The sequence below is a fragment of the Streptomyces abikoensis genome, from assembly GCF_014648775.1.
GTDB classification, from domain to species: Bacteria; Actinomycetota; Actinomycetes; order Streptomycetales; family Streptomycetaceae; genus Streptomyces; species Streptomyces abikoensis.
Window position 1 is genome coordinate 114,973 of the sequence record NZ_BMRT01000009.1, and the last position, 114,618, is coordinate 229,590.

Annotated in this window: 102 protein-coding genes, 3 tRNA genes and 2 pseudogenes (2 of these 107 cut by a window edge); 66 read left to right on the plus strand and 41 right to left on the minus strand. The window is 71.8% G+C overall.

Annotated elements, in window-relative coordinates:
• From dnaA to IE096_RS25380, 10 genes are all read left to right on the plus strand, one after another.
• On the plus strand, positions 1-112 hold the 3' end of the coding sequence (dnaA, locus tag IE096_RS25335) for a chromosomal replication initiator protein DnaA (protein WP_189455541.1). It extends 1,736 nt beyond the left edge of the window; 112 of the gene's 1,848 nt are visible here — the last part of the coding sequence; the start codon falls outside the window, past its left edge; the stop codon is at positions 110-112.
• Between the two features lie 838 nt (positions 113-950).
• Complete coding sequence (dnaN, locus tag IE096_RS25340) at positions 951-2,081, plus strand: DNA polymerase III subunit beta (RefSeq protein WP_189455543.1); 1,131 nt, start codon at positions 951-953, stop codon at positions 2,079-2,081.
• Positions 2,082-2,270: 189 nt separating this feature from the next.
• Complete coding sequence (gene gnd / locus IE096_RS25345; protein ID WP_189455545.1) at positions 2,271-3,149, plus strand: phosphogluconate dehydrogenase (NAD(+)-dependent, decarboxylating); 879 nt, start codon at positions 2,271-2,273, stop codon at positions 3,147-3,149.
• A 46-nt stretch (positions 3,150-3,195) separates the two neighbouring features.
• Positions 3,196-4,320, plus strand: coding sequence for a DNA replication/repair protein RecF (gene recF, locus IE096_RS25350; protein ID WP_189455547.1), 1,125 nt, complete (start codon positions 3,196-3,198; stop codon positions 4,318-4,320).
• Positions 4,317-4,874, plus strand: coding sequence for a DciA family protein (locus IE096_RS25355; RefSeq protein WP_189455548.1), 558 nt, complete (start codon positions 4,317-4,319; stop codon positions 4,872-4,874). The genes recF and IE096_RS25355 overlap by 4 nt, the downstream gene beginning before the upstream one ends.
• A gap of 404 nt (positions 4,875-5,278) precedes the next feature.
• The gene (gyrB, locus tag IE096_RS25360) at positions 5,279-7,330 is read left to right on the plus strand and encodes a DNA topoisomerase (ATP-hydrolyzing) subunit B (protein WP_189455550.1); all 2,052 of its coding nucleotides are present in this window, start codon (positions 5,279-5,281) and stop codon (positions 7,328-7,330) included.
• A gap of 50 nt (positions 7,331-7,380) precedes the next feature.
• Complete coding sequence (gene gyrA / locus IE096_RS25365; RefSeq protein ID WP_189455552.1) at positions 7,381-10,002, plus strand: DNA gyrase subunit A; 2,622 nt, start codon at positions 7,381-7,383, stop codon at positions 10,000-10,002.
• 213 nt (positions 10,003-10,215) lie between these two features.
• A complete protein-coding gene (locus tag IE096_RS25370) occupies positions 10,216-10,938 on the plus strand; it encodes a DUF3566 domain-containing protein (RefSeq protein ID WP_189455820.1) in 723 nt (240 codons plus the stop codon).
• Between the two features lie 77 nt (positions 10,939-11,015).
• Positions 11,016-11,089 (plus strand) — tRNA-Ile (locus IE096_RS25375).
• A gap of 212 nt (positions 11,090-11,301) precedes the next feature.
• On the plus strand, positions 11,302-11,436 hold the full coding sequence (locus IE096_RS25380; protein ID WP_208809277.1) for a DLW-39 family protein: 135 nt from the start codon (positions 11,302-11,304) through the stop codon (positions 11,434-11,436).
• 156 nt (positions 11,437-11,592) lie between these two features.
• Here IE096_RS25380 and IE096_RS25385 read toward each other — a convergent pair whose 3' ends face one another.
• Positions 11,593-12,723, minus strand: coding sequence for a serine/threonine-protein kinase (locus IE096_RS25385; protein ID WP_189455554.1), 1,131 nt, complete (start codon positions 12,721-12,723; stop codon positions 11,593-11,595).
• Between the two features lie 51 nt (positions 12,724-12,774).
• Positions 12,775-13,320 carry a helix-turn-helix domain-containing protein gene (locus IE096_RS25390; protein WP_189455556.1) on the minus strand — a complete coding sequence of 182 codons (546 nt, stop codon included), beginning with the start codon at positions 13,318-13,320 and terminating at the stop codon, positions 12,775-12,777.
• Between the two features lie 118 nt (positions 13,321-13,438).
• On the opposite strand from IE096_RS25390, the gene IE096_RS25395 reads away from it, so the two are divergent.
• A tRNA-Ala gene (locus IE096_RS25395) sits at positions 13,439-13,511 on the plus strand.
• A 179-nt stretch (positions 13,512-13,690) separates the two neighbouring features.
• On the opposite strand, the gene IE096_RS25400 is transcribed toward IE096_RS25395, so the two are convergent.
• Complete coding sequence (locus IE096_RS25400; protein WP_189455558.1) at positions 13,691-14,341, minus strand: DUF5324 family protein; 651 nt, start codon at positions 14,339-14,341, stop codon at positions 13,691-13,693.
• A gap of 228 nt (positions 14,342-14,569) precedes the next feature.
• Here IE096_RS25400 and IE096_RS25405 point away from each other — a divergent pair, with 228 nt between their 5' ends.
• Complete coding sequence (locus IE096_RS25405; protein ID WP_189455560.1) at positions 14,570-15,103, plus strand: peptidylprolyl isomerase; 534 nt, start codon at positions 14,570-14,572, stop codon at positions 15,101-15,103.
• A 168-nt stretch (positions 15,104-15,271) separates the two neighbouring features.
• Positions 15,272-16,132, plus strand: a complete 861-nt coding sequence (locus IE096_RS25410; protein ID WP_189455562.1) for a rhomboid family intramembrane serine protease — start codon at positions 15,272-15,274, stop codon at positions 16,130-16,132.
• A gap of 294 nt (positions 16,133-16,426) precedes the next feature.
• Here IE096_RS25410 and crgA read toward each other — a convergent pair whose 3' ends face one another.
• Complete coding sequence (crgA, locus tag IE096_RS25415; RefSeq protein WP_189455563.1) at positions 16,427-16,681, minus strand: cell division protein CrgA; 255 nt, start codon at positions 16,679-16,681, stop codon at positions 16,427-16,429.
• 162 nt (positions 16,682-16,843) lie between these two features.
• On the opposite strand from crgA, the gene IE096_RS25420 reads away from it, so the two are divergent.
• The 6 genes and pseudogenes from IE096_RS25420 to IE096_RS25445 all read left to right on the plus strand — a co-directional run bounded on the left by IE096_RS25420 (position 16,844) and on the right by IE096_RS25445 (position 20,978).
• A complete protein-coding gene (locus IE096_RS25420) occupies positions 16,844-17,608 on the plus strand; it encodes a DUF881 domain-containing protein (RefSeq protein WP_189455564.1) in 765 nt (254 codons plus the stop codon).
• A gap of 21 nt (positions 17,609-17,629) precedes the next feature.
• On the plus strand, positions 17,630-18,436 hold the full coding sequence (locus IE096_RS25425) for a class E sortase (RefSeq protein ID WP_189455565.1): 807 nt from the start codon (positions 17,630-17,632) through the stop codon (positions 18,434-18,436).
• Between the two features lie 69 nt (positions 18,437-18,505).
• Positions 18,506-18,703 (plus strand): hypothetical protein, encoded by a 198-nt coding sequence (locus IE096_RS25430; protein WP_189455566.1) that lies wholly within the window; start codon positions 18,506-18,508, stop codon positions 18,701-18,703.
• Positions 18,700-19,338 (plus strand): aminodeoxychorismate/anthranilate synthase component II, encoded by a 639-nt coding sequence (locus tag IE096_RS25435; RefSeq protein ID WP_189455567.1) that lies wholly within the window; start codon positions 18,700-18,702, stop codon positions 19,336-19,338. The genes IE096_RS25430 and IE096_RS25435 overlap by 4 nt, the downstream gene beginning before the upstream one ends.
• Positions 19,339-19,388: 50 nt before the next feature.
• Positions 19,389-20,222 (plus strand): annotated as a pseudogene (locus tag IE096_RS25440) (class E sortase); the annotation flags it as partial.
• Positions 20,223-20,252: 30 nt separating this feature from the next.
• Positions 20,253-20,978: a class E sortase gene (locus tag IE096_RS25445; protein WP_189455568.1), complete on the plus strand. Its 726-nt coding sequence runs from the start codon at positions 20,253-20,255 to the stop codon at positions 20,976-20,978.
• A gap of 74 nt (positions 20,979-21,052) precedes the next feature.
• On the opposite strand, the gene pknB is transcribed toward IE096_RS25445, so the two are convergent.
• The 6 genes from pknB to IE096_RS25475 form a co-directional block, all read right to left on the minus strand.
• The gene (pknB, locus tag IE096_RS25450; protein WP_189455569.1) at positions 21,053-23,095 is read right to left on the minus strand and encodes a Stk1 family PASTA domain-containing Ser/Thr kinase; all 2,043 of its coding nucleotides are present in this window, start codon (positions 23,093-23,095) and stop codon (positions 21,053-21,055) included.
• Positions 23,096-23,257: 162 nt separating this feature from the next.
• Positions 23,258-24,709, minus strand: a complete 1,452-nt coding sequence (locus IE096_RS25455) for a peptidoglycan D,D-transpeptidase FtsI family protein (RefSeq protein WP_189455572.1) — start codon at positions 24,707-24,709, stop codon at positions 23,258-23,260.
• Positions 24,706-26,124 carry an FtsW/RodA/SpoVE family cell cycle protein gene (locus IE096_RS25460; protein WP_189455574.1) on the minus strand — a complete coding sequence of 473 codons (1,419 nt, stop codon included), beginning with the start codon at positions 26,122-26,124 and terminating at the stop codon, positions 24,706-24,708. Before IE096_RS25460 ends, IE096_RS25455 begins: the two co-directional genes overlap by 4 nt.
• A 23-nt stretch (positions 26,125-26,147) precedes the next feature.
• On the minus strand, positions 26,148-27,680 hold the full coding sequence (locus IE096_RS25465) for a PP2C family protein-serine/threonine phosphatase (RefSeq protein WP_189455824.1): 1,533 nt from the start codon (positions 27,678-27,680) through the stop codon (positions 26,148-26,150).
• 75 nt (positions 27,681-27,755) lie between these two features.
• The gene (locus IE096_RS25470) at positions 27,756-28,286 is read right to left on the minus strand and encodes an FHA domain-containing protein FhaB/FipA (protein WP_126915009.1); all 531 of its coding nucleotides are present in this window, start codon (positions 28,284-28,286) and stop codon (positions 27,756-27,758) included.
• A gap of 10 nt (positions 28,287-28,296) precedes the next feature.
• The gene (locus tag IE096_RS25475; protein WP_189455576.1) at positions 28,297-29,136 is read right to left on the minus strand and encodes an FHA domain-containing protein; all 840 of its coding nucleotides are present in this window, start codon (positions 29,134-29,136) and stop codon (positions 28,297-28,299) included.
• A gap of 331 nt (positions 29,137-29,467) precedes the next feature.
• Here IE096_RS25475 and IE096_RS25480 point away from each other — a divergent pair.
• Positions 29,468-29,551, plus strand: a tRNA-Leu gene (locus IE096_RS25480).
• Between the two features lie 131 nt (positions 29,552-29,682).
• Here the strand turns inward: IE096_RS25480 and IE096_RS25485 are convergent.
• Positions 29,683-31,386 (minus strand): proline--tRNA ligase, encoded by a 1,704-nt coding sequence (locus IE096_RS25485; protein WP_189455578.1) that lies wholly within the window; start codon positions 31,384-31,386, stop codon positions 29,683-29,685.
• 256 nt (positions 31,387-31,642) lie between these two features.
• Between IE096_RS25485 and IE096_RS25490 the strand changes: the two genes are divergently transcribed.
• The 3 genes from IE096_RS25490 to IE096_RS25500 all read left to right on the plus strand — a co-directional run bounded on the left by IE096_RS25490 (position 31,643) and on the right by IE096_RS25500 (position 34,455).
• Positions 31,643-33,148, plus strand: coding sequence for a DUF2252 domain-containing protein (locus tag IE096_RS25490; protein ID WP_189455580.1), 1,506 nt, complete (start codon positions 31,643-31,645; stop codon positions 33,146-33,148).
• A gap of 109 nt (positions 33,149-33,257) precedes the next feature.
• The gene (locus IE096_RS25495; protein WP_229820601.1) at positions 33,258-34,085 is read left to right on the plus strand and encodes a J domain-containing protein; all 828 of its coding nucleotides are present in this window, start codon (positions 33,258-33,260) and stop codon (positions 34,083-34,085) included.
• A 22-nt stretch (positions 34,086-34,107) separates the two neighbouring features.
• On the plus strand, positions 34,108-34,455 hold the full coding sequence (locus tag IE096_RS25500; protein WP_189455582.1) for a rhodanese-like domain-containing protein: 348 nt from the start codon (positions 34,108-34,110) through the stop codon (positions 34,453-34,455).
• Positions 34,456-34,498: 43 nt separating this feature from the next.
• Here the strand turns inward: IE096_RS25500 and IE096_RS25505 are convergent, their stop codons facing one another.
• From IE096_RS25505 to paaA, 6 genes are all read right to left on the minus strand, one after another.
• On the minus strand, positions 34,499-35,644 hold the full coding sequence (locus IE096_RS25505; RefSeq protein ID WP_189455583.1) for an acyl-CoA dehydrogenase family protein: 1,146 nt from the start codon (positions 35,642-35,644) through the stop codon (positions 34,499-34,501).
• 74 nt (positions 35,645-35,718) lie between these two features.
• On the minus strand, positions 35,719-36,813 hold the full coding sequence (locus tag IE096_RS25510) for a 2Fe-2S iron-sulfur cluster-binding protein (protein WP_189455585.1): 1,095 nt from the start codon (positions 36,811-36,813) through the stop codon (positions 35,719-35,721).
• Positions 36,813-37,325, minus strand: a complete 513-nt coding sequence (gene paaD, locus IE096_RS25515; protein WP_189455587.1) for a 1,2-phenylacetyl-CoA epoxidase subunit PaaD — start codon at positions 37,323-37,325, stop codon at positions 36,813-36,815. Before paaD ends, IE096_RS25510 begins: the two co-directional genes overlap by 1 nt.
• Positions 37,319-38,071 carry a 1,2-phenylacetyl-CoA epoxidase subunit PaaC gene (paaC, locus tag IE096_RS25520; protein ID WP_229820603.1) on the minus strand — a complete coding sequence of 251 codons (753 nt, stop codon included), beginning with the start codon at positions 38,069-38,071 and terminating at the stop codon, positions 37,319-37,321. The genes paaD and paaC overlap by 7 nt, the downstream gene beginning before the upstream one ends.
• On the minus strand, positions 38,068-38,355 hold the full coding sequence (gene paaB / locus IE096_RS25525) for a 1,2-phenylacetyl-CoA epoxidase subunit PaaB (RefSeq protein ID WP_126915001.1): 288 nt from the start codon (positions 38,353-38,355) through the stop codon (positions 38,068-38,070). The genes paaC and paaB overlap by 4 nt, the downstream gene beginning before the upstream one ends.
• A complete protein-coding gene (paaA, locus tag IE096_RS25530; RefSeq protein ID WP_126915000.1) occupies positions 38,352-39,314 on the minus strand; it encodes a 1,2-phenylacetyl-CoA epoxidase subunit PaaA in 963 nt (320 codons plus the stop codon). The genes paaB and paaA overlap by 4 nt, the downstream gene beginning before the upstream one ends.
• 215 nt (positions 39,315-39,529) lie before the next feature.
• Here paaA and IE096_RS25535 point away from each other — a divergent pair, with 215 nt between their 5' ends.
• The 3 genes from IE096_RS25535 to IE096_RS25545 are packed head-to-tail and all read left to right on the plus strand — an operon-like array spanning position 39,530 to position 42,278.
• Positions 39,530-40,207: a DUF5819 family protein gene (locus tag IE096_RS25535; protein ID WP_189455589.1), complete on the plus strand. Its 678-nt coding sequence runs from the start codon at positions 39,530-39,532 to the stop codon at positions 40,205-40,207.
• Positions 40,204-41,499, plus strand: a complete 1,296-nt coding sequence (locus IE096_RS25540; RefSeq protein ID WP_229820606.1) for an HTTM domain-containing protein — start codon at positions 40,204-40,206, stop codon at positions 41,497-41,499. The genes IE096_RS25535 and IE096_RS25540 overlap by 4 nt, the downstream gene beginning before the upstream one ends.
• A gap of 5 nt (positions 41,500-41,504) precedes the next feature.
• Positions 41,505-42,278, plus strand: coding sequence for a TrmH family RNA methyltransferase (locus IE096_RS25545; RefSeq protein ID WP_189455591.1), 774 nt, complete (start codon positions 41,505-41,507; stop codon positions 42,276-42,278).
• A gap of 1 nt (position 42,279) precedes the next feature.
• Here IE096_RS25545 and paaN read toward each other — a convergent pair whose 3' ends face one another.
• On the minus strand, positions 42,280-43,983 hold the full coding sequence (gene paaN / locus IE096_RS25550) for a phenylacetic acid degradation protein PaaN (protein ID WP_189455593.1): 1,704 nt from the start codon (positions 43,981-43,983) through the stop codon (positions 42,280-42,282).
• 137 nt (positions 43,984-44,120) lie between these two features.
• On the opposite strand from paaN, the gene IE096_RS25555 reads away from it, so the two are divergent.
• Together IE096_RS25555 and IE096_RS25560 are read left to right on the plus strand one after the other, a co-directional pair.
• Complete coding sequence (locus tag IE096_RS25555; protein ID WP_189455595.1) at positions 44,121-45,641, plus strand: 3-hydroxyacyl-CoA dehydrogenase; 1,521 nt, start codon at positions 44,121-44,123, stop codon at positions 45,639-45,641.
• A 2-nt stretch (positions 45,642-45,643) separates the two neighbouring features.
• Positions 45,644-46,237 carry a TetR/AcrR family transcriptional regulator gene (locus IE096_RS25560; protein ID WP_189455597.1) on the plus strand — a complete coding sequence of 198 codons (594 nt, stop codon included), beginning with the start codon at positions 45,644-45,646 and terminating at the stop codon, positions 46,235-46,237.
• Positions 46,238-46,291: 54 nt separating this feature from the next.
• Here IE096_RS25560 and IE096_RS25565 read toward each other — a convergent pair whose 3' ends face one another.
• Positions 46,292-46,798, minus strand: coding sequence for an Lrp/AsnC family transcriptional regulator (locus IE096_RS25565; RefSeq protein ID WP_126914994.1), 507 nt, complete (start codon positions 46,796-46,798; stop codon positions 46,292-46,294).
• 170 nt (positions 46,799-46,968) lie between these two features.
• Here IE096_RS25565 and pdhA (IE096_RS25570) point away from each other — a divergent pair, with 170 nt between their 5' ends.
• The 9 genes from pdhA (IE096_RS25570) (at position 46,969) to IE096_RS25610 (ending at position 56,931) form a co-directional block, all read left to right on the plus strand.
• Positions 46,969-48,138 (plus strand): pyruvate dehydrogenase (acetyl-transferring) E1 component subunit alpha, encoded by a 1,170-nt coding sequence (gene pdhA / locus IE096_RS25570; RefSeq protein WP_189455599.1) that lies wholly within the window; start codon positions 46,969-46,971, stop codon positions 48,136-48,138.
• Positions 48,135-49,181 (plus strand): alpha-ketoacid dehydrogenase subunit beta, encoded by a 1,047-nt coding sequence (locus tag IE096_RS25575; protein ID WP_189455601.1) that lies wholly within the window; start codon positions 48,135-48,137, stop codon positions 49,179-49,181. Before pdhA (IE096_RS25570) ends, IE096_RS25575 begins: the two co-directional genes overlap by 4 nt.
• Positions 49,181-50,623, plus strand: a complete 1,443-nt coding sequence (locus tag IE096_RS25580) for a dihydrolipoamide acetyltransferase family protein (RefSeq protein WP_189455602.1) — start codon at positions 49,181-49,183, stop codon at positions 50,621-50,623. Before IE096_RS25575 ends, IE096_RS25580 begins: the two co-directional genes overlap by 1 nt.
• 50 nt (positions 50,624-50,673) lie before the next feature.
• Positions 50,674-51,531: an NTP transferase domain-containing protein gene (locus IE096_RS25585; protein ID WP_189455603.1), complete on the plus strand. Its 858-nt coding sequence runs from the start codon at positions 50,674-50,676 to the stop codon at positions 51,529-51,531.
• A 671-nt stretch (positions 51,532-52,202) separates the two neighbouring features.
• On the plus strand, positions 52,203-53,561 hold the full coding sequence (locus tag IE096_RS25590) for a molybdopterin molybdotransferase MoeA (RefSeq protein ID WP_229820625.1): 1,359 nt from the start codon (positions 52,203-52,205) through the stop codon (positions 53,559-53,561).
• Positions 53,558-54,622, plus strand: a complete 1,065-nt coding sequence (locus tag IE096_RS25595; protein ID WP_189455604.1) for a potassium channel family protein — start codon at positions 53,558-53,560, stop codon at positions 54,620-54,622. Before IE096_RS25590 ends, IE096_RS25595 begins: the two co-directional genes overlap by 4 nt.
• Positions 54,623-54,700: 78 nt before the next feature.
• A complete protein-coding gene (locus IE096_RS25600; RefSeq protein WP_189455605.1) occupies positions 54,701-55,678 on the plus strand; it encodes an NAD(P)H-quinone oxidoreductase in 978 nt (325 codons plus the stop codon).
• Between the two features lie 106 nt (positions 55,679-55,784).
• Positions 55,785-56,273 carry a hypothetical protein gene (locus IE096_RS25605; protein ID WP_189455606.1) on the plus strand — a complete coding sequence of 163 codons (489 nt, stop codon included), beginning with the start codon at positions 55,785-55,787 and terminating at the stop codon, positions 56,271-56,273.
• A gap of 97 nt (positions 56,274-56,370) precedes the next feature.
• The gene (locus IE096_RS25610) at positions 56,371-56,931 is read left to right on the plus strand and encodes a bacterial proteasome activator family protein (protein ID WP_308430377.1); all 561 of its coding nucleotides are present in this window, start codon (positions 56,371-56,373) and stop codon (positions 56,929-56,931) included.
• Between the two features lie 107 nt (positions 56,932-57,038).
• Here the strand turns inward: IE096_RS25610 and IE096_RS25615 are convergent, their stop codons facing one another.
• Entirely contained in the window at positions 57,039-58,811 is a 1,773-nt protein-coding gene (locus IE096_RS25615; protein ID WP_189455607.1) for a protein kinase domain-containing protein, read from the minus strand.
• A 360-nt stretch (positions 58,812-59,171) separates the two neighbouring features.
• On the opposite strand from IE096_RS25615, the gene IE096_RS25620 reads away from it, so the two are divergent.
• Positions 59,172-60,815, plus strand: a complete 1,644-nt coding sequence (locus IE096_RS25620) for a protein kinase domain-containing protein (RefSeq protein ID WP_189455610.1) — start codon at positions 59,172-59,174, stop codon at positions 60,813-60,815.
• Between the two features lie 126 nt (positions 60,816-60,941).
• On the opposite strand, the gene IE096_RS25625 is transcribed toward IE096_RS25620, so the two are convergent.
• The 3 genes from IE096_RS25625 to IE096_RS25635 all read right to left on the minus strand — a co-directional run bounded on the left by IE096_RS25625 (position 60,942) and on the right by IE096_RS25635 (position 63,238).
• Positions 60,942-62,012 carry a phosphotransferase gene (locus IE096_RS25625; RefSeq protein WP_189455612.1) on the minus strand — a complete coding sequence of 357 codons (1,071 nt, stop codon included), beginning with the start codon at positions 62,010-62,012 and terminating at the stop codon, positions 60,942-60,944.
• Between the two features lie 15 nt (positions 62,013-62,027).
• A complete protein-coding gene (locus tag IE096_RS25630; protein ID WP_189455614.1) occupies positions 62,028-62,477 on the minus strand; it encodes a pyridoxamine 5'-phosphate oxidase family protein in 450 nt (149 codons plus the stop codon).
• 101 nt (positions 62,478-62,578) lie between these two features.
• Entirely contained in the window at positions 62,579-63,238 is a 660-nt protein-coding gene (locus tag IE096_RS25635) for a response regulator (RefSeq protein ID WP_189455616.1), read from the minus strand.
• 364 nt (positions 63,239-63,602) lie between these two features.
• On the opposite strand from IE096_RS25635, the gene pdhA (IE096_RS25640) reads away from it, so the two are divergent.
• The 6 genes from pdhA (IE096_RS25640) (at position 63,603) to IE096_RS25665 (ending at position 70,433) form a co-directional block, all read left to right on the plus strand.
• Positions 63,603-64,748 carry a pyruvate dehydrogenase (acetyl-transferring) E1 component subunit alpha gene (gene pdhA, locus IE096_RS25640; RefSeq protein ID WP_189455618.1) on the plus strand — a complete coding sequence of 382 codons (1,146 nt, stop codon included), beginning with the start codon at positions 63,603-63,605 and terminating at the stop codon, positions 64,746-64,748.
• 2 nt (positions 64,749-64,750) lie between these two features.
• Positions 64,751-65,731, plus strand: coding sequence for an alpha-ketoacid dehydrogenase subunit beta (locus IE096_RS25645; protein WP_189455620.1), 981 nt, complete (start codon positions 64,751-64,753; stop codon positions 65,729-65,731).
• 21 nt (positions 65,732-65,752) lie between these two features.
• Positions 65,753-67,213 (plus strand): dihydrolipoamide acetyltransferase family protein, encoded by a 1,461-nt coding sequence (locus tag IE096_RS25650; RefSeq protein WP_189455833.1) that lies wholly within the window; start codon positions 65,753-65,755, stop codon positions 67,211-67,213.
• 303 nt (positions 67,214-67,516) lie between these two features.
• The gene (locus tag IE096_RS25655) at positions 67,517-68,335 is read left to right on the plus strand and encodes a helix-turn-helix transcriptional regulator (RefSeq protein WP_229820626.1); all 819 of its coding nucleotides are present in this window, start codon (positions 67,517-67,519) and stop codon (positions 68,333-68,335) included.
• A gap of 98 nt (positions 68,336-68,433) precedes the next feature.
• Positions 68,434-69,096, plus strand: coding sequence for a GntR family transcriptional regulator (locus IE096_RS25660; RefSeq protein ID WP_189455624.1), 663 nt, complete (start codon positions 68,434-68,436; stop codon positions 69,094-69,096).
• Entirely contained in the window at positions 69,093-70,433 is a 1,341-nt protein-coding gene (locus IE096_RS25665) for an MFS transporter (protein WP_229820608.1), read from the plus strand. Before IE096_RS25660 ends, IE096_RS25665 begins: the two co-directional genes overlap by 4 nt.
• A 34-nt stretch (positions 70,434-70,467) precedes the next feature.
• On the opposite strand, the gene IE096_RS25670 is transcribed toward IE096_RS25665, so the two are convergent.
• The gene (locus IE096_RS25670) at positions 70,468-71,298 is read right to left on the minus strand and encodes a maleylpyruvate isomerase family mycothiol-dependent enzyme (protein ID WP_189455626.1); all 831 of its coding nucleotides are present in this window, start codon (positions 71,296-71,298) and stop codon (positions 70,468-70,470) included.
• A 191-nt stretch (positions 71,299-71,489) separates the two neighbouring features.
• Between IE096_RS25670 and IE096_RS25675 the strand changes: the two genes are divergently transcribed.
• A complete protein-coding gene (locus IE096_RS25675; protein WP_189455628.1) occupies positions 71,490-72,269 on the plus strand; it encodes a carbon-nitrogen family hydrolase in 780 nt (259 codons plus the stop codon).
• A gap of 86 nt (positions 72,270-72,355) precedes the next feature.
• Positions 72,356-74,170, plus strand: coding sequence for an NHL domain-containing thioredoxin family protein (locus tag IE096_RS25680; protein ID WP_189455629.1), 1,815 nt, complete (start codon positions 72,356-72,358; stop codon positions 74,168-74,170).
• A gap of 41 nt (positions 74,171-74,211) precedes the next feature.
• On the opposite strand, the gene IE096_RS25685 is transcribed toward IE096_RS25680, so the two are convergent.
• The 3 genes from IE096_RS25685 to IE096_RS25695 all read right to left on the minus strand — a co-directional run bounded on the left by IE096_RS25685 (position 74,212) and on the right by IE096_RS25695 (position 78,178).
• Positions 74,212-74,844 carry a DUF4232 domain-containing protein gene (locus tag IE096_RS25685; protein WP_189455631.1) on the minus strand — a complete coding sequence of 211 codons (633 nt, stop codon included), beginning with the start codon at positions 74,842-74,844 and terminating at the stop codon, positions 74,212-74,214.
• A 106-nt stretch (positions 74,845-74,950) separates the two neighbouring features.
• The gene (locus IE096_RS25690; RefSeq protein ID WP_189455633.1) at positions 74,951-76,243 is read right to left on the minus strand and encodes a M18 family aminopeptidase; all 1,293 of its coding nucleotides are present in this window, start codon (positions 76,241-76,243) and stop codon (positions 74,951-74,953) included.
• 105 nt (positions 76,244-76,348) lie between these two features.
• Positions 76,349-78,178, minus strand: coding sequence for an acyl-CoA dehydrogenase (locus IE096_RS25695; RefSeq protein ID WP_189455634.1), 1,830 nt, complete (start codon positions 78,176-78,178; stop codon positions 76,349-76,351).
• 140 nt (positions 78,179-78,318) lie between these two features.
• On the opposite strand from IE096_RS25695, the gene IE096_RS25700 reads away from it, so the two are divergent.
• Positions 78,319-78,771, plus strand: coding sequence for an SseB family protein (locus IE096_RS25700; protein ID WP_126914970.1), 453 nt, complete (start codon positions 78,319-78,321; stop codon positions 78,769-78,771).
• A 52-nt stretch (positions 78,772-78,823) separates the two neighbouring features.
• Here IE096_RS25700 and IE096_RS25705 read toward each other — a convergent pair whose 3' ends face one another.
• A complete protein-coding gene (locus IE096_RS25705; RefSeq protein ID WP_189455636.1) occupies positions 78,824-79,750 on the minus strand; it encodes a trypsin-like serine peptidase in 927 nt (308 codons plus the stop codon).
• A gap of 187 nt (positions 79,751-79,937) precedes the next feature.
• Between IE096_RS25705 and IE096_RS25710 the strand changes: the two are divergent.
• A pseudogene (locus tag IE096_RS25710) lies at positions 79,938-80,621 on the plus strand (pirin family protein); the annotation flags it as partial.
• A 109-nt stretch (positions 80,622-80,730) separates the two neighbouring features.
• A complete protein-coding gene (locus tag IE096_RS25715; RefSeq protein ID WP_189455637.1) occupies positions 80,731-81,753 on the plus strand; it encodes a DUF2278 family protein in 1,023 nt (340 codons plus the stop codon).
• A 6-nt stretch (positions 81,754-81,759) separates the two neighbouring features.
• Here IE096_RS25715 and IE096_RS25720 read toward each other — a convergent pair whose 3' ends face one another.
• Positions 81,760-83,892, minus strand: coding sequence for an ATP-binding SpoIIE family protein phosphatase (locus tag IE096_RS25720; RefSeq protein ID WP_189455639.1), 2,133 nt, complete (start codon positions 83,890-83,892; stop codon positions 81,760-81,762).
• 130 nt (positions 83,893-84,022) lie between these two features.
• Between IE096_RS25720 and aspS the strand changes: the two genes are divergently transcribed.
• The gene (gene aspS / locus IE096_RS25725; RefSeq protein ID WP_189455641.1) at positions 84,023-85,792 is read left to right on the plus strand and encodes an aspartate--tRNA ligase; all 1,770 of its coding nucleotides are present in this window, start codon (positions 84,023-84,025) and stop codon (positions 85,790-85,792) included.
• A 77-nt stretch (positions 85,793-85,869) separates the two neighbouring features.
• Here aspS and IE096_RS25730 read toward each other — a convergent pair whose 3' ends face one another.
• The 4 genes from IE096_RS25730 to IE096_RS25745 form a co-directional block, all read right to left on the minus strand.
• Complete coding sequence (locus tag IE096_RS25730; RefSeq protein ID WP_189455643.1) at positions 85,870-86,238, minus strand: DNA-binding response regulator; 369 nt, start codon at positions 86,236-86,238, stop codon at positions 85,870-85,872.
• Between the two features lie 85 nt (positions 86,239-86,323).
• A complete protein-coding gene (locus IE096_RS25735) occupies positions 86,324-88,204 on the minus strand; it encodes a lectin-like domain-containing protein (protein ID WP_189455644.1) in 1,881 nt (626 codons plus the stop codon).
• A 311-nt stretch (positions 88,205-88,515) separates the two neighbouring features.
• The gene (gene metG / locus IE096_RS25740; RefSeq protein WP_189455646.1) at positions 88,516-90,237 is read right to left on the minus strand and encodes a methionine--tRNA ligase; all 1,722 of its coding nucleotides are present in this window, start codon (positions 90,235-90,237) and stop codon (positions 88,516-88,518) included.
• Positions 90,238-90,375: 138 nt separating this feature from the next.
• Positions 90,376-90,612 (minus strand): DUF7848 domain-containing protein, encoded by a 237-nt coding sequence (locus tag IE096_RS25745; RefSeq protein WP_126914962.1) that lies wholly within the window; start codon positions 90,610-90,612, stop codon positions 90,376-90,378.
• A gap of 468 nt (positions 90,613-91,080) precedes the next feature.
• Here IE096_RS25745 and IE096_RS25750 point away from each other — a divergent pair, with 468 nt between their 5' ends.
• From IE096_RS25750 to IE096_RS25760, 3 genes are all read left to right on the plus strand, one after another.
• On the plus strand, positions 91,081-91,536 hold the full coding sequence (locus IE096_RS25750; protein WP_189455648.1) for a hypothetical protein: 456 nt from the start codon (positions 91,081-91,083) through the stop codon (positions 91,534-91,536).
• Between the two features lie 105 nt (positions 91,537-91,641).
• Positions 91,642-92,295: a response regulator transcription factor gene (locus tag IE096_RS25755; protein WP_126914959.1), complete on the plus strand. Its 654-nt coding sequence runs from the start codon at positions 91,642-91,644 to the stop codon at positions 92,293-92,295.
• The gene (locus IE096_RS25760; RefSeq protein WP_189455650.1) at positions 92,292-93,389 is read left to right on the plus strand and encodes a sensor histidine kinase; all 1,098 of its coding nucleotides are present in this window, start codon (positions 92,292-92,294) and stop codon (positions 93,387-93,389) included. The genes IE096_RS25755 and IE096_RS25760 overlap by 4 nt, the downstream gene beginning before the upstream one ends.
• Here the strand turns inward: IE096_RS25760 and IE096_RS25765 are convergent.
• On the minus strand, positions 93,331-94,494 hold the full coding sequence (locus IE096_RS25765) for a vWA domain-containing protein (protein WP_189455652.1): 1,164 nt from the start codon (positions 94,492-94,494) through the stop codon (positions 93,331-93,333). The genes IE096_RS25760 and IE096_RS25765 overlap by 59 nt on opposite strands.
• A gap of 170 nt (positions 94,495-94,664) precedes the next feature.
• A complete protein-coding gene (locus tag IE096_RS25770; RefSeq protein WP_189455654.1) occupies positions 94,665-96,017 on the minus strand; it encodes a carotenoid oxygenase family protein in 1,353 nt (450 codons plus the stop codon).
• Positions 96,018-96,340: 323 nt separating this feature from the next.
• Between IE096_RS25770 and IE096_RS25775 the strand changes: the two genes are divergently transcribed.
• On the plus strand, positions 96,341-97,621 hold the full coding sequence (locus tag IE096_RS25775; RefSeq protein WP_189455656.1) for an alpha/beta hydrolase: 1,281 nt from the start codon (positions 96,341-96,343) through the stop codon (positions 97,619-97,621).
• 78 nt (positions 97,622-97,699) lie between these two features.
• Here IE096_RS25775 and IE096_RS25780 read toward each other — a convergent pair whose 3' ends face one another.
• On the minus strand, positions 97,700-98,764 hold the full coding sequence (locus IE096_RS25780) for an alpha/beta hydrolase (RefSeq protein WP_189455659.1): 1,065 nt from the start codon (positions 98,762-98,764) through the stop codon (positions 97,700-97,702).
• Between the two features lie 89 nt (positions 98,765-98,853).
• Positions 98,854-99,843, minus strand: a complete 990-nt coding sequence (locus IE096_RS25785; RefSeq protein ID WP_229820610.1) for a ScbA/BarX family gamma-butyrolactone biosynthesis protein — start codon at positions 99,841-99,843, stop codon at positions 98,854-98,856.
• Between the two features lie 254 nt (positions 99,844-100,097).
• Here IE096_RS25785 and IE096_RS25790 point away from each other — a divergent pair, with 254 nt between their 5' ends.
• From IE096_RS25790 to IE096_RS25800, 3 genes are all read left to right on the plus strand, one after another.
• Positions 100,098-100,880 carry an HAD family phosphatase gene (locus IE096_RS25790; protein ID WP_229820611.1) on the plus strand — a complete coding sequence of 261 codons (783 nt, stop codon included), beginning with the start codon at positions 100,098-100,100 and terminating at the stop codon, positions 100,878-100,880.
• 17 nt (positions 100,881-100,897) lie between these two features.
• Positions 100,898-101,671, plus strand: coding sequence for an SDR family NAD(P)-dependent oxidoreductase (locus tag IE096_RS25795; RefSeq protein WP_189455663.1), 774 nt, complete (start codon positions 100,898-100,900; stop codon positions 101,669-101,671).
• A 198-nt stretch (positions 101,672-101,869) separates the two neighbouring features.
• Positions 101,870-102,574: a ScbR family autoregulator-binding transcription factor gene (locus tag IE096_RS25800; protein WP_126914951.1), complete on the plus strand. Its 705-nt coding sequence runs from the start codon at positions 101,870-101,872 to the stop codon at positions 102,572-102,574.
• Positions 102,575-102,788: 214 nt separating this feature from the next.
• Here IE096_RS25800 and IE096_RS25805 read toward each other — a convergent pair whose 3' ends face one another.
• Entirely contained in the window at positions 102,789-103,388 is a 600-nt protein-coding gene (locus tag IE096_RS25805; RefSeq protein ID WP_189455664.1) for a TetR/AcrR family transcriptional regulator, read from the minus strand.
• 262 nt (positions 103,389-103,650) lie between these two features.
• Between IE096_RS25805 and IE096_RS25810 the strand changes: the two genes are divergently transcribed.
• The 3 genes from IE096_RS25810 to IE096_RS25820 all read left to right on the plus strand — a co-directional run bounded on the left by IE096_RS25810 (position 103,651) and on the right by IE096_RS25820 (position 105,272).
• A complete protein-coding gene (locus IE096_RS25810; protein WP_189455666.1) occupies positions 103,651-103,980 on the plus strand; it encodes a hypothetical protein in 330 nt (109 codons plus the stop codon).
• Positions 103,981-104,138: 158 nt separating this feature from the next.
• On the plus strand, positions 104,139-104,582 hold the full coding sequence (locus IE096_RS25815) for a rodlin (RefSeq protein ID WP_189455668.1): 444 nt from the start codon (positions 104,139-104,141) through the stop codon (positions 104,580-104,582).
• 231 nt (positions 104,583-104,813) lie between these two features.
• Complete coding sequence (locus tag IE096_RS25820) at positions 104,814-105,272, plus strand: rodlin (protein ID WP_189455670.1); 459 nt, start codon at positions 104,814-104,816, stop codon at positions 105,270-105,272.
• Between the two features lie 69 nt (positions 105,273-105,341).
• On the opposite strand, the gene IE096_RS25825 is transcribed toward IE096_RS25820, so the two are convergent.
• Together IE096_RS25825 and IE096_RS25830 are read right to left on the minus strand one after the other, a co-directional pair.
• Positions 105,342-105,608, minus strand: a complete 267-nt coding sequence (locus tag IE096_RS25825; protein ID WP_189455672.1) for a hypothetical protein — start codon at positions 105,606-105,608, stop codon at positions 105,342-105,344.
• Between the two features lie 154 nt (positions 105,609-105,762).
• Positions 105,763-106,173 (minus strand): helix-turn-helix domain-containing protein, encoded by a 411-nt coding sequence (locus IE096_RS25830; protein ID WP_189455674.1) that lies wholly within the window; start codon positions 106,171-106,173, stop codon positions 105,763-105,765.
• A 240-nt stretch (positions 106,174-106,413) separates the two neighbouring features.
• Between IE096_RS25830 and IE096_RS25835 the strand changes: the two genes are divergently transcribed.
• From IE096_RS25835 to IE096_RS25855, 5 genes are all read left to right on the plus strand, one after another.
• Complete coding sequence (locus IE096_RS25835; RefSeq protein ID WP_189455676.1) at positions 106,414-106,629, plus strand: hypothetical protein; 216 nt, start codon at positions 106,414-106,416, stop codon at positions 106,627-106,629.
• A 67-nt stretch (positions 106,630-106,696) separates the two neighbouring features.
• On the plus strand, positions 106,697-106,915 hold the full coding sequence (locus tag IE096_RS25840) for a hypothetical protein (RefSeq protein WP_189455678.1): 219 nt from the start codon (positions 106,697-106,699) through the stop codon (positions 106,913-106,915).
• Positions 106,916-107,040: 125 nt separating this feature from the next.
• Positions 107,041-109,137 (plus strand): hypothetical protein, encoded by a 2,097-nt coding sequence (locus IE096_RS25845; RefSeq protein ID WP_229820613.1) that lies wholly within the window; start codon positions 107,041-107,043, stop codon positions 109,135-109,137.
• A gap of 30 nt (positions 109,138-109,167) precedes the next feature.
• Positions 109,168-109,803, plus strand: a complete 636-nt coding sequence (locus IE096_RS25850) for a hypothetical protein (RefSeq protein WP_189455680.1) — start codon at positions 109,168-109,170, stop codon at positions 109,801-109,803.
• 95 nt (positions 109,804-109,898) lie between these two features.
• Entirely contained in the window at positions 109,899-110,618 is a 720-nt protein-coding gene (locus tag IE096_RS25855) for a nucleotidyl transferase AbiEii/AbiGii toxin family protein (RefSeq protein WP_189455682.1), read from the plus strand.
• A 22-nt stretch (positions 110,619-110,640) separates the two neighbouring features.
• Here the strand turns inward: IE096_RS25855 and IE096_RS25860 are convergent, their stop codons facing one another.
• Complete coding sequence (locus IE096_RS25860) at positions 110,641-112,578, minus strand: serine/threonine protein kinase (protein WP_189455684.1); 1,938 nt, start codon at positions 112,576-112,578, stop codon at positions 110,641-110,643.
• 135 nt (positions 112,579-112,713) lie between these two features.
• On the opposite strand from IE096_RS25860, the gene IE096_RS25865 reads away from it, so the two are divergent.
• Positions 112,714-114,618, plus strand: partial view of an AfsR/SARP family transcriptional regulator gene (locus IE096_RS25865; protein ID WP_189455686.1) — the 5' portion only. The gene runs 1,017 nt beyond the window's last position; 1,905 of the gene's 2,922 nt are visible here — the first part of the coding sequence; the start codon lies at positions 112,714-112,716; its stop codon lies beyond the right edge, outside the window.

Sequence of the window (114,618 nt, forward strand, 5' to 3'; positions counted from 1 at the left end):
TGACCACACGACCGTGATGCACGCGGACCGGAAGATCCGCGCGCTGATGGCCGAGCGGCGCTCGATCTACAACCAGGTGACCGAGCTGACGAACCGCATCAAGAACGGCTGAGGCCGCCCGCGAGGGCGGTTCCAGGGCGCTTCGGGACGCTTCCCGGGGCGCCCTTCGGCGTTCCCGGGGCCGGCGAAGTTGGCGCCCACCGTCCCCAGCATGTTCGAATCCTGCCTCTGACCTGCCGGTTCTCCACAGATTCGGGCTCTGTCCACGATCCACACCCTGGGGACCGCGAAGTTATCCATACGGTGTCCACAGACCAGGCTGTTGATATGCCATCAGGCGAGGTCAGCCGGGTGTGGATTTGTGGCAAACCCCGTTCCACAGCCTGTGGACAGCCGGAGCGTCCACAGCCGCCCTCGAAGTTGTCCACCGGCAACCCACAGGCGGACCGGTGTTATACACAGCCTTTCCACACCGCTGTCCACTGTTCGGCAACGAAACGCCCGCTCTCACCGCACCGAGTGAAAGCCATCACACCCAGGTGCCGGGTTGGGCTGTGGGCAACCGGGGTAAAGCTGGGGACAGCCCTGGGGAGAAGTGCGCCCCGCCTGTGCACCGGGTGTGCAGAACTTTTCGCGTTCCACAGACCACCCCGGTTTTCCACCCCCGCCACCCACAGGCCCGGTGGACAAAAAATCGGTCCTGACCTGGGCAAAGGAAGTTTTCCACGGTTTCCACAGCCCCTACTACTACGACCACAGAGATCTAGCGGGGAACTCGTTTCGAAGTGGGTGCTGTGGATGACTCGGCCTCGCGCCGCGCCACGCCCCGGATCTCGATTTGACCGCCGGCAGCGCCGACTGTCAGCGGCGTACGTCAGACTGTTCTCCGGCGCCAGTCGCCGAGGAAGAAGCCAGCAGGGCGAGCCAGCAACAAGCAGGAGGCGGTTCCGGTGAAGATCCGGGTGGAGCGCGATGTACTCGCGGAGGCAGTGGCCTGGGCGGCCCGCAGCCTCCCGGCCCGTCCGCCGGTGCCGGTCCTCGCGGGCCTGCTGCTGAAGGCCGAGGACGGTTCGCTGAGCCTCTCCGGCTTCGACTACGAGGTCTCGGCCCGCGTCTCGGTCGAGGCGGATGTGGAGGAGGACGGCACCGTCCTCGTCTCCGGCCGGCTGCTCGCCGACATCTGCCGCGCACTTCCCAACAGGCCTGTGGAAATCTCCACCGACGGTGTGCGTGTGACCGTGGTCTGCGGCTCCTCGCGATTCACACTCCACACCCTGCCTGTGGAGGAATACCCGGCGCTGCCGCAGATGCCGACGGCCACGGGCACCGTCCCGGCGGAGGTCTTCGCCTCGGCCGCCGCCCAGGTCGCCATCGCCGCCGGTCGCGACGACACGCTGCCGGTGCTCACCGGTGTGCGCATCGAGATCGAGGGCGACACGGTCACCCTGGCCTCCACCGACCGCTACCGCTTCGCGGTCCGTGAGTTCATGTGGAAGCCGGAGACCCCGGACATCTCCGCGGTCGCCCTGGTGCCCGCCAAGACCCTGCTGGACACCGCGAAGTCCCTCAGCGGCGGCGACACGGTCTCGATCGCGCTCAGCGGCTCCGGCGCCGGTGAGGGCCTCATCGGCTTCGAGGGCGCCGGCCGCCGTACGACCACGCGGCTGCTCGAGGGCGACCTGCCGAAGTACCGCACGCTCTTCCCGACCGAGTTCAACTCGGTCGCCGTGATCGAGACGGCGCCGTTCGTCGAGGCCGTCAAGCGCGTGGCTCTCGTCGCCGAGCGGAACACCCCGGTGCGGCTGAGCTTCGAGCAGGGCGTGCTGATCCTGGAGGCCGGTTCCAGCGACGACGCACAGGCTGTGGAAAGGGTCGACGCCCAGCTGGACGGCGACGACATCTCGATCGCCTTCAACCCCGGCTTCCTGCTGGAGGGTCTCTCGGCGATCGACTCGCCGGTGGCGCAGCTGTCCTTCACCACGTCCACCAAGCCGGCGCTGCTCAGCGGCAAGCCGGCGATGGATGCCGAGGCGGACGAGGCCTACAAGTACCTGATCATGCCGGTTCGTCTTTCCGGCTGACGGTGAGCGACGGCTCGCGGCCGGTTTTTCGGCTGCGAGCCGTCTGTGGCTTGTCGCGCAGTTCCCCGCGCCCCTTACGGGGACCCGTTTGAGCGCCACGTCCCCACAGGTGTGCGTCCAATCCCAGGCGTAGGCTCGAAGCACGTACCCCTGGTACGACCCGCACGACTACGGCAAAGAGGATCACCCATGGAGCTCGGTCTCGTCGGTCTCGGCAAGATGGGCGGCAATATGCGCGAGCGTATCCGCCGCGCAGGCCACACCGTCATCGGATACGACCGCAACCCGGACCTGGCGGATGTCCACAGCCTGAAGGAGCTTGTGGATTCCCTCCAGGGCCCGCGCGTCGTATGGGTCATGGTCCCGGCCGGTGCCGCTACCCAGTCCACGATCGACGAGCTCGCCGAGCTGCTCTCCCCCGGCGACATCGTCGTCGACGGCGGCAACTCCCGTTGGACCGACGACGAGAAGCACGCCGAGGAGCTGGCGGCCAAGGGCATCGGCTTCGTCGACTGCGGTGTCTCCGGCGGCGTCTGGGGCCTGGAGAACGGCTACGCGCTGATGTACGGCGGCTCCGCCGAGGACGTCGCGAAGGTCCAGCCGGTCTTCGACGCGCTCAAGCCCGAGGGCGACTTCGGCTCCGTCCACGCGGGCAAGGTCGGCGCCGGCCACTTCGCCAAGATGGTCCACAACGGCATCGAGTACGCGATGATGCAGGCCTACGCCGAGGGCTGGGAGCTCCTGGAGAAGGTCGACTCCGTCACCGACGTGCGCGAGGTCTTCCGCAGCTGGCAGGAGGGCACGGTCATCCGCTCCTGGCTGCTGGACCTGGCCGTCAACGCCCTCGACCAGGACGAGCACCTCGAGAAGCTGCGCGGCTACGCGGCCGACTCCGGCGAGGGCCGCTGGACGGTCGAGGCCGCCATCGACAACGCCGTGCCGCTGCCCGCGATCACGGCCTCCCTCTTCGCGCGCTTCGCCTCGCGCCAGGAGGACTCCCCGCAGATGAAGATGATCGCCGCGCTGCGCAACCAGTTCGGTGGCCACGCGGTCGAGACCAAGAAGTAGAACCGAGAAGCAACACCCAGCAGCCGGGGGAGGTCGGCACGCAACCATGCACGTCTCGCATCTGTCGCTGGCCGACTTCCGCTCGTACGCCCGGGCCGAGGTCCCGCTCGAACCGGGCGTCACGGCCTTCGTGGGCCCCAACGGCCAGGGCAAGACCAATCTCGTCGAGGCCGTCGGCTATCTGGCCACCCTCGGCAGCCACCGGGTCTCCTCGGACGCGCCGCTGGTGCGGATGGGCGCCGACCGGGCGATCATCCGCGCCGCCGTCGTCCAGGGCGAGCGCCAGCAGCTCGTCGAGCTGGAGCTCAACCCGGGCAAGGCCAACCGGGCCCGGATCAATCGTTCCTCCCAGGTCAGACCGCGCGACGTGCTGGGCATCGTGCGCACCGTGCTGTTCGCCCCCGAGGACCTGGCGCTGGTCAAGGGCGACCCCGGCGAGCGCCGCCGCTTCCTCGACGAGCTGATCACCGCGCGCTCCCCCCGGATGGCGGGCGTGCGCTCCGACTACGAGCGCGTCCTCAAGCAGCGCAACACCCTCCTGAAGTCCGCCGCGATGGCCCGCCGCCACGGCGGCCGCCAGCTGGACCTCTCCACCCTCGACATCTGGGACCAGCACCTGGCCCGCGCCGGCGCGGAGCTGCTCGCCCGGCGGCTCGACCTGATAGCCACCCTGCGCCCGCTGGCCGACAAGGCCTACGAGCAGCTGGCGCCCGGCGGCGGCCCCGTCTCCTTCGACTACCGCGGCCCGGCCGGCATCGAGGGCGCCCACACCCGCGAGGAGCTCTACGAGGCGCTGCTCGCCGCCCTCGCCGAGGCCCGCAAGCAGGAGATCGAGCGCGGCGTGACGCTCGTCGGCCCCCACCGCGACGAGCTGCTGCTGCGCCTGGGCGAGCTGCCCGCCAAGGGGTACGCGAGCCACGGCGAGTCCTGGTCGTACGCGCTGGCGCTGCGCCTGGCCTCGTACGAGCTGCTGCGCGCGGAGGGCGACGAGCCGGTGCTCGTGCTCGACGACGTCTTCGCCGAACTGGACGCCAGACGGCGGGAACGGCTGGCGGAGCTGGTCGCTCCGGGCGAGCAGGTCCTGGTGACGGCGGCCGTGGACGACGATGTGCCCGGTGTCCTCACCGGTGCCCGTTTCGCGGTCGAGCGGGGCGGGGTCGAGCGCGTATGAGCACGCCGGCCGGCCACCGGGACCACGGCCCGGGGGACCGGGGGAAGACCCCGGAGCCCTCGGGTGTGGATCTGGCGCGCGTGGCGCTGCGGGCCGCCAAGGAGCAGGCCCGGGCGCGGGGCGCGGCGGCGCAGCAGAAGAAGCAGGCCCGCCGTGGTGGTGGGCTGCGCTCCGGGGCGCGCGCCGACGGGCGCGATCCGCTGCCGCTGGGCGCCGCGATCAACCGGCTGATCACCGAGCGGGGCTGGGAGACGCCCGCGGCGGTCGGCGGGGTGATGGGCCGCTGGCCGCAGATCGTGGGGGAGCAGCTGGCGCTGCACTGCGAGCCGCAGAAGTACGACGAGGACGCGCGGGTGCTCACGGTGCAGTGCGACTCGACGGCCTGGGCGACCCAGCTGCGGATGCTCGCGCCCACGCTGGTGGCCCGGCTCAACGACGACCTGGGCCAGGGCACGGTGAAGACGATCAAGGTGCTGGGGCCGGGCGGCCCCGGGCGCCGGTACGGGCCGTTGCGCGCCCCCGGGAGCACCGGCCCCGGCGACACCTACGGATGATCCCCGGGTCATGGTTGGTCAAAGGTTCTCCCAGGTCGCGAGCCCTGGTGACGGCCGCGTGGAAGCCGGGCCGGGACGGGTGACGGGCTCGCGTGACGCCCGGGACCGGTGGGCACTCGGCGCACGGTAACGGGCGGTTGACAGCGTGAAGCCGGGCCGAAGCGCTGAGTGCCCCTGTGAGCCTCTTGGAGGCCGGGGCCGCATATGGGGAGTCGGCTGATGCCGGTTCAGGGCGCCACAAGAGGACTCAGGCACCGGCAAACCCCCATTCATGTCAGCGCCACCGGTACACTGGTAGTAATCCCGCCGGATCGCGGGGATCGCCGACTCATACTGACCGACACTGAACGACGCAGCCGCTCCTGCCTTGCCCCGGGAACCCCCGCCGCGGCAGGGGATGGCTTGTGCTGTGCCAGAAAGGGCGCTTCGTGGCCGATTCCGGCAACCCCAACGAGAACACCACCCCCTCCGAGGCCGTGGGCGCCGGGTCCGGCGCCCCTGGCGGTGGCGGTGAGACGTCGTACGACGCCAGTGCGATCACCGTGCTGGAGGGCCTGGACGCGGTCCGCAAGCGGCCCGGCATGTACATCGGTTCCACCGGCGAGCGCGGTCTCCACCACCTCGTCTACGAGGTCGTCGACAACTCCGTCGACGAGGCCCTCGCCGGTCACGCGGACACCATCGACGTGACGATCCTGTCCGACGGCGGCGTCCGCGTCGTCGACAACGGCCGTGGCATCCCGGTCGGCATCGTCCCCTCCGAGGGCAAGCCCGCCGTCGAGGTCGTCCTGACCGTGCTCCACGCGGGCGGCAAGTTCGGCGGCGGCGGCTACGCCGTCTCCGGCGGTCTCCACGGCGTCGGCGTCTCCGTCGTCAACGCCCTGTCCACGCGCGTCGCGGTCGAGGTCAAGACCGACGGCTACCACTGGACGCAGGACTACAAGCTCGGCGTCCCGACCGCCCCGCTGCAGAAGAACGAGCCGACCGACGAGACCGGCACGTCCGTCACCTTCTGGGCCGACGGCGACATCTTCGAGACCACCGAGTACTCCTTCGAGACGCTCTCGCGGCGCTTCCAGGAGATGGCCTTCCTCAACAAGGGCCTGACCATCTCGCTGACCGACGAGCGCCCGGCCCACGTGGACGAGGAGGGCAAGCCCCTCTCCGTCCGCTACCACTACGAGGGCGGCATCTCCGACTTCGTCCGCTACCTCAACTCCCGCAAGGGCGAGGTCGTTCACCCCTCGGTGATCGCCTTCGAGGCCGAGGACAAGGAGCGGATGCTCTCCCTCGAGGTGTCGATGCAGTGGAACACCCAGTACAGCGAGGGTGTCTACAGCTTCGCCAACACCATCCACACCCATGAGGGCGGCACCCACGAGGAGGGCTTCCGCGCGGCGCTCACCGGTCTGATCAACCGCTACGCGCGCGACAAGAAGCTGCTCCGCGAGAAGGACGACAACCTCACGGGCGACGACATCCGCGAGGGCCTGACGGCGATCATCTCCGTCAAGCTCGGCGAGCCGCAGTTCGAGGGCCAGACGAAGACGAAGCTGGGCAACACCGAGGCCAAGACCTTCGTCCAGAAGGTCGTCCACGAGCAGCTCACGGACTGGCTGGACCGCAACCCCAACGAGGCCTCGGACATCATCCGCAAGTCCATCCAGGCGGCCACCGCCCGGGTGGCGGCCCGCAAGGCGCGCGACCTGACCCGCCGCAAGGGCCTGCTGGAGACCGCGTCGCTGCCGGGCAAGCTCTCCGACTGCCAGTCGAACGAGCCGGCCAAGTGCGAGATCTTCATCGTCGAGGGTGACTCCGCCGGCGGTTCGGCCAAGTCCGGCCGCAACCCGCAGTACCAGGCGATCCTCCCGATCCGAGGCAAGATCCTCAACGTCGAGAAGGCGCGGATCGACAAGATCCTGCAGAACACCGAGATCCAGGCGCTGATCTCCGCCTTCGGCACCGGTGTGCACGAGGACTTCGACATCTCGAAGCTCCGCTATCACAAGATCATCCTGATGGCGGACGCCGACGTCGACGGCCAGCACATCAACACCCTGCTGCTCACCTTCCTCTTCCGCTTTATGCGTCCGCTGGTCGAGGCCGGGCACGTCTACCTCTCCCGTCCCCCGCTGTACAAGATCAAGTGGAGCAGGGACGACTTCGAGTACGCGTACTCCGACCGTGAGCGCGACGCCCTGATCCAGCTGGGCCGGGAGAACGGCAAGCGGATCAAGGACGACTCGGTCCAGCGCTTCAAGGGTCTCGGCGAGATGAACGCCGAGGAGCTGCGCGTCACCACCATGGACGTCGACCACCGGGTGCTCGGCCAGGTCACGCTGGACGACGCCGCGCAGGCGGACGACCTGTTCTCGGTGCTCATGGGCGAGGACGTCGAGGCACGGCGCTCCTTCATCCAGCGCAACGCCAAGGACGTCCGCTTCCTCGACATCTGAGCCTGTCGGCCACTCGAAACAGCCGCAGCGCGAAAGGACTTTGAACAGCAATGGCCGACGAGACCCCTGAGACTCCCACCGCTCCCGTCCCCGAGGTCACGCCCGAGGGTGCCCCGGCGCCCCTGGAGGGCGTGGGCATGCGCGTCGAGCCCGTCGGGCTCGAGACGGAGATGCAGCGCTCCTACCTCGACTACGCGATGAGCGTCATCGTCTCGCGTGCGCTCCCCGACGTCCGCGACGGCCTCAAGCCGGTGCACCGCCGGGTGCTCTACGCGATGTACGACGGCGGCTACCGGCCCGAGAAGGGCTTCTACAAGTGCGCCCGTGTCGTCGGTGACGTCATGGGTACGTACCACCCGCACGGCGACGCCTCCATCTACGACGCGCTCGTCCGCCTCGCCCAGCCCTGGGCCATGCGGATGCCGCTCGTCGACTCCAACGGCAACTTCGGCTCCCCGGGCAACGACCCGGCCGCCGCCATGCGCTACACCGAGTGCAAGATGGCGCCGCTGTCGATGGAGATGGTCCGGGACATCGACGAGGAGACCGTCGACTTCCAGGACAACTACGACGGCCGCAACCAGGAGCCGACGGTCCTGCCGTCGCGCATCCCCAACCTGCTGGTGAACGGTTCCGCCGGTATCGCCGTCGGCATGGCCACCAACATCCCGCCGCACAACCTGCGCGAGGTGGCCGAGGGCGCCCAGTGGTTCCTGGCCAACCCCGAGGCCTCCGCCGAGGAGCTGCTCGACGCGCTCGTCGAGCGGATCAAGGGCCCCGACTTCCCGACCGGCGCCCTCGTGGTGGGCCGCAAGGGCATCGAGGAGGCCTACCGCACCGGCCGCGGCTCGATCACCATGCGCGCCGTCGTCGAGGTCGAGGAGATCCAGAACCGCCAGTGCCTGGTGGTCACCGAGCTGCCCTACCAGGTCAACCCGGACAACCTCGCCCAGAAGATCGCCGACCTGGTGAAGGACGGGAAGATCGGCGGCATCGCCGACGTCCGTGACGAGACCTCCTCGCGCACGGGCCAGCGCCTGGTGATCGTCCTCAAGCGGGACGCGGTCGCCAAGGTCGTCCTCAACAACCTCTACAAGCACACCGACCTCCAGACCAACTTCGGCGCGAACATGCTGGCGCTGGTCGACGGTGTGCCGCGCACCCTCTCGCTGGACGCGTTCATCCGCAACTGGGTGACGCACCAGATCGAGGTCATCGTCCGGCGCACCCGCTTCCGTCTGCGCAAGGCGGAGGAGCGCGCCCACATCCTGCGCGGCCTGCTCAAGGCCCTGGACGCCATCGACGAGGTCATCGCGCTCATCCGGCGCAGCGACACCGTCGACGTCGCCCGCACCGGCCTGATGGGCCTGCTGCGGATCGACGAGGTCCAGGCCAACGCCATCCTCGAGATGCAGCTGCGCCGACTGGCCGCCCTGGAGCGCCAGAAGATCACCGCCGAGCACGACGAACTCCAGGCGAAGATCAACGAGTACAACGCCATCCTGGCCTCGCCGGAGCGGCAGCGCGGCATCATCAGCGACGAACTGACGGCGATCGTCGAGAAGTTCGGCGAGGACCGGCGCAGCAAGCTGGTGCCCTTCGAAGGCGACATGTCCATCGAGGACCTGATCGCCGAGGAGGACATCGTCGTCACCATCACGCGTGGCGGCTACGTCAAGCGCACCAAGACCGACGACTACCGCTCGCAGAAGCGCGGCGGCAAGGGCGTGCGGGGTACGAAGCTGAAGGAAGACGACATCGTCGACCACTTCTTCGTCTCCACCACCCACCACTGGCTGCTCTTCTTCACCAACAAGGGCCGGGTCTACCGGGCCAAGGCGTACGAGCTGCCGGACGCCGGCCGGGACGCGCGCGGTCAGCACGTGGCCAATCTGCTGGCCTTCCAGCCGGACGAGAAGATCGCCCAGATCCTCGCCGTCCGCGACTACGAGGCCGCGCCCTACCTGGTGCTGGCCACCAAGTCGGGCCTGGTGAAGAAGACCTCGCTGAAGGACTACGACTCGCCGCGCTCCGGCGGTGTCATCGCCATCAACCTCCGCGAGACGGACGGTGGCGTCGAGGACGAGCTGATCGGCGCCGAGCTGGTCTCCGCCACGGACGACCTGCTGCTGATCAGCAAGAAGGCGCAGTCCATCCGCTTCACCGCTTCGGACGACACCCTCCGTCCGATGGGCCGTGCCACCTCCGGTGTCAAGGGCATGAGCTTCCGCGAGGGTGACGAGCTCCTCTCGATGAATGTGGTCCGTCCCGGTACGTTCGTCTTCACCGCCACCGACGGCGGGTACGCCAAGCGCACCAACGTCGACGAGTACCGCGTCCAGGGCCGTGGCGGCCTCGGCATCAAGGCCGCCAAGATCGTGGAGGACCGCGGTTCCCTGGTCGGCGCCCTGGTGGTCGAGGAGGGCGACGAGATTCTGGCCATCACGCTGGGCGGCGGTGTGATCCGCACCCGGGTCGCCGAAGTCCGGGAGACGGGCCGTGACACCATGGGCGTCCAACTGATCAACCTGGGCAAGCGCGATGCCGTCGTGGGCATCGCCCGGAACGCCGAGGCCGGTCGCGAGGCTGAGGGTGTCGACGAGGTGACCGACGCGGCCGAGGGCGGGTCCGAGGCGGCCGAGGGCACCACGCCTGAGCACACCGAGGAGTAATACGTGAGTCGAGCCACGGGCACCGCCAAGAGCGGTGCGGGCGCCGAGCGGCAGGAAGCCGCCCCACCCGTCCCCTCCGACACGGAGGCCCGTGGCTCGGCCGCGGACGGCACGGCCGGTGAAGACGGCGCTGCCGACAAGGCCGGCACGGCCGGCAAGGACGGCGCGGGCTCCCGGGCCGGTGGCACCAGGACCGCAGTCAAGGGGGAGACCATGACGGAGACCCGAGGTCCACAGCCGTACCACCCGCCGAAGGCGTACGAGCCTCCGGCCGAACGCTCCGATTCCGATTCCGCCTCCGAGCCCGCCGCCGAGGCCGCCAAGGCCTCCGGCGGGTCCGCCAAGGGGGCCAGGAACGGCAAGGGCGCCAAGGACGGGAAGCCCTCCCGGTCCGCCCAGGCCGGTCCGGCGGCCAAGTCCGGCCCGGCCGGTCAGGCCGCGAAGGCGGGCAAGGACGCGAAGGCCGCCAAGGTGCCCGGGCCCGCCCGGTCGCCCGAGGGTGCCGCCGGCCAGGACCCGGCCTCCGCGCAGCGCCCGGCGGCCCGTACGGCCCCCACGGGCCCGCGTACGCGCAAGGCCAGGCTGCGGGTGGCGAAGGCCGACCCGTGGTCGGTGATGAAGGTCAGCTTCCTGCTGTCGGTCGCCCTCGGCGTCTGCACGATCGTGGCCGCGGCCGTCCTGTGGTCGGTCATGGACGCGATGGGCGTCTTCCAGGCCGTCGGCGGCACGGTCAGCGACGCCACGGCCTCCGGCGAGGGCGGCGGCTTCGACCTGGAGTCGTTCCTTTCGCTGCCGCACGTGCTGCTCTTCACGACCGTCATCGCGGTGGTCGACGTTGTGCTGGCGACCGCCCTGGCCACGCTGGCCGCCTTTGTCTACAACCTCGCCGCCGGTTTCGTGGGCGGTGTTGAGCTGACGCTCGCCGAGGACGAATAGAGTCTCCCGGGGCACGGGGCCCGGGCGATTTTGGGACTGGGCCCCAAGTGCGCTAATCTTTCGGTGTCGCAAGGCGCGGGGCTATAGCTCAGACGGTTAGAGCGCTTCCCTGATAAGGAAGAGGCCACAGGTTCAAGTCCTGTTAGCCCCACAGTACGATCGGCCCGGACGGAATTCTCCGTCCGGGCCGATCGCTTTTGGGAGTTCACGCTGCCCCGTACGGCCGCCGGCGGCCCCGGGCGCCGGGCGCGCGCCGGAGCGGCCCCGGCGGGGGAGCGGGCACAGGTCACCGATCGGTATCGGCCGGTGTGTATCATCGGCCACCAGAGGCTCCCTTACGTCAAGGAAAGACGAGGTCGCGCGGTGAAGAAGCTGCTCCTGGTCGCACTGGCCGCCATCGGCGGGCTCCTCGTGTACCGGCAGATCCAGGCGGATCGCGCCGAGCAGGACCTGTGGACGGAGGCGACCGACTCCGTTCCCTCGGGTTCGGGTGTGTGAGTCGCCGGTTCCGCGACACGAACTGAACTGCAGCAGGGCCCCGGCCGCGGAAGCGGCCGGGGCCCTGTTCGTGCGTTCGGGCCCGGCCTGTTTGCGCGGCCGTTTGCACCGAGGATTTGGTTGCGTACGCAAATAAAATGATTGCGAACGTAAAGATCATCCGCCCTGTCCGGCGATCAGCGCCCACACCCCGATCGCGAGGCTGAGCAGGGCCACGAGCAGCACCGGCACGACCACCTTCGACGGTGGCCCGGAGGACCGTCGCGGGCCCCGCGAGGACGCCACGGAGGGCTCCTGTGCGGGCGGCGGGGGCAGGGGCGGCGGAACGGGCGGGGGAAGCGGCCGCGGGGCGGTGTAGGGGCGCGTGGGCGGGTAGGCGGGACGCGGCGGTTCCGGCGCCGGCCGGTGCTCCGGCCCGTCCGGGCCGAAGCCCGGCGGCAGCGGGCCCAGCTGGTCGAAGACCTCGATCCGCTCCTCGTCGGCGTCGGGCGGATCCAGCAGCTCCACGGCCGCCGCGAGGGCCTTGCGCGCCCCCGTGGCCGTGCGGAAGCGGGCGTACGGATCGGGGTGGAGCAGATTCGCGACGACCTCCCAGAGCGGCTCCGGCACCTCCTGGGGAGCGCTCGGCACCCCCTGCTCGGGGAACAGCTCGACCAGCGCCTCGGCGTCCGGCTTCCGGCCCGTGAGGAGATAGAGCGCCACCAGCCCGACGGCGAAGAGGTCGGCGGGAAAGTCCGGTTCCTCGCCCAGCATTTGCTCCGGCGCGAAGTAACCCGGCGTCCCCATGACGAAGTTGGTGTCCGTGAGCCTCGGCTCGCCCTTGCGCATGGCGATCCCGAAATCCGAGAGCCGTAAATGCGGGCGGCCCGTACCGGTCGCTTCCAAAAGGAGGTTGGCCGGTTTGATGTCCCGGTGCACGACGCCTTCCGCGTGCACCGCGCCGAGCCCGGACAGCAGCTGGTCCAGCAATACGCAGACGAAATGCGCCGGCAACGGCCCGTAGTCGCCGATGAGATGGGCGAGCGAGCCGCCGCCCACCATCTCCATGGTGAACAGCACCTTGTCGTCGTCGGCCGCCCAGCTCATCGGCGCCAGCACATGGGGATGATCGATGCGCAGCGCCTGCTCGCGGACGAACCTCAGCAGCGTGTGGGCGTCGCTCTGCTGAAGCACCTTCGCCGCCACATAGCGCTTCCGCCGCTGGTCCCAGGCCCGCCAGACGGCGCCCGCCCCGCCCCGCCCGATCGGGTCCACCAGCTCGTACCGCCCAGCGAAGAGCTCACCCATGTCGTGCGCGTCACCCCCGCCCCCGCCGTGCGCCGGCGCCCCCCGGCACGGTCAGCTCTGGTGCGCCTCGTAGTGGGCGACCGCCTCGGCGGTCCGCCCGGCGCCGTACACCCGGAGGAACTCGGCGAGTTCGGGATGGGTGGGGCCGAGGGTCTCGGCGGCGTCGATGATGTCCCCCGCGCCCGCCACCGACCGCAGCAGCGACTGGATCTCGCGCACCACCCGGCGTACGGTCGGCGCCCCGCTGCTGGCCGTGGTCTGGGTGGAGTTGAGGACGGAGCCGCCGGAGCTCTTCTTGACCTCCTCCATCCGCTCCGCGGCCTCCGCCGCGCTCACGGTGCCGTCCGCGACCTGGCTGGAGAGCTCCTGGAGCGCCTGCACCCGCTGGACCACGGCGGGGTTGCCGATCTTGGCGCGCTGACCGCTCATCAGCTGGGAGAGCATGGGGGCGGAGAGGCCCAGAACGGACGCGAGGCGGGCCTGGTTGAGGCCGAGGTCGTCGATGAGACGGCGGAAGAGCGCCCCCAACGGCTCCCCGTACCAGCTGCGCTGTAGCTCCCGTGCGCGGGCGGTGGCTTCCTGCTGTGCTGCGTCCATCACGCTCTCCCCTTCGCTTCGCTGCCGCGAATCTTGCGGTGCATCCTACGGAGAGTGGTGGGTCGCGGCGATACCCGGTCGGGAAAGAGCGCCGACACCGGGTAGTCTGGTCCCCGACGGGGCCTTAGCTCAGTTGGTAGAGCGCTGTCTTTGCATGGCAGATGTCAGGGGTTCGACTCCCCTAGGCTCCACATGGATAACCCCTCCGACCTGCGGAAACGTGGTCGGAGGGGTTTTGTCGTCCCCGGGGGCCGGGCGGTGCGGCCGGGGTGTGTGCCGAGTGTGTGCGGGCCGTGTGGAGGGCCTGTGCCGCCGCCCGTTTCGCCGCCCCTCGGGCGCGGTCGTCAGGGACGGTCGTCGGGTGCGGTCGTCAGGGACGGTCGGTGTCGTCCTCGGTGGACGACTCCGTGTCGGCCCGGTCCTGCTTGGCCTGGACCTCCGGGTCGAGGGCGGAACGGCCGCCGCTGCCGTCGACGGAGGACAGGGGCGCGCGGTCGGCGGGCTCGGTGGCCTCCGGGGGCTCGACGAGCCAGTCGGGGTTGGCCTGCCGGTCCCACCACTTCCAGGCGACGACGGCGCCGGCCGTGAGGAGGCCGAAGACGACGAGCCGCCTGGCCACGCGTCCGGTGCGGCAGCGGCGGTTCCGGCGGCGGGTCAGTTTCTCCACGTCGTCGGCGGACACCTGGCCGCGCAGCGCGGCGATGGCGGCCGTGCCCCGGGAGAGGGCCTCGTCCCGCACGGGCTCGGCGACGGCGCGGGCCTTCGTCGCGACCTGGTCGACCTTGGGCGGCAGGGCACCGCGCGCGTGCTCGATGCGCGGCTGGAGGTGGGCGTCGTACTGCGAACGGGCCTGGTGGGCGGCCTCGGCGACCTTGGGCGCGAGCCGGGTGCGGGCCTCGTGGGCGTAGTGCACGGCGGCGTCCTTGGCCGTGCCGGCGTAGGGCGCCACCACTTCCGCGGCGTGGCGCACGCTGTCCTTGGCGGTGCTGGTCGCGGCGCGCACGCTGTCCTTGCGGGTCACGGGATCCTCCTCCTCGGTGGCGTATGGTTTGTCGCCTTTCCACCCAGTGGAAAAATCATGCCTGCCGATGGGCGGTCCGGCATGTGCGATCGGGCATCCGGGTCATCAGGGGAGCTCCGGTCGACAATGCCACGGTTCGCCGTCGCGTGCCGGGCTTTGTCGGCTACTCGCCGCGAAGCCGCCGTGCGAGGATCGGTGGCTGTCAGTGAACACTATGGAAGGTAGATCGTGGCCGAGCAGCTTTACGCCACCCTGAAGACCAACCAGGGCGACATCGAGATCCGGCTTCTGCCGAACCACGCCCCCACCACGGTCAAGAACTTCGTCGAGCTGGCGAAGGGCGAGCGCGAGTGGGTGAACCCGGAGACGGGCGCCAAGACGACGGACAAGCTGTACGACGGCACGATCTTCCACCGTGTCATCAGTGGCTTCATGATCCAGGGTGGTGACCCGCTGGGCAACGGCACCGGCGGCCCGGGCTACCAGTTCAAGGACGAGTTCCACCCGGACCTCGCCTTCACCAAGCCGTACCTGCTGGCCATGGCCAACGCCGGTCCGGGCACCAACGGCTCGCAGTTCTTCATCACCGTGTCGCCCACCACCTGGCTGACCGGCAAGCACACCATCTTCGGCGAGGTCAGCAACGACGCGTCGAAGAAGGTCGTGGACGCCATCGCCGCCACCGCCACCAACCCGCGCACCGACCGTCCGGTCAACGACGTGGTCATCGAGTCGGTCGTCGTCGAGACCCGCGAGGGCTGACGACCGCTCCGCACACCCCACGAAGATCCGCCGTGGGCCCCCGGGCCCCGGCGTCTCATGGGAACCTGGCGCCCCGCCCGTCCGTATGACGGGCGGGGCCGTGCGTTGTGCGGTGGGCACACCGGCCCGGCACAGGGGCGAGGGCCCGACACAGGGGCGAGGGAGAGCATGAACGAGCAGGCCGTCCGCTGCTACCGGCATCCGGACCGGGAGACCGGCATCCGCTGCGCCCGCTGCGAGCGCCCCATCTGCCCGGAGTGCATGGTGAGCGCGTCCGTGGGATTCCAGTGCCCGGACTGCGTGAGCAGCGGTTCCGGTACGGGCCACGACCCCCGGGCGACGGCGGCGCGCACGGTCGCCGGCGCGGTGCACACGACCGATCCGCGGCTGGTCACCAAGGTCCTGCTGGGGATCAACATCGCGGTGTGGATCGCGGTGATGGCCACCGGGGACCGGCTGGTGGACGCCCTGGAGCTGTTCGGGCGGGCGACGCTGTCGGACTTCGGCCCGCTGGAGGGCGTCGCCGAGGGGCAGTGGTACCGGCTGCTGACCGCGATGTTCCTGCATCAGCAGGTCATGCACATCGCCTTCAACATGCTCTCGCTGTGGTGGCTGGGCCCGGCGCTGGAGGCGGCGCTGGGCCGTGCCCGCTATCTGGCCCTGTATCTGCTGGCCGGTCTCGGCGGCAGCGCGCTCACCTATCTCGTGGCCGCGCCCAACCAGCCGTCGCTCGGCGCCTCGGGCGCGATCTTCGGTCTGCTGGGTGCCACGGCGGTGCTGATGCGGCGTCTGAAGTACGACATGCGGCCGGTCGTCGCGCTGCTCGTGCTCAACCTGATCTTCACCTTCACCTGGAGCAACATCGCCTGGGAGGCGCACGTCGGCGGCCTGGTGGTGGGCACGGCGGTGGCCTACGGGATGGTGCACGCCCCGCGCGGCAAGCGGCTGCTGGTCCAGCGGCTGACCTGTGCGGCGGCCCTGCTGGTGATCGTCGCCGTGGTGGTCGTCCGGACGGCGCAGCTCACCTGATCCCGGCCTGCCGTTCCGCCCGGTCCGGCCGGGGGCCGTGCCGAGGGGCGCGGGTCACCCACATCGGTGGACGCACAGGTTGTCCACAACGGCGGGGGATCGTGGACCCATCCTGTGGGAACAGGTGTTCTAGGGGCCGCGTACCCCCGCCGAGCTGCGTTTTCGCTGGAAGGCACCGGTGTGACCAGGGATACACAGCGCTTGCGATCAGTCACACCGGCGTCAATGCCAGGGAAGTTATCCACAGATCTTCTGAGTTTTCCCCACTGTGGACGAGGGTGTGGATAACTCGCGCTACTTCCACTGGGTGGAGACGACGAACCCCGCCGCGATGAAGCCGAAGCCGACCACGATGTTCCAGTTCTTCAGGGACTCCACCGGCATGTCGCCGCTCGTCACGTAGAAGACGACGATCCAGGCCAGGCCGATGAGGAACAGCGCCAGCATCAGTGGCGCCACCCAGCGACGCCCCGTCGCCAGCTTGATGCTCTGCTGCTTCACCTGCGGCGGCGTGAAGTCGTCTTTCTTGCGGATCCGTGACTTCGGCACGAGGAAACTCTCCTGTCGATGCGCTGCGTGACCGCGCTGGGGTTCACATGGGGCTGGGTATCACATGGGCTGTCCGCCGGGGCGGGAGCGACGGGAGCGCTTCGTTCCCCCGGGCGTCCGTTAGCGTAGTGCTTCCGCGGCGTCGGAGAGGATAAGGGTACGGTGAGTAATTCTGCGGACTCCACCAGCGGGCCCATCCGGCGCTTCCGTCCGGTGCGGCTGCTGACCGGCGGCGTCTTCGCCCTCGCGGGCCTCATCTTCTGGATGAGCTTCAACACCGCCCAGGGCACCAACATCCGCACCGACGACTCCATGCTCCGCCTTTCGGACCTCATCCGGGAGCGCAGCCGCAAGAACGGCGACCTCGAGGACAGCGCCGCGGCGGCCCGCGCCCAGGTCGACGCCCTCGCCCGGCGCGACAACGGCGGCACGGCGGCCGAACAGCGCAAGCTCGCCGCCCTGGAGGACTCCGCCGGCACCCGCAAGCTCGCCGGCCAGGGCATGACCGTCACCCTCACCGACGCCCCGCCCAACGCCACCGCGAAGATCCCCGGGGTGCCCCAGCCCCAGCCCAACGACCTCGTCATCCACCAGCAGGACCTCCAGGCCGTCGTCAACGCCCTCTGGCAGGGCGGCGCCCGGGGCATCCAGGTGATGGACCAGCGGCTGATCTCCACCAGCGCGGTCCGCTGCGTGGGCAACACCCTCATCCTCCAGGGCCGCGTCTACTCGCCGCCGTACAAGATCACCGCGGTCGGTGACCGGGGCGCCCTCCGCAAGGCCCTGGACGCCTCCCCCGCGATCCAGAACTACCTCCAGTACGTCGCCGCCTACGGCCTCGGCTGGAAAGTCGACCAGCACGAGGCGGTGACTCTCCCCGGCTACTCGGGCACAGTGGATCTCCACTACGCCAAGCCCATGGGATGACCCCCGGGAGGTGTCCGGCCGGTGCGCTCACGCCTCGTCGTACGGACGCTCAGCGAACTGTGCCTGACCGTCGGCACGCTGATCGTGCTCTTCGTCGTCTACCTCCTCTACTGGACCGGCGTTCGCGCCGACAGCGCCATGGACGACGAGATCGGCCGCCTCCGGGAGCGCTGGGCCGCCGGCCCGCCCGCCGTCGCACCACCCTCCCCGCCGGCTCCTGACGGCCCTTCAGCGCCCGTCGACGGCCCCCGGACCGCCTCCCCGGCACCGTCGGTCCCCCCGGCGCCCCGTGCCGGTGACGCGCCCCCTGTCGCGGGCAGCGGCGCGCAGGCACCACCCGCGCGCCCCGCCGGGCAGCGCACCGGAGCGGCCTTCGCCGTGATGTACGTCCCCCGCCTGGGCGCCGGCTGGGCCAAGCCGGTCCTGGAGGGCACCGGCACCGAGCTGCTGAAACGGGGCCTCGGCCACTACGCGGGCACCGCGCCCCCCGGCGGCACCGGCAACTTCGCCGTCGCCGGCCACCGCCGCACCTACGGCGACCCCTTCAAGGACCTCGACGAGCTCCGGCCCGGCGACGCGGTGGTGATCAACGACGGGACGACCTGGTTCACCTACCGCGTCGACACCCCGCCCCACCGGACGCTGCCCACCGACGTCGCCGTGATCGACCCCGTGCCCGCCGGGTCCGGCTACCGGGAGCCCGGCCGCTATCTGACCCTGACCACCTGCGAACCGGAGTGGGGACACAGCCACCGGCTCATCGTCTGGGGCCATCTGGCCGAGACCCGTCCGGTCTCCGGCGGCAGGCCCGCGGCTTTGTCCGGCTGACCCCCGCGGGCGGGGTGCCGACCCTTAGTCTGGTGCCCAAACATCCAATCATCGGCGAGTGGGTAGAGCATGTACGTCTGGATCTGGCGTCATCTGCCGGGCAACGCGTGGGTGAAGGCGCTGATCTCCCTGCTGCTCGTGCTGGCGGCCGTCTACGTCCTCTTCCAGTACGTCTTCCCCTGGGCGGAACCGCTGCTGCCGTTCAACGACGTCACGGTCGACAACGGCATGCCGGTGAGCAACGGAACGGTGGCGGTGGTCCGGTGAGCGCACGCATCCTCGTCGTGGACAACTACGACAGCTTCGTCTTCAACCTCGTCCAGTACCTCTACCAGCTCGGCGCCGAATGCGAGGTGCGCCGCAACGACGAGGTCGAGCCCGCGCACGCCCAGGACGGCTTCGACGGCGTCCTCCTCTCGCCCGGGCCGGGCGCGCCCGAGGAGGCGGGGGTCTGCATCGACATGGTGCGCCACTGCGCCGACACGGGCGTGCCGGTCTTCGGCGTCTGCCTGGGCATGCAGTCGATGGCCGTCGCCTACGGCGGCGTCGTCGACCGGGCGCCCGAACTGCTGCACGGCAAGACCTCCCCCGTGACGCACGAGGGCAAGGGCGTCTTCCACGGCCTCCCGTCGCCCTTCACGGCCACCCGCTACCACTCGCTGGCCGCCGAGCGCGACAGCTGGCCGGACGAGCTGGAGATCACCGCCTGGACAGACACAGGGGTGATCATGGGCCTGCGCCACCGCGACCTGCCGGTCGAGGGCGTGCAGTTCCACCCGGAGTCCGTGCTCACCGAGTGGGGCCACCGCATGCTGGCCAACTGGCTGGTCGCCTGTGGCGACATGGGGGCGGTGGAACGGTCGGCAGGGCTCGCCCCGGTGGTGGGCAAGGCCGGGGCGTGACCGCGGCGTACGACTCCGGGGCCTACGCCCCCGGGGCCGTGGCCCAGCCGCTGCCGCCCGAGGACGAGGCGACGATGACGCTGCGGCGCGTCGAGCCGGAGGGGCCGGCGCGGTCCGAGCGGCCGGAGCGGCCGGTGGTGACCGGCGGGCGCGCGGAGCGCCGCCGCGCCGCCCAACGGGCCGCGCGCGCCCGCAGGGACAGCCCCGGGGTGATAGCCAGCCGGGTCGTGGGCGAGCTGTTCATCACCCTGGGCGTGGTCATGCTGCTGTTCGTCGCCTACCAGCTGTGGTGGACGAACGTCATCGCCCACCGCCAGGCGGGCGGTACGGCCGACAGCCTGCGGCACAGCTGGGACAAGGGCGGTGGCCAGGGCGCCGCCCGGGACGCGGGGGAGTTCTCCCCGGGCCAGGGCTTCGCGATCGTCTACATCCCCAAGCTGGACGTGAAGGCCCCCATCGCCGAGGGCGTCGGCAAGCACCAGGTGCTGGACCGCGGCATGGTCGGCCACTACGCCACCGGGAGCCTCAAGACCGCGATGCCCTGGGACAAGCAGGGGAACTTCGCGCTCGCGGGCCATCGCAACACCCATGGCGAACCGTTCCGCTACGTCAACAGGCTGCAGCCCGGCGACAAGGTCGTCGTCGAGACGCAGAGCACCTTCTACACCTATGAGATGACAAGCCGTCTGGATCAGACGTCCCCGGCGAACACCAAGGTCATCGACCCCGTTCCGGCCGGCTCCGGCTTCACCGGGCCCGGCCGCTACATCACGCTGACCACCTGCACCCCCGAGTTCACCAGTACGTACCGCATGGTGGTGTGGGGCAAGATGGTCGACGAGCGGCCCCGGAGCAAGGGAAAACCGGACGCGCTCGTGGAGTGACGGCACAGCGGAGAACGGGGTACGGGCGCGGTGGCACGGACCGACGGCGACGAGCCACGGCGACAGGACCTCGCACGGAGGCGGCTCGCCGCCGTCGTCGGCGTCATAGGCGAGCTGCTGATCACCGCCGGTGTGATCATGGCGCTCTTCGTGGCCTACTCGCTGTGGTGGACGAACGTCCTCGCCGACCGCGAGGCCAAGCGCCAGGGCAGCCACGTACGCGACAACTGGGCCAAGGCCCCGGCCGCGGCCACCGGCCCGGGCGCGCTGGACACCAAGGACGGCATCGGCTTCCTCCACGTACCGGCCATGCGGAACGGCGAGGTGCTGGTCAAGCCCGGCACCGGCAGCAAGGTCCTCAACGAGGGCGTCGCCGGCTTCTACCGCGAGCCCGTCAAGGCGGGCATGCCCTGGGACCGGCAGGGCAACTTCACCCTCGCCGCCCACCGCGACGGGCACGGCGCCAAGTTCCACAACATCGACAAGATCAAGACCGGTGACCCGGTCGTCTTCGAGACCCGCGACACCTGGTACGTCTACAAGGTCTACGCCGACCTCAAGGAGACCTCCCGCTTCAACGTCGACGTCCTCGACTCCGTGCCGAAGGAGTCCGGGAAGACCCGGCCGGGCCGCTACCTCACCCTGACGACCTGCACGCCGGTCTACACCTCCGACTACCGCTACATCGTCTGGGCCGAGCTGGAGCGCACGGAGAAGGTCGACGCCAAGCGCACCCCGCCCAAGGAACTCCGCTGAGGGCCTGACCGCCTGACAGCACGAAGCCCCGGCATCCGCGAAGGATGCCGGGGCTTCACGCTGTCCTACGGGCGTCAGTGGCGACGGCCGCCGATGATGCCGCCGAAGAAGCCGGTGTCCTGGTCGGTGCCGCCGGGCTGGCCGCCCTGCTGACCGCCGGGGTTGCCGCCCGGGTTCGGGGCGCCGGCGATGGTCGTCAGGTTCACCGGGGTGTCCTTGGGCACCTGGGCGCCCGCGGCCGGGTCGGACACCAGCACCAGGGCGTTGTCGTCCTGCGGGCCGGTGATGTTGCCGACCTTCAGGCCCGCGCCCGTCAGCGCGTTCCTGGCGTCCTTGAGCTTCTGGTTGACCACGGCGGGCACGCCGACCTTCTGCTGGGCCGCGCCCTTGGAGACGAACAGCGTGACCGTCGAGCCGGGCCGCGCGGAGGTGTTGCCGTCGGGGCTCTGCCGGGTGACCGTATTGGCGGGCTGAGTGGAGTCCTCGTCCTCGCGGTTCACGGTGAAGCCCAGGTCCTTGAGCTGCTTCTGGGCGTCGTCGAAGGGCCGGCCGACCACGGACGGCACCGTCTTGCTCGCCGCCTGGGTGGCCACCGTGAGGGTGATCTCCGCGCCCTTCTCGGCCTTCTCACCGGCGTCCGGGTCCTGCTTGGTGACCTGGCCGGCGGGCTGGGAGGACTCCTCCTGCTTCTGCGTCACCGTGAAGCCCAGGGACTCCAGCTGCGCCTTGGCCTTGTCGAAGGACTGCCCGATCACGGACGGGACCTCGATCTGGACCGGACCCTTGGACAGCGAGACCTTGACCTGGGTGTCGCGCTCGACCTTCGCACCCGCCTTGGGGTCCTGGTCGCAGACCTTGCCCTTGGGCTGGTCGCAGTTCTTCTGCTCGCCCTCGACGACCTTGAAGCCGCCGTTGTCGCCGGAGCGCTTCGCCTCCGCCAGGGTCTGGCCGGTGAGGCTGGGGATGGTCACATTGGAGTTGCTGCCGCCGCTGAAGAGCGACTTGCCGATGAAGATCGCACCGACGAGCACCAGCACGCCCGCGACGACCAGCAGGATCGTCGAGAGGTTGCTCTTGCGGCCGTTCCCGCCGCCGCGCCGGCCGCCGTGCGAGCCGTTGTCGTAGCCGCCGTAGCCCCCGCCGTCCGCCACCGGCGGCATCATCGACGTCTGGGCCATGTGCCCCTGCTCCTGGGACCGGAGCATGGTGGTCGGCTGGTCCGCCATGCCGTAGCCGCCCCCGCCCATGGCGCCGAGCGCGGCCGCCGCGGCCACCGGACGGCCCTCCAGGGCCGCCTCGATGTCGGCGCGCATCTCGTCGGCCGACTGGTAGCGGTAGTCCGGGTCCTTGGTCAGCGCCTTGAGGACGATGGCGTCGATCTCGGGCGCCACGTCGGGGTCGTACGTGCTCGGCGGGTTCGGCTCCTCCCGCACGTGCTGATAGGCGACGGCCACCGGCGAGTCGCCGATGAACGGGGGCCGGACCGCCAGCAGCTCGTAGAGCAGACAGCCGGTGGAGTAGAGGTCGGAGCGCGCGTCGACCTGCTCGCCCTTGGCCTGCTCGGGCGAGAGGTACTGGGCGGTGCCGATGACGGCCGCCGTCTGCGTCATGGTCATGCCGGCGTCGCCCATGGCCCGGGCGATGCCGAAGTCCATGACCTTGACCTGGCCCGTGCGGGTGAGCATGACGTTGGCGGGCTTGATGTCCCGGTGGACGATGCCGGCCCGGTGGGAGTACTCCAGCGCCTGGAGCACCCCGATGGTCATCTCCAGGGTGCGCTCGGGCAGCAGCTTCCGGCCGGAGTGCAGCAGCTCGCGCAGCGTCGACCCGTCGACGTACTCCATGACGATGTACGGGATCGAGACCCCGTCCACGTAGTCCTCGCCGGTGTCGTACACGGCGACGATCGACGGGTGGTTGAGCGAGGCGGCCGACTGGGCCTCACGACGGAACCGGGCCTGGAAGGACGGATCGCGGGCGAGGTCCACCCGCAGCGTCTTCACGGCGACGGTGCGGCCGAGCCGGGTGTCGTGCGCGAGGTAGACCTCCGCCATGCCACCGCGGCCGAGCACCGAGCCCAGCTCGTACCGGCCGCCGAGGCGACGCGGCTCTTCCATAGCTCCAGCCCTTCCGTGTTCCTGACCTCACCGGCGTGGGTCCGGCGGTGTGCTGTCCGGCATACCGTACCCGGCGCGCCGGGTGCCTTCGGGGCGCCACCGGCACCCGATATACGACCGGTACAGACGGAGGAGTGGTTCGGCCGTGGCGAGTGAGCCGGATCACTTCTCCGAGTTGATGACCGCCTCCATGACGTTCTTCGCGATGGGGGCGGCGAGCTCGCCACCGGCGATGTCGTCGCGGACGGTGTCCGAGCCCTCGATGACGACGGCGACGGCGACCGGCGAGCCCTTGTCGGTCTTCGCGTAGGAGATGAACCACGCGTACGGGTTGCCGCTGTTGTCGACGCCGTGCTGGGCGGTACCCGTCTTGCCACCGACCTTGACGCCGCTGATCTGGCCCTTCTTACCGGTGCCCTGCTCGACGACCGTCTCCATGATGCTCTGCAGCTTCTGGGCGGTCTCGGCCGACATCGGCTGGCTCATCTGCTTGGGCTGGTGGTGCTCGATGACGTTCAGGTTCGGCGCGCGCAGCTTGTCAACCATGTACGGCTCCATGAGCTTGCCGTTGTTGGCGACGGCCGCGGCCACCATGGCCATCTGCAGCGGGGTCACCCGGTTGGACGCCTGGCCGATGCCGGCCATCGCGTTCTGCGGGCGGTTGTCCTTGGGGAAGATGCTGGGCACGGCGCGGACGGGCGTGTCGACCGGCTTGTTGAAGCCGAACTTGTTCGCCTCGTCGATCATCTTCTTGTTGCCGAGGTCGGCGCTGATCTTGCCGAAGACGGTGTTGCAGGACCACTGCAGGGCGACCCGCAGCGAGGCGTCCTTGCAGGGGATGTTGCCCTCGTTCTGCAGCTCCACACGCGTGTCCGGCAGGATCCACGGCAGCGGCGAGTCCGTCTTGGTGTCGACGTCCTTGTAGAGCCCGTTCTCCAGCGCCGCGGCGGCGGTGACGACCTTGAAGGTCGAGCCCGGCGGGTAGGTCTGCTTCAGCGCCCGGTTGAGCATGGGCTGGTTCTTGTCGGCCGTGAGCGCGTTCCACGCCTTGCTGTCCTGCGCCCCCGCGATCGTCGACGGGTCGTACGACGGGGTGGAGGCCAGCGCGAGGATCTTGCCCGTGCGCGGGTCGATGGCGGCGACCGCGCCCTTCTTGTCGCCGAGGCCCTTGAAGGCGGCTTCCTGGGCCTTGGTGTTCAGGGTGGTGATCACGTCACCGCCCTTCTTGCCCTTGCCGGTGATCATGTCGACCGTGCGGTTGAAGAACAGCCGGTCGTCGTCGCCGGTGAGGACCTTGTCCTCAAGCTTCTCGATCTGGTTGGCGTCGAACACCTGTGAGCTGTAGCCCGTGACCGGAGCCCACATCTCACCGTTCTTGTAGGTGCGCTTGTACTTGAAGTCGATGCCGCCGGTCTCCTGGGAGCCGGTGATCGCCTGGCCGTCGACGATGATGTTGCCGCGCGGCTGGCTGTAGCGGGCGATCGTGACGCGACGGTTGTGCTTGTTCGTCTTGAGCTCGTCGGCCTGGACGAACTGGATCCAGTTGTCCCTGATCATCAGGGCGAGGACGAGGAGACCGCAGAAGATGGCGATCCGGCGCACGGGCTTGTTCACGGGCGGACCACCTGGGTCATCTCGGCGTCGGGGTTCGGGGCGGGCGCCGGCGCGGGGCGCCGCGCGGTGTCGCTGATCTTGATCAGCACGGCGATCAGCGCCCAGTTGGCGATGACGGAGGAACCGCCCTGAGCCATGAACGGCATCGTCATACCGGTCAGCGGGATGAGGCCCATGACACCGCCGGCGACCACGAAGACCTGGATGGCGAAGGCGCCGGACAGGCCCGTGGCGAGCAGCTTGCCGAAGGGGTCGCGGGCCGCGAGGGCGGTGCGTACGCCGCGCTCCACGATCAGGCCGTAGATCAGGAGTATCGCCATCACGCCGGCCAGGCCGAGCTCCTCGCCGACCGTGGCCAGGATGAAGTCGGAGTTGGCGGCGAAGCCGATGAGGTCGGAGTGGCCCTGGCCCCAGCCCGTGCCGAAGACCCCGCCGGAGCCGAAGGCCATCAGGGCCTGGGCGATCTGGTCGGAGCTGCCGTCCTTGAAGGCGTCGAAGGGGTGCTGCCAGGCGTCGACACGCTGCTGGACGTGGTGCTCGAAGCTGGCCACGGCGACCGCGCCGACGGCGGACATCAGCAGACCGAAGACGATCCAGCTGGTGCGCTCGGTCGCGACGTAGAGCATCACGACGAACATGCCGAAGAACAGCAGCGACGTACCGAGGTCGGTCTCGAAGACGAGGATCAGGATCGAGAACGCCCAGACCGCCAGGATCGGGCCGAGGTCACGGCCGCGCGGCAGGTACAGGCCCATGAAGCGGCGGCTGGCCAGGGCCAGCGCGTCGCGTTTCACCATCAGATAGCCCGCGAAGAAGATCGATAGGACGATCTTGGCGAACTCACCCGGCTGGATCGAGCCCAGACCGGGGATCGTGATCCAGATGCGGGCGCCGTAGACGGCGGGGAAGAACATCGGGGCGACCAGCAGGGCGAGCGCGACCGCCATCGAGATGTAGGTGTAGCGCTGGAGGATCCGGTGGTCCTTCAGGAAGATCAGGACGGCCACGAACAGGGCGATGCCCAGGGCCGAGAACAGCAGCTGGTTGGTCGCGGCGGGGGCGAACGCCTTGCGGGCCATCAGCCGCGGCGACTGGTCCAGCCGCCAGATGATGACCAGGCCGATGCCGTTGAGCAGCGTCGCCAGGGGCAGCAGCAGCGGGTCGGCGTACTTGGCGAACTTGCGGACGACCAGGTGGCCGACGCCCGCCATCAGGCCGAGGCCGATGCCGTAGCCGAGCATGCCGGAGGGCATCTCGCCGTCGAGGGCCAGACCCACGTTGGCGTAGGCGAAGCACGGCAGGAGGACGGCGAAGGCCAGCAGCGCGAGCTCGGTGTTGCGCCGGCTCGGCGCGCCCACGGTGCTGATGGTCGTCGTGTTGCTGCCCGAGTTGGGAATGGGTGAAATCGCTGACATGGCGGTGGTGGCCCCCTACGGCTTCACTGCTGAGCGCTGCTGCACTGCGGGACCAACTTCTGCTCTTCCTCGCTGAGGGTGGGGCCCGGGGTGGGGGCCGGGGTGGCCTGGGCGGCGCGGGAGCGGGCCTCGCCGGATTCCTTCGCCGTGTCCTTCGGGGCGCCGCTCGCGGTGCCGCCGGTGCGGTCGGTGTTCTGCTTCTCGCTCTCGCGCTGCTGCTGCTCGGCCTTGTGCCGCTCGGCTTCCTTCTTGCAGGCGCCGGCGAGCGTGCCGAGCTCCTTGGCCTTCTGCACGGCCTGGTCCCGGCTGCCGACGGTGATCGTGTCGACGACACGGCTGCGCTGGTCGACCGGGAGGTACTTGAGTTCGATCTCGGGGTGGTCCTTGTACAGCCTGCTCAGGCTGACCCACGCCAGGTCCTGGTTGATGCCCTGGTAGACCGCCACGTGGTCGTTGTCCTTCGCGCCCACGTAGTACTGCGTCTGCGTCCACTGGTAGCCGCCGTACAGACCGCCGCCGACCACGCCCAGCGCCAGGGCGAGGATCAGGGAGCGCTTGAGCCAGCGGCCCTTGCGCCGGGGCTTGACGAAGTCCTCGTCCGTGAACGGGCCGAAGGCGCCGTCCGGCATGCCGCCCATCCCGGCGTCGCCGCTGCCGGGCGGGCCGAAGCCGCCGGGCGCGCCCTCCTGCGGGGGCACGGGCCGGCCCAGCTCGGCGGCGCGGCCGGCCGGGGTCTGCATGGCCCGCTTGTCGATGATGTGCAGCTGGTTCTCGGCGACCGCGCCGACGATCACCGGCGTGTCGTTGAACTCGGTGGTGAGGGTGTCCCCGCCGTCGACGTCGAGGACGTCGGCCACGATGCAGGTGATGTTGTCCGGGCCGCCGCCGCGCAGGGCGAGCTGGATCAGCTCCTGGATCGTCTCGTGCGGACCCTGGTAGCTGGCGAGCGTCTCCTCCATCGTCTGGTGGCTGACGACACCGGAGAGCCCGTCGGAGCAGATCAGATAGCGGTCGCCGGCCCGCACCTCGCGGATCGACAGGTCCGGCTCGACGTGGTCGCCACTGCCCAGTGCGCGCATCAGCAGGGAGCGCTGCGGGTGGGTGGTGGCCTCCTCCTCGGTGATCCGGCCCTCGTCGACCAGCCGCTGCACCCAGGTGTGGTCCTGGGTGATCTGCGTGAGCACCCCGTCGCGCAGGAGGTACGCGCGGGAGTCGCCGACGTGGACGAGACCGAGCCGCTGACCGGTCCACAGCAGGGCCGTGAGCGTGGTGCCCATGCCCTCCAGCTGGGGGTCCTCCTCGACCATGACGCGCAGCTGGTCGTTGGCGCGCTGCACGGCGGTGCCCAGCGAGGTGAGGATGTCGGAGCCCGGGACGTCGTCGTCGAGCCCGACCAGCTGGGAGATCACCTCGGAGGAGGCGACCTCGCCGGCCGCCTGGCCGCCCATGCCGTCGGCGATGGCGAGCAGCCGGGGGCCGGCGTAACCGGAGTCCTCGTTGCCCTCCCGGATCATGCCCTTGTGCGATCCGGCGGCGAAGCGCAGTGACAGACTCATGCGCACCTCGCCCGTCGGCTCCGGGTACAGCCCCTTCCCAGCCACGCTGCCCACCCTCCGGTCGTCATGGTCCTACTACTTCCGCAGCTCGATGACGGTCTTGCCGATGCGGATCGGCGCGCCGAGCGGAATCGGGGTCGGGGTGGTCAGCCGGGTCCGGTCGAGGTAGGTGCCGTTGGTCGACCCGAGGTCCTCGACGATCCACTGGCCGTCGCGGTCGGGGTAGATCCTGGCATGCCGGCTGGAGGCGTAGTCGTCGTCCAGCACGATCGTCGAGTCGTGGGCGCGACCGAGGGAGATCGTCTGGCCCTGGAGGGCCACCGTGGTGCCGGTCAGGCTGCCTTCGGAGACCACCAGCTTGGTGGGCGCGCCACGACGGCCGCGGTCGGCGCGACGGCCGCCGGGCTGCTGCTGCTGGCGCTGCTGCGGCGGCGCGGCCGGGGCCTGCGCGCGCTGCGGGCGGGTGTCCCCGCCACGGCGGGAGCCGCGCTGGGTCACGCGGGTGCCGAACAGATCGCTGCGGATGACCTGGACGGCCACGATGACGAACAGCCACAGTACGGCGAGGAAACCCAACCGCATGACCGTGAGGGTCAGCTCTGACATTGCCCCCGCTTCACCCTTCGGCTTGCCGATAAACGATGGTGGTACTGCCCACGACGATCCGTGAGCCGTCGCGGAGCGTAGCGCGCGTGGTGTGCTGTCCGTCCACCACGATGCCGTTGGTCGACCCCAGGTCCTGGACGGTCGCGGGGGTGCCGACCCGGATTTCGCAGTGCCGGCGGGAGACGCCGGGGTCGTCGATGCGTACGTCCGCTTCGGTGCTGCGGCCCAGCACGAGCGTGGACCGCGAGATCTGATGGCGGGTGCCGTTGATCTCGATCCAGCGGCGCGTCTGTGCCCCGGGCACCGCGCCGGGCCCCGGACCGCCGGCGCGCGGCGGCAGGGGACGGACACCGGGCGGCGGCGACGCGGGCATGGGCGGGACGCCGGAGGGCTGCGGCGGATAGCCGGCGCCTTGCGTGGCGGCGGCCGGTCCGGGGCGCGCGGCCTGCTGCCGGGCGTTCGGGTCCTGCGACTCGCTGGAGGCGAGGGTGCGGCTGCGCACCCGGTACAGGCCGGTGTCGAGGTCGTCGGCCTTCTCCAGGTGGACCTTGATGGGCCCCATGAAGGTGTACCGCTGCTGCTTGGCGTAGTCGCGGACCATGCCGGACAGCTCGTCGCCGAGCTGGCCGGAGTAGGGGCTCAGGCGCTCGAAGTCCGGCGCGCTCAGCTCCACGATGAAATCGTTCGGGACGACGGTGCGGTCACGGTTCCAGATGGTGGCGTTGTTGTCGCACTCCCGCTGGAGTGCTCCCGCGATCTCGACCGGCTGCACCTCGGACTTGAACACCTTGGCGAAGGTGCCGTTCACGAGACCCTCGAGTCGCTGCTCGAAGCGCTTCAGTACTCCCACGGGGCACCTCCTTCCCTCAGTGACGTCTCTGATGCTCAGTGTCGTTCCTGATACTGCTTACTGATCGTATCCACGCGTCGGGAAAACGGCTGGTTCCCCTTCGACGCCAGGAGTGACGAGTGTCGCCTCCACGCGGATCGTAGAGGTGCCCCGAAGCCAGTGTCCCGCAACCGGAGCCCTCATCGGGCCCTCCCCCGGGGACGGGGTGGAGGCAATGGGTGTGAAGGCACCCGCGAGAGCGTGCTAATGTTCTCGATGTCGGAAGGCGAACGGACAAGAACCGGGCGGAAACGCCGGGGGAACGGTCCGGGAAGCGGAAGACACACCCAATGCGCGGGTGGCGGAATAGGCAGACGCGCTGGATTCAGGTTCCAGTGCCCGAAAGGGCGTGGGGGTTCAACTCCCCCCTCGCGCACAGACGAGACGGTCGGCATCGTGATCACGATGCCGACCGTCTTGCTATGTACCCGTCCGGTATGTGGGAGTGCTCACACATACCGGTCCGGCCGGAGCGACGTGCTCCGGCCGGACCGGATGGTCAGGCGGTCAGGCCGTCAGCTTGGCGATCGCGTCCGTCAGCGGCAGCTCCTCGCTCCCACCACCGCGGCGGTCCTTGAGCTCCACCACGCCCTCGGCGGCCCGGCGGCCGACGATCAGGATCCTCGGGACGCCGATCAGCTCCGCGTCCGTGAACTTCACCCCGGGGGAGACCCCGGCCCGGTCGTCCACCAGCACCCGCAGGCCCGCCGCGCGCAGCCGCTCGGCGGCGTCCAGGGCGAGCTCGATCTGCGCCGCCTTGCCGGCCGCGACCACGTGGACGTCGGCCGGGGCGACCTCGGCGGGCCAGCACAGGCCCTTGGCGTCGGCGGTCTGCTCCGCCAGCGCCGCCACCGCCCGCGAGACGCCGATGCCGTACGAACCCATGGTCACCCGCACCGGCTTGCCCTGCGGGCCCAGCACGTCCAGCTGGAAGGTGTCGGCGTACTTGCGGCCGAGCTGGAAGATGTGGCCGATCTCGATCGCCCGGCCGAGCCGCAGGCCCGCGCCGCAGGACGGGCAGGGGTCGCCCTCCTCGACCACGACGACGTCCAGGTAGTCGTCGACCTCGAAGTCCCGGCCGCAGACGACGTCGCGCGCGTGGGTGTCCGGCTTGTTGGCGCCCGTCACCCAGGCGGTGCCGGGGGCGACGCGCGGGTCGGCGATGTAGCGGACCTTCGCCAGGCCCTGCGGGCCCACGTAGCCGCGCACCAGGTCCGGGCGGCCGGCGAAGTCCTCGGCGGTGACGAGCTCCACGACCGCCGGGGCCAGGTGCTCGCCCAGCTTGCCGAGGTCCACCTCGCGGTCGCCGGGCACGCCCACGGCCACGATCTCCCCGTCCACCTTCACCAGGAGGTTCTTCAGGGTCGCGGAGGCCGGGACGTCCAGCTGCCGGGCGAGGGACTCGATCGTCGGGGTGTCCGGGGTGTCCAGCTCCTCCACCGGGCCCACCGAGGACGCGTCCGCCGGCTCCGCGCGGTCCGCCGGGAAGGTCACCGCCTCCGTGTTCGCCGCGTACCCGCACGCCGGGCAGTCGACGAAGGTGTCCTCGCCGGCCGCGGCGGGGGCCAGGAACTCCTCCGACGCCGAGCCGCCCATCGCCCCCGACACCGCCGAGACGATCCGGTGGTCCAGCCCCAGCCGGGTGAAGATCCGCTGGTAGGCGGCCCGGTGGAGGGCGTACGACTCGGCCAGCCCCTCATCCGTGATGTCGAAGGAGTACGAGTCCTTCATCTGGAACTCGCGCCCGCGCAGCACCCCCGAGCGCGGCCTGGCCTCGTCCCGGTACTTCGTCTGGATCTGGTAGAGCATCACCGGGAGGTCCTTGTAGGACACGCACTGGTCCTTGACCGTCTGCGTGAAGATCTCCTCGTGCGTGGGGCCCAGGAGATAGTCGGCGCCCTTGCGGTCCTTCAGCCGGAACAGCAGCTCGCCGTACTCCTCCCAGCGGCCGCTCGCCTCGTACGGCTCCTTGGGCAGCAGCGCGGGCAGCAGCACCTCCTGGGCGCCGATGGCGTCCATCTCCTCGCGGACGACGGCCGAGACGTTGTCCAGGACCTTCTTGCCCAGCGGCAGCCAGGTCCAGACGCCGGCCGCGTTGCGGCGCACGTAGCCGGCCCGGACCAGCAGCTTGTGGCTGATCGTCTCGGCGTCCGCCGGATCGTCGCGCAGCGTCTTCACCATCAGCCGGGACATGCGCTGGACCTGGGACACGATGACTCCTTGCGAGGGGGAGAACGACGCGATGTGCGATGGGTGTGCAGGGTATCCAGCGCGTCCCTTCGCGCAGAAGCGGATTTCGTGGGGGAAGGTCTGGTATGTGTGGCCGGCCAATGGTCTTGTGGACAAGGGGATTTGCCGCGTGCCGCCGCGTGGCCGCCCTGCCGGACACGGGCCCCGGCGGGGCGGTACCGTCGGGGAAGATCGACACCGATGGGCGGTTGACGCCGATGGGGGAGGTGGCGCCGCGATGACGCGACTGCCGTACGTACCGGGTTTCGCCCAGGGATTCACCTCGGGTTCCGTCTCGGGTTCCGTCTCGGGTTCGGCCTCGGGTTCGGCCCCGGGTTCCGCCGAGCGGACGGCCGGGGAACCGGCCGGGGCCGCGCGCCGGGCCGGTAGGGCGGGTAGCGCGGGTAGGGCCGCCAAGGCGGCGGGCAAGGCGCTGCGCGACGAGGTGCCGCGCGCCGAGCACGCCCGCTGGCGGCCCGCCGCCGGGCGCCCCGGCATGGTCGAGAGCCTGGAGAAGTCCAACGCCGGGCGGCTGCCCGAGCTCGTCCCGATCCGCGTGGGCCGCATGATCGCCTCCCCCTTCGCCTTCCTGCGCGGCTCGGCCGGGCTGATGGGGTACGACCTGATGGGCACGGCCGTCACGGGCGTGGGCGCGCAGTTGTGCGGCGACGCGCACGCCGCGAACTTCGGGCTCTACGGCGACGCGCGCGGCGAGATAGTGATGGACCTCAACGACTTCGACGAGACCCTCCACGGACCGTGGGAGTGGGACGTCAAGCGCCTTGCCGCCTCCCTGGTGCTGGCCGGACGCGAGGCCGGGGCCGACGAGGACACCTGCCGCACGGCGGCCCGCGACGCCGCCGGCGCCTACCGGCACACGATGCGGCTGCTGGCCCGGATGCCCGCGTCCGAGGCATGGAACGCCATCGCCGACGAGGAGCTCGTCTCCCACGCCGACGCCCATCAGCTCGTGGGCACGCTGGAGCGGGTCGGGGCGAAGGCCCGGCGGAACACCAGCGCCCGCTTCGCCGCCAAGGCGACGGAGGAGGACGGCCAGGGCGGCCGCCGGTTCGTGGACGCCCCGCCCGTGCTGCGCCGGGTGCCGGACGCGGAGGCGGCCGCCGTCGCGGCCTCGCTCGGCCCGTACCTGGGCACGCTGCCGGAGGAGCTGCTGCCGCTGCTGGCCCGGTACACGATCCAGGACGTGGCGTTCCGGATCGTGGGCACCGGCAGCGTGGGGCTGCGCTCGTACGTGGTGCTGCTCCACGACCACCGGGGCGAGCCGCTGGTGCTCCAGGTGAAGGAGGCCCGGCCGTCGACGCTGCTGCCCTACGCGGAGAAGACGGGCTTCGAGGCGGCGCCCGTCGGACACGAGGGGCGCCGCGTGGTGCTGGGGCAGAAGTCGATGCAGGTCGTCAGCGATGTGCTGCTGGGGTGGACGACGGTCGAGGGACGCCCGTACCAGGTGCGGCAGTTCCGCAACCGCAAGGGCAGCGTCGACCCGGCGGCGCTGGCCCCCGGCGAGCTCGACGACTACGGGCGGATGACGGGCGCCCTGCTGGCGCGGGCGCACGCCCACAGCGCCGACCCGCTGCTGATCGCCGGCTACTGCGGCAAGGGCGGGGAACTGGACGAGGCGATCGCCGCCTTCGCCGTCACGTACGCGGACCGCATGGAAGCCGATCACGCGGAGCTGGCGAAGGCCGTGCGTACCGGGCGGGTGGCGGCGGAGACGGGGGTGTGAGGCCGGTCGCTGATCACACCCTGTGGGTGGGCCTGTGGGTGGGCCCGTGGGTGGTCCGGGCCGGAACGCGGGGCCTGGGCCGGAGGCCACCTCGTACCCTGGGCGGGTGATGAACCCGGAAGCTGAGACGGAAGCCGAGACGCCCGACGAGCCGCGTGCGGAGGAACCCGGTACCGAGCGGCTCGCCCAGGCCGTGCGGTCGGCCGAACAGGCCTTGATCGAGTTCGAGATAGCGGTGGAGACCTTCCGGGTCGAGGTGGAGAACTTCTCCCGTCTCCACCACCAGCGCCTCGGCCCGATGTACGCCCGTCTCGACGAGCTCGACGCGCTGATCGCGGAGGCAGTCGCGGCCCGCTCGGGGGACGCGGAGGACACCCGCCGGGCCCGCGAGGCCCGGGCGCTGGTGCAGCCCATGCCGGGGGTCGACGACCTGCTGGGCGGCTGGATCGACGACTCGGGGATGTCGCCGGAGGCCACGGCCATGCTCACCGAGCAGCGGGTGCGCCCGCCGGCCCGGGTGCGGCCCAGTGACGCGGCCCGGCGCGCCTACCGGGAGCTCGTCCGCAAGGCCCACCCGGACCTGGCCCCGGACGAGGCGGACCGGCCGCGCCGCGAGGCCTTCATGGTGCGGGTGAACGCCGCCTACGCCGACGGCGACGAGGCGCTGCTCCAGGAGCTCGCCGAGGAGTGGGCGGCGGGTCCCGTGCCGGCGCAGCGGCGCGCGAGCCGGGGCGAGGAGCTGTACGCGCGGCTGGAGTGGCTGGCCGAGCGCAAGGACATGCTCTCGGCGGTGGCCGCCGAACTGGAGGCTTCCGCGATCGGCGCGATGCTCCGGATGGCGCCGGAGGACCCGGACGGGCTGTTGGTGGAGATCGCCGACGGGCTGCTGGCACAGATCGCGGAACGGGAGGCTCATCTGGCCTCGCTGACCGGTTAGCCGGTCGGGTAGCGTCGGGGCCATGGTTTTTGGTTCGCGAGTGCCCACGGTCGGCGTCGACGCCCTGTCCGCCGACGATTTCCTGCTCGACGTGCGTGAGGACGACGAGTGGCAGGCGGGGCACGCCGACGGCGCGCTGCACATCCCGATGAGCGACTTCGTGGCGCGCTTCGGTGAGCTGACGGAGAAGGCCCCCGAGGGCGGCCGGATCCATGTCATCTGCCGGTCCGGGGGCCGCTCCGCGCAGGTCACGGCCTACCTGGTGCAGCAGGGCCTCGACGCCGCGAACGTCGAGGGCGGCATGCAGGCGTGGGCGGCCGTCGGCCGTCCGGTCGTGGACGCCGCGGGCGCTCCGGGCGCCGTGATCTAGCCGCTCCCCAGCTCGTTCCTCAGGTCGTTCCTCAGCTCGTTCCTCAGGTCAGGGGGTGGGCGGCCAGCAGGTCGCCCAGGGCCTCCTCATGGGCGGCCGCCGGGCCGAGGGAGAGCTCCAGCTGCTTCGCCCAGGCGTGATAGCGGTGGAGGGCGTACTCGGTGTCCGCGCCGAAGCCGCCGTGCAGGTGCTGGGCGGTCTGGACGACGCGGCGTACGCCCTCGGAGGCCCAGACCTTGGCGACGGCGATGTCGGCGGCGACGGGCAGCGCGCCCGCTTCCTCGTGCGCCGTGGCCGTCTCGACGCGCCAGGCCGCCTGCAGGAGCGTGGCCTCCATCGCCCGAAGGTCGATATAGCGATCCGCGCACTGGACCGCCACGGCCTGGAACGTGGCGAGGGGGAAGCCGAACTGCTCCCGCTTGCTCGTGTAGTCACCGGTCATCCGGGCCGCCGCCTCGCCGACGCCCAGTGCCAGGGCGCAGGTGCCGACGGTGAGCAGCTCCCGCAGCCGCGCCCAGGCGCCGTCCGCCGTGATCACCTCGTCCTGCCCGGCGCGCACCGCGTCCAGGGTCACCCGGGCGTACCGCTCGCCGTTGGTGGAGACCTGGTCCTCCAGGGTGGCTCCGGGACGGCCGGGCGGGACCAGGGCGAGGACCGTACGGCCGTCCCCGGCGTGGGCGGGCAGCAGGATCCGGTCGGCGGTGGGCGCCCAGGGCACGGCGGTCTGCTGCCCGTCGAGGATCCAGTGGCCGTCGCTGTCCTGCCGGGCGGTGACGGCGAGTTCGGGGAGGTCATGCCCGGTGCGGCCCTGCGCGGCGGCCGTGACGACGAGCTCGCCCCGGCCGATGGCGTCCAGCAGCGGGCCCGTCGCGGCGCCGCCGTACGCGCCCAGGACGTAGGCGGCGGCGCTGGTCTCCAGCAGGGGCACGCGGGCCAGGACCCGGCCGGCCTCGCGGAGCACCAGGCACAGGGCGATCGGCCCCAGCCCCGCGCCGCCGCGCTCCACGGGCAGGAGGAGGCTCAACAGGTCCGCGTCGGCGAGACGGCCCCACAGCGGGCGGTCGAGGTCCTCGGCGACCGCGCCCGGCACCAGGGCCGGGCTGGGCACCCCGTCGACGCTCACCCCGCCGAGGACGGCCCGGGCCGCCTCGGCCGCCGCCTGCTGCTCCTCGGTGAAGGTGAAGTCCATGGCCCGGCCCTCCCTCGTACGGATATCTGACGATCCGTCAAAGTAGGGCAGGAGGCGGGAATTGGGAATCCGATTCAGCGGTCGAAGTCCAGCTCCACCTTCTCCGTGGTGGCGTGGGACTGGCAGGCCAGTACGTATCCCGCGTCCAACTCCTCCTGTTCCAACGCGAAGTTGCGGTCCATCCGTACGTCGCCCGACACCAGGAACGCGCGGCAGGTTCCGCAGACGCCTCCCTTGCAGGCGTAGGGCGCGTCGGCCCGGTTGCGCAGCACCGTCTCCAGCAGCGTCTCCCCGTCCCGCACCGGCCAACTGCCGCTGCGGCCATCCAGCTTGGCGGTCACCTCGCTGTGTGTGAGGGCCGCGCGTGTGCCCGGCGCCGGGGCCGCGGCCGTCGTACCCGCCGGGGCGTCCTCCACGTGGAAGATCTCCTCGTGGATCCGCTCGCGCGGGACGCCCAGGCCGCGCAGCGCCCGCTCCGCGCCCTGCACCAGACCATGGGGGCCGCACAGGAACCAGCCGTCGACCGTTCCGACCGGCAGCAGCGCGGGCAGCAGCCGGGTCAGCCGCTCCTCGTCCAGCCGGCCGGAGGCGGGCCCGGCCTGCTGCTCCTCGCGGGAGAGGGTCTGAACGAGCTGGAGCCGGTCGGGATAGCGGTCCTTGAGGTCGGCGACCTCGTCGAGGAACATCGTCGAGGCGGTGGTGCGGTCGCTGCGTATCAGGCAGAACCGGGCGTCCGGCTCGCTCGCCAGCAACGTCGAGACGATGCTGAGGACGGGCGTGATCCCGCTGCCGCCGACGATCGCCGCGAAGCGGCCGGGGCGGGGCCGCAGCACGAACCGTCCGGCCGGGGCCATCACCTCCACGGTGTCCCCCGCGGCCAGCTCCTTGAGGGCGTACGTCGAGAACGCCCCGCCGTCCACCAGGCGCACGCCGACCCGTAGCGTCTCGGGGCCCTCCGGGCCGGGGGCCCGGCCGCAGAGGGAGTAGGTGCGGCGTATCTCCGTGCCGTCCACGCGCCGGCGGAGGGCGAGGTGCTGGCCGGGCGCGTACCGGAAGGCGGCGCGCAGGGCGGGCGGGACCGCGAGGGTGACGGCGACCGAGTCGTCGGTGAGGGGCTCGACGGCCGTCACTCGCAGCGGGTGGAAGGCGCCATGGCGGGCCGCTGCCATCACAACTCCTTGAAGTGGTCGAACGGTTCGCGGCACGCCTCGCAGCGGCGCAGGGCCTTGCAGGCGGTGGAGGAGAAGCGGCTCAGCAGCGTGGTGTCGGTGGATCCGCAGTGGGGACACCGAATGGCCAGGCCGACCATGACAGGGCCTTTCGCCCCCGTCGGCCCCGGTGGCGCGATACCGAACTCCTCCAGCTTGCGGCGGCCTTCGGCCGTGATGTCGTCGGTGGACCAGGGCGGCGAGAGGACCGTGCGGACGGTGACTTCGGCCTGCCCCTGTTCATTGAGCACGCGTTCGATGTCGGCGGACATCGCCTCGATGGCGGGACAGCCGGTGTAGGTGGGGGTGAGCTCCACCTCCACGCGGCCGGAATCGGTGATGCGCAGGCCCCGGACCACGCCCAGCTCGGCCAGGGTGAGCACGGGCAGCTCGGGATCGGGGACCGACCCGGCCAGGGCCAGGAGCTCCTCTTCGAGGCGGGAGACGGTGGCTCCCTCGGGCGTGGTCACCATGTCGCCCCCGGGTGGCTGCGGTGCAGATGCTGCATTTCCGCGAGCATCCGCCCGAACGGCTCGGTGTGGATGCCCTGCCGGCCCGCGCCGGCGGTCCACGCGCCGATCTGGGGGCCGTCGGGCAGGGTCAGCGTGGCACGCCGGATGGCGTCGGTGACGGTGGTCAGCCAGCCGTCGCGCAGTGCGTCCCGGTCGACGGACAGGCCCTCCACGGGCTCGAAGAGCTCGCCCGTGAACCGCCACAGGGCGTCCAGGGCGCGCTGCATCCGGGAGTGGCTCTCCGGCGTGCCGTCGCCGAGGCGCAGGGTCCAGTGCTCGGCGTGGTCCCGGTGGTAGGCGACCTCCTTGACGGCCTTCGCGGCGATCGGGGCGAAGGGCGAGCCGGCGTCGGCCGCCAACTGCTCGTAGAGCAGCTGCTGGTAGACGGAGAAGTAGAGCTGGCGGGCGATGGTGTGCGCGAAGTCGCCGTTGGGCTGCTCGACGAGCTGGACGTTGCGGAAGGCGCGCTCCTCGCGGAGGTAGGCGAGCTCGTCCTCGTCGCCCACGAGGGACAGCAGGACACGGGCCTGTCCGAGCAGGTCGAGCGCGATATTGGCGAGGGCGACCTCCTCCTCCAGCACGGGCGCGTGCCCGGCCCACTCGCCCAGCCGGTGGGAGAGCACCAGAGCGTCGTCACCGAGGGAGAGGGCCGCGGTCGCGTGCGCCTGCGCGGGGACGGTCGCGGGTGTGGGCACAGATGCGGTCACAGGTGCTTCACCCCCTCCGGGATGTCGTAGAAGGTCGGGTGGCGGTAGGGCTTGTCGGCGGCGGGCTCGAAGAAGGGGTCCTTCTCGTCCGGGGAGGAGGCGGTGACGGCCGTGGACGGCACCACCCAGATGGAGACGCCTTCGGAGCGCCGGGTGTAGAGATCGCGGGCGTTGCGCAGGGCCATCTCGGCGTCCGGGGCGTGGAGGCTGCCGGCGTGGGTGTGGGACAGGCCCCGCCTGCTGCGCACGAACACTTCCCACAGGGGCCAGTCGGTGCCGGTCATGCTGTCGCCTCTCCGTGTTCGGCCGCGTGCTTGGTGGCGTACGCGGCGGCTGCCTCGCGGACCCAGGCGCCCTCCTCGTGGGCCCTGCGGCGCTGGGTTATGCGCTGTTCGTTGCACGGGCCGTTGCCGCGGAGGACCTCGTGGAACTCGTCCCAGTCGATGGCGCCGAAGTCGTGGTGGCCGCGCTCCTCGTTCCACCGGAGGTCCGGGTCGGGGAGGGTGAGGCCCAGGGATTCGGCCTGGGGGACGCAGATGTCCACGAAGCGCTGGCGCAGCTCGTCGTTGGAGTGCCGCTTGATCTTCCAGGCCATGGACTGGGAGGAGTGGGCGGACTCGTCGTCGGGCGGGCCGAACATCATCAGGGACGGCCACCACCAGCGGTTCACCGCGTCCTGCGCCATGGCGTGCTGGGCCTCGGTGCCCCGGCTGAGGGCGAGCAGCAGCTCGTAGCCCTGGCGCTGGTGGAAGGACTCCTCCTTGCAGATGCGGACCATGGCCCGGGCGTAGGGGCCGTAGGAGCAGCGGCAGAGGGGGACCTGGTTGGTGATGGCCGCGCCGTCCACGAGCCAGCCGATGGCGCCGACGTCCGCCCAGGTCAGGGTGGGGTAGTTGAAGATCGAGGAGTAGCGCTGGCGGCCGGCGTGGAGCTTGTCGAGCAGCTCGTCGCGGCCGGTGCCGAGGGTCTCGGCGGCGCTGTAGAGGTAGAGGCCGTGGCCCGCTTCGTCCTGCACCTTGGCCATGAGGATCGCCTTGCGGCGCAGCGAGGGCGCGCGAGTGATCCAGTTGGCCTCGGGCTGCATGCCGATGATCTCGGAGTGGGCGTGCTGGGCGATCTGCCGGACGAGCGTGGCGCGATAGGCGTCGGGCATCCAGTCGCGTGGCTCGATCCGCTCGTCGGCGGCCACGGCGGCTTCGAACACCGCCTCCAGCGCTCCCGTCTCCGGCGCCGTCGTGGTCATGCCGTGCCCCCTCGCCTTGACGATTCTCCCTACCGACCGATCGTTCGGTTCAATGGTGAGGGGAGCCCCAGACCCTGTCAACCCTGTGGATAACTCGTCGGCGCTGGGCCTCCCGGTGCCGCGTCGGTACGGTTCGGGTGCACACCGGGGCGCTCGGGCGCCCGGCGGCGCGCCACAGGCGCATGGATCGGCGGACAAGGAACAGGGGCGGGGCGATGGAGACGGACGAGGCGCGCGAGCGGGCCGGCGGCGCCGCCGGGCCGGAGGGCCTGTCCCTGCCGGCACGCGTCGTCGTCGCCCTCGGCGTCGCGGTGGTGACGCTGGCGGTCACGGTGCACCTGGCGATGATGTTCCTGCACGTGGCACCGCCGAACACGGTCAGCAAACGGCACGCGGCGGAGATAGACGACTACGTCTACCCGGAGTTCGAGCAGAACTGGAAGTTCTTCGCCCCCAACCCGCTGCAGCAGAACGTCGCCGTCCAGGCGCGCGCCGAGCTGACCGGCGCGGACGGCCGGACCACCGTCACCCCCTGGGCCGACCTGTCGGCCCGCGACGGCGCCGACATACTCCACAACCCCGTCCCCAGCCACACCCGGCAGAACGAGCTCCGCCGCGCCTGGGACTTCTACGCGGGCACGCACGACGCCCAGGAGCGCCCCAGCGGCCTGCGCGGCCGCCTCGCCGAGCAGTACGTCCGCCGCATCGCCCTCTCCCGGCTGGGCGCGAGCCAGGACGGCCGCCCGGTCGAACGCGTCCAGGTGCGGTCCGTGACCACGCCCATCGCGCCCCCGCCCTGGAGCGACGAGAAGGCCGACACCAAGCCGGTGTACCGGGTGCTGGGCTGGTGGCCGGTGACCACCGCCGATCTCGCGGAGGCGAGGAACCGATGACCACCTCACCGACGCGTTCGCTGTCGCGCGCTCTCGCCCGCGTCACCGGCGCCTCCCTGGGCCCGTACCAGACGGCCCTCCTGCGGATCGGGCTCTCCTTCACCTGGCTGTGCTACCTGCTGCGCGAATGGCCCAACCGCCGTGAGCTGTACGGGCCGGACGCGCCCTGGAGCTGGCGGATGGCCCACGAGCTCATCGGCGACAACCACGCCTTCACCGCGCTGATGTGGTCCGACAACCCCGCGTGGTTCGAGACCGTCTACGCGCTCGCCATCGTCTTCAGCGCCCTGCTGATGCTCGGCTGGCGCACCCGGACCATGTCGGTCCTCTCCATGCTCGGCGTGCTCTCGCTCCAGAACCGCAGCGTGTTCATCGGGGACGGCGGCGACAACGTCGTCCATCTGATGGCGCTCTACATGGTCCTGACGCGCTGCGGCCAGGTCTGGTCCCTCGACGCCCGCCGCGCGGCACGCCTGGCGCGGGAGAGCGCCGACGGCGACGCGCGGGGGCGTGCCGACCGAGACGCGTGGGACGTGCCGGGCATCGCGCTGTGGACGGTGTGCGGGCTCGGGCTCGTCCTCGCGCAGGTCCTCGGCGACGACAGCATGACCTGGACCGGCGAAGGGCCGCTGCCCGGCCTCTCCTGGCCCGTCACGCTGTGGGGGCTGTGGGCCGTCCAGGGACTGTGGTGGGCGGTGCGGCGGCACGCCCCCGGGGAGCCGCGCGCCGTGCTCGACGCGCTGGCCCATCTGACGCACAACGCCGCCCTGTTGGTGATCATGGCGGAGGTCTGTCTGATCTATGCCACGGCCGGCTGGTACAAGGTTCAGGGCTCGCGCTGGCAGGACGGCACCGCGCTGTTCTACCCCATGCACATCGACTACTTCTCGCCCTGGCCCTGGCTCTCCCACGCCCTCGCCGCGAGCAGCCTCGTCGTCCTGCTGCTCAGCTACGGCACGGTGGCTGTCCAGGTCGCGTTCCCCTTCACCCTGCTCAACCGGCGGGTGAAGAACGTGCTGCTGGTGGTGATGATGGCCGAGCACCTCGGCATCGCCGTGCTGCTGGGACTGCCGTTCTTCTCCCTCGCGATGATCGTCGCGGACGCGGTGTTCCTGCCGACGTCCTTCCTGCGCCGGCTGGAGGGCGCCCGTCGTCTGCTTCCCCCGGCGCGCGGCCGGCGGGAGCCGGTGGGGCCTTGCCCCGCTCCCCGGACCCCGGCCGAGGAGGAGGCCGACGGCCCGGCCGACGCTCCGGCCGCCGTGCCGGGGCCCGGCCGGCGGACCGTAGGCTGAGGCCCATGACCCAGGACGACCCCGGCACTGCCGCGCTGCGGCGGTGGGCCGCCGACGCGCCCGGCGCCGTGCTGCTCGACGGCTTCCACGCGCTCAAGCACGCCCTGCGCTTCGGCGCGCCCGTGGGCCCCGCCCTCACCAGCGACAAGGCCTCCGTCCTGGCGCTCTCCGCCGACCTGGCCGGCGACCTGACGGACACCCTCGACGACCTCCTGGTGGAGGTGCCCGCGGCGACGCTGCGCGAGCTCGTGCCGAGGATCCACCCCACCGGCGTGGCCGCCCTGGCCACCCGGCCGGACCGCCGCGCCAACCTCGACGCGCTGGCCCGGCGGCCCCGGCAGGCGCCCGTCGTCGTCCTGGACAACCCCCGCAACCTCGGCAACGTCGGCGCGGTGGTCCGGCTGGCGGCCGGTTTCGGCGCGACCGGCGTCGTCACCACCGGGGACATCGATCCGTGGCACCCCAACGCCGTGCGGTCGGGGGCCGGGCTGCACTACGCGACGGCCGTGGAACGGCTGCCGGCCGACGAGCTGCCCCCGGGGCCGCTGTACGTCCTGGACCCGGAAGGGGACGACATCCGGGGCGTCCCCCTGCCCGACGACGCGCTGCTCGTGTTCGGGTCGGAGCGGCACGGCGTCTCGGCGGAGCTGAGGGGCAGGGCGGACCGGTTGGTCGCCCTGCCGATGCGCCCGCAGGTCTCCAGCTACAACCTGGCCACGAGCGTGGCGATGGCCCTGTTCCACTGGGGCGGGCCCGGGACGGTGCCCCCGGCGGGCTGAGTCACGCCTGGCGGCGTACCTCCACCGTGCGGAAGCGGCTGGCGACGAAGGCGCTGTCGCACAGGACCGCGTTGGCCGCGGGGTTGCCGCCCGAGCCGTGGAAGTCCGAGAACGCGGCCGTCTGGTTGACGTACACCCCGCCGGTGAGGTTGAGGGAGAGCTGGGCGCACTCCTCCAGGCAGGCCTCCTCGATCAGCCGCTCGGCGTCGGCCGAGGTCGTGTACGCCCCGACCGTCATCGCGCCCTTCTCCCGCACCGTGCGGCGCAGCAGCTCCACCGCGTCGGCCGTGGAGTCGACCGCGACCGCGAAGGACACCGGGCCGAAGCACTCCGAGAAGTAGGCCGCCTCGGCGTCCGGCTTGGCGCCGTCGAGCTTGACGATGACCGGGGTGCGGACCGTGGCGCCGGGGAAGTCGGGGTTGGCCACGGTGCGGGAGGCCAGAGCGACCTCGCCGAGCTGCGCGGCGGCGTCGATCCGGGCCTTCACCTGGTCGTTGACGATGGCGCCGAGCAGGGCGTTGGCCCGGGCGTCGTCGCCCAGGAGCCGCTCCACGGCCGTGGCGAGGTCGGCGACGAACTCGTCGAAGGACTTGTGCCCGGCGTCCGTGGCGATGCCCTCGCGCGGGACGAGCAGGTTCTGCGGGGTGGTGCACATCTGGCCGCTGTAGAGGGACAGCGAGAAGGCCAGGTTGGACAGCATGCCCTTGTAGTCGTCGGTGGAGTCGACGACGACGGTGTTGACGCCCGCCTTCTCCGTGAAGACCTGCGCCTGGCGGGCGTTGGCCTCCAGCCAGTCGCCGAAGGCGGTGGAGCCCGTGTAGTCGATGACGCGGATCTCCGGCCGGACGGCCAGGGACTTGGCGATGCCCTCGCCGTCCCGCTCGGCGGCCAGCGCGACCAGGTCGGGGGAGAAACCGGCCTCGGCCAGCACCTCACGGGCGACGCGCACGGTCAGGGCGAGCGGCAGCACCGCGCGCGGGTGCGGCTTGACCAGGACGGCGTTGCCGGTGGCCAGCGAGGCGAACAGGCCCGGGTAGCCGTTCCACGTGGGGAAGGTGTTGCAGCCGATGAGCAGGGAGACTCCGCGCGGCACGGTGGTGAACTGCTTGTTCAGCTTCAGGGGATCGCGCTTGCCCTGCGGCTTGACCCACTCGGCGGTCTCCGGGGCGGCGTTCGTCTGCTCGGCGTAGGCGTAGGCGACGGCCTCCAGGCCGCGGTCCTGCGCGTGCGGTCCACCGGCCTGGAAGGCCATCATGAACGCCTGGCCGCTGGTGTGCATGACCGCGTGGGCGAACTCGTGCGTCCGGGCGTTGATCCGGGCCAGGATCTCCAGACAGACCGCCGCCCGGGCCCGCGGGCCGGCCTCCCGCCACGCGGGCATCGCCGCGCGCAGCGCGGGCAGGAGGACGTCGACGTCGGCGTGCGGGTACTCGATGCCCAGCTCGAAGCCGTACGGCGAGACCTCCGAGCCCGCCCAGCCGTCGGTGCCGGGCTGTTCCAGCTCGAAGCGCTTGCCGCGCTGCGCGTCGAAGGCGGCCTGGCCCTCGGCGGCGCCCAGGCTGCCGGGGGCGCCCTCGGGCCCGTAGGCCTTGGGGTGCTCCGGGTGCGGGGACCAGTAGGCGCGTGAACGGATGGCGTCCAGTGCCTGGTCAAGGGTGGGGCGGTGCTTCTCGATCAGCTGGGCGGTGGTGAGTCCGGCGGTCACGTCAGACCAACTCCTCGTCGAGCGGGGCTCCGATACGGGGGCCGGACGCGCCCCCGGTGGATACAGTAACCGAACGATCGGTCGGGGCAAGGGGGCCCGGCGAACCTGTGGACAACTCATCGGGGAGGATCACTGTCATGACCGCAATCGACCCGGCCCGAGCCGTCGCCGTCGTCGGCACCGGCACCATGGGCCAGGGCATCGCCCAGGTCGCCCTGGCCGCGGGCCACCCGGTACGGCTGTACGACGCGGTACCCGGCCGTGCGGAGGAGGCGGCCCGGGCGATCGCCGCCCGGCTCGGCCGCCTCGTGGACAAGGGCAGGCTCGACACGGCCGGCCGGGACGCGGCTCTCGCCCGTCTGCGCCCCGTCGCGCGGCTCGACGGGCTCGCCGACTCCGCGCTCGTCATCGAGGTGATCGTGGAGCGGCTGGACGCCAAGCAGAAGCTCTTCCAGGAACTGGAATCGGTCGTCGCGGACGACTGCCTGCTCGCCACCAACACCTCCTCCCTCCCGGTGACCGCCGTCGCCGGGGCCCTGCGCCTGCCCGGCCGCTTCGTCGGCCTGCACTTCTTCAACCCCGCCCCGGTGCTTCCCCTCGTCGAGGTCGTCCGCGGCCACGCCACCGACGAGCCGGCCGCCGAGCGGGCCCGGGCCACCGTCGCCGCGTGGGGCAAGACCCCCGTGGCCTGCGCCGACACCCCGGGCTTCATCGTCAACCGGCTCGCCCGGCCCTTCTACGCCGAGGCCTTCCGCGTGTACGAGGAGCGGGGCGCCGACCCCGCCACCATCGACGCGGTGCTGCGCGAGAGCGGCGGCTTCGCGATGGGCCCCTTCGAGCTGACCGACCTCATCGGCCAGGACGTGAACGACGCCGTCACCCGTTCGGTTCACGAGGCGTTCTTCCACGACCCGAGGTTCACGCCCTCGCTGGCCCAGGGCCGGCTGGTGCAGGCCGGGCTGCTGGGCCGGAAGTCCGGCGCGGGATGGTTCCCGTACACCGACGGCGCCGGGAAGCCCGAGCCGAGCACGGCCGAGCCCCGCGAGGCCCCCGCGGAGATCGGCTGGCACGGCCAGGTGCCGCCCGTCTGCGCGCCGCTGCTCGACATGATCGAGGAGGCGGGCGTCAAGGTCGTGCGGGACCGCACGCCCCGCGAGCCCGAGTGGTACATCGCGCTCCCCGGCGGCACCCGGCTCACCCTCACCCAGGGCGAGGCCGCCACCCCCCGCTCCAGCGGGACCACGATCCACCTCGACCTCGCGCTCGACTACCGGTCCTGCGCCCGGGTCGCCCTCGCCCCCTCCCTGAAGGCACCGGAGGCCGACGTGCGCGCCGCCGTCGGGCTGTTCCAGGCGCTCGGCAAGAAGGTCAGCGTCATCGACGACGTCCCCGGCCTGATCGTCGCCCGCACGGTGGCCATGCTCGTCGACTTCGCCGAGGACGCCGCCGCCCGGGGCGTCGCGACCCGCGAGGACATCGACACGGCCATGCGACTGGGCGTGAACTACCCGCGCGGGCCCCTGGAGTGGGGCCGGGAGCTCGGCCTGGGACGGGTCCGGGACATCCTGTCGGGGCTGGACCGGGAGTACCCCGGCGGCCGCTACCACCCCTCCCTGTCCCTCCGCCGCCGTGCGGCCGTCGAAGAGAGCCTGCTGTAATCATGACCATGGCCAAGCGCGACACCTACACGCCCGAATCGCTGCTCGCGGTCGCCGTCAAGGTGTTCAACGAGCGGGGCTACGACGGCACCTCCATGGAGCACCTCTCCAAGGCGGCCGGGATCTCCAAGTCCTCGATCTACCACCACGTCAAGGGCAAGGAAGAGCTGCTGCGGCTCGCCATAAGCCGGGCGCTGGACGGCCTCTTCGCGGTCCTGGACGAGCCGGGCGCCACCGGCGGACGGGCGGTCGACCGGCTGGAGTACGTCACCCGGCGGACCATCGAGGTGCTGATCACGGAGCTGCCCTACGTGACGCTGCTGCTGCGCGTCCGGGGCAACACGGACACCGAGCGCTGGGCGATGGAGCGGCGGCGCGAATTCGACCACCGCGTCGCCGGGCTGCTGAAGGAGGCCGCCGCCGACGGGGACCTCCGGCAGGACGTGGACGCCCGGCTGGCCACCCGGCTGCTCTTCGGAATGATCAATTCGGTCGTGGAGTGGTACCGGCCGGAGCGGGGCGGGGCCGCCACGAGCGACGAGGTGGCCGACGCGGTGGTCCACACGGCCTTCGCGGGCCTGCGCACCTACCGCTGACGCCCGACGCCCTCCGCCGCCCGCCGGCGGCGGCCGCGGCGCCCCACGGGCGCCCTAGCGGCCGTCGTCGAGCGGGCGGTCCTCCTTGAGGTCCGTCTCCTCGAAGACCAGCAGCGTCCGCGTGCTCAGTACCTCTTCGATCGCCTGGATACGGCTCAGGACGAGCTCGCGCAGGGCGCGGTTGTCCTTGGTGTGGACGAGCAGCAGGACGTCGAAGTCCCCGCTCACCAGGGCGATGTGGGCGGCGCCCGGCAGCTCCCGGAGCTTTTCGCGGACCGTGCGCCAGGAATTCTGGACGATCTTCATCGTGATGTAGGCCGAGGCGCCGTGCCCGGCCCGCTCCTGGTCGATCCGGGCGCCGAACCCCTTGATCACGCCGTCGTCGATGAGCCGGTTGATCCGCGCGTAGGCGTTGGCCCGCGACACGTGCACCCGCTCGGCCACGGACCGTATCGAGGCCCGGCCGTCCGTCTGGAGCATGCGCAGGATCGAGCGGTCTATGTCGTCGAGCGGGCGGGCGGGCGGTCTGCCGCCCGAAGTGGCCATCTGTTCGTCCGGCATACCGCCATGCCTCCCCTTCATGGACGTCCTGCCCATATCTCAGGTTGTGGAGAACCGTTTGTCCACAGGCTTGGGCCGCCTGTAGCCAAAAAGTGCCGACGACCGAACAATCGGTAGGGAGAGCGCAGGACGCTTTCCGGTCAAGCTCGTCCCAAGAGGAGGTGCTCGCCATGACGGTTCTGGAGCAGCCCGGCTCATACCGGCCCACCCCGCCCCCGGCCTGGCAACCCCGTACCGACCCCGCGCCGCTGCTGCCCGACGCGGAGCCGTTCCGGGTGCTCGGCACCCCGGCCGCCGGCGGGTGCGATCCGGCACTTCTGCTGCGGCTGTACGGGCAGCTCGTGCGCGGCCGCCGCTACAACACGCAGGCCACCGCGCTGACGCGGCAGGGCCGGCTCGCCGTCTACCCCTCCTCCACGGGCCAGGAGGCCTGCCAGGTCGCGGCGGCCCTTTCCCTGGAGCCGCGGGACTGGCTCTTCCCCAGCTATCGCGACACGCTCGCCGCCGTCGCCCGCGGCATGGACCCCGTGGAGGCCCTGACCCTGCTCCGGGGCGATTGGCACACCGGCTACGACCCGCACGAGCACCGCGTCGCCCCCCTGTGCACCCCGCTGGCCACCCAGCTCCCGCACGCGGTCGGGCTCGCGCACGCCGCCCGCCTCAAGGGCGACGACGTCGTGGCCCTCGCCCTGGTCGGCGACGGCGGCACCAGCGAGGGCGACTTCCACGAGGCGCTGAACTTCGCGGCCGTCTGGCGGGCCCCCGTCGTCTTCCTCGTGCAGAACAACGGCTTCGCCATCTCCGTGCCCCTCGCCAAGCAGACCGCCGCTCCTTCCTTGGCGCACAAGGCCGTCGGCTACGGCATGCCCGGCCGGCTCGTCGACGGCAACGACGCGGCCGCCGTCCACCAGGTCCTCACCGAGGCGGTCCACCGGGCCAGGTCCGGCGGCGGCCCCACCCTGGTCGAAGCCGTCACCTACCGCGTCGACGCCCACACCAACGCCGACGACGCCACCCGCTACCGCAGCGACGCCGAGGTCGAGGCGTGGCGCGCCCACGACCCCATCGCCCTGCTGGAGCGCGAGCTGCGCGACCGCGAGCTGCTGGACGACGCCGCCATACGGGCCGAACAGGACGCCGCCGAACGCATGGCGGCCGATCTCCGCGAGCGGATGCACCAGGACCCGGTGCTCGATCCGATGGAACTGTTCACGCATGTTTACGCCGAGCAGACTGCCCAACTGCGCGAGCAGGCAGCACAATTGCGTGCTGAGCTGACCGCCGCGGGAGAGCTCCCGGGCGCCCGCGCGGGCGGCCCCCAGGAAGGAAGCCAGCGATGACCACCGCGCCCGTCGAAACCGGCCGGAAGCCCGCCAGCATGGCGCAGGCGCTCGGGCGCGCGCTGCGCGACGCCATGGCCGAGGATCCCGCGGTCCACGTCCTCGGCGAGGACGTCGGCACCCTGGGCGGCGTCTTCAGGATCACCGACGGGCTGGCCAAGGAGTTCGGCGAGGACCGCTGCACGGACACGCCCCTGGCCGAGGCCGGCATCCTCGGATCGGCCGTGGGCATGGCCATGTACGGCCTGCGGCCCGTCGTGGAGATGCAGTTCGACGCCTTCGCCTACCCCGCCTTCGAGCAACTCGTCAGCCACGTCTCCAAGATGCGCAACCGCACGCGCGGAGCCGTGCCCATGCCGATCACCGTCCGCGTCCCCTACGGCGGCGGCATCGGCGGCGTCGAGCACCACAGCGACTCCTCCGAGGCCTACTACCTGGCCACTCCCGGCCTCCACGTCGTCGCCCCGGCGACCGTCGCCGACGCCTACGGGCTGCTGCGCGCCGCGATCGCCTCCGACGACCCCGTGATCTTCCTGGAGCCCAAGCGGCTCTACTGGTCCAAGGCCGACTGGGACCCGGACCACCCCGACGACGTGCCGGGCATCGGCAAGGCGGTCGTCCGCAGGCGAGGCACGTCCGCGACGCTCGTCACCTACGGGCCGTCGCTGCCCGTCTGCCTGGAGGCCGCCGAGGCGGCCGTGGCGGAAGGCTGGGACCTGGAGGTCGTCGACCTCCGCTCACTGGTCCCCTTCGACGAGGAGACCGTCTGCGCGTCCGTACGGCGGACCGGGCGCGCGGTGGTCGTCCACGAGGCGACCGGATTCGGCGGCCCGGGCGGGGAGCTGGCCGCCCGCATCACCGAGCGCTGCTTCCACCACCTGGAGGCACCGGTGCTGCGCGTCGCGGGCTTCGACATCCCGTATCCGCCGCCGATGCTGGAGAAGCACCATCTGCCGGGCGTGGACCGGGTCCTGGACGCGGTGGCACGGCTGCAATGGGAATCGGAATGGACCCCTGACGAGGATGAGAGTGGTGCGCGCTGATGGCGGTGGTGCGCGAGTTCACGCTGCCCGACCTGGGCGAAGGCCTCACGGAGGCGCAGGTCGTCCGCTGGCTGGTGAAGGTCGGTGACGTGGTCGCCGTCGACCAGCCCGTGGTCGAGGTCGAGACGGCCAAGGCGATGGTGGAGGTGCCCTGCCCCTACGGGGGCGTGGTCACCGCCCGCTTCGGTGAGGAAGGGGAGGAACTGCCCGTCGGGGCACCACTGCTGACCGTGGCGGTCGGGGAGGCGGCCCCCACGGCTCCGACGGCTCCCACGGACGGCGTGGGCAGCGCGGAGGCCGCGTCGGCGGCGACGCCGGCCGGCCAGGAGGGATCCGGGGCGTCCCCGGTGGACGGCGGCGAGGCCACCGGGGCCAGGGCCAACGGCGAGGAGGGCTCGGGCAACGTCCTGGTCGGCTACGGCACGCAGGCCCCGGCGGCACGCCGCCGCCGGGTCAGGCCGCCGGCCCGCGAGACCGGACGCCCGGCCGAGCGGGCACCCGCGCCCACGGCCGTGGCGGTGATCTCCCCGCTCGTCCGGCGGCTCGCTCGGGAACGCGGCGTGGACCTGACCCGGGTCCGGGGCACCGGCCCCGACGGGCTGATCCTGCGCGCCGACGTCGAGGAGGCGGCACTCACCGCGCTCACCGCGCAGGCCCCCCGCACCGCGCCGGTCGGCCAGACGGCGCGGCACACCGCCCGTCCCGAGACGGCCCGGCCCGCCCGCCGCGCCTCCGGCGGGCGACGGGTGCCCGACGGCCTGCGCGTACCGCTGCGCGGCGTACGCGGCGTGGTCGCCGAGAAGCTCAGCCGCAGCCGCCGCGAGATACCCGACGCCACGTGCTGGGTGGACGCGGACGCCACCGAGCTGCTGGCCGCGCGCCGGGCGATGAACGCGTCCGGCGGCGCCAAGGTGTCCCTGCTCGCCCTGCTGGCCCGGATCTGCACGGCGGCGCTCGCCAAGTACCCCGAGCTCAACGCGACCGTGGACACCGAGGCCCAGGAGATCGTCCGGCTTCCGGACGTCCATCTGGGCTTCGCCGCCCAGACCGATCGCGGCCTGGTCGTGCCCGTGGTGCGCGACGCCAACGCGCGCAACGCGGTCGAGCTGTCCGTGGAGATGGCCCGGCTCACCGAGGCCGCGCGGGCGGGCAAGATCAGCCCGGCCGAGCTGGCCGGCGGCACGTTCACCCTCAACAACTACGGGGTGTTCGGCGTCGACGGCTCCACGCCGATCATCAACCACCCCGAGGCGGCCATGCTGGGCGTCGGCCGCATAGCCCCCAAGCCCTGGGTGCACGAGGGCGAGTTGGCCGTGCGGCACGTGGTCCAGCTGTCCTTCACCTTCGACCACCGGGTGTGCGACGGCGGCACGGCGGGCGGCTTCCTGCGGTACGTGGCGGACTGCGTGGAGCAGCCGGCGGTGCTGCTGCGGACGGTCTGATCGGGGCGGGCTGAGCCGGGCCGCCGGGGCGGTGTCGCCATACTCGACGGGTGACGGTTTTCGACGCGGTAGTACTGGCCGGCGGCGCCGCCCGGCGGCTCGGAGGAGCGGACAAGCCCGCCGTGCGGGTCGGCGGCCGGGCGCTGCTCGACCGGGTGCTGGGCGCCTGCGGCGACGCCGGGCGGACGGTGGTGGTCGGCCCCCGGCGGCCGACGATCCGGCCCGTGACCTGGGCCCTTGAGGACCCGCCCGGCGGCGGGCCCCTCGCGGGCCTCCACGCCGGGCTGCGCGAGGTCCGCGCGGAGCGGGTGCTCCTGCTCTCCGCCGACCTGCCGTTCCTGGCGGCGGGAGCGGTGCGCGGGCTGGTCACGGCCCTCGACGAAGGCGCCGACGGTGTGGCGGGGGCGGAAGGCGCCGTCCTCGTGGACGGGGACGGGCGGGAACAGCCGCTGGTCGCCGCCTACCGGGCGGAGGCGCTGCGGCGGGAGCTCGGGCTGCTCGTCGCCGAGCACGGCACGCTCGTCGGCCTGCCGCTGCGGCTGCTCACGGGCGAGCTGTCGCTCGCCCGGCTGCCCCACCCCACCGCCTCCTTCGACTGCGACACCTGGGAGGACATCAGCGAGGCCCGCGCGCGCATCAGGGACGATAGGCATGTGCTGGATGAATGGATCTCCGCGGTCAAGGCCGAGCTGGGCATCGAACTCGACGTCGACACGGCCGGACTCCTCGACCTCGCGCGTGACGCCGCGCACGGCGTGGCCCGTCCCGCCGCGCCCCTGACGACCTTCCTCGTCGGATACGCCGCCGCGCTGCGGGGCGGCGGCCCGGAGGCCGTGGCCGAGGCGGCCCGGGTGGCCGGTGCGCTGGCCGAGCGGTGGGCGGCGGAAGCGGACGGGAAGCCCTCATGAGCGGGCACGCGGGTGGTGGCCGCGACGGGGATGGCGAGGACGCGCTCGAGCGCGCCACGGCGGAGGCGCTGGCGCTTCTCGCGGGGCAGTCCCGGGCGCCCCGGGGCGGACGTCCCGGACATCCGGCGGAGGCGGCTCGGGCGACCGACGCGGCTGGGGCGGCCGGGGCGGCAGAGTCCGCCGGGGCGGTGGCCCAGGGACGGGACGAGCGGTTCCGCTTCGACTTCGACGCGGATCCGTTCGCGGAGCCGTTCGTACCGCCCGCAGCGGAGCGGGGGGTGGATACCGGTCGGCTCGATGTGCCGTTCGCCGGGGTGCGGTTCTATGACACGTTGTTCGCCCCCGACCCTGCGCCCCGAGCCCCCTTTGCCGGTAGCTCCGCGCCGACCGTGCGGATCCCCGTGCCCAGCACGGAGCCGGACCCCCGGACCGTGGCCGCGCACGGGGCCGCATGCCGCTCCGACGGCGCGGCTTCGCCCGCCGGTCAGCCCGACGCCGGTCAGCCCGACGCCGCTCCGGCCGACGCTGCTTCGGACGACCCCGCTCCGGCCGATCGCGGCCGCGCGGCGGCCAAGCGGAAGAAGCGCTCTGCTTCTGCCGGGCGCCGCCGGAGTGCCGGCGCTTCCACCGACGCCGAGTCCGTCGATCCGCCCGGTTCCGCTGCCGCGGCGGTGGATGCCGCCTCCACCCGTCGCGGCGCTGCCTCCGCGTCCCCTGACGCCGGCCCCGCGACCCCTGCGGACCCCGCACCGGCGGATCCCGACCCCGCCCCCGGCGCACCCGCCCCCGAGGGACCCACCCCCCGCGCCCCGAAAAGCCGCCCCGCGCATCCGCCCGCCACCCCCTGGGACGTCGCGCGGAACGTTGCCGGGTGGGCTGCGGTGGGGCGGAAGGAAGCCGAGACCCGAGTGGTGCCGCTCGGTGAGGCCCTGGGGCAGACGCTTGCCGGAGCGCTCGTCGCGCTGACCGATCTGCCCTCGTTCGACACCTCCGCGATGGACGGCTGGGCCGTCGCCGGGCCCGGGCCCTGGCGGTTGCCCGGCAGCGGGAGCCACCCCGGCATCCTCGCCGGGCAAGGCGGTGACGTGCGGCTCGGCGACGGCGAGGCCGTCGCGATCGCCACCGGGGCACGGGTGCCCCCCGGGGCCACCGCCGTGCTGCGCAGCGAGCACGGCGTCGTGCGGGCGCACGGGGAGCTGTACGCCGACCGGCATCCGACGCAGGGCCAAGACGTGCGGCCCCGGGGGCAGGAGTGCCGGGAGGGGGACGAGTTGCTGCCGGCCGGGGTCGTCGTGACGCCCGCCGTGGTCGGGCTTGCGGCGGCCAGTGGGTACGACGAGCTGCCGGTCGTGCCACGGCCCCGGGTCGAGGTGCTCGTCCTCGGGGACGAGCTGCTCCGCGAGGGGCTGCCGCACGACGGGCGGATCCGGGACGCGCTCGGGCCCATGCTCGGCCCCTGGCTGAGCGCGCTCGGCGCCGACGTCGTGGCGACGCGCCGCCTCGGCGACGACGCCTCGGCGCTGCGCGCCGCCCTGGAGGCGTCGGACGCCGATCTCGTGCTGACGACCGGCGGCACGGCCGCGGGGCCCGTCGACCATGTGCGACCCACCCTGCGCCTGCTGGGCGCCGAGCCCCTCGTCGACGGGGTCGCGGTGCGCCCGGGGCATCCGATGCTGCTCGCGCGCCTCGCGTCCGGCCGGCATCTGGTCGGGCTGCCCGGCAACCCCCTCGCCGCCGTCGCCGGACTGCTGACGCTGGCCGAACCGCTGCTCCGCGCGCTCGCGGGCCGTCCCGCGCGGCGGCCGTGCCGCGCCCCGCTCGCCGAGGACGTGCCCGGCCACGCCACCAGCACCCGGCTGGTGCCCGTGGTCCGCACGCCCGACGGGTACGCCCGGCCGGTGCGCTTCCACGGCCCCGCCATGCTGCGCGGCCTGGCCGCCGCCGACGCGCTGGCCGTCGTGCCGCCGGGCGGGCCGGGCCCGGAGGGCGAGGCCGAACTCCTCGCCCTGCCCTGGGAGGGCGACCGGTGAAGCTCCCCGAGCACGAGCCGCAGGACGAGCGGCACACGACCGACTCCCGCGTCCGCCTGCCCCGCTACACCGTCGCCCCGATACGGCAGGTGGGCCGGCGACTGCTGGTCGCGCTGCTGGTCATGGTCGCCACCGTCGCCATCGTCTACGGCGACCGCGGCGGCTACCACGACAACGCCGACGGCAGCGTCGGCTTCCTCGACGCCGTCTACTACGCCACCGTCACCCTGTCCACCACCGGATACGGCGACATCGTCCCGTACAGCGACAGCGCCCGGCTGTCGAACATCCTGCTCGTGACGCCGCTCCGTGTCCTGTTCCTGATCATCCTGGTCGGCACCACCCTCGAGGTCCTCACCGAGCGCACCCGTGAGCAGTGGCGGCTGGCCCGCTGGAGGTCCGCCTTGCGCGAGCACACCGTCGTCGTCGGCTTCGGCACCAAGGGCCGGTCGGCCGTACAGACCCTCTGCTCGGGCGGGCAGGCCCGGGAGAAGGAACGGATCGTCGTCGTCGACCCCAACCCCAAGGTCGTCGAATCGGCCACCGCCCTCGGTTACGCGGGCGTCATCGGCGACGCCACCCGCAGCGACGTCCTGCTGCGCGCCGAGATCCAGAAGGCCCGTCAGGTCATCGTCGCCACCCAGCGCGACGACACGGCCGTCCTGGTGACCCTCACCGCCCGCCAGCTCAACCGTGGCGCCAAGATCGTGGCGGCCGTGCGCGAGGAGGAGAACGCCCCGCTGCTGCGGCAGTCCGGCGCGGACGCGGTCATCACCAGCGCGAGCGCCGCCGGGCGGCTGCTGGGCATGTCCGTGATCAGCCCCAACGCCGGGACGGTCATGGAGGACCTCATCCAGCAGGGCAGCGGCCTCGACCTCGTCGAACGCCCGGTGGTCAAGGCCGAGGTGGGGCGCAGCGCGCGCGACACCGACGACCTGGTCGTCTCCGTGCTGCGCGGCCACCGGCTGCTCGGCTACGACGACCCCGAGGCCGGCACCCTCAAGGCCACGGACCGGCTGATCACGATCGTCCGGGCCCGCCCGGCCGCGCCGGAGGAGTGACCGGTTCCGCCGCGCGCGACGGGACGAACCGTCCCGCGTACCCGGGGAGTCGGCGTCCCCCGGAGTAGCCTCGCGGTCATGCATGCGATCACCATTCCCGTACCCGGCGGACCCGAGGCCCTGGTCTGGGCCGAGGTTCCCGACCCCGCGCCCGGCGAGGGGGAGGTCCTGGTCGAGGTCGTGGCCGCCGGTGTCAACCGCGCCGATCTGCTCCAGCGGCAGGGCTTCTACGACCCGCCCCCCGGCGCCTCCCCCTACCCCGGGCTGGAGGTCTCCGGCCGGATCGCCGCGCTCGGCCCCGGCGTGAGCGGCTGGACCGTCGGCGACGAGGTGTGCGCGTTGCTGGCCGGCGGTGGTTACGCGGAGAAGGTCTGTGTCCCGGTGGGGCAGTTGCTGCCCGTGCCCACCGGCATGGACCTCGTCTCGGCGGCGGCGCTGCCCGAGGTCACGGCCACCGTCTGGTCGAACGTCTTCATGATCGCCCACCTGGGGCCCGGTGAGACCTTCCTGGTCCACGGCGGCGGCAGCGGCATCGGCACCATGGCCGTGCAGCTGGCCAAGGCGGTCGGCGCGCGCGTCGCGGTCACGGCCGGCGGGGCGGAGAAGCTGGAGCGCTGCCGGGAGCTGGGCGCGGACATCCTCATCGACTACCGCGAACAGGACTTCGTCGAGGAGCTCCGCAAACTCACCGGCGGCATCGGCGTGGACGTCATCCTCGACATCATCGGCGCCAAGTACCTGGAGCGGAACCTCGACGTCCTGGCCGTCAACGGCCGGCTCGCCATCATCGGCCTCCAGGGCGGCCGCAAGGGCGAACTGGACCTGGGCAAGCTGCTCGCCAAGCGCGCGGCGATCACGGCGACCTCGCTGCGCGGCCGCCCGCTCGCCGAGAAGGCCACGATCGTGGCGGCGGTGCGCGAACACGTGTGGCCGCTGATCGCGGGCGGCCGGGTGGGGGCGGTGGTCGACCGCACCATGCCGATGACGGACGCGGCGGCCGCCCACCGCGTCGTGGAGGACAGCGCGCACGTCGGGAAGGTCCTGCTCACCCTCTGACGTCCTGACCGTTCACCCTCGTACGCCGCCCGGCGCGCCCCGCGCGCGGTGGCGTGTGAGGGTGGAGGGGTCCGTAGGGGGGTCTCCCGTACGGAGGTCGGCGACCATGAGCACCGGACCGCGAAGGGCGTTCCTTTTCGGCCTGACGATATCGACGGCGCTGACGCTCCCCTCGCCGGCGTGGGCCGACGACCGGGAGCCGACGGCCCCGGCGCCCTCGGTCCCGGCCGTGGCCACGACGACCACGGTGTTCCCGTCCGCGCCGCCCTCACCGGTGGCCGGTCTGCTGGCCGGCACCGTCGCGGGCGAGGGGCGGGGGCACCCCGGCCGTACGGAGACAGCGCCGTCCGCACCCGCCGGAGCCTCGCCCTCCGCGTCTTCCACGTCGGGCGGGACACCGGCCACGGCCGAGGGGCACCGGGCGTCCCCGCACTCGAACGCGCCGGGCGGCGCCGCTCCCGGGCCGGGGCGGCGGGAGGCCGTCGAGACGGACCGGGAGACGGAGCGGGTGATGCGGGTGCTCCCGCTGGGCACCGGCATGACGCTCACGGGGCTGGGACTGGGCTTCATCGCCCTCCGTTTGCGGCGCAGATAATCCGAAACACCGGTCGCTTCCGTGCGCCCCCTACGGTGGATCAGGCGTGTACGAGGGCATCAAGAGGGGGAAATCACCTGTGCGAGAGAATGGCGGCATGGATATGCCGAGGAATGAACGGTCGCAGGAGAGCCCGCACGTCCTGGTCGTCGGACCGGACGGCATGGCTCTCGGCAGCGCCAGCCCCGGCGGCGGGGAGGGCGACGACGAGCCGCGCGAGGTCCCGGTGACGGAGATGGTGGAACAGCCCGCCAAGGTCATGCGCATCGGAAGCATGATCAAGCAGCTGCTGGAGGAGGTCCGGGCGGCTCCTCTCGACGAGGCGAGCCGGGTCCGCCTCAAGGAGATCCACCACAGCTCGGTCAAGGAGCTGGAGGACGGCCTCGCGCCCGAGCTGGTGGAGGAACTGGAGCGGCTGTCGCTGCCCTTCACCGACGAGACGATCCCCACCGAGGCGGAGCTGCGGATCGCGCAGGCCCAGCTCGTCGGCTGGCTGGAGGGGCTCTTCCACGGCATCCAGACCACGCTCTTCGCCCAGCAGATGGCCGCGCGCGCCCAGTTGGAGCAGATGCGGCGCGCCCTGCCGGCCGGTGTCACCCTCGACGACGACCACGAGGGCCCGCAGCACGGCGGCGCCCGCTCGGGCCCGTACCTGTAACCGCGGACCGGTAACCCGGACCTGTGACGCGGTCCTGTGGTTCGGTCCCTGACGCGCGAAGGCCGGCCGGCACATCCTCTGTGCCGGCCGGCCTTCGCGTCACGGCGTCAGGAGCCGGACTCGCCCGTCGAGACCGTCAGGACGAACTGGTCGGTCTTCGGGTCGAACGGGTCGCCCGACTGCGGCTGCTGGGTCATCACGGTGCCCTTGCCCCAGGTGCTCTCGTTCACCTTGTCGACGCGGTACTTCCAGCCCGCCGCCTGCATGCACTCCTTGACGGAGTCGATGTAGATGTACTTGAAGTCCGGGGAGCTCTTCTTCGACTTGTCCTGGAAGCTGTCGTACGCCTTGGTGCACTTGTCCGGCTCGATGGTCTTGGACTTGTCGCCTTCCTTGACCTTCGCCTGGGCGCCGCCCGCGGTGCCGTTCGCGTTCCCGTTGCCGTTCCCGTTGCCCTTGCCCGTCCCGCCCGTGTTGCCGCCGGCCGAACCGCCCGAGGTGCCCGCGCCGCCGGCCGAGCCGCCGGTGGTGCTGCCGTTGCCGCCGCCGGGGTCGGCGGGGGCCGGGGCGGCCGAGCCGCCGCCGGTGCCGCCCGCGTTGGTGTTGTCCTTCTCGTGCCCGTTGAGCACGATGGCCACGATCACGCCGATGACCGCGAGCACGGCGACGACGCCCGAGCCGATGAGCACCGACTTGTTGCTCTTGCCGCCGGAGCCCGCGCCGCCGCCGGCGCCGACGGGCGCCGAGGGAGCCGCGTAGGCGGGCGTCTCCGCGTACGCGGGCGTCGCGTAGGCCTGGGGGCCCGGAGGGGGCGTGGAAGGCCCGTAGCCGCCGTTGTAGGGGCTCGCGGGGGTCGGGTGGGGCTGGTACGGGGTCTGGACGCTCTGCGGGCCCGGAGCGGGCGTCTGGCCGTCCACGGGAGGGAAGACCGCCGAGCCGACGCCGGCACCGCTGCGGGCCGGCGGGCCGCCCGCGATGATGATCGGCGCGGGCGCCGTCTGGGCGGTGCCCGCGACGCGCGCGCACTCGTCGCGCATGGCCTCGGCGCTCGGGAAGCGCTCGTTCGGGTTCTTCTTCAGGGCGCGCATGACCAGCGCGTCCACGGCCGGCGGGATCGAGCGGTTGATCGTGGAGGGCGCGACCGGCTCCTCCTGGACGTGCGCGTAGGCGATCGCCAGCGGGGAGTCCGCGTCGAAGGGCAGCCGGCCGGTCAGCAGCTCGAAGAGCATGATGCCGACCGAGTAGAGGTCGGAACGGGCGTCGACGCCGCGGCCCAGGGCCTGCTCGGGCGAGAGGTACTGCGGGGTGCCGACGACCATGCCGGTCTGGGTCATGGAGGTGACGCCCGACTGCATGGCGCGGGCGATGCCGAAGTCCATGACCTTGACCACGTTGCGCTTGGTCATCATCACGTTGCCGGGCTTGATGTCCCGGTGGACGAGGCCCATCTCGTGGCTGACCTCGAGCGCGGCCAGCACATCCGCTGTGATCTTGAGCGCTTTCGCGACGGGCATCGCGCCGTACTGGGCGACGTCCGCGTCGAGCACGGAGCGCAGCGGCTGGCCCTCGACGTACTCCATGACGATGTAGGGCATCGTCGACCCGTCCAGGTCGTCCTCGCCCGTGTCGAACACCGAGACGATGTTGGTGTGCGTGAGCTTGGCCACGGACTGGGCCTCGCGGCGGAAACGCTCGCGGAAAGAGGACTCGCGGCCCAGCTCGGTGTGAAGGGTCTTGACCGCGACCTGCCTGTCGAGCACCGTGTCGTAGGCCAGGTGCACCGACGCCATGCCGCCCTCGCCGAGCAGGTCGCGCAGCTGGTAGCGGCCCCGGCCGACAGATCGTCCCGCGTAGCGGCCCTGAGCGCCGTCCTGGCTCATGGTGTTGCTTCCCCCTCGGCCTCGGCGCGCTGCCTGGCAGTACTGGCGTCGCTGGAGTGGTTTCGTGACGCGCCCGGGGCGCGTGGATCCAGCTGTTCTCCGACGTATCCCGGCCAAGTCTGCCCGAGGCGCCGGGCACGTCAAGCCGCGTGCCCGTTCCGTGACCGGATGCGCGACAAGGTGTCACGGGATTTGCCTTGCTCGTACCGGTACGGGTTTGATAGCCGGTCCATCCCGGACCGGGACACGTCGCAAAGCCTGTAGCGTGCCCTAGCGGAAGACAGCTTTCTCGAGTGACCCCGCGCAATCGACTTCCGGTGAGAAGCGGCGGCGGCGGACCAGAGACGACGGCGAGGACTGATGGCACAGACGCAGAGCGCCCAGGGTCCGTCCGACCCTGACGCCAACGGGGGCGGAATGCCCGATGTGCCTGAAATGTGGGGTAACGGCGGGCTGGTCGGCGACGGCCGCTACCGGCTGACCCACCGGCTGGGCCGGGGCGGCATGGCGGAGGTCTTCGCCGCCGAGGACGTACGGCTGGGCCGTACCGTCGCGGTGAAGCTGCTCCGCGCGGATCTCGCCGAGGACCCGGTCTCCAAGGCGCGTTTCACCCGCGAGGCACAGTCCGTGGCCGGCCTGAACCACCACGCCGTGGTGGCCGTCTACGACTCCGGCGAGGACACCGTCGGCCGCAACGTCGTGCCGTACATCGTCATGGAGCTGGTCGAGGGCCGCACCATCCGCGACCTCCTGCTCAACGCCGAGGCGCCGCCGCCGGAGCAGGCGCTGATCATCGTGTCCGGGGTGCTGGAGGCGCTGGCCTACAGCCACCAGCACGGCATCGTGCACCGCGACATCAAGCCCGCCAACGTGATCATCACGAACACGGGCGCGGTCAAGGTCATGGACTTCGGCATCGCCCGCGCCCTGCACGGCGCGGCGTCCACCATGACCCAGACCGGCATGGTCATGGGCACGCCCCAGTACCTCTCGCCCGAGCAGGCCCTCGGCAAGACCGTCGACGCCCGCTCGGACCTCTACGCCACCGGCTGTCTGCTCTACGAACTGCTGGCCCTGCGCCCGCCGTTCACCGGTGAGACCCCGCTGTCGGTGGTCTACCAGCACGTCCAGGACACCCCCGTGCCGCCGTCGCAGGTGCAGCCGTCGGTGCCGCCGGAGCTGGACGGGCTCGTCATGCGCTCCCTCGCCAAGGACCCGGACGACCGGTTCCAGAGCGCGGAGGAGATGCGCGGGCTGGCCCAGTACGCGCTGCAGATGCTGCACGACGCGGGCAGCCACACGGGCCAGTGGAACACCGGCCCGGTCGACGAGGCCACCGCCGCCACCCAGGTCATGGGCGGCATGGGCCTCGGCGGCGGTGTGGGCGCCACGGCGGCCATGCCGCACTCGCAGCACGGCAACACCTCGCAGCAGCCGGTGATCCCGCGCCGCCAGGGTGCCGACGACGGCGGTTTCGACGGCTACAACGGCGGTTACAACGGCGGCCGCGGTGGCTCGGGCGGCGGCAGGGGCAAGACGTGGCTGATCGCCGCGCTCGCGGTGGTCGCGGTCGTGGCGGGCATCGCGTTCGTGGTCAAGGGCATGAACACGGGCACCACCGGCAACCACAAGACGAACACCGACAAGGTGTCCACCACCCCCAGCGCGCCGTCGACGCCCAGTGGCAGCGAGAAGCCCAGCAAGAAGCCGTCCAAGGGTCACACGTCCGACACGAACACCGGCACGGGCAGCGACAGCGGCGACTGGAACGACAACACCTGGGACCGCTCGCGCGAGCCCGCGGACGACTCGACCAAGCACCCGAGCAAGAAGCCGTCCGGCAATCCGTCGGACAACCCCTCGGGCGGCACGGACCCGTCGACCAACCCGTCCAAGACCCCGGACGACGGGAAGCCGCCGACCCACACGGCGGACCCGCCGGACAAGGGCACCCCGGGCACCACGAGCCAGGGCGGTGCCAACCAGGGCCCCGTCGGCGGCTGAGCCGACGCGCACGAGGCCGGACCCCATCGCGGGGTCCGGCCTCGCGCCGTTCGTGCGCTCGGTCCGCGCAAACGTCCGGTCCGTGAAAGCGCCCGGTCCGTGAAAGCACTCGATCCGGGAAGCGCCTCAGTCCGTGAAGGCGGCGCGCACCGACTCGTACGCGCTCGTCCACCACACCGCCAGCGCCGCCGAGGACGGGAAGCCGGGGTCGGCGCGGTGGTCGCGCAACTGGTAGCGCCAGCGCAGCATCCAGAAGTCGTTCAGCCGCTCCCACCACACCCGGTGGACGGCGGCGCCGAGCTCCGCCGCGTCCGCGCCGGTGACCCGGCGGTAGGCGCGCGCGTAGGGGCGTATCTTCGCCAGGTCCAGCGTGCCGTCCGGGCGCAGGAAGAAGATCACCGCGGCCCGTACGGCCTCCTCGGCGCGCGGCTGGACGCCCAGCCGGTCCCAGTCGACGATCGCGGCGGGCTCGGCGCCCCGGTAGAGCAGGTTGAGCGGGTGGAAGTCGCCGTGCACCCAGCCCCGGGCGGGGGTGGCGGCGGCGGGCGGGCGCCGGTGGGCGTGCAGCTCCAGCAGCGCGCGGCGCTCGACGAGGCGGTGCTCGGCCAGTTCGTCGAAGGAGTCGCGGGGGCGGCTGCCCTCCCCCTGGCGGACCAGGCCCAGGAGCTCCTCGATCAGCGCGAAGGTGTCCTCGGGGTCGGCCGCCGCGTCCGGGGCCGCTCCGGCGCCCTGGAAGGCCCTCTCAGGGCCTTCCATGACCTGCTCCAAGGTTTTGTGCACCCGGCCCAGCAGCGCGCCCAGACGGCGCGACTGGGCGGCCGTGAGCTCGCCCCCGTCCCGGTGCCGGCCCTCGATCCACGGGTGCAGCGCGTAGCAGCGGCCGCCGACGACCACGACGGTCTCGCCGGCGGCGGCCGCCACGGGCGGGGCGACGGGCAGGCCGAGCGCGCCCAGCCGGCGGGTGGCCTCGTGCTGGCGGGCGATGGCGTCCCGGTCGCCGTCCAGGTGGTGCTTGAGGAAGAAGCGGCCGCGCGTGGTGGTGAGCCGGTAGCCGCGGTTGAGCAGGCCCTCGGTCAGCGTGTCGCAGGTGACGGGCTCGCCGGCCCTGTCGTAGCGGCGCAGCAGGGCGCGCAGGGTGCCGGTGTCGGGTCCGGTGTCGGCTGGGGCATCGGCATAGGTGACAAGTGAGCGCGGCACGCCCCAAATGTTAGTTCACGCTGAGTGCGCGGGCCGTCGCGCGGGTACGCCCTCGAGGTGGTGCAGCGTGATGAACTGAGGTTCTATGCACAGGTATTCGGGAACGAAGGGCGCGTCGTCGGCGGAGTGGGGGGCGCGGCCGAACAGCCGGAGCTCCTCCGGGCCGGGTACGAAGATCCGCGCCGTGCCGACGAACTGGACGGTCCAGACGGATTCGTCGCCCTCCTCGCGGTCGGCGAGGTTGTCGGCGCCGTACGCCACGACGCTGCCGTCACAGGCCTGGGCGTAGCCGAAGCCGCCGTGCAGCCGCATGAGGACCTTGCCGTCGACGACGACGTGGCGGGCGACGGTGACGAAGGGCAGGGCGCGCATGCTCACCGAGACCCTGCCGTAGGGCGTGCGGGAGAGCAGTTCGAGCGCGCGGTACTCGTCCGCTCGGTATCCGTCGTGGGGCGCGGTTGGCATGGGCACCACTCTGCCCTGCCGTCGCCCGCGTCTCGTAGGGGCCACCCGCCCCGGATGTCCGGGACCTAGGTCCCGTCGTTCGCGGCCAGCCGGGCCGCTCGCTAGCGCTTCTCCGCCTGGAGCCGGGCCACAAAGGCGGCGGCCTGGGAGCGGCGCTCCATGCCCAGCTTGGAGAGCAGGCTGGAGACGTAGTTCTTGATGGTCTTCTCGGCCAGGTGCAGCCGTTCGCCGATGGCGCGGTTGGTCAGGCCCTCGCCGATCAGGTCGAGGATGCGGCGCTCCTGGTCGGTGAGGGAGGCGAGCCGGTCGTCGCCCCGGGAGCTCCTGCCGTCGCGCAGCCGCTCCAGGACGCGCGCGGTGGCCACGGGATCGAGCAGGGATTTGCCGGCCGCCACGTCGCGCACGGCGGAGAGGAGCTCATTGCCGCGGATCGCCTTGAGGACATAGCCCGCCGCGCCCGCCATGATGGCGTCGAAGAGTGCCTCGTCGTCCGCGTACGAGGTGAGCATCAGGCATTTGATGTTTTCGTCCTGCGAACGGATCTCACGGCATACTTCTACTCCGCTGCCATCCGGAAGACGAACGTCCAGTACGGCGACGTCCGGTCTGGTGGCGGGAATGCGCGTCAGCGCGTCCGCGGCGGTTCCGGCCTCGCCCACGACTTCGATGTCCGGCTCCCCGGCGAGCATCTCGTGGACGCCGCGACGTACGACTTCATGGTCGTCAAGCAGAAATACCGTGATTTTTCCTTGTTCGCGCACGGTGCCAGTCTCGCACGTCAAGTCTTCCCCCGCCCTTGTCCGGCGGGATAACGTGCCCCCGTTCCGACGGCGGTTCGCAAGGCGCTGACCAGTGGATTGGCACTTCCATTGGCCCGGCTTTCTCGATTTACTTGGATTTCCAAGCAAAATCGCAGGTCAGGCGGGGTTTCGCAGGAATGCCTCGCACTGGGTAACGTGCTTATTGCAGGCCATTCGCCGGGGCAACCTGTCACGCCCGGTTCCGGCCTCGGCACACCCACCCCGTGTGCCGTCGGGGATCGAGCGAGCCTCTTCCCGCCTCACGGCGGGGAGACCCCCTCTGGCCGCCGGCGACCCCGGGGGCCGGACAGACGGAGGAGCACACGTGACCGTGGACAGCACTGCCGCGCGCAAGTCGCGACGCAGCGGCGGCAAGCGCGCCGTGGCCAAGAAGGCCACCGGCGAGCCCGAGCTCGTACAGCTGCTGACGCCGGAAGGCGAGCGGGTCGAGCACCCGGACTACTCCATCGACCTGTCGCCCGAGGAACTGCGGGGCCTGTACCGGGACATGGTGCTGACCCGCCGCTTCGACGGCGAGGCGACGACCCTGCAGCGGCAGGGCGAACTGGGCCTGTGGGCCTCGCTGCTGGGCCAGGAGGCCGCGCAGATCGGCTCCGGCCGGGCCACCCGCGACGACGACTACGTCTTCCCGACCTACCGCGAGCACGGCGTCGCCTGGTGCCGCGGGGTCGACCCCACGAACCTGCTGGGCATGTTCCGCGGCGTGAACCACGGTGGCTGGGACCCCAACGAGAACAACTTCCACCTCTACACGATCGTCATCGGCTCCCAGGCGCTCCACGCCACCGGCTACGCCATGGGCGTCGCCAAGGACGGTGCGGACTCCGCCGTGATCGCCTACTTCGGCGACGGCGCCTCCAGCCAGGGCGACGTGGCCGAGGCCTTCACCTTCGCCGCCGTCTACAACGCGCCGGTGGTCTTCTTCTGCCAGAACAATCAGTGGGCCATCTCCGAGCCCACCGAGAAGCAGACCCGCGTCCCGCTCTACCAGCGCGCCCAGGGCTACGGCTTCCCCGGCGTCCGGGTCGACGGCAACGACGTGCTGGCCGTCCTGGCCGTCACCAAGGCCGCCCTGGACCGCGCCCGCACCGGCGAGGGCCCGATGCTGATCGAGGCGTTCACCTACCGCATGGGCGCCCACACCACCTCCGACGACCCCACCCGCTACCGCCGCGACGAGGAGCGGGAGCTGTGGGAGGCGAAGGACCCGATCCTGCGCCTGCGCGCCCACCTGGAGCGCGAGGGCCTCGCCGACGAGGCGTTCTTCGCCGGCCTGGAGACCGAGAGCGACGCGCTCGCCAAGCGGGTCCGCGACACCGTGCGCGCCATGCCCGACCCCGACCACATGGCGATGTTCGAGCACACCTACGCCGACGGCCACGCGCTGGTCGACGAGGAGCGCGCCCAGTTCGCCGCGTACCAGGCTTCGTTCGCAGAGGAGACCAACTAGCCATGAGCGTCGAGAAGCTCACGATCGCCAAGGCGATCAACGCCTCCCTGCGGACCGCCCTGGAGACCGACCCCAAGGTCCTGATCATGGGTGAGGACGTCGGCAAGCTCGGCGGCGTCTTCCGGGTCACCGACGGCCTCCAGAAGGACTTCGGCGAGGACCGCGTCATCGACACGCCGCTGGCGGAGTCCGGCATCGTCGGCACCGCGATCGGCATGGCGCTGCGCGGCTACCGGCCGGTGGTGGAGATCCAGTTCGACGGTTTCGTCTTCCCGGCGTACGACCAGATCGTCACGCAGCTGGCGAAGATGCACGCCCGCGCGCTCGGCAAGATCAAGCTGCCCGTCGTCATCCGCATCCCCTACGGCGGTGCGATCGGCGCGGTGGAGCACCACAGCGAGTCGCCGGAGTCGCTGTTCGCGCACGTGGCCGGTCTGAAGATCGTGTCGCCGTCGAACTCCGCCGACGCCTACTGGATGATGCAGCAGGCCATCCAGAGCGACGACCCGGTCATCTACTTCGAGCCCAAGCGGCGCTACCACGACCGCTCCGAGGTCGACACGGCCGCGATCCCCGGTCCGCTGCACGCCGCGCGCACGGTCCGCGAGGGCACGGACCTGACGCTGGTGGCCTACGGCCCGATGGTCAAGACGTGTCTGGAGGCCGCCGCGGCGGCCGCGGAGGAGGGCAAGTCGCTGGAGGTCGTGGACCTCCGGTCGATCTCGCCCATCGACTTCGACGCGATCCAGCGTTCGGTGGAGAAGACCCGCCGGCTGGTCGTCGTCCACGAGGCGCCCGTCTTCTTCGGCTCGGGCGCCGAGATCGCCGCCCGGATCACCGAGCGCTGCTTCTACCACCTGGAGGCCCCCGTCCTGCGGGTCGGCGGCTACCACGCCCCCTACCCGCCGTCCCGGCTGGAGGACGAGTACCTGCCGGGCCTGGACCGTGTGCTCGACTCCGTCGACCGCGCGCTGGCGTACTAGGGACGAGGAAGAGTCGTGACGATGACCGCTAACACCCAGCGCTTCCGTGAGTTCAAGATGCCGGACGTCGGCGAGGGACTCACCGAGGCCGAGATCCTCAAGTGGTACGTGAACGTCGGCGACACGGTCGCCGACGGACAGGTGGTCTGCGAGGTCGAGACCGCCAAGGCGGCCGTGGAGCTGCCGATCCCGTTCGACGGCGTGGTGCACGAGCTGCGCTTCGGCGAGGGCACGACGGTGGACGTCGGCCAGGTGATCATCTCGGTGGACACCCAGCCCGGCGCGGGGCCCGCGGAGGAGGCCCCGGCGGCGGCCCCGGCCGCCACCGAGGAGCCCGAGCCGGAGCAGCAGGGCCGCCAGGCCGTGCTGGTCGGCTACGGCGCCGCCCCGTCCTCGACCAAGCGCCGGCCGCGCAAGGCGCCCGCCGCCGCGCCGGGCACGACCGTCGCCGCCGCGATCCAGGCCGAGCTCAACGGGCACGCGGCCGCCCCCGCCGCTCCCGTCGCCCCGGCCGCACCGGAGCCCGCTCCGGCGGCCGCCCCGGTGGCCGCCGCGCCCGCGTCGCCCGTTGGTGCCCGTCCGCTGGCCAAACCTCCGGTGCGCAAGCTCGCCAAGGACCTCGGCGTCGATCTGGCCGCGGTCGTGCCGACCGGCCCCGGCGGGGTCGTCACCCGGGAGGACGTCCACGCCGCGCTGACCGCCACGACCGAGGCCGTCGCCGAGCCGGCCGCCGCGGAGGCCGTGGCCCCCGCCGCCGTCGCCGCGCCCGCCGCGAGCGGCGCGCGGGAGACCCGGATCCCCGTCAAGGGCGTCCGCAAGGTCACCGCCCAGGCGATGGTCGCCAGCGCCTTCACCGCGCCGCACGTCACGGAGTTCGTCACCGTCGACGTCACCCGCACGATGAAGCTCGTCCAGAAGCTCAAGGCCGACCCCGACATGGCCGGTCTGCGCGTCAACCCGCTGCTGCTGGTCGCCAAGGCCCTGCTCGTGGCGGTCAAGCGCAACCCGGACGTCAACGCGGCCTGGGACGAGGCGAACCAGGAGATCGTCCTCAAGCACTACGTCAACCTGGGCATCGCGGCGGCGACGCCGCGCGGGCTGATCGTGCCGAACATCAAGGACGCGCAGGAAAAGACGCTCCCGGAGCTCTCGCGTTCGCTGTCCGACCTCGTGGCCACCGCGCGCGAGGGGAAGACGTCCCCGGCGGACATGTCCGGCGGCACCATCACCATCACCAACGTCGGCGTCTTCGGCGTCGACACCGGTACGCCCATCCTCAACCCGGGCGAGTCCGCGATCCTGGCCTTCGGCGCGGTCAAGCTCCAGCCGTGGGTCCACAAGGGCAAGGTCAAGCCGCGTCATGTCACCACGCTGGCGCTCTCCTTCGACCACCGCCTGATCGACGGCGAGCTCGGCTCCCGCTTCCTCGCGGACATCGCCGCCGTCCTGGAGGACCCCAAGCGCCTGATCACCTGGGCGTGACCGGACCGTCTCCGGAACCACACGGGCTTCCGGAGATGCATTCATAGGCCATATAAAACCGGCTCGGCGGTCCGGAAAACGGGCGGAAGGGCCGAGAGGCCACGTACAGGACAGAGGGCCCGGACGCTCTCTCCTCACCCCCCTCCAGTGAGGAGAGAGCATGGCGTCCGGGCCCTCTGTCCGTGTGCGGAGCGGCCTCGGGGCACCACCCCGGCAGAGGGTGGAATGGCCCGTGCTGGGCAATTTACTTAAGATTGACCGACACTTGCACTGTCGGATTGGGAGGCCGCTTTGAAGGCCGCGGTGGACCGCGCGGACGACGGTGAATCCATCAGCCGTCTGCTCCGGGCCTGGCGGGGCCGCGTCGACGCGCGAACGGTCCGTGAGCTGCGCGGGATTTTTCCCAGACCGGGGCGTCGGCTTTCGCAGGCGCATGTCGCGCGGATGACGGGCGTCAGCGAGGGCTGGTACCGCGCGCTGGAGGCCGGCCGTCGGCAGGACTTCTCCGAAAGGTTTCTGCTGAGGGTCGCCGAGGCCCTCCGGCTCAGCGAGGCGGAGACGCTCACCCTCTTCCTCGCCGTCTCCGGCCGCCGCCCGCCCGAGGCCGGGCGCGACCGCACGGATCTCCCCCGGGGCGTCCAGACCCTGCTCCACCAGCAGGTCACCTACCCCGCCTACCTCTCCGACGGCGCCTGGAACGTCGTCGCCGCCAACGCCCTCATGGGCGAGTGGTTCCCCTGGGTCCTGCGCCCCCGCCCCAATCTGATGCGCTGGGCGCTCCTCGAACCCGAGGCCCGCGAGCAGATGCTCGACTGGGAGGACTCCTGCGCCCGCGTCTACCTCGCCATGCTCCGCGTCGCCGCCAACAGCAACCCCGGCAACGCCGAACTGCGCGCCCTCGTCCAGGAGATCCTCGACTCCGACGCCGACTGCCGCCGTATCTGGGCCGAGGAGCACGACGTGGTCGAGCACCGCGACGGCCATGACTTCCGGCTGCGCCTGCCGTACCACGGGCACGCCGAGGTGCGCGTGACCAGCCATGTGCTGCTGCCCATACAGCGCACGGATCTGCGCTTCGTCTTCATCACTCCGGCGGACGGCTGGGCGGGCGTCGCGAGGTGACGTTTCGCCGGTGCGCCGGAGCCGGCTCCTAGACGGACGATCGTCCGCATCGCGGACAGGGTCTCATCACGCATCTGTGTTGTATCTATGCTGTGCGCATGCCGAGCGCCCCCACCGTCCAGAGCAGACGTCCCGCCGCCGCCGACCGTGTCTACGCGCATGTGAAGGACGCCGTACTGCAACGGCGTTACGAAGGCGGCACGCTCCTCACCGAAGGCGATCTGGCGCAGGCCGTCGGGGTCTCCCGGACCCCGGTGCGCGAGGCGCTGCTGCGGCTGGAGGGCGAGGGGCTGCTCAAGCTCTACCCGAAGAAGGGGGCGCTCGTGCTGGCCGTGTCCGCACAGGAGATCGCGGATGTGGTGGAGACCCGGCTGCTGGTCGAGAAGTACGCGGCGGGCAAGGCCGTACCGGCCCCGCCGGCGCTGATCGCCCGGCTGGAGGAGCTGGTGGACGAGATGCGGGAGCAGGCCGCGGCGGGCGATCTGAACGCCGTCTCCCGCAGCGACCGCGCCTTCCACGCGGAGATCGTGCGCAGCGCGGGCAACCGCATCCTCTCGGACCTCTACGAGCAGCTGCGCGACCGGCAGCTGCGGATGGGCGTGGCCGTGATGCACGCCCATCCCGACCGGATCGCCAAGAACATCGCCGAGCACACCGAGATCCTCACCGCCCTGCGCTCCGGGGACGCCGAGGCGGCGACGGACATCGTCCACCGGCACGTCAGCTGGGTGCGCAATCTCGCCCGAGGGGAGACCCGGTGAGCGCCGGCGGGGGCGCCGCACCGGGACTGCCCGGCGACCCACCCGGTGGCCGCCGGGCCGTGGTCGTCTGGGGCGTCGGCGTCACCGTCTACTTCGTCGCGATCATCTTCCGCACCAGCCTGGGGGTCGCCGGCATCGACGCCGCCGACCGCTTCCACGTCGGCGCCTCGGCGCTGTCGACGTTCTCCATACTCCAACTGCTCGTCTACGCGGGCATGCAGATACCCGTCGGCCTGATGGTCGACCGGATGGGCACCAGGAGGGTGCTCGCCCTGGGCGCGGTGCTCTTCACCACCGGCCAGCTCGGCTTCGCGTTCGCCCACTCCTACGGCGCGGCGCTCGCCTGCCGGGCCCTGCTGGGCTGCGGTGACGCCATGACCTTCATCAGCGTGCTGCGGCTGGGCGCCCGCTGGTTCCCCGCCCGCCGGGGCCCGATGATCGCGCAGGTGGCGGCGCTCATCGGGATGGGCGGCAACCTCGTCTCGACCGTCGTCCTGTCCCGGCTGCTCCACGACATCGGCTGGACGCCGGCCTTCGCGGGCAGCGCAGCCGCCGGTCTCGTCGCCCTGGCCCTGCTCCTGCTGTTCCTGAAGGACCACCCCGAGGGGTACGAGCCCGCCCCCGGCCCCCGCCCGGGCAAGGGCGCGGTGCGGAGGCAGCTCGTGGGGGCGTGGCGGGAGCCCGGCACCCGGCTGGGCCTGTGGACGCACTTCACCACCCAGTTCCCCGCGATGGTCTTCCTGCTGCTGTGGGGCATGCCGTTCCTGGTCGAGTCCCAGGGGCTGGGCAGGGACACGGCGGGCACCCTGCTGACGCTCGTGGTCCTGTCCAACATGGGCGTCGGCCTGGTCTACGGACAGGTCGTCGCCCGCCACCACGAGGCCCGGCTGCCCCTCGCGCTCGGCACGCTCGCGGCGACGGCCCTGCTGTGGGCGGCGGTCCTCTCCTGGCCCGGCGCGCACGCGCCGCTGTGGCTGCTGATCACCCTGTGCGTGGTGCTCGGCGCCTGCGGCCCGGCCTCGATGATCGGCTTCGATTTCGGCCGCCCCGCGAACCCTCCCGAGCGCCAGGGCACCGCCTCCGGCATCGTCAACATGGGCGGCTTCCTCGCCACCATCACGACCCTGCTGGCCGTGGGCGTCCTGCTGGACGCCACCGGCGGCAGCTACCGGATCGCCTTCTGCGCCGTCTTCGTCCTCCAGGCGCTCGGCTTGTCGCGGATCCTGCTGCTGCGCGGCCCGGCGCTGCGGCGCGAGCGGGAACGGATCGTGGCGTCGCGCGTGACGACCGTGCACGTACCGGTGCGGGACAACGAAGGCGGTGGACTGCGCGCCTGAGCGGCCTCACGGGCTCAGGGGGTGACCGCCGGGCTCAGGGGGTGACCGCGAACTCCCGGAGGACCGACCACGCCAGTTCCTGATCGCCCTCGGTCTTGATCCGGTCGGCCACCGCCTCCGCCCGGACGCGCCCGCACGCGAGGCGCACATACGTCTCCCAGTCCAGGATCAGTGTCGCCGTGGGCCCCAGGGAGACGCTGCCGTCGATCGTCCCCCTGCCGTGCGGGCCGACCCGCACGGTGCGCAGGAACTCCAGCGGGCCGTGCACGTCGAAGGCCACCGTCGCACCCGGCCGCGCCCCGGCGTCCTGGGCCACCACCTGGGGCAGCGCCGCCAGCAGCATGTCCCGGGCGATGACGGCGGCGGGCGAGTCGAGGTTGCCGGGGACGCCCAGGGCGCGGCGGAGGTCCTGCTCGTGGGCCCAGACGTCGAAGGCCCGCATGGCCAGCGTCCGTTCGAGCGTCCGCTCGCTGCCACCGCCCAGCGGCCAGCGGACGGTCGCCTGGGGGGAGCGGTGCTCGTTGCGCAACTGCCGGGACCGCCGGATGATCGTGTAATCCAGCTCCGAGGTCATCTCCGGCGCCGTGTGACAGCGCCGCACATCCACCTGGACCTCGATGTAGCGCGAGAACTCATCAGTGACGTGCCGCAGATCGCGCGGGAGGGTGTGGATCGGCCGTGGCTCGCCCAGCATTTCGCACTCCACGCCGATGATGTGCGAGACCACGTCCCGGACGGACCAGCCGGGACACTCGGTGGCCCGGTTCCAGTCACTCTCGGCCAGGGGGTTGACCAACTCGTGCACGGATTCGATGGATTGGGTCCAGGCGTCGATCGCGGGCTGAAGGCTGGGGTGGACTGTCACGGGCGGATCCCTCGGCGGTGCTGGGCGGCGGCTGCGGTGACGTGGCGGGCGACGGGCGACGGCGGGCCGCGGCGGGCTAGCGGCGGGCTGCGGGGCGAGCGAGGCTGTCGGGGTTCTCACTCGTTAAGTTACGCTGCGGACGGTCGCCACGGCAGAGGTTTCGTGTGACGCATGCGGAGAGTGGTGGTACTGTGCGCGCTTCCCTGGTCCAGTTCGATGTCGATCCGTTCGAACCGGTCGCCTCGCGCCGCGAGCGCGCCGCCGGGCTCGTCCGGTCGCTGGCCGACAGCGATCTCGTGGTGCTTCCGGAGCTCTGGCCCGTCGGCGCCTTCGCCTTCGAGTCCTTCTCCACCGAGGCCGAGCCCCTCGACGGCCCCACGGCCGAGGTCATGGCGGCGGCCGCCCGGGACGCGGGCGTCTGGCTGCACGCGGGCTCGATCGTCGAACGGGCCGCCGACGGAGCCCTGTTCAACACCTCGCTCGTCTTCTCGCCCGACGGCGCGCTCGTCCGCACGTACCGGAAGATCCACCGCTTCGGCTTCGACAAGGGCGAGGCGGTCCTGATGAGCGCGGGCACGGACCCCGTCACCGTGCCCCACCCGAAGGCCACGCTGGGCCTGGCGACCTGCTACGACCTGCGCTTCCCCGAGCTGTTCCGGGCCCTGGTCGACGCGGGCTCGCGGCTCTTCGTCGTCACGGCGGGCTGGCCGGAGCGCCGCCGCGAGCACTGGACCCTGCTCGCCCGCGCGCGGGCCGTGGAGAACCAGTCCTACGTCCTCGCCTGCGGCACGGCGGGCACCCACGCGGGCGTCGAGCAGGCCGGCCACAGCATCGTCGTCGGCCCGTGGGGCGAGGTCCTGGCGGAGGCGGGCGCGGACGAGGAGGTGCTGACCGTCGATCTGGACCCGGCTCGGGTCGACATGGTCCGCGAGGAATTCCCGGCGCTGAAGGACCGCGTGCTCGGGCGATAGCCCAGGATTCGCCGTTTCATCGGATATTCATATTTCGCCGGGTGATCTGTGGAAGACCGCCGGGCCCGATGTTGTTGGATGGACGCATGGCTGCTTCTCATGCTCGTGTCCGCGCCCCTGAACTGACCGGAAAAGGCGGCTGGCTGAACACCGGCGGCACCGCCCTGACCCTCGCCGACCTGCGGGGTCGCATCGTGATACTGGATTTCTGGACGTTCTGCTGTGTGAACTGCCTGCACGTCCTGGACGAGCTCCGCGAGCTCGAGGAGAAACACCGCGACACCGTGGTGATCATCGGCGTCCACTCGCCGAAGTTCGTCCACGAGGCCGACCACCAGGCCGTCGTCGACGCCGTCGAGCGCTACGGGGTCCACCACCCCGTCCTCGACGACCCCGAGCTCGCCACCTGGAAGCAGTACGCGGTCCGGGCCTGGCCCACGCTCGTCGTCATCGACCCCGAGGGCTACGTCGTCGCCCAGCACGCCGGCGAGGGCCACGCCCACGCCCTCGCCAAGCTGGTCGAGGAGCTGGAGGCGGCCCACGACGCCAAGGGCACCCTGCGGCGCGGCGACGGCCCCTACGTCGCCCCCGAGCCGGTCGCCGGCGATCTGCGCTTCCCCGGCAAGGCGCTGCCGCTGCCCGACGGCGGCTTCCTCGTCTCCGACTCCACCCGGCACCAGCTCGTCGAGTTCGCCGCCGACGGCGAGACCGTCGTCCGCCGCGTCGGCACGGGCGAGCGCGGCCTCGTCGACGGCCCGGCCGCCACCGCCGCCTTCAGCGAGCCCCAGGGCCTCGCCCTGCTGCCCGACGGCACGGTGATCGTCGCCGACACCGTCAACCACGCGCTGCGCGCCTACGACCCCGCCACCGGCGCCGTGACGACCGTCGCCGGCACCGGGAAGCAGTGGTGGCAGGGCTCGCCGACGGACGGCCCGGCCCGCGAGGTCGACCTCTCCTCCCCCTGGGACGTCGCCTGGTTCGACGGCCGCGTCTGGATCGCCATGGCGGGCGTCCACCAGCTGTGGACGTACGACCCGCAGGCCGGCACCGTCCGCGTCGCCGCCGGGACGACCAACGAGGGCCTGGTGGACGGCCCCGCCGCCGAGGCGTGGTTCGCCCAGCCGTCCGGGCTCGCGGTCTCCGCCGACGGCGAGCGGCTCTGGCTCGCCGACTCGGAGACGTCCGCGCTGCGCTGGATCGACCGCGAGGGCACGGTGCGCACCGCCGTGGGCGCCGGCCTCTTCGACTTCGGCCACCGCGACGGCGACGCCGCCCAGGCCCTCCTCCAGCACCCCCTCGGCGTCACCGCCCTGCCCGACGGCTCGGTGGCCGTCTCCGACACCTACAACCACGCGCTGCGCCGCTACGACCCGGCGACGGGCGAGGTGTCGACGCTGGCGACGGATCTGCGGGAGCCCTCGGACGCCGTCCTGGTCGGTGAGGACATCGTCGTGGTCGAGTCCGCCCGGCACCGGCTGACGCGGCTGCGGCTGCCGGAGGAGGCCGTGCGGGTGGAGTCCGTCGCCCACCGCACCCGGCGCGAGGCCACGGAGATCGCCCCGGGCGCGCTCCGGCTGGACGTGGTCTTCCAGGCGCCCGCCGGGCAGAAGCTCGACACCCGCTACGGGCCGTCGACGCGGCTGCTGGTCAGCTCCACCCCGCCGGAGCTCCTCGCGGAGGGCGCCGGGAAGGGCACGGACCTCAGCCGTGAGCTGCGGCTCGCGGACGGGGTGACAGAAGGTGTCCTCCACGTCTCGGCCATGGCGGCGTCCTGCGACGACGACCCCGAGAACGAGTACCCGGCGTGCCACGTCCACCAGCAGGACTGGGGCGTCCCCGTGCGGGTGGTCCCCGGCGGCGCGGACCGGCTGCCGCTGGTCCTGGCGGGGCTGGACGGGTAGGGGGAGCCCGGGGCCCCGGCGGTCAGCCGGGTGCCCCGGGATCACCACTTCAGGGCGGCGTCCTCCGCGTCGAGCCAGTACGTCGTGCGTGCCGAGTCGTCCACGTGCAGCGAGCCGCCCGGCGCGGGCGCCGAGGACGGGTCGCCGGCGAGGGGGTCGCCGACCGGGGTCTGGAAGGTGACCGACAGCTGCTTGGCGTCCCGGCCGGTGCCGCCCGAGCCGTCCGCGGCGGAGGCCAGCACCCCCGCGTAGGCCGACTTGCCCGGGGCGATCGTGACCTTGCCCTTCGGCTTGCTCTCCTCGACCGCGATCGCCGTGGCCTGGTCCTGGTCGAAGCGCAGGAACGGGAAGCCATAGGCGGTGCAGGGAGACTTGGAGGTGTTCGTCGCCACCAGCAGGACGTGGTTGACGGGCGACTTCACGGCCCTGGTCTCGATCTTCACGGTGCCGGGGCCGCAGGCGTCGCCCTTCTCCTGCTCCTGGCCGTTCTCGTCGTCGGAGGTGGTCTCCCCGCCCGCCTCGTCCCCGCCGGTGGCCGCGTCGGCCGCGATCTGCCCGTCCTTGGCCGCCTTGGTCTCCTCGCCGTCCGAGCCGCCACAGGCGGTGAGCGTGAGGGCGGCCGTGGCGGTGAGCGCGGAGACGGTGACGGCGAACCGCAGGGTGCGGGTGGTCATGGTGCTTCCCCCGGGGGGTGGGACGGACGTATGACGTGTGAAGGCTGTATATCAGCCCCGGGTAGCGACCAACGAGAACGATCAGTCAGGAACGATCAGTCGGCGATCATCCCTCAAGGAAAGCGGTCAGCGCGGCGGCGAGAAGATGGGGGTCCTCGGCGCCGCAGAGCTCGCGCGCGGAGTGCATCGAGAGAATCGCCACACCGATGTCGACCGTGGCGATGCCGTGCCGCGCCGCCGTGATCGGGCCGATGGTGGTGCCGCACGGCACGGCGTTGTTGGAGACGAAGTGCTGCCACGGCACCCCGGCCCGCTCGCAGGCGCCGGCGAAGACGGCCCGTCCGGCGCCGTCGGTGGCGTAGCGCTGGTTGACGTTGACCTTGAGGATGGGGCCGCCGTTGGGCATCGGGTGGTGGCCCGGCTCGTGGCGCTCGGCGTAGTTGGGGTGGACGGCGTGGCCGGTGTCGGAGGAGAGGCAGATCGTGCCGGCGAAGGCGCGGGCCCGGTCCTCGAACGTGCCGCCGCGGGAGAGGACGGAGCGCTCCAGGACGTTGCCGAGCAGCGGGCCCTCGGCGCCGGTGTCGGACTGGCTGCCGTTCTCCTCGTGGTCGAAGGCGGCCAGCACGGGGATGTACGGCAGGCTCGCGGAGGAGGAGGCGGCGATGAGGGCGGCGATACCGGCGTGCACGGAGAGCAGGTTGTCCATGCGCGGGCCGGCCAGCAGCTCGCGGTCGCGGCCGAGGTAGGCGGGTGCCTCGACGCTGTGCAGCATCAGGTCCCAGCCGCGGATCTCATCGGCCGCGACGCCGGTCTCCTCGGCGACGAAGCGGATCAGATCGCCCTGGCCCACCTCGCCGAGGCCCCAGATGGGCGTCATGTGGCGCTGCTTGTCGAGCTTCAGGCCGTCCTGGTTGACCCCTCGGTCGAGGTGGATGGCGAGCTGCGGGACGCGCATGAGCGGGCGGTCGACGTTGACGAGCCGGTGGCTGCCGTCGCTCAGGGTGATCCGGCCGGAGAGGCCGAGGTCGCGGTCGAGCCAGGTGTTGAGCAGCGTGCCGCCGTAGAGCTCGACGGCGACCTGCCGCCAGCCGTGCGAGGACGTGTCGGGCAGGGGCTTGATCCGCAGGTTGGGGGAGTCGGTGTGCGCGCCGACGACGCGGAACGGGGTGGCCGGGGTGGCCCCGTCGGGCACGTACCAGGCGATGACGGCGCCGCCCCGGCGCACGTACATCCCGCCGGTGCGGCCGTCCCAGGCGTCGGTCTCCATGACCTCGCGGAAACCGGCCTTCTCCAGCCGCTCCGCGGTGTTGGCCACCACGTGGTACGGCGAGGGGCTGGCCGCGAGGAAGGACATCAGGTCGTCGGTGTGGCCGCGGTCGAAGCGGTGCGCAGAGCTCATGGCCTCAGAATAAGGATCAGGGCAAGAGCCGGACGGGGCTTTGCGCGTCCGGCTCCTGCCCTTGGGTGCTTACGGGAACGGCTTCCTCGGAAGGCGGCCTCTCCCTTAGAAGGCGGCCTCGTCCAGCTCCATCAGGGACTGGTCGACGGACTCGGCGAGCGCGCGCTCGACGGCGAGGGCCGGCAGGACCGTGTGGGCGAAGAACTTCGCCGCCGCGATCTTGCCCGTGTAGAAGGCCTTGTCCTTGGCGGAGGCGGTCGGCAGCTTCTCGGCCGCCACGGCCGCGCCCTTGAGGAGCAGGTAGGCGACGACGACGTCACCGGAGGCCATCAGCAGGCGGGTGGTGTTCAGGCCCACCTTGTAGATGGACTTGACGTCCTTCTCGGTGGCGGCGAGGTCGGTCAGCATGGCGCCGACGATGCCCTCCAGGTCCACCGCGGCCGTCGCGAGCTTCTCGCGGGCCTCGGCGAGCTCCTCGCCGCCGGCGGCCTCGGCGAGGAACTTCTTGATCTCCTCGGAGAGGATGGTGAGCGCCTGGCCCTGGTCGCGGACGATCTTCCGGAAGAAGAAGTCCTGGCCCTGGATGGCGGTGGTGCCCTCGTAGAGGGTGTCGATCTTGGCGTCCCGGATGTACTGCTCGATCGGGTACTCCTGGAGGTACCCGGAGCCGCCGAAGGTCTGGAGCGACTGGTGGGACAGCAGCTCGTAGGACTTCTCGGAGCCGTAGCCCTTGACGATGGGCAGCAGCAGGTCGTTGAGGCCGTGGAGGGCCTTGGCGTCCTCGCCCGCGGCCTCCTTGACGGCGATCTCGTCCTGGACGGTCGCGGTGTAGAGGACGAGGGCGCGCATGCCCTCCGCGTACGCCTTCTGCGTCATCAGCGAGCGGCGGACGTCGGGGTGGTGGGTGATGGTGACCTTGGGCGCGGTCTTGTCCATGAAGTTCGCCAGGTCCGGGCCCTGCACGCGCTCCTTGGCGTACTCCAGCGCGTTGAGGTAGCCGGTGGAGAGGGTGGCGATGGCCTTCGTGCCGACCATCATCCGGGCGAACTCGATGATCATGAACATCTGGCGGATGCCGTCGTGCTTGTCACCGATGAGCCAGCCCTTGGCGGGGTGCTTGTCGCCGAAGGTCATCTCGCAGGTGTTGGAGGCCTTGAGGCCCATCTTGTGCTCGACGTTGGTGGCGTAGACGCCGTTGCGCGCGCCCAGCTCGCCGGTCTCGAAGTCGAACTCGTACTTCGGCACGAGGAAGAGGGAGAGGCCCTTGGTGCCGGGGCCGGCGCCCTCGGGGCGGGCCAGGACGTAGTGGAGGATGTTCTCCGCCATGTCGTGCTCACCCGAGGTGATGAAGCGCTTGACGCCCTCGATGTGCCAGGAGCCGTCCTCCTGCTGGACGGCCTTGGTGCGGCCGGCGCCCACGTCCGAGCCCGCGTCGGGCTCGGTGAGGACCATGGTGGAGCCCCACTGCTTCTCCACCGCGATCTTCGCGATGTGCTTCTGCTGCTCGGTGCCCTCGTCGAAGAGGATGCCCGCGAACGCGGGGCCCGAGGAGTACATCCAGATGGCGGGGTTGGAGCCGAGGATCGCCTCCGCGTACGCCCAGATCAGGGAGCGCGGCGCGGTGGTGCCGCCGATCTCCTCCGGGATGCCCAGACGCCACCACTCGGCGTCCATGAACGCCTTGTAGCTCTTCTTGAACGAGGCCGGGATCGGGGCCGTGTTGGTCTCCGGGTCGAAGACCGGCGGGTTGCGGTCGGTGTCCGCGAAGGACTCGGCCAGCTCGTTCTCCGAGAGGCGGGTGATCTCCGAGAGGACGCTCTTCGCGGTCTCGACGTCCATCTCCGCGAACGGGCCGGAGCCGTACGCCTTGTCGCGGCCGAGGACCTCGAAGAGGTTGAACTCGATGTCGCGAAGATTCGACTTGTAGTGGCCCATGACAGACGGCTCCGTAGGTGACGGGAGGGCGATCCTCTGTGCGTACCGGTCAGTAAGCAGCATGATGCTACCCACCGGTAATAAGAAGCAAGACCTGATCGGCCAACTGTGACCCGTACGACCCTCTAGGCTTTGGAGTCATGTACGGCTACGACCAGAACGCGGCACAGCAGGGCTACGCGCCCCCGCAGCAGCCCGGCGGCTACGGCGAGCAGCCGCTGTACCCCGAGCCGTCGCCCCCGTCGCTCGCCGACGCGGTCCGGGCCTTCACCACGGGTCAGATGTCCGCCGAGGACTTCCAGACGGTCTTCTCGAACTCCAAGGTCTACTGCCCGCGCGGGGAGAACCCCGGTTTCCTCGCGCTCCACAACACCCAGCAGCCGGTGATCCCGATGTTCACCTCGCTGAAGGAGCTGCGGCGGTACGCGGGCAAGGAGTCCAAGTACTTCGTCATCACCGGCGCGGAGGTCCTGGACCTGCTGCCGACCGGCTACGGCTTCGTCCTCGACATGGAGGGCGACCACCGCATGGTCTTCGACGCGAAGTCGGTGGAGCAGATGGTGGACTTCGCGATGCGGCGGATGTATGGCTAGACGCCATTGCTTCGCAGACGGCTGAGTTCTACGCACGGTTCCGCACAGGGTTCTACGCACGCGTCGCGCGCTCGTACAGCCGCTTGACGGCGGGTCCGAAGTACGACGCGTAGGACGTCTCCTCGTCGCCGCCCTCGTCCTTGCCGCCGAGGACGCCGACGAGCGTTCCCAGGCCCGTCCCCCGGTCCACGTCCGTCAGGAACGGGCTGCCGCTCGTGCCGTTGGGCAGCCCCTCGCAGTCGAAGCGGAGCTGGGTGTCGCCCTCGCCTGCCGTGGTGTTGCGGCAGGCCACGGGCCGCTCCTCGTCGTTCGGGTAGCCCAGCACCTGGGTGGGCCGCTCGCGCGGCGGGTCGAAGCGCACCCGCTCCGCCCCCGTCACCCGCTCGACGGGCGGGCCGCCCTTCGCGGGACGGACGCGCAGGAACGCCACGTCGTGGTCGGGGTCCCGGTCGGCCGCCCACTCCGGGTCGATGTCGATGGAGGTCGGCACCCACACACCGTAGGGAGCCGTCTCGTCCTGGTAGCCCGGGACGAAGGCGAGGTCGGTGCGGAAGCCGTCCATGTACACGCAGTGCGCGGCGGTGACGACGAGATCGCCCGCCGGGCTGTGCACCACGCTCGCGGTGCAGCCGTGCGCCGGGACGCCCTCGGCGGTGTAGAACAGCGGCCCCACGGCGGGGGAGGGCGCCGCCTCCGCCGCCGAGGGCGGCTGCGCGGCGGACGCCGGCGCGGCGTCGGCGGGGCCGGCCTGCGGCGGGGCGTTCAGCGGCGCGGGGGCGGCCTGCCCGGGGATCCGCAGGACGCCCTTCAGCGCCTCCGCCGCCGCGTCGGCCGCCGCCTTCTGCTGTCTGTAGTGCCCGGTCGCGTCACCGGCGGCCAGGGGCGCGTCCGCGGCCGGGCCGCGGCTCGCCACGAGGATGCCCAGGGCGGCGAGGGCCAGCACTGTGACGGAGACGAGAGCGACGTGAGTCGGGCGCATTGATCAAGTGTCCCTCTTCCGGGAACGGATCCACCGGGCACGGACCCTCCGGGAATGTACGGGCCTTGAATGTGGTTCACCATTCAACTAAATTGGAACCGCACCCCAGCCGAGGAGGCCGCCGCCGCGCCCGCCGCGGATGCCACCCGGCGCCCGGTGCTGTACGTCGGCACCGCCCCCGGCGGCCACGTACATCATCGACGGGATCTTCGACCACCAGGACTCCCACGGCGGTGGCGGCACCATCACCAACGGCGACACCCAGTGGATGACCGCCGGCTCGGGCCTGCTGCACATCGAGGCGCCGCCGGAGCACCTGGTGGTGTCGGGCGGTCTCTTCCACGGCCTGCAGCTGTGGGTGAACCTCCCGGCCAAGGACAAGATGATGGCCCCGCGCTACCAGGACATCCGCGGCGGCTCCGTACAGCTGCTCACCTCCCCCGACGGCGGCGCGCTGCTGCGGGTCATCGCCGGTGAGCTGGACGGCCACCGGGGCCCCGGCGTCACCCACTCGCCGATCACGATGGTGCACGCGACGCTGGCGCCGGGCGCCGAGGTCACGCTGCCGTGGCGGGAGGACTTCAACGGCCTGGCGTACGTCCTCTCCGGGCGTGGCTCGGTCGGCGCGGAACGGCGCCCGGTCCACACGGGGCAGACGGCCGTGTTCGGCGCGGGCTCCTCGCTGACCGTCCGCGCGGACGAGAAGCAGGACTCCCACACCCCGGACCTGGACGTCGTCCTGCTCGGCGGCCGGCCCATCCGGGAGCCGATGGAGCACTACGGCCCGTTCGTGATGAACACCCGCGCCGAGCTCGCCCAGGCCTTCGAGGACTTCCGGGCCGGCCGGCTCGGGACCGTCCCGGCGGCCTGAGCCCGGGGGCCCTGCGGCCCGGAGCCGAGTGGTGCCGTGCCCCCGCCGGGGGCACGGTGGAAGGGACGGGCATCCCCCGCGGACTCCTCCAGGAACGGAGGTCCCAGGCATGACCATCAGCCCCTACGGAGTGGTGACGGGCCGTGTGACCGGCAAGCGCCGGGAGCCCGGCACCAGTGACAAGCCGCACTTCCAGCTGTTCATGGAGGACAACGCCGGCACCCGCTACCAGGTGCCGGTGAACGTCCTGTCCGACACGGCCCCCTCCCAGCTGCTGTTCCTGGCGGACGACGACTTCCGCCATCCGGTGACGGACCTTCTGCCGCCGGCGGGCAGCGGCTGGCACCCGCTGCCCTCGCACGCGGGTACGGGCGCTCTCGACTACGTCCGGGGCAATCTGTTCGACCCCACCCGGATGCGGGTGCTGCCGCCGGACGTCCAGGGAGTGGACAACGACCTGGAGGACTTCCTGGAGCACTACACGGACCGCGCCATCGCCGACCCCACGGTGGCCGTCTACGCCTTCGGCCAGGGCTTCGGGCGGGTCTCCCTGCTGCGCAGGCTCGTCCGCTTCATGGCCCGCGGGCACAACCACCAGGGCCCCGGCGTCCACGACATCCACATGAACCAGGGCAACGGCGTCAAGCACCGCCCCGACGACGGCGTCTGGCAGGACGGCGGACTGCTCTTCCACTTCTCCGCCGAGCACCGCTGGGTGGCGATCTTCCTTGCCTTCCAGTCGCAGGCCTGGCACACCGACGACCAGACGGGCCACAGCATCGGCCCGCCGTCCCCGCCCGGGGAGCACGAGGCGGCGGTGCGCATCGTGGCGGCCCGGGTCGGTGCGTCCGCAGGGCCGGACGGCCAGTCGGTCACGCTGCTCAATGCCTCCGCGGACACCGTGGACCTGGGCGGCTGGCGGCTGGCCGACGAGCGCGGCCACGTCCGGCCGCTCCCCTCGCGCCGCCTCGCCGCCGGCGGCACGGTCACCGTCGAGGGCGGCGACGGATTGCGGCTCAGCCGGACGGGCGGGGCGCTCAGCCTGCTCGATCCGGTGGGTCTGAAGGTGCACGGCGTGGCCTACACCGACGAGCAGGTGCGGCAGGAGGGCTGGACGACCACCTTCGCGTGACGCCGGCTACGTCACGCCCTCGAACTGCGCCTCCACCCCGGAGGCGGACTCGTACAGCTCGAACCAGATGTTCTTGCCCTCGCCCCGGGGGTCGACGCCCCAGGCCCCCGCCAGCAGCTCCATCAGCACCAGGCCGCGGCCCGAGGAGGCCATCTCCCCGGGGTGCCGGCGGTGGGGCAGCTCGTCGCTCGCGTCCGCGACGTCGACGCGGACGCAGCGGGTGCCGCGCTCGCCCGATATCTCGGCGATGAGCAGCGCGTCGCCGTCCGTGTGGACGAGGACGTTCGTCACCATCTCGGAGACCATCAGCACCGCCGAGTCCGTCTGGTCCGGGTCCGGCCAGTCGTGCATGAGCTCGCGGATCTGCTGCCGGGCCTGCGCGATCCGCTCCGGCTCGGCCTGGGCGATGGCCATGACCGTGCGGCGCGGCGGATGCGGCAGCGCCCCCGGCTCCGCGCCCTCCGGCGCGCCCGCCGGGGCCGCGCGGCGGAGCAGCAGCAGGGCGATGTCGTCCTCGCGGCGGTCGATGAGCGGTCCGGTCGTGTAGTGCGAGGGCGGCCCGTGGACGGCCTGGACGAGGGCGTCGGCGAGCTTCTCCAGATCGCCGTCCGCGTCCAGGGCGTGGCCCTCGACGGTCTGCCGCAGCCGGGCCATGCCCGACTCCAGGTCGTGGCCGCCGGTCTCGACGAGCCCGTCCGTGAAGACGAGCATCGTCTCGCCGGGCTCCAGGACGATCCGGGTGGTGGGGTAGTCCGTGTCGGGGATGATCCCCAGCGGCAGCCCGCCCGCCGTGGGCCGTACCAGCAGGGTGCCGTCGCTGAGCCGGATCGCCGGGTCGGGGTGGCCGGCACGGGCGATCACCAGCAGTCCGCTGGAGGGGCAGACCTCGATGTAGAGGCAGGTGGCGAAGCGCTGCTCGTCGCCCGCGTCGCCGGAGTCGTTGATGCCGGCCAGGAAGCGGGAGGCGCGGGAGAGCACCGCGTCGGGGTGGTGGCCCTCGGAGGCGTACGCGCGCAGCGCGATCCGCAGCTGGCCCATGAGCCCGGCGGCCCGTACGTCGTGGCCCTGGACGTCGCCGATGACCAGGGCGATCTTGCCGTTGGGCAGCGGGATCATGTCGTACCAGTCGCCGCCGACCTCCAGCCCGCCACCGGTGGGCACATAGCGGGCGGCCACCGCCATGCCGGGGATGCCGGGCTGGACGGTGGGCAGCATCGAGCGCTGGAGGCCCACGCTGAGCTCGCGCTCGGACTCCGTGACGCTGGCCCGGCCCAGCGCCTGGGCGAGCATCCGGGCGACGGTGGTGAGCACCGAGCGCTCGTCGGGGGTGAAGGCGACGGGCACGCTGAAGCCCGCCATCCAGGCGCCGATGGTGCGGCCCGCGTTGATCAGCGGGAGGAAGGCCCAGGACGTGCGGCCGAAGTGGGCCACCTTGCGGTAGGCGTCGGGGAAGCGCCGCCGGTAGTCCTCGGGCGCGGGCAGGTAGACGGCGCGGCCGGTGCGGATGACCTCGGCTGCGGGGTAGGCCGCGTCCAGCGGCTGTTCGAGGAACGGTTCCGCCTCGCCCGGCGCGTAGCCGTGGTGGCCGATCACCCGCACCCGGCTTCCCTCGCCGACGAAGACCGCCAGCCCCGAGGGCTCGAACCCCGGCATCGACAGCCCGGCCGCCACCCGCAGCACCTCGGACGTCGAGTGGGCCTCGGCCAGGGCCCGGCCCGCGTCCAGCAGGAACGCCTCGCGGTTGCGGTGCCAGTCGGCGACGATGGGCATCCGGGCGGTGGAGGTGCCCTCCATGGCCTCGGCGATCTCCTCGATCGTGCCGACCATCAGCCGGTCCGTGCCGCCGTCGACCGGCTTGGCACGCAGCCGTACGGTCCGCAGCGTCTCGCCCCGCTCGTCCACCACGCGCATCCGCAGCTCGCCGAGGGTCCCCTCGGCGCCGGAGAGGGCGAGGAGGCTCCGGAACTCCAGCCAGTCGACCGCGTGGAACCGGGCGCGGATGACGCCCTCGGTCAGCGGGGCGTGCTCGGGCAGCGCCAGCAGCCGCCTGGCCTCGGCGTCGAGGGTGACGGCTCCGGCGGCGTTGTCCCAGCACCACAGACCGGTCGCCACGGTGGCCAGAACGTCCTCGGTGCGCATTGCCCCACCTTATGCAGGTATGCACAGGGGAGACCACCGACGCCGGACGGGAGCAGTACCCTTGCTTGGTGCTGTATGCACTGTGCGGCGCACCTTAGACCAACGCCCTCGACCACGACTTGGATGAACGATGCATCGGTACCGGTCCCACAACTGCGGCGAGCTCCGTGCGGCTGACGTCGACACCGACGTCCGTCTGAGTGGCTGGCTGCACAATCGGCGTGACCTGGGCGGCATCCTCTTCATCGATCTGCGCGACCACCACGGCATCACCCAGCTGGTGGCCCGCCCCGGCACGCCGGCGAACGAGGCCCTGAGCCACCTCACCAAGGAGACCGTCGTCCGCGTGGACGGCAAGGTCGCCAGCCGTGGCGCGGACAACGTCAACCCCGAGCTGCCGACCGGCGAGGTCGAGATCGAGGTCACCGCGGTCGAGGTGCTGGGCGCCGCGGAGCAGATCCCCTTCACGATCAACACCGAGGACGGGGTGAACGAGGAGCGCCGTCTGGAGTACCGCTTCCTCGACCTGCGCCGCGAGCGGATGCACAGCAACATCATGCTGCGCTCCGCCGTCATCTCCTCCATCCGCGAGAAGATGACCAACCTCGGCTTCAACGAGATGGCCACCCCGATCCTGTCCGCCACCTCCCCCGAGGGCGCGCGCGACTTCCTGGTGCCGTCCCGCCTCCACGCCGGCAAGTTCTACGCGCTGCCGCAGGCCCCCCAGCAGTTCAAGCAGCTGCTGATGATCGCGGGCTTCGACCGCTACTTCCAGATCGCGCCCTGCTTCCGCGACGAGGACGCCCGTGCCGACCGCTCGCCGGGCGAGTTCTACCAGCTCGACATGGAGATGTCCTTCGTCGAGCAGGAGGACGTCTTCCAGGTGATCGAGAAGGTCATGACCGACCTCTTCGAGGAGTTCGGCAACGGCCGCCACGTCACCTCCCCCTTCCCGCGCATCCCGTTCCGCACGGCGATGCTGAAGTACGGCTCCGACAAGCCGGACCTGCGCGCCAAGCTGGAGCTCGTCGACGTCACCGACGTCTTCGAGGGCTCGGAGTTCAAGGCGTTCGCGGGCAAGCACGTCCGCGCCCTGGCCGTGCCGGACACCGGCGACCAGCCGCGCAAGTTCTTCGACGGCCTCGGCGACTACGCGGTCGAGCAGGGCGCGAAGGGCCTGGCCTGGGTCCGCGTCGGCGAGGGCGACGTCCTCACCGGCCCGATCGCCAAGTTCCTCACCGCCGAGAACGTCAAGGCCCTCGTCGAGCGCCTCGGCCTCACCCCGGGCCACGCCGTCTTCTTCGGCGCCGGCGAGTTCGACGAGGTCTCCAAGATCATGGGCGCCGTGCGCGTCGAGGCCGCCAAGCGTGCCGGCCAGTTCGAGGAGAACGTCTTCCGGTTCTGCTGGATCGTCGACTTCCCGATGTTCGAGAAGGACGAGGAGACCGGCAAGATCGAGTTCTCCCACAACCCGTTCTCCATGCCCCAGGGCGGCCTCGAGGCCCTGGAGACGATGGACCCGCTGGACATCCTCGCCTGGCAGTACGACATCGTCTGCAACGGCACCGAGCTGTCCTCCGGCGCCATCCGTAACCACGAGCCCGAGGTCATGTACAAGGCCTTCGAGATCGCCGGTTACAGCAAGGACGAGGTCGAGAAGGAGTTCGGCGGCATGCTGCGCGCCTTCAAGTTCGGCGCCCCGCCGCACGGTGGCATCGCCCCGGGCATCGACCGCATCGTGATGCTGCTGGCCGACGAGCCGAACATCCGCGAGACCATCGCCTTCCCGCTCAACGGCAACGCCCAGGACCTCCTGATGGGCGCCCCGAGCGAGGTCGACGAGTCCCGCCTGAAGGAGCTCCACCTGTCGATCCGCAAGCCGCAGACCCAGGTGAAGTAACCCCCTTCCGCGCAGGCGAACGCCGCCGGACGGGCTCGACATCGAGCCCGCCCGGCGGCGTTTTCGTCATGACGGGGTCAGACCAGAGCGGCGGACATCGGCTCTCTCGGGCAGCAGCCCGCCGCCTGGTGGACCGCCCGCGACAGCCGCCCCGGAGTGAGCCGCTCGCCCCACAGGACGGACCGCACGCCGTACTCCGACACGGCCATCAGCTCCGTCTCGCCGAGCTCGTCGGCGATGACCACCAGGGGGGCGCGGCCGGCCCGGGCCAGTCTGCGCAGTCTCCCCGGGGCGTCGGCGTCGTGCCGCCCCATCAGCAGGATGTCGACCGCCGGCGTCTCGCTGACGACGTCGACACCGGGCAGCGACCGGAGCTGCCGGACGATCCGGTGCCGGCCGACCTCGTCGGCGGAATGAACGTTTACGGTGATGGACTTCTCGAACACATGGTGAAGCCTCCCGCGACGGGCTGAACGAACGATTGCCGAACGATCAACGTCCGCGCGACGCGCGAGGGCCCGGGGCCGTCCGCTAGCTGTTCCCCTCCTGCAGGGCGTACGCCCGGACGTTGTAGAGGGTGCCGTCGGCGGACTCGCCCTGGGACGGGTAGAGGATCTGCGCCCGTACGTCGAGCGGAGTACCGGGCTCGATGCTGTGCCCGGTCTTGGGCGACTCGATGACGACCTGCCCGTCGGCGCTGCCGTCCTTCACCACCGTGTACCAGCTCGAGTACTGCGGATTGAACCTGCCCGGAACGGCCAGGTCGAAGGTCAGCCGCCACTGCTGGATGCGGTTCGCGCTGGCCGCCAGCTCGAAGAGGAACGACCAGACGTAGCCCGAGGCCTCGGGCGGCCAGGTCTGCGCGAAGCCCGTCTTCTCCTTGATGGTGACGTCGGTCTCCGGAGGCGTGACCTTGGTGGTGACGGAGCCGGACGTGTGGGGCGAGGAGTTGGTGACCTTCTTGGTGTCGATCTTCGAGGTGACGGTGAGGTCACCGGTCCAGTTCTGCTGGATGATGCCGTTCAGCCGGATGACCGCCTTCCCGTTCTTGGGGAGCTTGAGGGGCTGGGTGAACGTGCCGCCGCTCACCGTGCCCTGCCCGGCCTCGGCCCCGCCGGAGAGCTGGGGAGCGCCGAACACCGCCCCCGTGAGCTGCGAGGCGAACGTGCCGGTGAGCTCCGCCTCGTCGACGGCGCCCGGTCCGTTGTTCTGGATGGTCATCCAGTAGGAGACGGGCTTCCCGGAGTCCGCGTTGGCCGGGCCCTGCATGCCGAGCGGCACATCCGCCGTCAGCGGCGCGGTCACCTTGGTGGTGACGGAATCGGAGAACTTCGTCGCGATGTTCGACCGCGTCTCCGACGAGATGGTGGCGTCACAGGTGATGTCGCCGACGACACCGGTGTTGACCGTGCCGTTCAGCGGGATGATGGCACCCCCGCCCTTGGGGAGGACGAGCGGCTGGGTGAACGTGCCGTTGGTGATCGTGCCGGTGCCGGCGGTCGCGCCGCCGGTGAGCTCGATCGTCCCGAAGGCCGAGCCGGACACTTCGGTGGGGATCTTGCCGGTCACCTGGGCGTCGGGCACGGCGTTGGGCCCCTTGTTCGACACGGTGATCCGGTAGCCGATCGGCGAACCGGCCGTCAGGGTCTGCGGCCCCGTCATCGCCAGCGGCATCTCGGCCGGGAGCGTGACCGCCAGATCCCGCACCTCGTAGTTGTTGGTGAGCATGCCGGTGGCCGCCGAGAGGCCCAGCTTGAGGGTGGCGGGCAGCGCCGCCTGCCCGGTCGCGTTCCTCAGGTCGTAGTCGATCAGCCGCTGCCAGGAGTTGTCCTTGCGGACGGAGACCGTCACCACCCGGTCGATGACCGTCAGCAGGACGCGCGTGGGGTTCTCGCGGCTCAGGCTGAGCGTCGGCAGCGCGGCGCCGGTGAGATAGCGGTAGCCGTCGTACTGGTCCCCCGAGCCGCGCAGCACGACGTTGTTCGGCTTCGGCCCCGGCCCGCCGTTGCCGGCCTGGGTCGGATCGGAGAACGAGCCGTACTGGTCCATGCCGACGCCGACGTACCCCTTGGTGACGCCGGGCCTCTGTTCCGCTTGGCCCTTCTGGTAGCAGGCGTAGCCCAGCGCCCCGCCCGGGCCGCCGGCCCCGGTCTCGTACGCGCCGTCGATCAGGAAGAACGACATGCCGTCGGCGACGGGCGAGGACCCGCCGTGGGCCGCGAGGTCGAACTCCACCGAGATGCCGTCGCTGCTGGGGAAGGCGGTGGCCAGCAGCGCGGTGCCCGCCTGGTAGGTCCGTGCCTGGGTGAGGCTGAGCCAGCCCTGGCCGGTCATCCTCGCCGAGCCGTACAGCTTCCAGTCCGGCGGGACGGTCGAGCCGGCGAAGGACTGCCTGTAGGGGAAGAGCGACATCAGAGGACCTCCGGTGTGCGAACCCGTCGCGTACGCGAAGAACAGACGGACCGTACGCCGGAGCACGCGCCGGTCACAGGGGCGCCGACGAGCCAGCCGACGCGATCCGGACACACGGCGGTCACCGGCCGCTCAGCCGGTTCCGGGCCGCCGCGGGGCGCCATGACCTTGGCCGGAACCGGCTCCGTAACCGTTTCTTCTGACGGACCGGCGGCGACGGCATGGCGCTAAATGCGCCACCCGCCCCGACGCACGAAGGCCCGGAACCGCCGTAGCGGTCCCGGGCCCTCACGGCCGGATGCCCGTCAGGCTCAGACGGCGGTCTCCTCGCCACCGCCGAAGCGCTCGCGGTACGCCGCCAGGTCGTCCTCGGTGATCTTCGCGAAGAGCACCGGCGGGACGGTGAACGGCGTGCCCGCCGGAACGAAGGTCAGCGAGCGGGCCTCGTCCTGCGTCACCCAGGTGGCGTTGTCGGCTTCCAGCTGGAAGGCCGAGCGCATCGCGGCCGCCGAGGCCGGGATGAAGGGCTCGGAGACGATCGCGTACAGGTGGATGAGGTTCATCGCCGTACGCAGCGTCAGCGCGGCGCCCTCGGGGTTGGTCTTGATCTCCAGCCAGGGGGCCTTGGTCTCCAGGTAGGAGTTGCCCGCGCTCCACAGGGCGCGCAGCGCCTGCGCGGCCTTGCGGAACTGGAGCTCCTCCATGTGCCGCTCGTACTCGGCGAGCAGCTCGGCGATCTGGTGGCCCAGCTGCGCCTCGGCCTCGCCCTCCTCCAGACCGGCCGGGACCTCGTCGCCGAACCGCTTGCGGGAGAAGGACAGGACGCGGTTGACGAAGTTGCCCAGGGTGTCGGCGAGGTCCTTGTTGACCGTCGCGGCGAAGTGCTCCCAGGTGAAGGACGAGTCGTCGGACTCCGGGGCGTTCGCGATGAGGAAGTAGCGCCAGTAGTCGGCCGGGAGCACCTCGAGGGCGGCGTCGGTGAAGATGCCGCGCTTCTGGGAGGTGGAGAACTTGCCGCCGTAGTACGTCAGCCAGTTGAAGGCCTTGACGTAGTCGACCGTCTTCCAGGGCTCGCGGGTGCCGAGCTCGGTGGCCGGGAACATCACCGTGTGGAACGGGACGTTGTCCTTGGCCATGAACTGCGTGTAGCGGACGTCCTCGGCCTCGTACCACCAGGACTTCCAGTCGCGGTTCGCCGGGTCCTGATCGGCCCACTCCTTGGTGGCGCCGATGTACTCGACGGGCGCGTCGAACCAGACGTAGAAGACCTTGCCCTCGGCGGCCAGCTCCGGCCAGGTGTCCGCCGGGACGGGCACGCCCCAGTCCAGGTCACGGGTGATGGCGCGGTCGTTGAGGCCCTCGGTCAGCCACTTGCGGGCGATGGAGGACGCCAGCACCGGCCAGTCCTTGCCGTGCTCGTCGATCCAGGCCTCGACCTCGCCCTGGAGCTTCGACTGCAGGAGGAAGAGGTGCTTGGTCTCGCGCACCTCCAGGTCGCTGCTGCCGCTGATGGCCGAGCGGGCGTCGATCAGGTCCGTGGGGTCGAGGACGCGGGTGCAGTTCTCGCACTGGTCGCCGCGCGCCTTGTCGTAGCCGCAGTGCGGGCAGGTGCCGACGATGTAGCGGTCGGGGAGGAAGCGGCCGTCGGCCAGGGAGTAGACCTGGCGGATCGCCCGCTCCTCGATGAACCCGTTCTTCTGCAGCTGACGCGCGAAGTGCTGGGTGATCTCCCGGTTCTCCGGCGAGGAGCTGCGGCCGAAGTAGTCGAAGGACAGCCCGAAGCCGTCGTAGATCGCCTTCTGCGCGTCGTGCTGCTGGGCGCAGAAGGTGTCGACGGGCAGCCCCGCCTCCTTGGCCGCCAGCTCGGCGGGCGTGCCGTGCTCGTCGGTGGCGCAGATGTAGAGGGCCTCGCGGCCGGTCTGACGCAGGAAACGCGCGTACACGTCGGCCGGGAGCATGGACCCCACCATGTTGCCCAGGTGCTTGATCCCGTTGATGTACGGAAGGGCGCTGGTGATGAGGTGTCGAGCCATTGCGGCTGCTCCCTGGTCGCTGTGTGGCTGAGGCTTGGATGCACCTTTAGCGTATCCGAGCGCCGGAGGGGGGCCGCGCTGCTTTTATGACGGCTGTGTCAATGTCGGAAGGCCCCGTTCCTCCTGCTCACGACTGCCTCACGACTGCATCCACGTGCGCCACGGTCTGGTGATCGTCTCCCGGAAGGTGTGGTGCGAGGGGTGCCGTCCCACGTGCTGGAACGTCCACCGCTGTCCCACCGCCGCGTCCTCGCTCGTGTCCGAGCTCGACCCGCACACCGCGCACTGCATCGCGTACGAGATCGGCTCGGCGTCCGGCTCCTGGTCCGGCGCGAGCGTCCAGGTGCCGAAGAGGAACACCGTCCGCGCCGTCACGACCGCCCCTCCTCTCCGCGTCCCTCGCCGCCGCCCCCGGGCAGACCGGCCTCGCTCTCCGTCGCCGGCCGCGCGTGTTCGGGTGGACAGTTCCACTCCAGACCCCCGCGCGGCGGACGTAGCTGTACGTGACCGGCGTGGTGGTCCATCACTTCGCCGAGCCGTCCGGTCCGGATGTCGACGGCGTAGGTGCCACAGGGAATTTCATCGTTCACGCCCTTATCCATGCCCACTCGCACGTCCCCTGATCGGTTATTGAATGGTTGCGGAGAGTGACGCGCGGTTCAAGAGGGCGGGGGTGTCGACCGCCGGTGTCGCGGGGGCGGATCCCCGGGCTCGTACGGACGGTGACGATGAGTGGTCGAACGACTCCTGACAGGTACACTGAAACGGTCGTATCGGGGGGCGTGACGACGCGGGGGTTTCGCGCGCCTCCCTCCACATACCCGTGTGTTGAGGAGTACAGAAGTGAAGCGCACCATCCTCCGGGCCGCCGTCGTCCCGGTCCTGGCCGCCGTCGCCTTCGGCACCGCCGCCCCGTCGGCCTGCGCCGCGACAGCCCCGACGAAGGCGGCCGAGGCGACCTCCGGCCCGTCCGTCACCGTCGGCAAGATCTTCCTCGGCAAGGGCATAGTCGCCTCCGTCGACGTCTCCTTCGACTACGTCTGCACGGACGCCACGGACCGCGTGGCGGTCGAGCTCGTCTCCGGGGCCACCACGCTGAAGGCCACCAAGGCCAAGAGCGCGCTGGAGTGCGACGGCGCCAAGCACACGAGCTTCGTCGAGTGGGCGGCCCGCACCATCGCCACGGACACCCCGGCGAAGGCCACGGCCGGCCTCTACGGCAAGAAGGGCGAACTCCAGGCCCCCGTCTCCGAGAAGACGATGAAGCCGGGCTACGGCCTCCCGCCGTTCGGCAACTGACCGCCCGACCCGGCGACGGAGAGGTTTCCGAAACACCCCGTCCGGTAGACCCGCATCCTGGAAGGAAGGGGGCGTACCGGACGAGAGGAACGAGGAGCCACCGTCATGCGAGTGCTCGTCGCCGAGGATGAAGAGGTACTGGCCGAACTCGTGGCCACCGGGCTGCGGAGAGCCGGGTTCGCCGTGGACACCGTCTACAGCGGCGACGCCGCGCTGGCCTACCTCGGGCTGTACGACTACGACGTCGTCGTCCTCGACCGGGACCTGCCCCGGGTGCACGGCGACGACGTCACCCGGCACCTCGTCGCCGCCGGCTCCCGCACCCGCATCCTGATGCTCACCGCCGCCGGCTCCATGGAGGACCGGGTCGCCGGGCTGGACCTGGGAGCCGACGACTATCTCCCCAAGCCGTTCGAGTTTCCCGAGCTGGTCTCCCGCGTACGGGCGCTGCGTCGCCGCAGCGCCCGTCCCGCGCCCCCGCTGCTGCGCAAGGCCGGGCTGAGCATGGACACCGTGCGGCGCACCGCCAGCCGGGAGGGACGGGAGCTCGAACTGTCGCCCAAGGAGTTCGCGCTCCTCCAGATCCTGCTGGAGGCCGACGGGGCCGTCGTCAGCGCCGAGGAACTCCTGGAGCGGGCCTGGGACGCCCACGCCGACCCCTTCACCGGAGCCGTCCGCGTCGCCATGAGCAAGCTGCGCGGCAAACTCGGGGACCCGCCGCTCATCCGCACCGTGCAGGGCGTCGGGTACGCGCTGTGAGGCGGCCCGTCCTCACGGCCCGCGCCCGCATCGCCGTCGCGTTCGGGGCGGTGTTCGCCGTGCTCGGCACCGGCCTGCTGGTCACCGTGAACGTCCTCTCCCGGGCCGGTACCCGGGAGCGGGCCGGCCGCATCGCCCGGCTGGCGGTGCCCGCCGAGAGCGGGCCCTGGCCGGTCCACGGCCAGCCGAGGGAGACGGTGGGCACCGCCACGATCTACCGGCTGTCGGGCGACGTCAGCGAGGCCGCCTCCCACGAACTCGTCCTCTGGTCGGTCTTCGCCCTCCTGCTGACCGCGCTGCTCGCCCTCGGCGTCGGCTGGTGGACGGCCGGGCTGTTCCTGCGGCCCGTCCAGGGGGCGCTCGACGGCCAGCGGCGGTTCATCGCCAACGCCTCGCACGAACTGCGCACCCCCCTGGCCACCCAGCGGGCCGCCGTCCAGGTCGGGCTGGACGGCGATCCGTCCCCGGAGGACCTCGCCCGCACCAGGGCGACGCTCCTGGAGGCCAACCGCCAGTCCGAGCGCCTCATCGACGGGCTGCTCCTCCTCGCCCGCAGCGAGCGCGGCCTGGAGAGCCGCGAGCCGCTCGACCTCGCCGAGGTCGTCCGCGAGGAAGCCGTCGCCCTCGCCGGGGAGTCGGCGCGGGCGGGCGTCCGGCTCGCCCTCCACGCCGACGGGCCCGTGCCCGTCTCCGGCAACCGCGTGCTGCTCGGCCGGCTCGCCGGCAATCTGCTGCGCAACGCCGTCGGTTACAACCACCCCGGCGGCAGCGTGGACGTCACCGTCGCCCCGGGCCGGCTGACCGTCGTCAACACCGGGCCGCCCGTGCCCGCCAAGGAGGTACCGGAGCTCTTCGAGCCGTTCCGCCGGGGCCGGGGCCGGGAGCGGCTGGGCGGCGGGTCCGGGCTCGGGCTGTCCATCGTGCGGTCGGTGGCCCGGGCGCACGGCGGTACGGCGAAGGCCGCCCCCAACGCGGGGGGCGGCCTCCGGGTGGTCGTCGACCTGCCGGCCGGGCGGCCCGGCGCGGAGCGAAGCGCTAGCGCACGAATCCGGCGGCGCGTGCTTCCGCCAGCCATTCGGGGAACTCGACCATGAGCTCCGTGTAGAGCTCGTCGTCCTTCAGCAGCCGCGGTTCGAGGCCGGCGTGGAAGAAGCCGGCGTTGTCGACCACCCGGCGCTCCGGCACGGGCAGGTCGTCGAGGCGGCGCAGGAAGTCGAAGCCCTTGCCCTCGGGGTCGCCGAAGCCCACGAACTGCCAGAAGATCGGCAGCTCGGCCGCCTCGCACAGCGCCCGCTCGGCGGCGGGCTTGCTGTAGGGCGCGCCGTCGGTCTGGAAGATGACGAACGCGGGGTCGGTGGCGCCGGACGCCTTGTAGTGGCTGATGACGGCCTCGATGGCCCAGTGGTAGTTGGTGCGGCCCATGTGGCCGTAGGACTCGTGGAGTTCCTGGATGCGGCCCCGGTAGTTTCCGAGGTCGAGCTCGGCCGTGCCGTCGACGTCCGTGGAGAAGAAGACGACGGGGACGACGCCGTCGTCGTCGAGGTGGGCCGCCAGGCCCAGCGCCTGCTCGGCGAGGTGCTGGACGGTGCCGTCCTTGTAGTAGCGGCGCATGGAGCCGGAGCGGTCCAGGACGAGGTAGACCGCCGCCCGTTGGCCGGCCAGGCCCTGCTTCCGCAGCGAGACGCCCGCCGACTTGTAGAGGCTGACGAGGCCGGGCGCGGTCTCCTGGACCTTCGTGAGGCTCACGGCCGCCGTCTCCGCGGATACGGCGGGCACGGCGGGCGCCTCCGCCGTCAGCACGGCCGTCTCCGCCGCCGGCACGGCCGTCTCCGCCGTCATCGCGGGCGCGGGCTCCGGGTCCGGGCCGGGGGGCGGCTCGGGCACGGGCTGGGGGTCCGGCCGGGGCGTCGGGTCCGGCTCGGGGACGGGCTTGGGCTTCGGCATCGGCGTCGGCGACGGCTCGGGCTCGGGGATCGGCTCCGGCCGGGCGGGCCCGGGGGTGGGGATGGGTCCGAGCGGGCCGGGGTCGGGGACGGTCGAGCCGGCGCGGTCGGCGGTCTCGGCGGTCGGCTGGGCCGGGACGGACACCGGGTTCGTGGTGTGGTCGGGGCCCGCGTTCTGCTGGGGGAGGCTCGGTTCGTCGCGTCCGGCGGCCTTGGCGCGGCCGAACGCGTTCCGCAGCAGACTCCGAATGCCCATGGGGAGATGCCCTTCGTGTGTCTCAGGTCGTGTGTCTCGGGTGCGAGTGGTGTCGGAGAGGGGAGATATATGTCCGTACTGCTCGTAAAAGTCCGCATGCTTGACGACTACGTAAGGCTAGCTGTCAAGTCCGGTCCAGTACGTTCACACCCGACACGCCGTGGTACGTGTCATGGGCAGTCCGGGATCCAGCTCCCGTGGAAGCCCAGCGGCACGCGGCCCGGGAGGTGCACCCGGGCCACGGGGCCGGCCGCGAAGTCCTGGGCCGCCAGGACCACCAGCTCGCCTGCCCCGCGTTCCGGGTCGTACGCGTACGCCAGCACCCATCCCTCGTCCTCCGCCGCCCCGGGAGCGGCCGGGACGAACACGCCCTCGCCCACGTCGCCGCCCGCCGGCACCTCGAACTCCTCGCTCGTGCCGCGCTCCAGGTCGTATTTGATGAGCGCGGTGTCCCGTCCCGCCACCCGTTCGCGCATGACGTAGCCGAAGCGGTGGCGGACGGTGAGCCGCCGGGGGTCGACACGGGGGTACTCCACCGGCCGGTCGTCCAGCGGGAGTCGGCGCACGGTGCCCGCGACGGGGTCGACGGTCCAGCGCTCCAGGTGGGCGAGGTGGTCGCCGGGCAGCGGCCGACGGCGGTCGAAGTACCGGTCGTAGACGGCGAGATGGACGGTGATCCGGCCGTCGTCGCGCTGGTACGCGTTCATGGGGTGGAAGACGAAGCACGGCTCGGTCTCCAGCCAGCGCGTCTCCGCCGCCCCGCCGTCGCGCGGCAGGAGCCCGAGCCGGGCCGGCCGGTCCGGGACCCAGCGCGGATGGGCGCCGCCGTCGCGCGGGTCCGGCGCGAAGACCACCGGGAGGTCGTACAGCAGCACGTACCGCTCGGTGAGCGAGAAGGCGTGCATCATCGGGGAGCCCTCGACGGGGATCTCGACGTGCCAGCGCACACAGCCGTTCCGCCCGGCGACGACGTACTGCACGTACGGCCAGGCCGGGCAGTACGCCACCGCGTGGAGCTCGCCGTCGCGCGGGTCGGTCACCGGGTGCGCGGAGAAGCCGCCGGGCAGGGTGCCGTGGAAGTCGAACGGGCCGATCGTATGGAGCTCGGGGTCCAGCTCGTAGGGGAGCGCCCCGCCCTCGACCAGGGCCAGGCAGTGCCCGGCGAAGGACTGGACGTGGGTGTTGGGCGCGAAGTCCAGGCCCCGGTGGCGGGGCCCGTGCAGCAGCTTCTCGCCGAGCCGCCCGGCGACGGCGTCGGAGCGCACCCAGCGGTTGCGGTACCACTCGGCGCGGCCGTCGCGCAGCCGGACGCCGTGGATCATGCCGTCGCCGCCGAACCAGTGGTAGCCGGCCGGGTCGTCGACGTGCACGGGGTTGGGGCCGTTGCGCAGATAGCGGCCGCGCAGCGACTCGGGCAGCCGGCCGGTCACGGGCAGGTCGTAGGCGGTCGTCTCGTCCGTCACGGGGGCGTAGAGCCCTCCGAGGTACGGGTTGCCCACCGCGGCGTCCGGATTCCGGTTCATGCCGTCCCACCTCCACCGGCCCGGTCCCCGCCGCCCCCGGGCGGTGCCCCCGTCGCTCGGCCGTGATTCCACCAAACAGCGGAAGGAGGCGTTCGGCCAGTCTCCATCCGACCGTCGATCCGTCTTCACCGGACGCGGGTAACCGCCCGAAGGAGGCTTTCGTTCTCGGGAACGCCCGGGGAAGCCCAGGACAAGGGCAGGGCAAGAGCAGGGCAATAAATGAGGTCAGGGCAACCCTCTCCGCCCGTTCCGGCCTCTTTATCCGTGAGTATTACCGGACCGCACATGAGTACCCACCACGGGGGCAGGGAGTTGAGAGGCGCATGGGCCTGACCAGCAGGTCACTCTTGTACACGGTGGTATTCGCCGCCGTGTTGTGCGTGGGGCTCACCGTCTGGATCTGGCCCCGGCTGGCCGGCCGCGGGATCCGGCCGGTGCTGGGACGGCTGGGGGTCATCGCGACCACCCAGCTGACGATCATGGCGTCGCTGGCGCTGGCCGTGAATTCCTGGGGCGGCTTCTACGGGACCTGGAATCAGCTCCTCGGGCGGGTCGACAAGGCCCCGGTCAATGTGAATGAGATGGGCCGGAACGGGCCGTACGCGACGGTCGGCGCGTCGAAGGACGGGCTCGTGCAGCCGGCCGGGCCGCAGGGGCTCGACAAGGTGGGCGGAATTCCGCGCGGCCCCGCCGACAAGGAGGGGAAGGTCCAGTCGGTCCGTATCGTCGGACAGCGCTCGCGGGCCATCAATCCGGCATTCGTCTATCTCCCGCCGCAGTACTTCCAGAAGCAGTACGAGCGGCACCGCTTTCCCGTCATGGTCGTGATCAGCGGTTATCCCGGCGGGATCATGAATTTGGCCCAGCACCTCCAGGTGCCGCAGACGGCGGGCCGGTTGCTGAAGGAGAACAAGATGCAGCCGACCGTCATCGTGATGCTCCGGCCGACGATCGCCCCGCCGCGCGACACCGAGTGCGTGGACGTGCCCGACGGCCCGCAGGCGGAGACGTTCTTCACCAAGGACCTGCCCGACGCGCTCAAGACCACCTACCGCGTCGGCCACGACCCGAGCGCCTGGGGCGTCCTCGGCTACTCCTCGGGCGGCACCTGCGCGCTGGAGCTCGCGATGCGGCAGCCCGGCGTCTACCCCGCGGCCGCCGCGCTCTCCGGCGACTACAAGGTCGGCAACGACCTCACCACCGGCAACCTCTTCGGCTCCGGCCCGGACGCCAAGCGCAAGCAGCAGGAGCACGACCTGATCTGGCGGCTGGGGAACATGCCCGTGCCCCGGGTGAACGTGCTGGTGACCAGCAGCAAGAAGGGCGAGAAGAACTACGCCGAGACCGAGAGGTTCCTGGGGGCAGTCAAGCAGCCGATGACCGCCTCCTCGATCATCCTCCCGGAGGGCAGCCACCACTTCACGACGTGGCGGCGGGAGATCGGTCCGGTCCTGGAGTGGATGAGCCAGCAGCTGACGTTCCCGCAGGACACGGCGGACAAGGCGAAGCCTTCCGGGAAGCCGGAGCCTTCGCCGAAGCCTTCGGAGGCCCCGAAGCCGTCCGAGGAGCCCAGCCCCTCCGAGGCGCCGGAGGCCGCCGAGTAGCCGCGGGTACGTCGGGGCTGGTCGCGCCCACGCGGCGGAGCCGCAGATCGACACTTCCCCGCGCCCCTTCGGGGGCGCTCAGCCCGGCCCGCCCCGCAACTGCCCGCTCAGCCAGGAGAAGGCCGCCGGGTAGAGGTTGATCCAGGTGCCGTAGTTGTGGCCTCCGGACGGCAGCAGCATCGTCCTCAGCCGGACCTTGCCGCCCGCCGCCTCCCGCTGGAACTCCTCGACATAGCGCGGCGGGCTGTCCCGGTCCTGCCGGGACGTCGCCACGAACAGCCCGACGTCGGCGTCGGTGTGCCGCACCAGCCACGTCGGGCTGTTGCGTTTGCGCAGCCCGGGGTCGGGGATCGCGCCGCCGTCGCCGTTGAGCGGGTCCGGGTCCAGGGCCGCGCCCGCCGTGTACGCCCGGGGGTACTGCAGCGGCAGCTTGGCCGCGCAGTAGCCGCCGGTCGAGATGCCCAGCACGCCCCAGGACTCCGGGCCACGACCGGTGCGGAAGTGGGTGCGCAGCAGCTCCGGCACGTCCTCCGACAGCCAGGTCGCCACCTTGCGGCCGGGCACGTCGGAGCAGTCGGTGTCCACGCCGCCGGGGTTGATGATCGGCACGGCCAGGATGAACGGGCGGGTCGCGCCCTCCCTCAGCAGCCGCTCGTACGCGCCGGGCATCCGGCCCAGCTCCATCCAGGACTGCGGGGAGCCGGGCACCCCGTGCAGCAGCACGACCACGGGAAAGGCGGTGCGACGATAGCGCGCCTGTCCGTACTGCGGCGGCGTCCACACCAGGACCTGGCCGGAGAGCTGGGAGCGCGAGCCGCGGAAGTACGTCTCCTGCATGCCGTAGTCGGCCTGGCCGAAGCGGGCGCGGTGGGCGGGCGGGCCGGGCATGGAGACGGGCCCGGTGCTCTTGCGGCCGAGGAGGTCGTCCCAGGAGGCGTAGAGGCCGTAGCTGGAGTTGATCGAGACGGCGACCACGCAGATCGCGGTCGCCTGGCAGAGGCCGATCAGCAGCACCCGGCCCAGCCAGCGCAGCGGCACGGGCCCCGGGACCCGCGACCAGAGCAGCAGCGTGGCGACCACGGCGAGCACCGACGCGACGACGAGCAGAGCGAGGAACGCGGTGCTGGTGAGACTCAGGCCCATCCCGCGGACGCCCCTTCGGCTCGTCGGTCCCGATGGCGGGACGACCTTAATGGAGCGGCTGGGGGAGCGCCGGAGAAAACGGCGCAGGGCTACTCGGAAGGGTTGACGGCCGTATCGCCGGGCGGAGCGGGGGCGTTCCGCGGGCGTATGGAGGTCAGCGCGCAGGTGAACAACAGCTCGTCGTCCTGATGACCCCGGACGACGGTGGTGGCCGGCCCGTTCCGCCCCCCGGCGGCGGTCTCCCGGGCGGCCTCTATCCAGATGGGGCTGTCCAGCTCCGCGTAGCGGTGGAAGCTGCTGGTGAGTTCGGTGGGGAGGATGACCGGGTCCGGCGAGAGGGCGGCGGCGGCCTGACGGGCGGCCTCCAGTAAGACCATCCCGGGGACGTGGTCGACGGGGTGGTCGAAGAGGACGGGATGGCGGCCGTCGGCGCGCAGCCGCCAGCGGGCGGCGCCGGGCGCGTCCTCCTCGGCGAGCACCACGTCGAACGGGGAGCGCCGGCCGACGCGCCGGGGACGCACCGGGGCGCCCAGCGCGGGCGGTGTGCCGGGGATCCGGTCGCCGCGCAGCCGGCGGTAGACCTCCGGAGAGGTACAGGTGTACGACGCGCTGCCGGTCGCCGCGATCGCCCCGTCCCGGCGAATGACGACGTCGTACCGCATCCCGCCGAAACTCCGGCCCTTCCTGCGGATTTCCGAGCATTCGACGTCCAGCACCAGTTCGGCGGGCGTGGACTCGAGCGCCGTGTGCCGGGGGCGCAGCGAGTAGTCCAGGTGCCACATCAGGAACTGGAATCCAAGTGGTACGTCGAATTCCGCGTGGGCGAGCAGCGAACCGATCTGCCGTACGGTCTCGGCGACCAGCATGGGATCGTGCTGCACCCCCCGGAGCGGGGAGAAGAAACTGTGGCCGCGCGGCCATTGGGCCCAGACCCGGAACCGGTTCGCCTCGACCTTGCGCCAGCCCGTGAGCAGGACCTCGGCGACCGCCGCGCGGTGGACGTACTCGCGCGGCACGGTGGTGGTCAGCCGTGGCAGGGCCGGGGCGAAGGACGCCGGCGCGGAGGTGGTCTGGGACAAGGTTCCCCCTCGGATCGGCATGCAGCGCCCAGGATCGACTGCGGGTGTGTCAACGTGCGTGCTCTCAGGGCTCCTCGAGCGGCTGACGGCCCCCCGGTCAACGCCCTTCGGGGGGTCAAGATACAAGGCGGGTGACGGCCTTTCAGCGCCGATGTGATTTACCTCTCTCACCTGGGGCAATCGCGGTGCGTCGCTTTGTAATTCGAGGGCACGTTCCCCCCGTCTGCTCTTTCGTTCGACAATGGAGGCCGATTGTGGTCGAGTCCCTGCGCCGGATACGGCTGGCCGCCGTCAATATCGACGGCGTCCTTCTCAACGACACGTTCAGCCCGGTGATCCACCGGTTCGTCACCGACCGGGGCGGCCGGTACACCGCCGACGTGGAGTACGCCGTCTTCTCCCAGCCCCAACTGGTGGCGGCCCGCGCGCTCGGCGCGGCGGCCGGGGTGGACTGGGCGCCGGAGAAGGTGCTGGAGGTCTACTTCCGGGAGCGGGCCGCGTATCTGGAGCACGAGCCGGTCCGGCTGCTCGACGGCGCCGTGGAGCTGCTGCGCCGGTTGCGCGCCCTGGGCCTCGCCACCGTCTGCTACGGCGGCCTCGACGCCACTCACTTCGACCGCCACCTCGGCGCGTACGCGGACCTCTTCGACGGCCCCCGGTACGTCTGCACCAACGATTTCCGGCCGGGCGTCAAGGAGATCACCACGGATATCTTCGGGCTCGGCCTCGACGAGGCGGTGTTCGTCGACGACGTGGCCCGGGTCGCGGAGACGGCGCGTGAGCTCGGCGTCGCGTTCATCGGGCACCCCTCCGGCTTCGCCCACGGCCACCAGGGCGAGTTGATGCGGGCGGCGGGCGTACGGCACCTGGTCGGCTCGCTCGCCGCCATCGACGAGCCGCTGCTGCGCACCGTCGACGCGGAGGCCGCCGCCGGCACGTCGTGGGCGGCCACCACCGGGCCGGGCGACGCCGAACGGACCGGCATCATGGAGCCGGTTGACGGTGCCGCCCCCGACGGTACCGCTGCCGGAGCGTGAATGAAGGGGTTCCCTTGATGAAGAGTGACCAGGGATTGCTGCGGGACCGGATCGCCTTGATCACCGGTGCCAGCAGTGGCATCGGCGCGGCGGCCGCACGGGTCTTCGCCCGAGAGGGGGCGACCGTCGTGCTGGCCGCCCGGCGCGAGGACCGGCTGCGCGAGCTGGTCGCGGAGCTGCGCGGGGCGGGGGCCGAGGCGGCGTACGTGGTCACCGACGTGACGCGGCGCGAGGACACCGCCCGTGCGGTCGCCTTCGCCGTGGAGCGTTACGGAAGGCTTGACTCCGCTTTCAACAACGCGGGTTGGGGCGCGGGACGCACTCCGCTGCACCTGATGGACGACGACCTCTACGACGCCGTGATGGACGTCAACGCCCGGGGCACCTGGAACTGCCTGCGGGACGAGATCGCCGCCATGCTGGAGTCCGGTGACGGTGGTTCCATCGTCAACAACAGCAGCGTGGGCGGGCTGTTGGCCACTCCCGTGGCCGCGCCGTACGTGGCCGCCAAGCACGCGGTCATCGGATTCACCCGGGCGGCGGCCGCCGAATACGCGGAGAGCGGCATCCGGGTGAACGCCGTGGCCCCGGGCACCACGCGCACCGAGGTGGTGGCGGAGTGGTTCGAACGGAACCCGGGAATCGAGGCGGCGTTGCACGCGGCGTCCCCGCAGCCCCGTACCGCGGAGCCGGAGGAGATAGCGGAGGCCGCGGCCTGGCTGCTGAGCGACCGTTCGTCCTTCGTCACCGGCGCCACCGTGCCCGTGGACGGCGGCTTCCACATGGTGTGACACGGGAGTTGGACGACCGGCCGCGGCGCCCCGGACGAATTGGTATCGAGTGTATTGCGCCATGTTGCCAGACGGCTCTTGATAGGATACGTACTCGCCGGTTTGATTTCCGGGGCGACCGCGGCACGTATGGCCGGCGACATGTCGCCCTCGCCGCCGGGACGCGGCGGAGCTATCTCATCGATCCGGAGGCAGACCGTGGCAAAGCAGGACCGCGCGATCAGGACTCGCCAGTCCATTCTGGAAGCGGCCGCGGTGGTGTTCGACGAGCGGGGTTACGACGCCGCCACCATTACGGAGATCCTGGCCCGGGCCGAAGTGACCAAGGGGGCGCTGTATTTCCACTTCGCCTCCAAGGAGGAACTGGCGCTCGCCGTGATCGACGCCCAGATGATGACGGACATGCCGGCCGCCGAGCCGGGCCGCGCCTCCAAGATGCAGGAATTGGTCGACATGGGGATGATCTTCGCCCATCGGCTGCTCGTGGACCCGCTGTTGCGCGGCAGCGTCCGGCTCACGCTCGAACACGGTTCGACGAACCTCAACCGCAGCGGCCCCTTCCACGGTTGGACGGAGCTCCACACGCGCGTCCTGGCCGAGGGCAAGGAGCGCGGCGAGGTGCTGCCGCACGTGGTCCCGGCCGATACGGCGGAGCTGATCGTCGGCGCGTACGCCGGCATCAACACCATGTCCCAGGCCATCAACAACCGCGCCGACCTGGAACGTCGCGCCACGATCCTCTATGAGCACGTGATGCCCAGCGTGGCCGTGCCCTCGGTGCTGGCCCGCCTCGACATGGCCCCGGGGCGCGGTGCCCGCGCCCTGGCCGAGGCGGAGCGGCAGCGCCTGCGGGCGGCCGAGGCGGAGGCCGCCCTGGAGGCCGCGCCGGCCGGGGTGGGCTGAAAGCAGTCGTCCTCGGTCTTTTCACCGGGGTGGAGTGTCTTATTCCGTAAATAGGGTGCCGCAGGGCACCCGTTTCTCTTAGGCTGGCCGGAAAGTGACGGCTGAAAGCATTCGTCAGCGGTAGAGCAAACCGACGTGACGGTATTGAACGGTGTATTGGCCAGCCACTTTTCCCAAGCGGCCGGCCCGACTTTTTCTACCCCGCCGAGCGGCGTCAGCCCGCGGTGACGGCCGGCGCGGGGGCCTCGCGGGCGGTGGAGTCGAGGATCTCCAGTGCGACCCGCAGGACGGCCTCCCGCTTGTCCTCCCGGTCCCCCGGCAGCGCGTCCATGGTGAGCGCGCCGAAGTGGACGGCCAGCAGCGCGCTGGAGAGGCGCACCCGGGTGTCCAGCGGCGCCTCGCCGTCGTGGAGCAGTCCGGAGACCGCCGTCACCCGCTTCCGCAGCGTCTCGCCGATGGCGAGGTCCCGCAGCGTCGCCTGGTTCTCCTGGAGGATGTGGTAGATCGGCGCCGCCTCGCGCAGGGCCGCGCTGTAACGGCGCAGCAGCTCACGCTTGGTGGCCAGGGTGGCGGGCTGCTCCCGGCCCCAGGCGATCAACTCGTCGACCGGGCGGCCGAGCTGGTCGGAGAGGGCGCCGAGGATGTCCTCCTTGGTCTTGAAGTGGTAGTACAGCGCGGCCTTGGTGACACCGAGCTCCTCGGCGATCTCCCGCAGCGAGGTCTTCTCGTAGCCGCGCGAGACGAAGAGGCCGAGGGCCGTCCGCTGGATGCGCTCGCGGGTGTCGCTCTTGCGTGGCTGGGGTGTGCTGCCCATGGGCTCACTCTCCTGCTGGTCCGTGGTGCGCTTTCTTTATGTCCCTAACTAGCCCGTCGGCAAGTAAGTAACGGGTGCCCCGCCTCATCGGTGCCCTTGTGGCGGCCGGGACAGGTGCGACGCAGGGAATCTAGCCGGACGGCAGGCAAGGTGAAACCATACTTGACGCCCGGCTAGGGGCCTCCTACGCTTCCGGCCTAGCTGACTAGCCTGGCGGCAGGTACGTAAATGTGACTGGACCGAGGGGATGGTGCGCGTCGACATGGCACGACATGTTGCTGCCGCGATCGACTACTACGCACACGACTACTACGCGACGGGTCTCGCCGCGGCCGGTGGTACGCGTCGTGACGCGCCCGCCGAGCCCGCGCCGGACGACCGGGCTCCGGCCGGCCGTTCCCCGGCGGAGCCCCTGCCCGCGGTATTCGAGGGGCTGAGCGTCCCGGTGCGCACGGCGGCCTCGTTGCTGGGGCTCTCCCCGTGGACCGTGGCCCATCTCATCGAGCGCGGCGAACTGCGCAGCGAACGCGGCGGGCAATACCGGTACGTGACCCTGACCAGCATTTTTTCCTATCGGCGAATGACCCGTTGAGGGCTTTTTGATTTTCGCTATGAACGCCATGTGAACGCCGATCGCGGCCGGCGCGTCCCACTGGATCGAACGAGTGAAACCCCGCAACCCAGGGAATGGGCCGGAGTTATTCAGAACGCTTTCTCTGTGGGGGCGCTACTCGATCGAAAGGCATAGACGTGCTCAAGAAGGTTCTCGCCACGGCCGCCCTGTCGGCTTCCGCGGTCGGCGCCGTCGCCTCGCCGGCGATGGCCATCGGAAACGACCAGGATGTGCTCAACGCCAACGGCGCCAGGACGGGTTACGGCAACACGGCCACCGGCGGCAAGGAAAGCCCGCAGATGAGCCTGATCCAGGGCACGCTGAACAAGCCGTGCATCGCCATCGGCAAGCTGGGCATCCAGTCCGTCCTCGCGCTCATCAACATCGGCGTCCAGGACATCCCGATCCTCACCTCGCAGCAGCAGCAGCAGTGCACCGACAACTCGACGATCAACGACGGGGACGACCCGCTGTCGCACATCCTCGACGAGATCCCGATCCTGTCGGGCAACGGCTCGGGCAACAGCGAGGGCGGCGAGGCCGAGGAGTTCGAGTCGCACGAGCACGGTCACGGTCACTGACCGGACCGTCCGGCTACGGACAAGAGTCCCTCTGCGGCGGGTGTGCGGGACCCGCCGCGGGGGGACTCCCCTTTTTTCCGGGCGAGTCGGAGCCTTCCCGGGGAATTCCTTCCGGTGTGCTGATATGCCGTTCCGCGCTGGGCCGAAGGAATGAAGGCCGATAACCTTCGCGATCGCTCCGAGTTAGGCAGTGAGTTCAGGAAGTTCGTCGACCGGAGCTGAGGGAAGAACGTGTTCAAGAAGGTTGTGGCCACGGCCGCGCTCGCGGTTTCCGCGGTCGGCGTGTCGTCGGCCCCCGCGTTCGCGCAAGGCGGGGGTGACGCCAGGGACGTCTACAACGCCAACGGCGCCATGCAGATGTACGGCAACACCTACACCAGCGGCTATATGAGCCCCCAGATGGGTCTGATCAACGGCTCGTTCAACAAGCCGTGCATCGCCATCGGGAAGCTGGGCGCCCAGTCGGTCCTCGGCCTGCTCAACGTCGGGCTCCAGGACGTCCCGATCCTGTCGTCGCAGCAGCAGCAGATGTGCACCGAGAACTCGACGATCAACGACGGGGACGACCCGCTGTCGCACATCCTCGACGACATCCCGATCCTGTCGGGCAACGGCTCCGGCAACGAGGGCGGGCTCTTCGGGGAGCTCGGCCTCCGTGGGCACGGTCATGGTCACGAGCACGGCCACTGACGGCCTCGCCTGACCCGCCCGCGCGGGAGCCGCCCTCCGGTCTCGGGGCCGAGGGCGGCTCCCGCCGTTTCAGCTCTCGTGGTAGATCGTCAGCACCGCGCCGCCCACCTCCACCCGGCGGTGCCCCAGCCGTTCCCCCCGGCGCAGCGCGCGCAGGCAGTCGCGGAACATGGCCATCTCCTCGCCGGTCAGCACCGCGGCCGCCAGGTCGAGCAGTTCGGCGACGCTCCGTTCGGTGAGCACTTCGGGCAGTTCACCGGAGAGCAGGACCACGGATTCCCCGGAGCGCCCCCGGACGACGGCGTTGGACGTCGAGGCACCACTGACAACGAGCACACATTCCCCCTGGCTTCGGGCAGACCGAGACGATAGCCCGGTGGGGACGCGCTCCTCGGGCGGATGCGAATATTCGCCGGAATCCGGTGATCCGGGAACCGGGGGCATCGCGGCCGACGTCCGTATGTGGAACTCCCGCTCGCAAACGGGCAGTTCAGCCCCCGTTCGGGTGATCCTTGGGCGCGCGTTCGAGCAGCGACTCGACCAGGGCCGCCACATGCCGGCGGTCGTCGGAGGACAGCCGCTGGACACTCGCGATGAGCAGATCGACCTCCGGGTCCGCCGGCGCGGTGGGCTCCTTGGTGTCCGGAGCCGGCTCGGAGGTCGGGTAGAGGTGGATCCCGCAGGCCTCGGCCGCCGCGCGGCGCAGGGTGTCCAGGGGGAGCTCGAGGCCGCGCGACAGTCCTTCGAGCGTGGCCGGCTGCGGCATCCGCACCAGTCGCTCGGCCGTGGCCAGGTGGTGCACGGTCGAGCGCGGAACGCCGCCCCGGCGGGCGACCTCCCCGTAGGACCACCCCTGCCGGTCCAGGCGCTCTTTGATGATCTGGCTCAGTGCGTTGGTCACTGAAGGTCGCTTCCTGCTCTCGGCTGGCTCGGGCGCGCTCGGGTGAACCGATTCTACGGAGGACGTCCAGAGAGGGATCTCCGGGAACCGCTTGCGCGGCGTCGGCGGACCCCACTACTGTCCAATCTCGTTGGACAGCTTGTCCGACCGCATCGGACGCGGGCCGGGGGGTCCTGCCCGGGTCCGGACGCGACACCTCGGTCCGTCGTCGTACGGACCACCATCCCGAGGGGGACGACCATGCTCGATGTGCACGAGCTCGACGCCGAGTCCGCTGAGCTGCTGCCCGGCCGCGAGGCCCTGGGGAAGCTGAAGTTCAGCTTCTCCCGCACCACGACCGTCACCAAGCACATCGCCAACGTCTCGGCGCACAACACGTCGACGGCGCTGAACGTCTGCTCGCCGGACGCCGTCGCCCAGTCGGCGGCCACGCAGGCCATCGCCATCCAGCAGTAGTCGGCAGCGGTAGTCCAGCAGTAGTACCGCACATCGTTCACACGTCGTGAGAGAGAAAGGCACTGCCATGAGCATGAACGCGCACGAGCTCGACGCCGAGTCCGCTGAGCTGCTGCCCGGCCGTGAGGCCCTGGGGAAGCTGAAGTTCAGCTTCTCCCGCACCACCAGCGTCACCAAGCACATCGCCAACGTCCACGCGCACAACGAGTCGCTCGCGGTGAACGACAACTCGCCGTTCGCGGTGGCGCAGTCCGAGGCGGCGCAGTCCATCTCCATCAAGCAGTAGGCCGGTCCGGCCCACGCGCTCGGCGGACCGCGTCCAGGGGAAGCGCGGTCCGCCGATCCCCAGGGGGGGGCTTGGGGGTTGGGGACAACGGTGGATCCGTCGGAATTCGTCCAGGGGGAGACAAGATGACGGTGGTCGGAGACCACGAGGCCGGCCGTAGCCGCCATCGCCGCACCACGGGCACGACCACGACGATCCACTTCGACACCGGGGGGACCGAGGTCCGGACAGGGGACAACGGAGCCCCGGTGCCGGGTCCCGGCGGCTTTCCGTACGCCCTGTCACCGGCGTACGAGGAGGGGGAGGCCACCGGGACCCCGCTGCCGCTCTTCGCGGAGCGGCCCGCACCGCCGCCGCCCGAAGCGGGAGCCGTCGTCCCGCGGCTCAGCGCCGGGCTGCGGCTGCACGGTGAGTACCAGGGCTCGGGGTTCACCGAGCCCAAATACATCGCCCGCCGCGGCGACGGCCAGGTGGTGCAGCTCTCCCGGCTGCTCCACCTGGTCGCCTCCGCCGTCGACGGGCGGCGCGACACCCGGGAGATCGCCCGGGAGGTCAGCGCCTCGTTCGGCCGCGAGGTCAGCGCCGAGAACATCGGCTATCTGGTGGAGAACAAGCTCCAGCCGCTCGGCATCACCGTGCCGCCCGGCCAGGAGACCGACGAGGTCGACGGCCCGCGCTCCGACCTGCTGCTGGCCCTCAAGGGCCACCGCGTGATCTTCAACGAGCGGCGGGTCGCCGTCATCGCCCGCTCGCTGGTCTGGCTCCACCGCCCGCCCGTGGTGGCGGTCGTACTGGTGCTGGCCCTGGCCATGGACACCTGGCTGTTCGGCTTCCACGGCGCGATGACGCCCGTGCTCAACGTCCTCGACCAGCCGCTGCTGCTGCTCGCGGTCTTCGGGCTGACCGTCGCCTCGCTCGTCTTCCACGAGTTCGGCCACGCCTCCGCCTGCAGATACGACGGCGCGACACCCGGCTGCATCGGCTGCGGCCTCTTCCTGATCTGGCCCTCGATGTACACGGACGTCACCGACGTCTACCGCATCGGCCGCGCCGGGCGGATCCGCACCGATCTGGGCGGGGTCTACTTCAACGTCGTCTTCATGCTGCTGCTGACCGGGGCGTACTTCGCCACCGGCCAGCCCTTTCTGCTCTGCGCGGTCTACCTCGGCCACTTCGAGGTGCTCGAACAGCTGATGCCGGCCGTCCGGCTCGACGGCTACTTCATCCTCGGCGACCTCGCCGGAGTGCCCGACCTCTACGGCAAGATCAAGCCGATCCTGCTGAGCGCGCTGCCCTGGCGCGGCACCGACCCCGCCGTCGCCGACCTCAAGCCGAAGACCCGGGCCGTCGTCACCACCTGGGTGCTCACCATGGTCCCGCTGCTGGCCGCCGAGGTCGCCTACGCCCTGTGGAACCTCCCGCGCCTGGTCGCCACGGGCGTCCGCTCCCTCACCCAGCAACTCATCGGCACCTACGAGGCGTTCGCGGACGGGCAGTGGGCCGCCGGGCTCGCCGGTGTGCTGGGCAGCCTGATGCTGATCGTGCCGCTGGCCGGCATGACGTACCTGTCCGTCCGGCTCTCCGGACGGCTGGGCCGCAACGCCCTGCGCGCCACCTCCGGACGCCCCCGGCTGCGCGCCGCGCTCGTCCTGGGCGTCGCCGCCGTGGCCACCACCCTCGCCTTCGCCTGGACCAGCGGGGTCACGCCCAAGCCGCTGCCGCCCAAGCCGCCGATCGCGCCGATCCTCCAGCCCAACGTCCCCACCGTGGCGCCCGTCCCGGAGCCGGGCGAGGCCGCCGCGCCCCTTCCCGTCCCCGGGCGCATCCCCGGCGGTGCCGGCCCGGACGCGGCCACCCCCGCGCTCTCCCCGCTGCCCTGGCGCACCCCGCCGGCCGCGCCGGGGCTCCCCTCGCCGCCCCCGCCGGCCTCCCCGGCCCCGGCCGCCCCGGCGGGCCGGCCCGCCCCGGCCCCCAAGCCCTCCGCGGTCCCGGGCCCGGTCGTCCTGGCGCCCACCACCGCGCCCCCACTGCCCCCCGCACTGCCGTCCTCCCCGGCACCCAAGCCGGTGCCCTCCCCGGCCGCGACCGCGTCCCCGTCGGCCGCGCCCGTGCCGCCCGCCCCGGCCCCCGCGCCGACGGGCACCCCGGCCCCGGCACCCACCACCGCGGCCCCGGCGACCCCGGCGCCCTCGCCGACGGCGACGCCGGCCGCGACCCACTGATCCACCCGTCACCGTCGCTAGGAGCACTCCATGAACGCCTACCTCTCGCGCCACTTTCTGCGGATCGGTCTGCTGGCCGCCGGTCTCGCCGCGGCCGCCACCGGCCCGGCCCAGGCCGCCGAGGCCGTCGTCGTCACCCAGGACGGCGTCCGGACGACCGCGAACCACCGGCACCACGTCGACTACCGCGACAGCTTCACCGTCCACCAGTTCGGCTCGGTCGCGGCGGCCCGCGTCGGCAACCGCGCGGACGCCAAGTCGGTGGGGTGCACCGCCGACGACGCCTGCCGCTCGGTGGCCCTGTCCTTCCAGGTCATCACCCTTTCGGGGGAGCACGTCCGGCTCACCGCGGTCAACAACGGCCACGCCGTCAACGAGCACTGCGACGGCTGCCAGACCCTCGCGGGCGCCTACCAGTTCGTCGTCTCCACCGCCACGCCCGCCCGGCTCACCGCCGACGCCCAGCACCGGCTCGCCGACATCCACCGCAGGCTGGACGCGCTGGGCGCCTCCCGGCTGCCCGCCGCGGACCTCAAGCGCCAGGCGGACTCCCTGGCCGACGAGGTGAAGGCCCTGCTGTCCCGGCCCGGCTCACTGACCGCCGCCCACCCGGCGCGCCCGTCCGTGAAGGTCCACCGGCAGCTGGACGGCTGGCCGCAGCACTGACGTACGCGGGCCACTCGCGGGGCGCGGCACGACCGCGTCCCGCGCGGGCACGTGGAGATCATTCTTTGCTCGTTCCCTGGGCGATAATCACGGTCATGGAAGCGGATGGCCGTGCGCCGATCGCCGGGTCCCTCCGGCGGCTGATCGCCGATCTCGTCACGGCGGGGGCGGCGTATCCGCTCGTCCTGACCGGCGGCCTCGCCCTGCGGGCGCTCGGCCTGGTCGACCGGCCCGTGCGCAACGCGACGCTCGCCACCGACAGCCAGGAACCGCTGCCCGACCTCGTCGTGGCCCTGCGGGCGGCCCTCGCGGAGCGCGGCTGGCGGGTGGGGCACACCGAGGCCGACCCGCTGTCGGCCCGCTTCGCGGTGACCGACCCGGAGACCGGGGAGGAGCGCGCCGTGCTGCTCCTCAAGGAGACGGTCTGGCGCCCGCTCGTCCCCACCGGGCTGGGGCCCTGCCTGGCGGCCGAGGACGTCGTCGGCACCAAGGTCCGCGCCCTGGCCGCCCGGGGCTTCGCCCGCGACTTCATCGACGTCCACGCCGCCTCCGCCCACTGGCCGCCCGCCGAACTCGAGGAGTTCGGCAGGCGGCACGCCTGGGACGACGCCTTCGACCCGGCCGACCTCCGGGCCCGGCTGGACGGCGCCGACTGGATCGACGACCGCGAGTTCGCCGCGTACGGGCTCACGGAGGACCGGATCGCCGAACTGCGCGCCTGGGCGCGGGTTTGGTCCGACGACATCGGCGAACGGTTGCTGGAAGAGGCGCCGTACGAGGACGAGGAGCGGGACGAGGAACGGGACGGGAGCTAGGCGGCGGAGGGAGTCGTTCCCCTCACGGGGACGAGTCCTTCGTCTCGTAGCTGTCGGCGTCCACGGCCGTCCACAGCTGACCGTCGCCGCCGTTGCACGGGCTGACGTAGGTCAGGACGTGCAGCCCGGCGGCGGTCAGGCACTCCTGGTTCTCCACGTTGACCAGCCGGTAGCCGGCGCCCTCGGGAAGGACGCGCCACCGCTGGTTCGCCGCGGCGCCCTGGGGCGTTCCCCAGACCTGGGCCATGCGGTTCTCGCGGTTCATGTCCAGCACCTTCCCGTCGGTGGCGACGTTGGTGAAGGTGTAGCTGTCGTCCCCGTACTTGGTCGGCCGCCACTGCTGGGCACGGCTCGCGTTGATGTCCCAGGTGCCGACGCGATTGCCGTCGATGTTCCGGCTGTTGTCGTTGTCCAGGGCCGTGAAGCCGTTGCGCCACTGCACCTTCGCCGGCAGGGCGGCGGGCCCGGGCGGGTTCGGCTTCGCGGGGTCGGGCTTCGAGGGGGCCGGCTTGGCGGGGTCCTTGTCCTTGGAGGGGGCCGGGTCCTTGGAGGGGTCCGGTGCCGGTCGGCCGGCGTCGGGCCGGGAATCCCCGCCCGTGCCGTCGCCCGTCCCCTTCCGGTGGGGCTGCGCGGTGGCCGCCGGGTCGGGGACGGTGTAGCCGACGCCCGGCGAGGAGGGTCGCGTCAGGTCGGGCGTCGCGCCGCCGGACGCGGAGGGCGTGCCTCCGGAGGGGGTCGGACTGCCCCCGGGATGGCCGGAACTCGCGCTCGGCGAGGCGGCGGGGGAGGCGGACGCGCCGGGCGCGCCGGGCGCGGCGAGCGCCCGTGGCGCGGCGGGGGAGACGCCCGGACGGACGCTCCCGGCGTCCTCGGCGGTCGCCCGCGCGCGCCGCTCGCCGCTGTCCCGCAGGACCAGGGGGACGGCGACGGCGGTGGTGCTCGCCGCGATGCCGGCCACCACGAGCGCCCACACGAGGACCCGCCACCGGGCGCCCCCGATCCTCGGGGCGGTGATGGTCCCGGCGGTGGACGGCTCCGTGGCGGAGGACTCCGCGGCGGACGACTTCGTGGCGGAGGACGGCTTCGCGGCGGGGGCCGCGGCCGAGGAACCGTACGAGGAGAACACCACCACCGCGTCCCGCACGGCGGCCAGTTCACCGGCCATCGCGGCGGCGCTCTCCCACCGCTCCTCGGGCGCTTTGGACAGCGCCCGTCGCACGACTTCCCGCACCGGGACCGGGATGTCGTCCGGCAGTTCCGGCGGGGGCTCCGTGAGGTGTTTGAGGGTGATCTCGAAGGCGGTCGCGCCGTCGAACGGCACCCGCCCGGCCAGCATCTCGTGGAGGACCACGCCGACCGAGTAGAGGTCGGCGGCGGGGGTGACCCGGCCCCGGGCGGCCTGTTCGGGCGCCTGGTACGGGGCGGTGCCCAGCCGTGTGCCGGAGGCGGTGAGGCGGGGCGAGAAGTCGGGCAGCGCGATGCCGAAGTCCGCGACCAGGATCCGGTCGTCCCGCAGCAGCAGGTTCGACGGTTTGACGTCGCGGTGGACGATCCCGGCACCGTGCGCGGCGCGCAGGGCCTCCAGGACCTGTACGGCGAGGTCCAGCGCCCGCTCCGGGGGCAGCGCGCCCTCGCGGCGGAGCAGCGCGTCCAGTGACTCGCCGGTGACCAGCTCCATCACCAGGAACGCGGTGGGCTCGCCGGTGCCCCCGGCCTCCGGGGGCTCCTGCCCGTAGTCGTACACCGAGACGATGCCGGGGTGGTTGAGCTTGGCCATGGCCGTCGCCTCGGAGCGGAACCGCTCGGCGAACGTCGTGTCGTCCTCCACCGGCGAGCGGAGCAGCTTCACGGCGACCTGCCGCTCCAGGACGGAGTCCCACCCCGTCCACACCGTCCCCATGGAACCGCTAGCGAGCCGTTCGGCCAGCGTGTACCGCCCGGCAAGGGTTCTACCCCGCACTTTTCCCCACCCTGTACGACCGCGTTCGAAAGTAGCCGAAAAAAGCCAAAGGAAACTGAAAGGAAATGATCGGTGCGGCCGGGGGTGCAGAATACCCTCCACTTAGAGGAAATCACGACAGGTATGGCTGAATTCATGGCAATCGGAACGAGCGCGCCGGAAGCGCCCGAGGGGCTGTGCTTCTCCGTTCTGGGCCCGCTGCGGGCCTGGCGGAGCGGGGCCGAACTGCCGCTCGGACCACCGCAGCAGCGCGCCATGCTGGGCATGCTGCTGCTGAGCGGGGGCCGGACGGTCTCCGCCGACCGGCTCATCGACGCCCTGTGGGGCGAGGAGCAGCCGCACTCGGCCCTCGGCACGGTGCGCACCTACGCCTACCGGCTGCGCCGGGTGCTCGGCGCGGACGTCCTGACCTCCGAGTCCGGCGGCTACCGGCTGCGCGTCGCCGCCGACCGCGTGGACGCCACCCGGTGCGAGGAGCTCGCCGCCGAGGCCGCCGCCCGTCGCGCCGACGGCGACGCGGAGGGCGCCCTGCGCCTCCTGGAGCGGGCCCTGGACCTGTGGCGCGGCGACGCGCTGCTCGCCCTCCCCGGCCCGTACGCCGAGCGGCAGCGCACCCGGTGGAACGAGCGCAAGGTCGAACTGCTGGAGAATCGGCTGGAGATCGACCTCGAACAGGGGCGCCACCGCGAGGTCGTCGAGGAGCTCGCCGGGCTCACCGCCGCGTACCCGCTGCGCGAGCGCTTCGCCGAGCTGCGGATGACCGCCCTGTGCCGGTCCGGCCGGCAGGCCGACGCGCTCAAGGCGTACGACGAGGCGCGCCGGGTGCTGGCGGAGGAGGTCGGGGTCGACCCCGGACCGGCCCTGCGCGAGCTCCACCGGCGCGTGCTCGCCGCCGACCCGGACCTGGTGCCCGCCGTCCCGGCGCCGCGCACGCCCGACACCCGGCCCCTCGACGGCCGGCGGCCGGCCCGCGCGGAGGCGGCACCCGCCCCCTGGCCGCTGGCGCCCCGGCAACTGCCCTTCACCGCGTCCGACTTCACCGGCCGCGAGGCCGAGACGGCCACCGTGTCCGAGGCGCTGCTGCGGCCCGACGGCATGCCCGTGGTGGCGATATCCGGCCTCGGCGGCGTCGGCAAGACGGAGCTCGCCGTGCGCACCGCGCACCGACTGGCCGACGCGTTCCCCGACGGCCAGCTCTACGCCGTCCTGCACGACGACGACGGACGGCCCACCCCGCCCGAGGAGATCCTGGAGGGCTTCCTGCGCGCCCTCGGGGTGCCCGCCCAGGCGGTGCCCGCCGGGCTCACCGAGCGGACGGACCTCTTCCGTTCGGCGGTGGCGGGCCGCCGGGTGCTGATCGTGCTCGACAACGCCCGCAACACCGAGCAGATACGCCCGCTGCTGCCCGGCGGCCACGGCTGCGCGGTCCTGGTCACCAGCCGCACCCGGCTCGACCCGCTTCCCGGCATGCGCTTCGTCGCCCTCGGCGTGCTCACGCCCGAGGAGTCCCTCGAACTCTTCACCCGCGTCGTCGGCGCGGACCGGGTCGACGCCGAAGCGGAAGCCGCGCGCCGCGGCGTGGCGGCCTGCGGCCACCTCCCGCTCGCCATCCGCCTCCTCGCCTCCCGGCTCGCCTGCCGGCCCGCCTGGCGGATCGGCGGCGTCGTCGAGCAGTTGGAGGACGAGCACGACCGGCGCCGCCTGGACGTCCTGCGCTCCGGCACCGTCGACGTGGAGACCGCCTTCCGCTTCAGCTACGAGCAGCTGGACGCCGCGCAGGCCCGCGCCTTCCGCCTGCTGGCCGCGCTCCGGCTCCCGAACCTCCCGCTGGACGCCGTCGCCGCCGTCCTCGAACTGCCCCGCTACGAGGCCGAGGACCTCGCCGAATCACTGGTGGACTGCTCCCTGCTGGAGACGCCCGCCCCCGAGCGCTACGGCTACCACGACCTGCTGTCCGCCTTCGCCCAGAAGCTGTGCGGCCCGGAAGGGGAGCCGGAGCACGTCCGCGCGGCGCTCGGCCGGGTGGTCCGCCGCTACCAC

Coding starts and splice junctions, on each gene's coding strand:
- gnd (WP_189455545.1), top strand. CDS start 2,271: ATGGAGCTCGGTCTCGTCGGTCTCGGCAAGATGGGCGGCAATATGCGC.
- recF (WP_189455547.1), top strand. CDS start 3,196: ATGCACGTCTCGCATCTGTCGCTGGCCGACTTCCGCTCGTACGCCCGG.
- IE096_RS25355 (WP_189455548.1), top strand. CDS start 4,317: ATGAGCACGCCGGCCGGCCACCGGGACCACGGCCCGGGGGACCGGGGG.
- gyrA (WP_189455552.1), top strand. CDS start 7,381: ATGGCCGACGAGACCCCTGAGACTCCCACCGCTCCCGTCCCCGAGGTC.
- IE096_RS25370 (WP_189455820.1), top strand. CDS start 10,216: ATGACGGAGACCCGAGGTCCACAGCCGTACCACCCGCCGAAGGCGTAC.
- IE096_RS25385 (WP_189455554.1), bottom strand. CDS start 12,723: ATGGGTGAGCTCTTCGCTGGGCGGTACGAGCTGGTGGACCCGATCGGG.
- IE096_RS25390 (WP_189455556.1), bottom strand. CDS start 13,320: ATGGACGCAGCACAGCAGGAAGCCACCGCCCGCGCACGGGAGCTACAG.
- IE096_RS25410 (WP_189455562.1), top strand. CDS start 15,272: ATGAACGAGCAGGCCGTCCGCTGCTACCGGCATCCGGACCGGGAGACC.
- IE096_RS25430 (WP_189455566.1), top strand. CDS start 18,506: ATGTACGTCTGGATCTGGCGTCATCTGCCGGGCAACGCGTGGGTGAAG.
- pknB (WP_189455569.1), bottom strand. CDS start 23,095: ATGGAAGAGCCGCGTCGCCTCGGCGGCCGGTACGAGCTGGGCTCGGTG.
- IE096_RS25460 (WP_189455574.1), bottom strand. CDS start 26,124: ATGTCAGCGATTTCACCCATTCCCAACTCGGGCAGCAACACGACGACC.
- IE096_RS25465 (WP_189455824.1), bottom strand. CDS start 27,680: ATGAGTCTGTCACTGCGCTTCGCCGCCGGATCGCACAAGGGCATGATC.
- IE096_RS25470 (WP_126915009.1), bottom strand. CDS start 28,286: ATGTCAGAGCTGACCCTCACGGTCATGCGGTTGGGTTTCCTCGCCGTA.
- IE096_RS25490 (WP_189455580.1), top strand. CDS start 31,643: ATGACGCGACTGCCGTACGTACCGGGTTTCGCCCAGGGATTCACCTCG.
- IE096_RS25495 (WP_229820601.1), top strand. CDS start 33,258: ATGAACCCGGAAGCTGAGACGGAAGCCGAGACGCCCGACGAGCCGCGT.
- IE096_RS25500 (WP_189455582.1), top strand. CDS start 34,108: ATGGTTTTTGGTTCGCGAGTGCCCACGGTCGGCGTCGACGCCCTGTCC.
- IE096_RS25505 (WP_189455583.1), bottom strand. CDS start 35,644: ATGGACTTCACCTTCACCGAGGAGCAGCAGGCGGCGGCCGAGGCGGCC.
- IE096_RS25510 (WP_189455585.1), bottom strand. CDS start 36,813: ATGGCAGCGGCCCGCCATGGCGCCTTCCACCCGCTGCGAGTGACGGCC.
- paaD (WP_189455587.1), bottom strand. CDS start 37,325: ATGGTGACCACGCCCGAGGGAGCCACCGTCTCCCGCCTCGAAGAGGAG.
- paaB (WP_126915001.1), bottom strand. CDS start 38,355: ATGACCGGCACCGACTGGCCCCTGTGGGAAGTGTTCGTGCGCAGCAGG.
- paaA (WP_126915000.1), bottom strand. CDS start 39,314: ATGACCACGACGGCGCCGGAGACGGGAGCGCTGGAGGCGGTGTTCGAA.
- IE096_RS25535 (WP_189455589.1), top strand. CDS start 39,530: ATGGAGACGGACGAGGCGCGCGAGCGGGCCGGCGGCGCCGCCGGGCCG.
- IE096_RS25540 (WP_229820606.1), top strand. CDS start 40,204: ATGACCACCTCACCGACGCGTTCGCTGTCGCGCGCTCTCGCCCGCGTC.
- IE096_RS25545 (WP_189455591.1), top strand. CDS start 41,505: ATGACCCAGGACGACCCCGGCACTGCCGCGCTGCGGCGGTGGGCCGCC.
- IE096_RS25555 (WP_189455595.1), top strand. CDS start 44,121: ATGACCGCAATCGACCCGGCCCGAGCCGTCGCCGTCGTCGGCACCGGC.
- IE096_RS25560 (WP_189455597.1), top strand. CDS start 45,644: ATGACCATGGCCAAGCGCGACACCTACACGCCCGAATCGCTGCTCGCG.
- IE096_RS25565 (WP_126914994.1), bottom strand. CDS start 46,798: ATGCCGGACGAACAGATGGCCACTTCGGGCGGCAGACCGCCCGCCCGC.
- pdhA (WP_189455599.1), top strand. CDS start 46,969: ATGACGGTTCTGGAGCAGCCCGGCTCATACCGGCCCACCCCGCCCCCG.
- IE096_RS25575 (WP_189455601.1), top strand. CDS start 48,135: ATGACCACCGCGCCCGTCGAAACCGGCCGGAAGCCCGCCAGCATGGCG.
- IE096_RS25580 (WP_189455602.1), top strand. CDS start 49,181: ATGGCGGTGGTGCGCGAGTTCACGCTGCCCGACCTGGGCGAAGGCCTC.
- IE096_RS25600 (WP_189455605.1), top strand. CDS start 54,701: ATGCATGCGATCACCATTCCCGTACCCGGCGGACCCGAGGCCCTGGTC.
- IE096_RS25605 (WP_189455606.1), top strand. CDS start 55,785: ATGAGCACCGGACCGCGAAGGGCGTTCCTTTTCGGCCTGACGATATCG.
- IE096_RS25610 (WP_308430377.1), top strand. CDS start 56,371: ATGGATATGCCGAGGAATGAACGGTCGCAGGAGAGCCCGCACGTCCTG.
- IE096_RS25615 (WP_189455607.1), bottom strand. CDS start 58,811: ATGAGCCAGGACGGCGCTCAGGGCCGCTACGCGGGACGATCTGTCGGC.
- IE096_RS25620 (WP_189455610.1), top strand. CDS start 59,172: ATGGCACAGACGCAGAGCGCCCAGGGTCCGTCCGACCCTGACGCCAAC.
- IE096_RS25630 (WP_189455614.1), bottom strand. CDS start 62,477: ATGCCAACCGCGCCCCACGACGGATACCGAGCGGACGAGTACCGCGCG.
- IE096_RS25645 (WP_189455620.1), top strand. CDS start 64,751: ATGAGCGTCGAGAAGCTCACGATCGCCAAGGCGATCAACGCCTCCCTG.
- IE096_RS25650 (WP_189455833.1), top strand. CDS start 65,753: ATGACCGCTAACACCCAGCGCTTCCGTGAGTTCAAGATGCCGGACGTC.
- IE096_RS25660 (WP_189455624.1), top strand. CDS start 68,434: ATGCCGAGCGCCCCCACCGTCCAGAGCAGACGTCCCGCCGCCGCCGAC.
- IE096_RS25680 (WP_189455629.1), top strand. CDS start 72,356: ATGGCTGCTTCTCATGCTCGTGTCCGCGCCCCTGAACTGACCGGAAAA.
- IE096_RS25685 (WP_189455631.1), bottom strand. CDS start 74,844: ATGACCACCCGCACCCTGCGGTTCGCCGTCACCGTCTCCGCGCTCACC.
- IE096_RS25690 (WP_189455633.1), bottom strand. CDS start 76,243: ATGAGCTCTGCGCACCGCTTCGACCGCGGCCACACCGACGACCTGATG.
- IE096_RS25695 (WP_189455634.1), bottom strand. CDS start 78,178: ATGGGCCACTACAAGTCGAATCTTCGCGACATCGAGTTCAACCTCTTC.
- IE096_RS25700 (WP_126914970.1), top strand. CDS start 78,319: ATGTACGGCTACGACCAGAACGCGGCACAGCAGGGCTACGCGCCCCCG.
- IE096_RS25705 (WP_189455636.1), bottom strand. CDS start 79,750: ATGCGCCCGACTCACGTCGCTCTCGTCTCCGTCACAGTGCTGGCCCTC.
- IE096_RS25715 (WP_189455637.1), top strand. CDS start 80,731: ATGACCATCAGCCCCTACGGAGTGGTGACGGGCCGTGTGACCGGCAAG.
- IE096_RS25720 (WP_189455639.1), bottom strand. CDS start 83,892: ATGCGCACCGAGGACGTTCTGGCCACCGTGGCGACCGGTCTGTGGTGC.
- aspS (WP_189455641.1), top strand. CDS start 84,023: ATGCATCGGTACCGGTCCCACAACTGCGGCGAGCTCCGTGCGGCTGAC.
- IE096_RS25735 (WP_189455644.1), bottom strand. CDS start 88,204: ATGTCGCTCTTCCCCTACAGGCAGTCCTTCGCCGGCTCGACCGTCCCG.
- metG (WP_189455646.1), bottom strand. CDS start 90,237: ATGGCTCGACACCTCATCACCAGCGCCCTTCCGTACATCAACGGGATC.
- IE096_RS25755 (WP_126914959.1), top strand. CDS start 91,642: ATGCGAGTGCTCGTCGCCGAGGATGAAGAGGTACTGGCCGAACTCGTG.
- IE096_RS25765 (WP_189455652.1), bottom strand. CDS start 94,494: ATGGGCATTCGGAGTCTGCTGCGGAACGCGTTCGGCCGCGCCAAGGCC.
- IE096_RS25770 (WP_189455654.1), bottom strand. CDS start 96,017: ATGAACCGGAATCCGGACGCCGCGGTGGGCAACCCGTACCTCGGAGGG.
- IE096_RS25775 (WP_189455656.1), top strand. CDS start 96,341: ATGGGCCTGACCAGCAGGTCACTCTTGTACACGGTGGTATTCGCCGCC.
- IE096_RS25780 (WP_189455659.1), bottom strand. CDS start 98,764: ATGGGCCTGAGTCTCACCAGCACCGCGTTCCTCGCTCTGCTCGTCGTC.
- IE096_RS25795 (WP_189455663.1), top strand. CDS start 100,898: ATGAAGAGTGACCAGGGATTGCTGCGGGACCGGATCGCCTTGATCACC.
- IE096_RS25805 (WP_189455664.1), bottom strand. CDS start 103,388: ATGGGCAGCACACCCCAGCCACGCAAGAGCGACACCCGCGAGCGCATC.
- IE096_RS25810 (WP_189455666.1), top strand. CDS start 103,651: ATGGCACGACATGTTGCTGCCGCGATCGACTACTACGCACACGACTAC.
- IE096_RS25835 (WP_189455676.1), top strand. CDS start 106,414: ATGCTCGATGTGCACGAGCTCGACGCCGAGTCCGCTGAGCTGCTGCCC.
- IE096_RS25840 (WP_189455678.1), top strand. CDS start 106,697: ATGAGCATGAACGCGCACGAGCTCGACGCCGAGTCCGCTGAGCTGCTG.
- IE096_RS25845 (WP_229820613.1), top strand. CDS start 107,041: ATGACGGTGGTCGGAGACCACGAGGCCGGCCGTAGCCGCCATCGCCGC.
- IE096_RS25850 (WP_189455680.1), top strand. CDS start 109,168: ATGAACGCCTACCTCTCGCGCCACTTTCTGCGGATCGGTCTGCTGGCC.
- IE096_RS25855 (WP_189455682.1), top strand. CDS start 109,899: ATGGAAGCGGATGGCCGTGCGCCGATCGCCGGGTCCCTCCGGCGGCTG.